At 45.6% G+C, this 115343-nt stretch carries 100 protein-coding genes, 1 tRNA gene and 2 pseudogenes (1 of these 103 running past the window's edge); 27 read left to right on the top strand and 76 right to left on the bottom strand.

Annotation, left to right across the window (positions count from 1 at the left end; translation table 11 throughout):
- The 3 genes from A3GA_RS0105320 to A3GA_RS0105310 all read right to left on the bottom strand — a co-directional run.
- Window positions 1-275, bottom strand: the start of a protein-coding gene (locus A3GA_RS0105320) for a serine/threonine protein kinase (protein ID WP_018026358.1). It extends 589 nt beyond the left edge of the window; the window shows 275 of its 864 coding nt (coding positions 1-275); the start codon lies at window positions 273-275; the stop codon falls past the left edge of the window.
- Window positions 276-383: 108 nt separating this feature from the next.
- Window positions 384-1103, bottom strand: a complete 720-nt coding sequence (locus tag A3GA_RS0105315) for a DNA alkylation repair protein (RefSeq protein ID WP_018026357.1) — start codon at window positions 1101-1103, stop codon at window positions 384-386.
- Window positions 1104-1113: 10 nt separating this feature from the next.
- Complete coding sequence (locus A3GA_RS0105310) at window positions 1114-1551, bottom strand: YqaA family protein (RefSeq protein WP_018026356.1); 438 nt, start codon at window positions 1549-1551, stop codon at window positions 1114-1116.
- 179 nt (window positions 1552-1730) lie between these two features.
- Here A3GA_RS0105310 and crcB point away from each other — a divergent pair, with 179 nt between their 5' ends.
- Window positions 1731-2111, top strand: a complete 381-nt coding sequence (gene crcB / locus A3GA_RS0105305) for a fluoride efflux transporter CrcB (RefSeq protein ID WP_018026355.1) — start codon at window positions 1731-1733, stop codon at window positions 2109-2111.
- A 23-nt stretch (window positions 2112-2134) separates the two neighbouring features.
- Here the strand turns inward: crcB and A3GA_RS0105300 are convergent, their stop codons facing one another.
- The 5 genes from A3GA_RS0105300 to A3GA_RS0105280 form a co-directional block, all read right to left on the bottom strand.
- Entirely contained in the window at window positions 2135-2401 is a 267-nt protein-coding gene (locus tag A3GA_RS0105300) for a heavy-metal-associated domain-containing protein (RefSeq protein ID WP_018026354.1), read from the bottom strand.
- Window positions 2394-2798: a hypothetical protein gene (locus A3GA_RS0105295; RefSeq protein ID WP_018026353.1), complete on the bottom strand. Its 405-nt coding sequence runs from the start codon at window positions 2796-2798 to the stop codon at window positions 2394-2396. The genes A3GA_RS0105300 and A3GA_RS0105295 overlap by 8 nt, the downstream gene beginning before the upstream one ends.
- Window positions 2773-3876 (bottom strand): transglutaminase-like domain-containing protein, encoded by a 1104-nt coding sequence (locus A3GA_RS0105290; protein WP_018026352.1) that lies wholly within the window; start codon window positions 3874-3876, stop codon window positions 2773-2775. The genes A3GA_RS0105295 and A3GA_RS0105290 overlap by 26 nt, the downstream gene beginning before the upstream one ends.
- 187 nt (window positions 3877-4063) lie before the next feature.
- Window positions 4064-5086, bottom strand: coding sequence for a methionine synthase (locus A3GA_RS0105285; protein ID WP_018026351.1), 1023 nt, complete (start codon window positions 5084-5086; stop codon window positions 4064-4066).
- Between the two features lie 40 nt (window positions 5087-5126).
- Window positions 5127-6104 (bottom strand): DUF1852 domain-containing protein, encoded by a 978-nt coding sequence (locus A3GA_RS0105280; protein WP_018026350.1) that lies wholly within the window; start codon window positions 6102-6104, stop codon window positions 5127-5129.
- Window positions 6105-6240: 136 nt separating this feature from the next.
- Between A3GA_RS0105280 and A3GA_RS0105275 the strand changes: the two genes are divergently transcribed.
- Complete coding sequence (locus tag A3GA_RS0105275; protein WP_018026349.1) at window positions 6241-7152, top strand: LysR family transcriptional regulator; 912 nt, start codon at window positions 6241-6243, stop codon at window positions 7150-7152.
- Between the two features lie 59 nt (window positions 7153-7211).
- On the opposite strand, the gene A3GA_RS0105270 is transcribed toward A3GA_RS0105275, so the two are convergent.
- The 4 genes from A3GA_RS0105270 to A3GA_RS0105255 all read right to left on the bottom strand — a co-directional run bounded on the left by A3GA_RS0105270 (window position 7212) and on the right by A3GA_RS0105255 (window position 12260).
- Window positions 7212-7976: an ABC transporter ATP-binding protein gene (locus A3GA_RS0105270; protein WP_018026348.1), complete on the bottom strand. Its 765-nt coding sequence runs from the start codon at window positions 7974-7976 to the stop codon at window positions 7212-7214.
- Window positions 7969-9858, bottom strand: a complete 1890-nt coding sequence (locus tag A3GA_RS0105265) for a branched-chain amino acid ABC transporter ATP-binding protein/permease (protein WP_018026347.1) — start codon at window positions 9856-9858, stop codon at window positions 7969-7971. Before A3GA_RS0105265 ends, A3GA_RS0105270 begins: the two co-directional genes overlap by 8 nt.
- A gap of 1 nt (window position 9859) precedes the next feature.
- The gene (locus A3GA_RS0105260) at window positions 9860-10906 is read right to left on the bottom strand and encodes a branched-chain amino acid ABC transporter permease (protein WP_018026346.1); all 1047 of its coding nucleotides are present in this window, start codon (window positions 10904-10906) and stop codon (window positions 9860-9862) included.
- Window positions 10907-11090: 184 nt separating this feature from the next.
- Window positions 11091-12260, bottom strand: a complete 1170-nt coding sequence (locus A3GA_RS0105255) for an ABC transporter substrate-binding protein (protein ID WP_018026345.1) — start codon at window positions 12258-12260, stop codon at window positions 11091-11093.
- A gap of 225 nt (window positions 12261-12485) precedes the next feature.
- Here A3GA_RS0105255 and A3GA_RS0105250 point away from each other — a divergent pair, with 225 nt between their 5' ends.
- The 3 genes from A3GA_RS0105250 to A3GA_RS0105240 all read left to right on the top strand — a co-directional run bounded on the left by A3GA_RS0105250 (window position 12486) and on the right by A3GA_RS0105240 (window position 14277).
- A complete protein-coding gene (locus A3GA_RS0105250; RefSeq protein ID WP_018026344.1) occupies window positions 12486-13031 on the top strand; it encodes a septation protein A in 546 nt (181 codons plus the stop codon).
- 88 nt (window positions 13032-13119) lie between these two features.
- On the top strand, window positions 13120-13410 hold the full coding sequence (locus A3GA_RS0105245; protein ID WP_018026343.1) for a BolA family protein: 291 nt from the start codon (window positions 13120-13122) through the stop codon (window positions 13408-13410).
- 48 nt (window positions 13411-13458) lie between these two features.
- Window positions 13459-14277 carry a peptidylprolyl isomerase gene (locus tag A3GA_RS0105240; protein WP_018026342.1) on the top strand — a complete coding sequence of 273 codons (819 nt, stop codon included), beginning with the start codon at window positions 13459-13461 and terminating at the stop codon, window positions 14275-14277.
- A gap of 147 nt (window positions 14278-14424) precedes the next feature.
- On the opposite strand, the gene ligA is transcribed toward A3GA_RS0105240, so the two are convergent.
- Together ligA and A3GA_RS0105230 are read right to left on the bottom strand one after the other, a co-directional pair.
- Window positions 14425-16494: an NAD-dependent DNA ligase LigA gene (gene ligA, locus A3GA_RS0105235; RefSeq protein ID WP_018026341.1), complete on the bottom strand. Its 2070-nt coding sequence runs from the start codon at window positions 16492-16494 to the stop codon at window positions 14425-14427.
- Between the two features lie 86 nt (window positions 16495-16580).
- Window positions 16581-17816 (bottom strand): cell division protein ZipA C-terminal FtsZ-binding domain-containing protein, encoded by a 1236-nt coding sequence (locus tag A3GA_RS0105230; protein ID WP_018026340.1) that lies wholly within the window; start codon window positions 17814-17816, stop codon window positions 16581-16583.
- Window positions 17817-18079: 263 nt separating this feature from the next.
- On the opposite strand from A3GA_RS0105230, the pseudogene A3GA_RS11965 reads away from it, so the two are divergent.
- A pseudogene (locus tag A3GA_RS11965) lies at window positions 18080-18238 on the top strand (transposase); the annotation flags it as partial.
- Window positions 18239-18293: 55 nt separating this feature from the next.
- Here A3GA_RS11965 and smc read toward each other — a convergent pair.
- A complete protein-coding gene (smc, locus tag A3GA_RS0105225) occupies window positions 18294-21839 on the bottom strand; it encodes a chromosome segregation protein SMC (RefSeq protein WP_018026339.1) in 3546 nt (1181 codons plus the stop codon).
- A 246-nt stretch (window positions 21840-22085) separates the two neighbouring features.
- On the opposite strand from smc, the gene lplT reads away from it, so the two are divergent.
- Complete coding sequence (lplT, locus tag A3GA_RS0105220; protein WP_026156814.1) at window positions 22086-23399, top strand: lysophospholipid transporter LplT; 1314 nt, start codon at window positions 22086-22088, stop codon at window positions 23397-23399.
- On the opposite strand, the gene A3GA_RS11810 is transcribed toward lplT, so the two are convergent.
- The gene (locus A3GA_RS11810; protein ID WP_018026337.1) at window positions 23396-24400 is read right to left on the bottom strand and encodes a uracil-DNA glycosylase family protein; all 1005 of its coding nucleotides are present in this window, start codon (window positions 24398-24400) and stop codon (window positions 23396-23398) included. The two genes, lplT and A3GA_RS11810, sit on opposite strands and share 4 nt — an antisense overlap.
- Window positions 24397-25914 (bottom strand): bifunctional tRNA (adenosine(37)-N6)-threonylcarbamoyltransferase complex dimerization subunit type 1 TsaB/ribosomal protein alanine acetyltransferase RimI, encoded by a 1518-nt coding sequence (locus A3GA_RS0105210; protein ID WP_018026336.1) that lies wholly within the window; start codon window positions 25912-25914, stop codon window positions 24397-24399. The genes A3GA_RS11810 and A3GA_RS0105210 overlap by 4 nt, the downstream gene beginning before the upstream one ends.
- 274 nt (window positions 25915-26188) lie before the next feature.
- On the opposite strand from A3GA_RS0105210, the gene ompR reads away from it, so the two are divergent.
- From ompR to A3GA_RS0105190, 4 genes are all read left to right on the top strand, one after another.
- On the top strand, window positions 26189-26935 hold the full coding sequence (ompR, locus tag A3GA_RS0105205; RefSeq protein WP_018026335.1) for an osmolarity response regulator transcription factor OmpR: 747 nt from the start codon (window positions 26189-26191) through the stop codon (window positions 26933-26935).
- Window positions 26916-28391 carry an ATP-binding protein gene (locus A3GA_RS0105200; RefSeq protein WP_102705629.1) on the top strand — a complete coding sequence of 492 codons (1476 nt, stop codon included), beginning with the start codon at window positions 26916-26918 and terminating at the stop codon, window positions 28389-28391. The genes ompR and A3GA_RS0105200 overlap by 20 nt, the downstream gene beginning before the upstream one ends.
- Window positions 28392-28486: 95 nt before the next feature.
- Complete coding sequence (locus tag A3GA_RS0105195; protein WP_018026333.1) at window positions 28487-29035, top strand: peroxiredoxin; 549 nt, start codon at window positions 28487-28489, stop codon at window positions 29033-29035.
- A 180-nt stretch (window positions 29036-29215) separates the two neighbouring features.
- Entirely contained in the window at window positions 29216-29734 is a 519-nt protein-coding gene (locus A3GA_RS0105190) for a carboxymuconolactone decarboxylase family protein (protein WP_018026332.1), read from the top strand.
- A gap of 108 nt (window positions 29735-29842) precedes the next feature.
- Here the strand turns inward: A3GA_RS0105190 and ispF are convergent, their stop codons facing one another.
- Both ispF and ispD read right to left on the bottom strand, forming a co-directional pair.
- Window positions 29843-30322, bottom strand: coding sequence for a 2-C-methyl-D-erythritol 2,4-cyclodiphosphate synthase (ispF, locus tag A3GA_RS0105185; protein ID WP_018026331.1), 480 nt, complete (start codon window positions 30320-30322; stop codon window positions 29843-29845).
- Between the two features lie 3 nt (window positions 30323-30325).
- Window positions 30326-31060, bottom strand: coding sequence for a 2-C-methyl-D-erythritol 4-phosphate cytidylyltransferase (gene ispD, locus A3GA_RS0105180; RefSeq protein WP_018026330.1), 735 nt, complete (start codon window positions 31058-31060; stop codon window positions 30326-30328).
- Window positions 31061-31252: 192 nt separating this feature from the next.
- Between ispD and mfd the strand changes: the two genes are divergently transcribed.
- The gene (gene mfd, locus A3GA_RS0105175; RefSeq protein ID WP_018026329.1) at window positions 31253-34750 is read left to right on the top strand and encodes a transcription-repair coupling factor; all 3498 of its coding nucleotides are present in this window, start codon (window positions 31253-31255) and stop codon (window positions 34748-34750) included.
- A 111-nt stretch (window positions 34751-34861) separates the two neighbouring features.
- Window positions 34862-35707 (top strand): phosphoserine phosphatase SerB, encoded by an 846-nt coding sequence (gene serB, locus A3GA_RS0105170; protein ID WP_018026328.1) that lies wholly within the window; start codon window positions 34862-34864, stop codon window positions 35705-35707.
- Between the two features lie 99 nt (window positions 35708-35806).
- Here serB and A3GA_RS0105165 read toward each other — a convergent pair whose 3' ends face one another.
- Window positions 35807-36064, bottom strand: coding sequence for an accessory factor UbiK family protein (locus tag A3GA_RS0105165; RefSeq protein WP_018026327.1), 258 nt, complete (start codon window positions 36062-36064; stop codon window positions 35807-35809).
- Window positions 36065-36169: 105 nt separating this feature from the next.
- Window positions 36170-37072, bottom strand: coding sequence for a prolipoprotein diacylglyceryl transferase (locus A3GA_RS11805; protein WP_018026326.1), 903 nt, complete (start codon window positions 37070-37072; stop codon window positions 36170-36172).
- A 464-nt stretch (window positions 37073-37536) separates the two neighbouring features.
- Between A3GA_RS11805 and A3GA_RS0105155 the strand changes: the two genes are divergently transcribed.
- Window positions 37537-38754: an NAD(P)H-dependent flavin oxidoreductase gene (locus A3GA_RS0105155; RefSeq protein ID WP_018026325.1), complete on the top strand. Its 1218-nt coding sequence runs from the start codon at window positions 37537-37539 to the stop codon at window positions 38752-38754.
- A 403-nt stretch (window positions 38755-39157) separates the two neighbouring features.
- Window positions 39158-42127: a YadA-like family protein gene (locus tag A3GA_RS0105150; RefSeq protein WP_018026324.1), complete on the top strand. Its 2970-nt coding sequence runs from the start codon at window positions 39158-39160 to the stop codon at window positions 42125-42127.
- Between the two features lie 117 nt (window positions 42128-42244).
- On the opposite strand, the gene ptsP is transcribed toward A3GA_RS0105150, so the two are convergent.
- The 6 genes from ptsP to thrS form a co-directional block, all read right to left on the bottom strand.
- Window positions 42245-43999: a phosphoenolpyruvate--protein phosphotransferase gene (gene ptsP / locus A3GA_RS0105145; protein ID WP_018026323.1), complete on the bottom strand. Its 1755-nt coding sequence runs from the start codon at window positions 43997-43999 to the stop codon at window positions 42245-42247.
- Between the two features lie 36 nt (window positions 44000-44035).
- Window positions 44036-44305 (bottom strand): HPr family phosphocarrier protein, encoded by a 270-nt coding sequence (locus A3GA_RS0105140; protein WP_018026322.1) that lies wholly within the window; start codon window positions 44303-44305, stop codon window positions 44036-44038.
- A 26-nt stretch (window positions 44306-44331) separates the two neighbouring features.
- Window positions 44332-44739: a PTS sugar transporter subunit IIA gene (locus A3GA_RS0105135; protein WP_018026321.1), complete on the bottom strand. Its 408-nt coding sequence runs from the start codon at window positions 44737-44739 to the stop codon at window positions 44332-44334.
- A gap of 10 nt (window positions 44740-44749) precedes the next feature.
- Complete coding sequence (gene gshB, locus A3GA_RS0105130; RefSeq protein ID WP_018026320.1) at window positions 44750-45709, bottom strand: glutathione synthase; 960 nt, start codon at window positions 45707-45709, stop codon at window positions 44750-44752.
- Between the two features lie 145 nt (window positions 45710-45854).
- On the bottom strand, window positions 45855-46406 hold the full coding sequence (infC, locus tag A3GA_RS0105125) for a translation initiation factor IF-3 (protein ID WP_244264046.1): 552 nt from the start codon (window positions 46404-46406) through the stop codon (window positions 45855-45857).
- A 13-nt stretch (window positions 46407-46419) separates the two neighbouring features.
- The gene (gene thrS / locus A3GA_RS0105120; RefSeq protein WP_018026318.1) at window positions 46420-48378 is read right to left on the bottom strand and encodes a threonine--tRNA ligase; all 1959 of its coding nucleotides are present in this window, start codon (window positions 48376-48378) and stop codon (window positions 46420-46422) included.
- Window positions 48379-48642: 264 nt separating this feature from the next.
- Here thrS and A3GA_RS0105115 point away from each other — a divergent pair, with 264 nt between their 5' ends.
- Window positions 48643-49344, top strand: a complete 702-nt coding sequence (locus A3GA_RS0105115; RefSeq protein ID WP_018026317.1) for a hypothetical protein — start codon at window positions 48643-48645, stop codon at window positions 49342-49344.
- 64 nt (window positions 49345-49408) lie between these two features.
- Here A3GA_RS0105115 and lon read toward each other — a convergent pair whose 3' ends face one another.
- The 5 genes from lon to A3GA_RS12265 all read right to left on the bottom strand — a co-directional run bounded on the left by lon (window position 49409) and on the right by A3GA_RS12265 (window position 55621).
- A complete protein-coding gene (gene lon / locus A3GA_RS0105110) occupies window positions 49409-51913 on the bottom strand; it encodes an endopeptidase La (protein WP_018026316.1) in 2505 nt (834 codons plus the stop codon).
- A 116-nt stretch (window positions 51914-52029) separates the two neighbouring features.
- On the bottom strand, window positions 52030-53331 hold the full coding sequence (clpX, locus tag A3GA_RS0105105; RefSeq protein WP_162138011.1) for an ATP-dependent Clp protease ATP-binding subunit ClpX: 1302 nt from the start codon (window positions 53329-53331) through the stop codon (window positions 52030-52032).
- Window positions 53332-53360: 29 nt separating this feature from the next.
- The gene (gene clpP / locus A3GA_RS0105100) at window positions 53361-54011 is read right to left on the bottom strand and encodes an ATP-dependent Clp endopeptidase proteolytic subunit ClpP (protein ID WP_018026314.1); all 651 of its coding nucleotides are present in this window, start codon (window positions 54009-54011) and stop codon (window positions 53361-53363) included.
- Window positions 54011-55315 (bottom strand): trigger factor, encoded by a 1305-nt coding sequence (tig, locus tag A3GA_RS0105095; protein ID WP_018026313.1) that lies wholly within the window; start codon window positions 55313-55315, stop codon window positions 54011-54013. Before tig ends, clpP begins: the two co-directional genes overlap by 1 nt.
- Window positions 55316-55465: 150 nt before the next feature.
- Window positions 55466-55621, bottom strand: a complete 156-nt coding sequence (locus A3GA_RS12265) for a hypothetical protein (RefSeq protein WP_018026312.1) — start codon at window positions 55619-55621, stop codon at window positions 55466-55468.
- Window positions 55622-55864: 243 nt separating this feature from the next.
- Between A3GA_RS12265 and A3GA_RS0105085 the strand changes: the two genes are divergently transcribed.
- Complete coding sequence (locus A3GA_RS0105085; protein WP_018026311.1) at window positions 55865-56314, top strand: hypothetical protein; 450 nt, start codon at window positions 55865-55867, stop codon at window positions 56312-56314.
- A gap of 80 nt (window positions 56315-56394) precedes the next feature.
- Here A3GA_RS0105085 and A3GA_RS0105080 read toward each other — a convergent pair whose 3' ends face one another.
- Complete coding sequence (locus A3GA_RS0105080; protein WP_018026310.1) at window positions 56395-60258, bottom strand: YhdP family phospholipid transporter; 3864 nt, start codon at window positions 60256-60258, stop codon at window positions 56395-56397.
- A gap of 110 nt (window positions 60259-60368) precedes the next feature.
- Here A3GA_RS0105080 and glnE point away from each other — a divergent pair, with 110 nt between their 5' ends.
- Entirely contained in the window at window positions 60369-63323 is a 2955-nt protein-coding gene (glnE, locus tag A3GA_RS0105075; protein WP_018026309.1) for a bifunctional [glutamate--ammonia ligase]-adenylyl-L-tyrosine phosphorylase/[glutamate--ammonia-ligase] adenylyltransferase, read from the top strand.
- Window positions 63323-64069 carry an epoxyqueuosine reductase QueH gene (locus tag A3GA_RS0105070; RefSeq protein WP_018026308.1) on the top strand — a complete coding sequence of 249 codons (747 nt, stop codon included), beginning with the start codon at window positions 63323-63325 and terminating at the stop codon, window positions 64067-64069. The genes glnE and A3GA_RS0105070 overlap by 1 nt, the downstream gene beginning before the upstream one ends.
- Here A3GA_RS0105070 and A3GA_RS0105065 read toward each other — a convergent pair.
- From A3GA_RS0105065 to clpB, 5 genes are all read right to left on the bottom strand, one after another.
- Entirely contained in the window at window positions 64066-64683 is a 618-nt protein-coding gene (locus A3GA_RS0105065; RefSeq protein ID WP_018026307.1) for an ExbD/TolR family protein, read from the bottom strand. The two genes, A3GA_RS0105070 and A3GA_RS0105065, sit on opposite strands and share 4 nt — an antisense overlap.
- A gap of 3 nt (window positions 64684-64686) precedes the next feature.
- Window positions 64687-65529 carry a MotA/TolQ/ExbB proton channel family protein gene (locus tag A3GA_RS0105060; protein WP_018026306.1) on the bottom strand — a complete coding sequence of 281 codons (843 nt, stop codon included), beginning with the start codon at window positions 65527-65529 and terminating at the stop codon, window positions 64687-64689.
- A 33-nt stretch (window positions 65530-65562) separates the two neighbouring features.
- Window positions 65563-66429 carry an energy transducer TonB gene (locus A3GA_RS0105055; RefSeq protein WP_178036360.1) on the bottom strand — a complete coding sequence of 289 codons (867 nt, stop codon included), beginning with the start codon at window positions 66427-66429 and terminating at the stop codon, window positions 65563-65565.
- 233 nt (window positions 66430-66662) lie between these two features.
- On the bottom strand, window positions 66663-66878 hold the full coding sequence (locus A3GA_RS0105050) for a cold-shock protein (RefSeq protein ID WP_018026304.1): 216 nt from the start codon (window positions 66876-66878) through the stop codon (window positions 66663-66665).
- A 202-nt stretch (window positions 66879-67080) separates the two neighbouring features.
- Complete coding sequence (clpB, locus tag A3GA_RS0105045; protein ID WP_018026303.1) at window positions 67081-69654, bottom strand: ATP-dependent chaperone ClpB; 2574 nt, start codon at window positions 69652-69654, stop codon at window positions 67081-67083.
- A 202-nt stretch (window positions 69655-69856) separates the two neighbouring features.
- Between clpB and A3GA_RS0105040 the strand changes: the two genes are divergently transcribed.
- Window positions 69857-70468 carry a PIN domain-containing protein gene (locus A3GA_RS0105040; RefSeq protein WP_026156808.1) on the top strand — a complete coding sequence of 204 codons (612 nt, stop codon included), beginning with the start codon at window positions 69857-69859 and terminating at the stop codon, window positions 70466-70468.
- A 3-nt stretch (window positions 70469-70471) separates the two neighbouring features.
- Here A3GA_RS0105040 and A3GA_RS0105035 read toward each other — a convergent pair whose 3' ends face one another.
- The 11 genes from A3GA_RS0105035 to tehB form a co-directional block, all read right to left on the bottom strand.
- A complete protein-coding gene (locus tag A3GA_RS0105035; RefSeq protein WP_018026301.1) occupies window positions 70472-71239 on the bottom strand; it encodes an ABC transporter ATP-binding protein in 768 nt (255 codons plus the stop codon).
- 8 nt (window positions 71240-71247) lie between these two features.
- On the bottom strand, window positions 71248-72909 hold the full coding sequence (locus A3GA_RS0105030) for an ABC transporter permease (protein ID WP_018026300.1): 1662 nt from the start codon (window positions 72907-72909) through the stop codon (window positions 71248-71250).
- Window positions 72910-72952: 43 nt separating this feature from the next.
- On the bottom strand, window positions 72953-73978 hold the full coding sequence (locus A3GA_RS0105025; protein WP_018026299.1) for an extracellular solute-binding protein: 1026 nt from the start codon (window positions 73976-73978) through the stop codon (window positions 72953-72955).
- 146 nt (window positions 73979-74124) lie between these two features.
- Window positions 74125-74412, bottom strand: a complete 288-nt coding sequence (locus tag A3GA_RS11370; RefSeq protein ID WP_018026298.1) for a septum formation initiator family protein — start codon at window positions 74410-74412, stop codon at window positions 74125-74127.
- Window positions 74413-74440: 28 nt separating this feature from the next.
- Window positions 74441-75730, bottom strand: a complete 1290-nt coding sequence (gene eno, locus A3GA_RS0105015; protein WP_018026297.1) for a phosphopyruvate hydratase — start codon at window positions 75728-75730, stop codon at window positions 74441-74443.
- Window positions 75731-75790: 60 nt separating this feature from the next.
- Window positions 75791-76648, bottom strand: a complete 858-nt coding sequence (kdsA, locus tag A3GA_RS0105010; protein ID WP_018026296.1) for a 3-deoxy-8-phosphooctulonate synthase — start codon at window positions 76646-76648, stop codon at window positions 75791-75793.
- Window positions 76645-78288: a CTP synthase gene (locus A3GA_RS0105005; RefSeq protein ID WP_018026295.1), complete on the bottom strand. Its 1644-nt coding sequence runs from the start codon at window positions 78286-78288 to the stop codon at window positions 76645-76647. The genes kdsA and A3GA_RS0105005 overlap by 4 nt, the downstream gene beginning before the upstream one ends.
- 162 nt (window positions 78289-78450) lie before the next feature.
- The gene (locus tag A3GA_RS0105000; RefSeq protein WP_018026294.1) at window positions 78451-78846 is read right to left on the bottom strand and encodes a cupin domain-containing protein; all 396 of its coding nucleotides are present in this window, start codon (window positions 78844-78846) and stop codon (window positions 78451-78453) included.
- 139 nt (window positions 78847-78985) lie between these two features.
- Window positions 78986-80344, bottom strand: a complete 1359-nt coding sequence (locus tag A3GA_RS0104995; RefSeq protein WP_018026293.1) for an esterase-like activity of phytase family protein — start codon at window positions 80342-80344, stop codon at window positions 78986-78988.
- A 96-nt stretch (window positions 80345-80440) separates the two neighbouring features.
- On the bottom strand, window positions 80441-80839 hold the full coding sequence (locus tag A3GA_RS0104990) for a hypothetical protein (protein WP_018026292.1): 399 nt from the start codon (window positions 80837-80839) through the stop codon (window positions 80441-80443).
- A 30-nt stretch (window positions 80840-80869) separates the two neighbouring features.
- The gene (gene tehB / locus A3GA_RS0104985) at window positions 80870-81493 is read right to left on the bottom strand and encodes a tellurite resistance methyltransferase TehB (protein ID WP_018026291.1); all 624 of its coding nucleotides are present in this window, start codon (window positions 81491-81493) and stop codon (window positions 80870-80872) included.
- Window positions 81494-81631: 138 nt separating this feature from the next.
- On the opposite strand from tehB, the gene A3GA_RS0104980 reads away from it, so the two are divergent.
- The 3 genes from A3GA_RS0104980 to A3GA_RS0104970 all read left to right on the top strand — a co-directional run bounded on the left by A3GA_RS0104980 (window position 81632) and on the right by A3GA_RS0104970 (window position 82616).
- Window positions 81632-82021, top strand: coding sequence for a DUF6693 family protein (locus A3GA_RS0104980; protein ID WP_018026290.1), 390 nt, complete (start codon window positions 81632-81634; stop codon window positions 82019-82021).
- Between the two features lie 77 nt (window positions 82022-82098).
- Window positions 82099-82323, top strand: a complete 225-nt coding sequence (locus A3GA_RS11960) for a type II toxin-antitoxin system RelE/ParE family toxin (protein WP_102705989.1) — start codon at window positions 82099-82101, stop codon at window positions 82321-82323.
- Window positions 82320-82616 (top strand): addiction module antidote protein, encoded by a 297-nt coding sequence (locus A3GA_RS0104970; protein WP_018026288.1) that lies wholly within the window; start codon window positions 82320-82322, stop codon window positions 82614-82616. Before A3GA_RS11960 ends, A3GA_RS0104970 begins: the two co-directional genes overlap by 4 nt.
- Window positions 82617-83048: 432 nt before the next feature.
- Here the strand turns inward: A3GA_RS0104970 and A3GA_RS0104965 are convergent.
- Window positions 83049-83124, bottom strand: a tRNA-Asn gene (locus tag A3GA_RS0104965).
- A gap of 303 nt (window positions 83125-83427) precedes the next feature.
- Entirely contained in the window at window positions 83428-84363 is a 936-nt protein-coding gene (locus A3GA_RS11360; protein ID WP_018026287.1) for a cation diffusion facilitator family transporter, read from the bottom strand.
- Between the two features lie 340 nt (window positions 84364-84703).
- On the opposite strand from A3GA_RS11360, the gene A3GA_RS0104955 reads away from it, so the two are divergent.
- Together A3GA_RS0104955 and A3GA_RS0104950 are read left to right on the top strand one after the other, a co-directional pair.
- The gene (locus A3GA_RS0104955; RefSeq protein WP_018026286.1) at window positions 84704-85540 is read left to right on the top strand and encodes a class I SAM-dependent methyltransferase; all 837 of its coding nucleotides are present in this window, start codon (window positions 84704-84706) and stop codon (window positions 85538-85540) included.
- Between the two features lie 15 nt (window positions 85541-85555).
- A complete protein-coding gene (locus A3GA_RS0104950; protein WP_018026285.1) occupies window positions 85556-86521 on the top strand; it encodes a 2-hydroxyacid dehydrogenase in 966 nt (321 codons plus the stop codon).
- On the opposite strand, the gene A3GA_RS0104945 is transcribed toward A3GA_RS0104950, so the two are convergent.
- The 18 genes from A3GA_RS0104945 to galE form a co-directional block, all read right to left on the bottom strand.
- Window positions 86522-87439: a DMT family transporter gene (locus A3GA_RS0104945; RefSeq protein WP_040614087.1), complete on the bottom strand. Its 918-nt coding sequence runs from the start codon at window positions 87437-87439 to the stop codon at window positions 86522-86524. It abuts the gene before it with no gap.
- 24 nt (window positions 87440-87463) lie between these two features.
- Window positions 87464-88807, bottom strand: coding sequence for a branched-chain amino acid transport system II carrier protein (gene brnQ, locus A3GA_RS0104940; protein WP_018026283.1), 1344 nt, complete (start codon window positions 88805-88807; stop codon window positions 87464-87466).
- A 90-nt stretch (window positions 88808-88897) separates the two neighbouring features.
- Entirely contained in the window at window positions 88898-89104 is a 207-nt protein-coding gene (locus A3GA_RS0104935) for a hypothetical protein (protein WP_018026282.1), read from the bottom strand.
- Window positions 89105-89201: 97 nt separating this feature from the next.
- Complete coding sequence (typA, locus tag A3GA_RS0104930; RefSeq protein ID WP_018026281.1) at window positions 89202-91025, bottom strand: translational GTPase TypA; 1824 nt, start codon at window positions 91023-91025, stop codon at window positions 89202-89204.
- A 9-nt stretch (window positions 91026-91034) separates the two neighbouring features.
- Entirely contained in the window at window positions 91035-91796 is a 762-nt protein-coding gene (gene truB, locus A3GA_RS0104925; RefSeq protein ID WP_018026280.1) for a tRNA pseudouridine(55) synthase TruB, read from the bottom strand.
- Window positions 91797-91799: 3 nt separating this feature from the next.
- A complete protein-coding gene (gene rbfA / locus A3GA_RS0104920; protein ID WP_018026279.1) occupies window positions 91800-92222 on the bottom strand; it encodes a 30S ribosome-binding factor RbfA in 423 nt (140 codons plus the stop codon).
- Window positions 92223-92234: 12 nt separating this feature from the next.
- Window positions 92235-94958, bottom strand: a complete 2724-nt coding sequence (infB, locus tag A3GA_RS0104915; protein ID WP_018026278.1) for a translation initiation factor IF-2 — start codon at window positions 94956-94958, stop codon at window positions 92235-92237.
- A gap of 71 nt (window positions 94959-95029) precedes the next feature.
- Window positions 95030-96532 (bottom strand): transcription termination factor NusA, encoded by a 1503-nt coding sequence (nusA, locus tag A3GA_RS0104910; protein WP_018026277.1) that lies wholly within the window; start codon window positions 96530-96532, stop codon window positions 95030-95032.
- Window positions 96529-97044, bottom strand: a complete 516-nt coding sequence (rimP, locus tag A3GA_RS0104905) for a ribosome maturation factor RimP (RefSeq protein ID WP_018026276.1) — start codon at window positions 97042-97044, stop codon at window positions 96529-96531. Before rimP ends, nusA begins: the two co-directional genes overlap by 4 nt.
- Window positions 97045-97325: 281 nt before the next feature.
- Entirely contained in the window at window positions 97326-99110 is a 1785-nt protein-coding gene (gene rluB, locus A3GA_RS0104900; protein ID WP_018026275.1) for a 23S rRNA pseudouridine(2605) synthase RluB, read from the bottom strand.
- An 18-nt stretch (window positions 99111-99128) separates the two neighbouring features.
- Window positions 99129-99842 carry an SMC-Scp complex subunit ScpB gene (gene scpB, locus A3GA_RS0104895; RefSeq protein ID WP_018026274.1) on the bottom strand — a complete coding sequence of 238 codons (714 nt, stop codon included), beginning with the start codon at window positions 99840-99842 and terminating at the stop codon, window positions 99129-99131.
- Between the two features lie 229 nt (window positions 99843-100071).
- Window positions 100072-100593 (bottom strand): hypothetical protein, encoded by a 522-nt coding sequence (locus A3GA_RS11355; protein WP_018026273.1) that lies wholly within the window; start codon window positions 100591-100593, stop codon window positions 100072-100074.
- The gene (locus A3GA_RS0104885; RefSeq protein ID WP_147285942.1) at window positions 100590-101768 is read right to left on the bottom strand and encodes an AAA family ATPase; all 1179 of its coding nucleotides are present in this window, start codon (window positions 101766-101768) and stop codon (window positions 100590-100592) included. Before A3GA_RS0104885 ends, A3GA_RS11355 begins: the two co-directional genes overlap by 4 nt.
- Before the next feature lie 190 nt (window positions 101769-101958).
- Window positions 101959-102459, bottom strand: coding sequence for a hypothetical protein (locus A3GA_RS0104875; protein WP_018026270.1), 501 nt, complete (start codon window positions 102457-102459; stop codon window positions 101959-101961).
- Between the two features lie 10 nt (window positions 102460-102469).
- Window positions 102470-103768 carry an AAA family ATPase gene (locus A3GA_RS0104870; protein WP_018026269.1) on the bottom strand — a complete coding sequence of 433 codons (1299 nt, stop codon included), beginning with the start codon at window positions 103766-103768 and terminating at the stop codon, window positions 102470-102472.
- 107 nt (window positions 103769-103875) lie between these two features.
- Entirely contained in the window at window positions 103876-104313 is a 438-nt protein-coding gene (locus A3GA_RS11350; protein WP_018026268.1) for a hypothetical protein, read from the bottom strand.
- Window positions 104310-105593, bottom strand: a complete 1284-nt coding sequence (locus A3GA_RS0104860) for an AAA family ATPase (RefSeq protein ID WP_105885439.1) — start codon at window positions 105591-105593, stop codon at window positions 104310-104312. Before A3GA_RS0104860 ends, A3GA_RS11350 begins: the two co-directional genes overlap by 4 nt.
- 379 nt (window positions 105594-105972) lie before the next feature.
- The gene (gene galE / locus A3GA_RS0104850; RefSeq protein ID WP_018026265.1) at window positions 105973-106986 is read right to left on the bottom strand and encodes a UDP-glucose 4-epimerase GalE; all 1014 of its coding nucleotides are present in this window, start codon (window positions 106984-106986) and stop codon (window positions 105973-105975) included.
- 123 nt (window positions 106987-107109) lie between these two features.
- Here galE and A3GA_RS0104845 point away from each other — a divergent pair, with 123 nt between their 5' ends.
- A complete protein-coding gene (locus A3GA_RS0104845) occupies window positions 107110-108390 on the top strand; it encodes a sugar transferase (RefSeq protein WP_018026264.1) in 1281 nt (426 codons plus the stop codon).
- Between the two features lie 55 nt (window positions 108391-108445).
- Window positions 108446-109258 carry a glycosyltransferase gene (locus A3GA_RS0104840; RefSeq protein ID WP_018026263.1) on the top strand — a complete coding sequence of 271 codons (813 nt, stop codon included), beginning with the start codon at window positions 108446-108448 and terminating at the stop codon, window positions 109256-109258.
- A gap of 24 nt (window positions 109259-109282) precedes the next feature.
- On the opposite strand, the gene A3GA_RS0104835 is transcribed toward A3GA_RS0104840, so the two are convergent.
- The 7 genes and pseudogenes from A3GA_RS0104835 to A3GA_RS11335 form a co-directional block, all read right to left on the bottom strand.
- Window positions 109283-110110, bottom strand: a complete 828-nt coding sequence (locus A3GA_RS0104835) for a beta-1,6-N-acetylglucosaminyltransferase (RefSeq protein ID WP_018026262.1) — start codon at window positions 110108-110110, stop codon at window positions 109283-109285.
- Between the two features lie 82 nt (window positions 110111-110192).
- Window positions 110193-110996: an IS3 family transposase gene (locus tag A3GA_RS0104830; RefSeq protein WP_018026261.1), complete on the bottom strand. Its 804-nt coding sequence runs from the start codon at window positions 110994-110996 to the stop codon at window positions 110193-110195.
- A 5-nt stretch (window positions 110997-111001) separates the two neighbouring features.
- The gene (locus A3GA_RS0104825) at window positions 111002-111325 is read right to left on the bottom strand and encodes a transposase (RefSeq protein WP_018026260.1); all 324 of its coding nucleotides are present in this window, start codon (window positions 111323-111325) and stop codon (window positions 111002-111004) included.
- A gap of 26 nt (window positions 111326-111351) precedes the next feature.
- Window positions 111352-112464 carry a hypothetical protein gene (locus A3GA_RS0104820; RefSeq protein ID WP_018026259.1) on the bottom strand — a complete coding sequence of 371 codons (1113 nt, stop codon included), beginning with the start codon at window positions 112462-112464 and terminating at the stop codon, window positions 111352-111354.
- Window positions 112454-113428: a glycosyltransferase family 52 gene (locus tag A3GA_RS0104815; protein WP_018026258.1), complete on the bottom strand. Its 975-nt coding sequence runs from the start codon at window positions 113426-113428 to the stop codon at window positions 112454-112456. The genes A3GA_RS0104820 and A3GA_RS0104815 overlap by 11 nt, the downstream gene beginning before the upstream one ends.
- Before the next feature lie 186 nt (window positions 113429-113614).
- Window positions 113615-114614: pseudogene (locus A3GA_RS12390) on the bottom strand (IS3 family transposase); the annotation flags it as partial.
- A gap of 30 nt (window positions 114615-114644) precedes the next feature.
- The coding region (locus A3GA_RS11335) for a DDE-type integrase/transposase/recombinase (protein WP_018026255.1) at window positions 114645-115343 on the bottom strand (699 nt) is incomplete at its 5' end.

Below are 115343 nucleotides of genomic sequence, written 5' to 3'. Positions count from 1 at the left end.
TTAACATAATCTAAAATAGCATAGGGATAATCGCTGCCATTCACTCGGACTTGCCCGACGCTATCCAGCTTGACCACATGCGGGCTATCCAAGCGTTCAAGCACCGAGAGTTCAGTATTTGCCTCCTTTAAAAAAAGCTTTAATACCTTGGCCTCAAAGGCCGGATTACGCACGCGGTAAGTTTGGGCATAGTCATTAATCGATATCAAGGATTTGACCTTATACTGCTGATCAATGAGCTCATCCTCTTTGAAAAAATAATTTGCTGATCTCATGACGTTTCCCCTTTGGCCATTAATTAAATCTAGTTTAACTTTAACAAATTCTCGCTACTGCCGCTTAGCCCTTGGCTATTATTAGTAGTTGCCATAGGCCACATCTAATCAGTTATGAGCAAGACCTCCAGCTGATTGTTTTCTAGGCGCTTGCTTTAAACTCAGTAAGTAGTCTTTTTGAGCGGTTGTAATGCGATAACTTTCTCGGGCTTTTTGTATGGTTTTATTATGCACCCAAGGGGCTAATCGTTGCTCCTCAATCAAGCCAATGGTCGATGCCCATTGCTTAGCTAAGGCTGTGGCAAAAAACCAGGCGATGGCCATATTGACATAGTATTCATCAGAGCACATAGCCATAGGAATGGCTAAATAGGCAGGCTTAAAATCCTCATCCAGAAAATGACGCATTAGCATAGTGATTGCAAAGCGTCTTTGATAGCCATGCGCTGCGACTGACCAGCGACGGATAGGTAGCAACAGCTCGGGCCGATGCTCCTTAAACACCTTGGGCGATAGCGTATCACAGACAGCCCAATTATCGATAAAGGGTAAAAAGCGTTCCACTGCCGCTAGACATTCCTCAAACGCCCGCATTTCCGATAGCAAAATGGCATGCAGCATATTTTCATCATAGTATGAATGCGGTAGCGCTCGTAGAAACGGCTCTGATGCTTCCTGACTCAGCGTCTTGGCTAAACGTCGTAATTGCGGCAGTCGCACCCCGATAATGCGTTCTGGCGCTAAGGTCGGCACGAGTTGGCGTTGAAACTCGGCATAACTGCTATCCCGCAGCTCAAATAAACGGTTTTGAATACTAACGATAGACATTGTGATACTCCTAAGCTTGGGCATAGACATAGGCTAAACTGATCAGAACGTAGCGCCCGCCCTTTGCCAAGCTGACGAGGATTAAAAAACGATAGAATCGCTCTCGCAGCACCCCGGCAACAAAGGTGATGGGATCACCAATAATCGGCAACCAGGAAAATAATAATATCCAAGACCCGTAGCGTTGATAATAGTCTTGCACTTGTACTAAACGCTGTTCTGACACCGGAAACCACGAACGCTCCTTAAAACGCTCAAGCTGCGTACCCAACCACCAGTTCAGTACCGAACCCAAGACATTACCCACCGTAGCAAACAGCACCAATAGCATGGCCGATTGTTGCGATAAGTGCAGCATGCCCAATAACACCGCTTCCGACTGTGCCGGCAAGAGCGTGGCGGCAATAAAGCCTGTCGCAAACACAATAAAATAATTTAACACGGGCAATTCAATTTTTTTAATCTGCGTTACAAGGTTGACTTCCTCCCCTCCCTAAAGGGATGGGATTCCTGCTTCCAGACGGCCAAGCCCGACCGCAAGAATGTTCCGACTGGCGATAAAGTCGGCTAAAATCCTTGACTAAGCTACGGTATTTTAAATGACACGAAGAATAGGCAGAAGAAGCGATGTATTTATCAATATTAGCCGTTGGTATCGGTGCCATGCTTGGGGCATGGCTGCGTTGGGGCCTCAGTTTACAATTAAACCACTACCTTGCCAATGTGGCTTTGGGCACCTTAGTCGTGAATTGGATCGGCGGCTTTATCATCGGCTTTGCCGTGTCTTTTTTTGCCAATAGCACGCTTAGCGTTAACTATAAACTCTTTCTGATTACCGGCTTTTGTGGTGCGCTCACCACCTTTTCTACCTTTTCAATGGAAATCGTCACCCTACTACAAAGCGGCAAAATCGCCTATGCCCTGCTTAGCATCGCCCTACACCTGATCGGCTCCTTGCTTTTTACACTCTTGGGAATTTGGGCATATCAAATCAGCCTTGGACAGTAAAGCCATCCCTGATGCGACTATCGTTACTCTTCGACAAAAACACCTTCATAACCGGTGGTAGCAATCGCCTCCAACAGGCTCTCGCGCGTCACCTCCTCATCAGCTTCGACCCTTGCCATCTTATCGCTAAGACTTGCTTTGACCGTATTAACCCCTTCTACCTTAAGCAGGGCTTTACGCACCATGGCAGTACACAGTGGACAATGCATACCCTCCACCTTGATCACATAACTTTGCTCGGCACCGTTAATACTAAGGGCCGCTAAAATGCTCAATAACACTTTACTCATATGAATACCATAACCCCAAAATTTCAGGGTAAAACAATAACAACATCAAGCCTAAAAACAGCAGCACGATAAAACACAGACTGCGCAGCGTCAGGCGATGCCTTAAGGCGCATTGCTTTCTGAAAAACCGAGCCCATACATACACCGCAAAGCTCAATAAGGCTAAGCCACTTAAGATAGGTCGCAATGCTTCTAGTGAAGTGAATACAGCGACTAAACCAAAAGAACTGCCAAATAGCAAAAACAATAGCGCAGGGAGACAACAAAAAGTCGCCCCCACAGCACTAATAAAAGCGCCTAATAACCAGAGCTTAGCTGGTTTATCAGGCACTTTTTGAGTTGGCTGAAGCGTCGCCGTATCAGTTGTTTGCTTAGAGCTCAACTGATTTGTACTCATAAGCAAACTCTTTGGGCGAGTAGTAGTCTTGCACATTATCATCCACTTCGGCATAGGGATAACCGAAGTTATTCAGCGGATGCTCAGCAGGCATCGGCTTTAAGGCAAAGTCACGGCCCCAGTTATAGGCAATCCAGCACATTTCCCAATTGCCGAATAGGTAGTCGCGCAACTGAACAATTTTACTATCATCATTGCTGAGCTTTTCAGCTAAACGCACCTTGGTTACATCGCCCGGATCGCATGGAATCCAACCGTAGCCCTTTAAGTAAAACTCGGCACGACAATGTTGAGCACCGGTAATATTAGCAACACCGTCCTTACCACTACCCATAGCTGGACTAAAACGACTCTCACCTACACGGATACCAAACACCTCACGACTAGCAATACCGACACTACGACATAAGGCCACAAAGACTGAACTAATATCAGTACACTTACCATATAACTTGCCCGATTCGAGTAAGGCCTTGGCATCACCCACACCACAACCGACGATACTCTCATCACGGGTCATGTTATTACATACCCAGGTATAAATTGCTTTGGCACGCTCTAAATCACCCTTAATCCCTTTGGTGATTTCTTCTGCCTTTTCCTTAACAATGCCATCAATTTGGATATGTCTGGTCGGCTCTAAGTACTCAGCCAATTCGGCCGGCAAAGCTATGCTATCGTCGTAATTCACCTTGGAAAAATCAGTGTTACGCTCTTGCGTGGTGATGGTAAACACACTACTAATGGATGCGGGATGCTCGCTAAACTGAGCAAACAGCGTTGGAATCTCAAAATCACTTTGTACCAACTCATCATAATTACCGCTATGTTGAATTAAGCTTTTTAACTGCTGATATTCGCTATTAAGCGGAAGTGGAACCCAAAGTTTAGAAACTTTACCCGCTTCCTGTAATTGATGATTTAATGTCACTTCAAAAGTACGCTCTTTTTCATTAACTCGAGCAACCGGCGCCGCATCCGATTTGGTAGTGGCAGCAAAAGCTAAATTAGGCAATAAGATCGCGCTGCTGGCAGCACCGACCTTAAAAAAATCGCGTCTTTTTATGTTTGAAATCATAATGATGTCCTCTATGGAATTAAGCAAACTTGCTATTAAAGGATCGAGCGCTGCAAGCAGAGCTCAGCACAACCATTCGTTAGCAACTCGAATCATTGGCAAGGGCTATGTTAACACTCCCACCAGGCATAAGAAAAGCCCGCACAGGGCGGGCTAATTAAATTAAAGCGTGTAGCTATGCAGCTGCTTACAGCTCATTACGAACAATGGCTGCACCAGCACTGAGCGCACGCAACTTGGCATTTGCCACCTCACGCGATAATGGCGCCATGCCACAGTTAGTGCATGGGTAAAGATTTTCTGCATCCACGAATTGCATGGCCTTTCTTAGGGTAGCAGCTACCTCTTCCGGTGTTTCAATGACATTAGTCGCCACATCAATCGCTCCTACCATCACTTTTTTGCCACGAATCAATTCCAACAAATCCATTGGCACATGCGAGTTATGACATTCTAAGGAAATAAGATCAATCGTCGATTGCTGCAATTTAGGGAAAAACTCCTCGTATTGACGCCATTCGGAACCAAGCGTTTTTTTCCAATCCGTATTGGCCTTAATGCCATAACCATAGCAAATATGCACTGCCGTCTCACATTTCAAGCCTTCAATGGCACGCTCTAGGGTTGCAATCCCCCAGTCGTTCACATCATCAAAGAAGACGTTAAAGGCTGGCTCATCAAATTGAATAATATCCACCCCGGCGGCTTCTAATTCCTTAGCCTCTTGATTCAGGATCTTGGCAAATTCCCAGGCCAATTTCTCGCGACTCTGATAATGCGCATCATATAAGGTATCGATCATGGTCATAGGACCCGGTAAAGCCCATTTAATCGGCTGCTGAGTGTGTTGACGTAAAAACTTTGCCGCTTCCACAAATACAGGTTTAGAACGGGCAACCTCACCAATCACCGTGGGCACACTGGCATCATAACGGTCACGGATACGGACGGTTTCACGCTTTTCAAAATCGACCCCATCAAGATGCTCAATAAATGTCGTCACAAAATGTTGGCGTGTTTGCTCACCGTCACTGATGATATCAATGCCGGCCACTTCCTGCTCTTTTAAGGTGAGGAGTAAGGCATCGCGCTTAGCCGCTGCTAATTCATCGCCCGCTAGCTTCCAGGGCGACCAGAGTTTTTCCGGCTCGGCCAACCAAGAAGGTTTGGGAAGACTACCGGCAGTTGAGGTGGGTAATAACTTTTTCATAATAAACAACCTAAATTCTACTAATTTTATTCAATGATCATTAAACAGCGTATTCAGCCGTCCACTGCGACAAGGTCTCTTGATATGGTTTGATAAAGTACTCTTCGGTAAACTTACCTTGTTGAATCGCTAATTGCGTACGTTCAACGCGATCATATACCACTTGGGTAAGGGAGTAATTATCATTGGTCAAGCTAGGTTGATAGATCTTCGTCGCCACCGCATTTGCGTTATAAATCTCGGGACGGTAAATTTTTTGGAAAGTTTCCATCGTACTGATAGTACTAATCAACTCTAGATTTGAATAATCACTCAACAAATCCCCTGAAAAATAAAAGGCAAATGGCGCCACGCTGCCCTTAGGCATAAAGTAACGTACGGTTAAACCCATTTTGGCAAAGTACTGATCGGTTAAGGAAAACTCATCTTGCAAGTACTCTACCCCAAGGATGGGGTGCACATTATCCGTGCGACGATAGGTCCTGGTATTAGCCACGCTCAAACAGATCACCGGCTGCTTTTTAAAATTGTCTTTATAAGCTTTGGAGTTTAAAAAAGCCTTAAATAAATTACCGTGTAACTCACCATAAGCGTCAGGCACACTAAAGCCCTCTTTATTTTTGTTATGTTCGGGTAAGAGCACACTAAAATCATAATCTCGCACATAAGAAGAGAAGTTATTACCCACAATGCCCGGTATGCGTTGATTCGTCTGATGATCAACCACGGTGGTTGCTAAGACCTCAATCAATGGGAACACCTTACCATCACCTTCAATATCCACTTCCGCTGAAATAATATCTAACTCAAGCGAATAACGATCGCCCTGCGGATTATCCCAATCTGCCAAACTATTAAAACGACGATTAATCATCTCAATGGCATTACGTAAATTCTGTTGACGGTGCTCGCCTCTGGCTAAATTAGCAAAGTTCGTGGTTAGTCGCGTCTCGCTGGAGGGTAAATAATTTTCATCAAAGCGGATACGATGAATGTGAAACTCAAATTCTTTACTCATTGCTATCAAATCCTAAATCAAATATGTTTGTATCACCAAAATGCTATGGCGATTTTTCATGAAGTTATTGTAGCCACGACATCACATGAAGTAAAATGGTATATTCTTATACATCCATGAATTTTACTCATAGCAAATGATCGAACGTATTCATCTAGCCATTGTGCAGCAAGTTGAGGCACAAGGTTCACTGACCGCCGCAGCGGAAGTGCTGCATGTGACTCAATCCGCCTTAAGTCACAGCATGAAAAAGCTGGAGCAATTACTAGGTACTGAAATTTGGCGCCGCGAGGGCCGTAACTTGCAATTAACCCAAGCAGGTCAGCATTTATTAGCGGTCGCAAATCGTGTATTACCCCAACTGGAACTAGCCGAAGAGAGGTTGCAGCAATTTGCCCACGGCAAGCGCGGCTCGCTACGCATTGGCATGGAATGTCACCCCTGCTACCAATGGCTCCTTAAAATCGTTTCACCCTACCTTAAGGCGTGGCCAAATGTTGATCTGGACGTAAAGCAGAAGTTTCAATTTGGTGGTATCGCCGGTCTCTTTAATTATGAAATTGATTTACTGGTCACCCCCGATCCGCTGTATCGACCCGGGCTACAGTTTGAGCCGGTGTTTGATTATGAGCAGGTATTGGTCGTGGCTAAAGATCACCCACTCGCCAAGCACGACTTTATTGAGCCTCAACAGTTAATCGCTGAAACCTTGATTAGCTATCCGGTGGACATTGAGCGCTTAGATATTTTTAAACAGTTTTTAATCCCTGCAGGCGTTGCTCCCAGACGCCATCGTACGATTGAAACCACCGATATTATGCTGCAAATGGTTGCTAGCGAGCGTGGGGTCACGGCCCTACCTAAATGGTTAGTAGAAGAATATGCAGAAAAGCTACCAATCAAAGCCATTCGTTTAGGGGAGCATGGCATTCCCAAACAGATCCATTTAGGTACGCGTGAGAGCGATACCGTCTTGGATTATATCAAGGCCTTTTTTGAGCTCGCTAGAAAACCCGCCACGGTGGCTTGGCAACAGCAGAATCAATGAGGGTGAGTGCTCAACAGGCAAATAAAACCCCGTCTATCAATGAATAAACGAGGCTAACTTTAATTTGCTGCTTTTTGGCTGCTACCTAAGCCTAAATAGCTTTCGATCACACCAGGGTGATGTAGCAACTCAGATGCCGGTCCACTGAGGCTTAAACGCCCCATTTCCAATACATAGGCGTAATCCGCAATTTGCAAGGCGGCACGCGCATTTTGCTCAACCAGCAAAATGGAGGTGCCCTGCTCTCTGAGATATTGAATCATCTGGAAAATTTCCCGCACAATCAGGGGTGCCAGGCCTAAGCTCGGTTCATCCAGCAACAATAAGCTAGGATTGGTCATTAAGGCACGCCCTAAGGCCAACATTTGTCGCTCACCGCCAGATAAGGTACCGGCGTATTGCTTACGCCGCTCTTTTAAGCGTGGGAAGAGCTCATAAATGTCCTTGAGCTTGTATTGACGCTCACCATCCTTGTCCGAGCGGAATCTAAAGGCACCTAAGATGAGATTATCCTCAACCGTCATGGAGCTAAATAGCTCGCGTGTTTCTGGTACCAAACTGAGGCCACGCCCGACCCGTCGCTCAACCTCTAGCACTGAGATATTTTCTCCCAAATAATTAACCACGCCGGTACTGCGCGCATTCGTTGGTAAATTACCCATCAGGGCATTCATCAAACTGGTTTTACCAGCACCATTGACCCCGATCACGGTAACAATTTGACTAGGGTGCATTTTTAGACTGACCTCTTCAACCGCCTGCACCTGCCCATAGTAAACGGAGATATTCTGCGCATCTAATAATAATTCTGAGGAATTACTCATCTGCCACGCCTCCTAAATAGGCTTCTAAGACGGCTGGATTCGTTTGCACCTGTGCCGGTGTCCCTTCGGCAATTTGAGTACCGAAATCCATCACCACTAGATGGTTAGTTAAACGCATTACAAAATCCATATCATGTTCAACTAATAAAATGCTCATCCCTTGATCACGCAAAGCACATAAGACCGTCGCTAATTCCTCTTTTTCCTTATAGCGTAAGCCCGCTGCTGGCTCGTCCAATAATAATAAACTTGGATCCAGACAGAGTGCGCGCGCAATTTCCACGATACGCTGCTGCCCTAGTGACAAGCCCCCCACGGGCAATAAGGCGTAGTCCTCTAGCCCGACACGACGTAATTGCTTCATCGCCTCATCCAATAGCTGATGCTCGGATTCACTTTCTAAGTGCAAGGCCCCACGAATCGCACCGCTACTGGCACGTAAGTGAGCACCGAGGGCAACGTTTTCTATCACACTGATATCGGGCAATAACTGCACATGTTGGAACGTTCTCGCCACCCCTAACTCGGCAATACGGTGCGCCGGCCAATTGGATATATCCTGACCTTTGAACAAGACCTGACCGGAAGTCAAGGTTAAGACCCCAGTGAGTAAATTAAACGTGGTGCTTTTACCAGCACCATTTGGACCAATTAAGCCCATAATTTCACCAGCTTTAATATCAAAACTGATGTTATTAACCGCAACTAGCCCGCCAAATTCCTTACGAATATCGCGCACCTGCAAGATCGCTTGCTCCATAGCAAGCGGCTGAGATTGCTTCTCTGGGCGTGGTGCTAAAGGGGTAACTGGCTTTTCTAAGCGTAAGCGCTCAACCCCATAGGCTAAACGTGTACTGCCACCCTCTGCCTGCGTCTCCGTCTGACGTGCATCCTTGATTCGTCTAAACCACTGCACTAACAAAGGAATTAGACCATTACGGGCGTATTGCAGGATGAGCACCATCATCACGCCAAAAAACACCATCTCGACATTGATATTACTACCAATGACTTTAGGCGCAATATTTTGAATTTGATCGCGCAGAATCAAGATCATGGCGGCACCAAAAATAGCGCCCCATAAACTACCAAATCCACCGATAATGGCCATAAACAAATATTCAATACCGTAGTTCAGACCAAAAGTGCTGGGACTCACCGCCCGCTGCTCGTGGGCATATAGCCAACCGGCCAAGCCAGCTAAGAGCGCAGCATAGACAAAAGCCAGCATCTTGTAATGATGGGTTTTAACACCAAAGGAACGAGCCATTAACTCACCGCGATTTAAGGCGCGGATGGCGCGACCAGTACGTGAGTTTAAAAGATTCTGACTGAGCCACAAAGCCACTAAGACACAGAACCAAATCAAATAAAAATTATTCCTTGCCGGTTGCAGTGAAATACCGAAAATATGAATTGGTGGCACGCCTGGCAAACCGTCATGACGCCCCAAAAAGCTCATATTACCAAATAAATAATAAAATACCAGGCACAGTGCAATCGTACTTAAAGGTAAAAAATGACCCGATAAACGCAGCGTCAATTGCCCTAACATCCATGCCACCACACCCGTGATTAGAAGGCCAACCGCCAATCCTAAAAAGGGTGAATAGCCCAGGCTCACCGTCATATACGCCGTGGCATAGGCACCCATACCGACAAAAGCGGCTTGACCAAAAGAAGTCATGCCAGCGGACCCAGTCAAAATCACTAAACCAAAGACCACCAAAGCCGAAATCCCGATACTGTTCATCTGATTAATCCAGAACTCCGGCACAAACGATAACTGTGGCAAGATCAGTAAAAACAGAATAAACAGCAACACCAAAGGATTAAACCTGCGTAGCTTAGTGTTTTTATGAGAAGGTTTTAATTGCTCCATCTTATTCCTCCTCATCATGCTTTTGAATGGTTAATGAACGAATTAACAACACGGGTAAAATCAGGGTGAACACAATCACTTCTTTATAGTCACTTGCCCAGAAGGTACTAAAGGCCTCAATCACGCCCACCGCAACGGCCGCCACCGCCGCAATTGGATAGCTCACTAAACCACCGATAATGGCACCAACAAAGCCTTTTAGACCAATCATAAAACCGGTTTCATAGGTAATCGTAATAAATGAGACCAATAAAATACCAGACACCACACCAATTAGCGCCGTAATCCAAAAGCTGATATAACCAGCTAAGCCAGTACTGATACCCATCAAACGCGCCCCTTTACGATTCACTGCCGTCGCGCGTAAGGCCTTACCATAGATGGTTTTTTCAAAGAAGATATACAAGGCAATAATAATAAACACGGTCATGGCAATCACAAACAGACTTTGATAGCTCCACGACAGACCAAAAAACTCGACTGTGCCGTCGAAAAACGGCTCAGAGACACGCCAACCCTCAGCGCCAAAAAAGACCAAGCCCAAGCCCACAAAAGCAAAGTGCAAGGCAATGGAAATAATTAGCAACAGTAATCCTGGTGCCTCTGATACCGGTTTAAACACTAAACGATAAACCATGGGGCCAAGCGGCACAATCAACAACAGTGTCAATAAGGCCTTTAACCAGATGGAGGGTTGCGTCGCTAAAATAGGTGGCACTAACAAAGCCAAGGCAAAGGGTAATAATAGATAAAGCAAGGCTGCTTTTAAAAGCTGCAGCGCTGAACAGGCACGCTTGATTAAAAAGCGATACAGCTCCATCAAGAAAATCAGTGTACCGAATACTGGCAAGAGCCAGATAGTGGCAGGCGTTTGACCATTCACCATAATGGCAAAAGTCAAGGCACCAAAAGAAACAAACTCACCTTGAGCAATAAAAATAATTCGTGTCACGGCAAACACGAGTACCAAGGCCACAGCCATCAGGGCGTAGATGACCCCGGTTACCAAACCATCCTGCATCAGGATTTTGGCGATTTCCCAATTCATAGTTGTACTTAGTCTAACAGTTGCTGCTTATCAAAGCGGTAAACTTAAATCAACTCCGCTTCGGAGCTCGATAATATCTATACTTGAAAAGTTTTTTTAAGACGTTGATGAGTAACAATTCAAGCAAACACTTGTGAATGTGCCGGACCACATGCAGTCCGGCCAATCACATTTAAGGTCTCATTTACTCTAAATCAGGATCATATACCCACTTACCATCCTGAACTTTGACCAAGACACGAGCACGCTCGTCAAGACCGGTATGATCCTCTTTAGAGGTGTTATACACGCCATGCACACCGATGACCTCTTGGTGATTTTCTAAGGCATCACGTAGGGCAGCACGAAACTCCTCAGTACCAGGCTTGGCACCAGTATTTATGGCTTGAGGAATGGCAGAATTAATCAAAATCGAGGCATCCCACATATGCGCACCAAAGCTATTCATGGAATTTTCACCAAATTTAGCATTATAGAGCTTGGCGTATTCTACACCACCGGCTTTAGAGGGGTGTGAGTCGTCTAACTGCTCAGCCACCACCACCGGTCCAACCGGTAATACCACGCCCTCACATGCCTTAGCACACACACGTAAAAAGTCGCCATTTGCCGAGCCATGGGTATGATAAGTTATTCCCTTATAGCCACGCTGAATTAATTCACGCTGTGGTAAAGCGCCTGGCGTACCTGCGGTACCAACTAAAATCGCATCTGGTTTTGCTGAGATCAGCTTCATCACCTGACCGGTGACGCTGGTATCATTACGCGCAAAGCTCTCTTTGGCCACAACCTTAATCTCGGAGCCCTCTAAAGCACGCTCCAATTCGGCTAACCAACCGGTGCCATAGGCGTCCGCAAAGCCAATGTAGCCGACTGTCTTAACACCGCGTTTTTCCATATTTTTACGAATTGCAGCGGCCATTAAAGCGTCATTTTGTGGGGTTTTAAAGGCCCAAATCTTGGCGCCCTCTTGCGGCTCAACCACCACGGCATTACCCGCTAAACTGATCACGGGCACCTTCATCTCAGCACCAACGTCTACCATCCCAAGTGAGCCAGGTGTAACAGTGCTACCCACCATCACATCGACATTTTGCTCACTAATCAACTTACGCATATTACGCACGGCTTGAGAAGTGTCGGTCGCATCATCTAATACGAAGTAGCGGAGCTCCACCTCACCCACCTTAGTCGGTAGAAGTTCAACTGTATTGCGCTCATGAATACCGAGAGAAGCTGCTGGGCCAGTAGCCGACACTGACACCCCGATATTGACCGTTTGCGCCATCACTGAGCCGGCAGCTAATAATGACGCCACCAGTAGAGCGGGTTTGCTGAGTTTAAAAGTCCCCATGTATACTCCGTTTAATGCTTGGTTTTTGTTAATAAAGTGTTAAGTTTAACAGAAAGCCTTTGCTCCATAATAAAAGCCCGAAGGCTATTTGCAAAGAAAGTAGCATTTAACACCTCGTTGCCAAGACTTATTGTAAAAATCAAGCTAAAACTCAGCCGTAGCTAGCGTTATGAGCAGCGCAGTCTGATACACTATGAGGCTTAACAAAAATTAGCCATCGCCCTTATGAATAAAATTATTTTTGATTTCCTGCCACTTATCCTCTTTTTTGTCGCCCTGAAACTCGGTGATATTTATATCGCAACCAAGGTAGCAATGGCAGCGACCGTATTGCAAATTATCTGGTTAAAAGTTAAACGGCAAAGGATCGAAGCCAGTCATTGGCTAAATTTAATTGTGATCGTGTTATTTGGCGGCTTAACCATTTATTTACAGGATGAGAATTTTATTAAGTGGAAGCCCACCGTGCTTTATTGGATCTTTGCTTTGATTATTGCGGGTGCGCTGCTCATCAGTAATAACAATCTAATTAAACGCTTGATGGGTACTCAAATCACCCTACCCGAACCCGTATGGACAAAATTAGCTTATAGCTGGTCGGCATTTTTTGCACTCATGGGTATACTTAATTTATTTGTGGCTTTTTCCGGTTATTTTACGATTGATCAATGGGCTACCTTTAAAGTATTTGGTTTGACCATATTATTAATTGTCTTTGTGATCGGGCAGTCCTTAGTACTGGCCAAGTATATGCGAGACGAGGAGCAGTAGCGCTAGCCTACTGCTTTAAGCTTAATTTATCATGTTAATGAACTTTTGACGCCTTGGGCTGTCCATTGATATACATTTGGAGTTTGAGATGAATGAGCAAATACATTCGAGTTTAGCTGAGGAGCGCGTCGAGATGATTCGTCAGCGCTTAGCCGTATTAGAGCCAATTGAGTTAGAGGTTAGTAATGACTCACATCTACATGCTCAGCATGCCGGTAACCGCGACGGTGCCAATCACTTTACGGTGACCATGCGCTCAGCCAAATTTGATGGCATCACTCGGGTTCAGCGCCAACGTCTAGTCTACGCTGAGCTACAGGATCTGATGCCTTTCCCCATTCATGCCTTGGCGCTAAAGCTAGTTGGCAGCAACGATTAATACATCTAATCAAGTTTATTTTTATTTTTAACCATCACTAGGAGTTCTATGAAACGCTTTATTTTAGCGGCAGCAGTCGCCTTAGCCTTTCCAGCCTATGCACAAAACGCCGCCACGGTAAATGGTCAACCCATTCCGCAAGCGGAAATCGACACCATGATCAAAGCCATGAGCGCTCGCGGCATGGAGGATACACCTGAAAACCGCAAACTGATCTTAGACCAATTAATTACGGGTGAGGTGTTATCGCAAGAGGCTGTCAAACAAGGCTTAGACAAGGACGAGCAAACGCGCCTATTGATTGAAAACTCACGCAAGGAGATTTTGATTAACTCCCTTATTGCCAAGTGGATGGAAGATCATAATCCCTCTGAGGCAGATATTAATAAAGCCTATGATGAGCTCGTTGCCGACAGCAAAAATACCAAAGAGTACAATATCCGCCACATTCTACTCAAAGAAGAAAAAGAGGCGCAGGAATTACTGAAAAAAATCAAGGATAAGAAAATTGATTTTGCCACCGCTGCCAAGGAAAATTCCATTGATCATGGTTCAGGCAAGGAAGGCGGTGATCTAGGTTGGGCTGAAGCACAAAACTTCGTACCTGAGTTTGCCGATGCCGTGGTTGCAGCCAAGCCTAAAGAAATTGTGGCGGAACCCGTTAAAAGTCAGTTCGGATGGCACATTATTGAGGTCTTAGACGAGCGTAGTGTAGAGCCTCCTACCAAGGATGAAGCAACCCCTGGCTTAAAGCAAATGATTCAACAACAGCAGCTACAAGCCTATGTTGAAGAGCTACGCAAAGCGGCCACCGTGGTTGAATCAAACGATGACGGTCAAAAAGAGGAAGCAGCTAAAAAGAAGTAGTGACTAGCTAATCCTTGCTCTGATTGTAGTAGTCAGGTAGTCAACATGCCTCCCCAGGTTACGATATACATTGGTGGAGGCATGTTGCATTTTAAACTTAAGCATTAGACTACCGAGCAACCATGGCTTTTAGCGCAACTGCCCGCACTAAAGCCCTAATAGCGCCTTTAAAGCATCCTCATCCAAGATCGTCACGCCCAGCTCTTCGGCACGGCGCAACTTACTACCAGCATCTGCTCCGGCTACCACGTAGTCAGTTTTTTTAGACACCGAAGAAGTCACTTTAGCGCCGGCTTGGCGTAGCAATTCCGCCGCTTCATCGCGGGTCCAATGACTTAAGGCACCCGTTAAGACAAAGGTTTTACCTAGCACCGCTTGATTCGGCGATGACGCTGAAGCAGCATCCGCAGTGCCTGTTGCGGCCACCCCTGAGCGCAGCTCATACACCGGATTCAAGCCCAATTCAGCTAATTCATGAATCACCTGTTGATTATGCTCCTCAGCAAAAAAATGCTGAATTGACTCGGCAATCGCCGGACCCACATCCTCAACCGCTTGCAATTCCTCACGGCTCGCCTGAGCTAAGGCCGTGATACTGCCAAAATGCGTGGCTAAGTCACGCGCCGTGGTCTCACCCACATGGCGTATGCCCAAGGCATAAATAAAATTAGCTAATTTGACCCCTTTACTCTTTTCAATGGCATCCATCAGGTTTTGTGCAGATTTAGGCCCCATGCGCTCTAAACTAGCGACTGATGCTGCTGTTAAACGATATAAGTCGGCTAATGACTTAACCATCTCTTTTTCAACTAATAGCTCGGCCAGTTTATCGCCTAAACCCTCAATATCAAGCGCTTTGCGACTGGCGGCGTGAATCAGACTTTGCACTCGCTGCGCTCGGCAAAATAACCCCCCAGTACAACGCCATACCGCTTCTCCTGGTAAACGCTCAATGCTAGAGTGACACACCGGGCATGCCTGAACCATGGTAAAGGGCTGCGCATCTTCAGGTCGTAAATCCAAAACCGGCGCCAATACTTCAGGAATCACATCCCCTGCTCTTCTGACAATCACCGTATCACCAATCCGAATATCCTTACGGCGAATCTCATCTTCATTATGCAAGGTGGCATTGGTGACAGTCACGCCCCCTACAAACACCGGTTTTAACCTGGCCACCGGTGTCAGGGCACCAGTACGTCCGACCTGAATATCAATGCCCTCCAACAGCGTCTGCATTTCTTCTGCAGGAAACTTATGCGCTAAGGCAAAGCGCGGCGCCCGTGATACAAAACCGAGCGCTTCCTGTAAGGCTAAACGATTCACCTTATACACTACCCCATCAATATCAAAGGGCAGCGCGGCACGCTTGGCTTCAATCCCTTGATAAAAATCGAGTAGCCCCGCTACCCCCTTGACCACAGCTCGCTCTGGTGAAATAGCAAAACCAAAATCACGAAATCGCTCCAACATCCCGGATTGCGTCTGGGCTAAGGCCACAGTACTTTCAAGCTGACCCCAGCCATAAGCATAAAAACGTAAATGACGGCTGCGCGTAACTTTAGAGTCTAATTGACGCAAGCTACCGGCAGCCGCATTACGCGGATTCACAAAAGGCTTAATGCCAAGTTTTTCCTGTGCCTCATTCAGCTTATGAAAATCAGCTTTATGCATTAAAACCTCACCACGCACCTCCAACACCTCGGGTATCTCATCACCAGTGAGCATTAAAGGAATACTGCGAATTGTGCGAATATTTTCGGTCACATCCTCACCTTGCATGCCATCGCCACGCGTGGTGCCTTGGATCAAGCGACCTTTTTCATAGCGTAAATTAATCGCTAAACCGTCAAACTTCAACTCCGCTAAATACTCAATTTCCTCACCTGCCATCAGCAAATGTTGCGCTCGTAGTCTATCGCTAGCCCGCCGATTAAAAGCAACTATATCACCGTCATTAAAACCATTATTTAAGGAGAGCATTGGCACCGCATGGGTGACCGTTTCAAACATCGTGAGAGGCGCTGCTCCCACCCGTTGAGACGGTGATTCAGGCTTAATCCACTCCGGGTGCTCAGCCTCAATGGCCAATACACGCTGCACTAAACTATCATATTGTGCATCGGAAATCGTTGGTGCATCCTTGACATGATACGCATAATCATGCGCCATAATCTCTTGATACAGCTGCTCTAATTCTTGTTGTAACTCTGACATAGCCATAAAATTTAATTAAAAAAGCCGCAGTCAAGGAATAACCGCGGCCATCATATTTAACAAATGCCCTAATGCGCTTTATCAGCCTAGGAGAAAACTCGACGCGCACGCTCAGAGCCGGCGCTCAGACCTACCTCATCAAGCTTTTGATAGATCTCATAAATTTGCTCATCCACTGCCGCCACTAAATCATCACGCTCAAGCGGTTGATTTTGATCATCGACAATACTTGCGCGCAATAAGCCAGCGAGGTCACGTGCCGCCCCCACCATTTTGCCAAAGGCATGGCGATCAGCTGGGCTATTAGGCACATCCAATAACAGCTCAAGACGCTCAACGCTAGCAGACTCTACCTGACTCAGTGCAAGACCATCAAACAACATATAAAAACACACCTGGCCCTGATTATTTAACCACGCCAAGGTTTGTCTATAGTCTACAAAACCTCGCTTACGAGCAATTTCCGCCACCGACTTAAGCGGCTGCGGTCCCTCAAGTAATAAGCTTAATCCCACCTGGGCATCTAAGGAAGCGCACATATCATCTAAGCCCAAGGCATGTTGTTCGAGATCCTTGAAGCTAGGAGCCTCTAAATCGGCATCAAACTGCTGAGCCATCTCATCAGCGATCATCATTGCTGCGGACCAATGCACATCCTGTAAAGGACCTAAACGGTTCGACATCAAGACCGCCAGTTGCAAGGCGACATAAGGCACATCTGGACGAATCACTGCGTGACACATACCGTCTTCTGTTTCTGCAAAATAGCGAATTGCCTTATCATCAGCAGTGGGAAAACGCAGCGCCTGCTCAATAATGGTTCGACCTAGTAGCGGACGCTCAAAACGTAAATCCACCACTGCTTCCGTCATTGGATCAGGCCCCGTCTCACTCATCTCGGCGATCGCCGAAGCTCGCGCTTGCTGTGAACTAGCAGAAGGTGCAGGGGCTGAAGCAGTATGCTCTACCGCTGAGCCTCTCTGCTCACCAGCCGCTGTCGGCATCTCAGCCAGCTGCGGCTCAACATCCGCTCCAGTTGCAGCAGTACCAAAGGATACGGTAGGACCCTCATCCTCAGCAGCCTGCATCGCACCTAGACTAGGACCATCTCGCTCGCTACTAAGTACGTGAGGGGTGGATTGAAACGGTGCTTTAGGATTAGCAAAACCCTCTTGACCATCCAATAAAGGGTCGGAGTCACTTTGATTAAAATGACGATTTAAACGCTTTTGTGCCTGCTGATCCTGCCACCAATTATAAAGTAACACCAGACCAATAATGACGAGGCCGATGACAATCAGCGTAATTTGCAAACTATTCATGCGTCAACCTTAAAAATCCTATCGAAATCCGTGCCTAAGTATATAAAATATATAAAAGAAAGAGCTAATCGTATATTTTGCCCTATTTTAGCCCGTTGATGTGTAAGCTATTGCATCAAAGCAATGTTTATTGACATCCTCCCCGGCCTGAAGGCCGGAGATTCCTACGGCGCTCAGGTGTGGCATTGAGCCGCACCTGAATCGCTTCGGTGGGTTCCTGCTGCTGGCGGCATGACTGCACCGCTCACTTCACAGGCGAACCGGGCGTGTCCAGCCGCCTACTGCGCAAGGAACGGCCCGACATCCAGAAACGCTACTGGAAGGGCGTACTGTGGTCGCCGTCCTACTTCGCTTCATCCTGTGGCGGTGCGCCGATTTCCATCGTGCGACAGTACATCGAGCAGCAGCAGACACCCCACTGAAACTCAAGGACGGCTACGCCGTCCGCGCTATCCTTCCCCGCCCTGAACGGCGGGGCTAGTCAGCACCCATCATTTGTACTGCCGTATCCAAGTCCACCGCCACAATCCGTGACACACCCTGCTCCTGCATCGTGACCCCGACCAGTTGCTTCGCCATTTGCATGGCGATTTTATTGTGAGAAATAAATAAGAACTGCGTCTGCTTACTCATTGAGCTCACCAAATTAGCATAACGTTCGGTATTGGCATCATCCAGCGGCGCATCCACCTCGTCTAAAAGGCAGAACGGTGCGGGGTTCAATTTAAATAAAGCAAAAACCAAGGCGGTTGCGGTTAGCGCCTTTTCCCCACCCGATAAGAGATGAATGGTGCTGTTACGCTTACCCGGTGGTTGAGCCATCACCTGCACCCCTGCATCCAGAATTTCCTCACCGGTCATCACGAGCTTAGCTTGCCCGCCGCCAAACAGCTGCGGAAATAGTTGTGCAAAATGATCATTAACCAAATTAAAGGTTTCCTGTAATAACTGACGCGTTTCGCGGTCAATATTACGTATTGCCTCCTCCAAGGTATCAATGGCTTCCTGCAAATCCGCTTGCTGCGCATCTAAAAAGGCCTTGCGTTGCTGAGCTTGCTCTAGCTCCTCCAAGGCGGCTAAATTAACCGAACCCAAGCGCTCTATGGCACGCGAAATACGCTGAGTTTCAGCCTGCAACCACTCGGCTTGTGCCTCTGCCGTAGCCATTTTTGCCAATTCTGGGCTGGCTTCAATAAATTGCTGCAAGCTTGTACGATTAAGCTCGTGTCGCTCCAATTGCTCGGTAAATTGCTCTGCGGCTAATCGCGCCGCCTGCTCATCTAATTGCAGCTGAGTAATCTCTTGGCGCCGCGGCTCAATCGAGAGTTCTAGTTGCAGACGCTTTTCATCCTGTTCGCGTAAACGCAATTCGATTGCCTCTAGCTCCATGCGCTTAGCAGCTAAAGTCTCCTCTTTTTCCTTACGTATTGCGAGTAGCTCCTGTAATGCGGCTTGGGTGCTTTGCTGATCAATATCGAATAACTCCCCTTCGAGCGACTCCAACTCAAGTTTCGATTGCTCACTTTGCTGCTTGGCTAAGGACTGATTACGTGTTAACTCCTCGGCACGGGATTTAAGACTACGTTGTTCAAACTCAATTTCACGTGTTGCGCGCTCGAGCTCCTGCGTGCGCTGACGAATTTCGCGCATTGCCGCAACACTCGCCTCGGCCTCTAAATTCAAGGTGGCATAAGCCTCACGCTTTTGCTCTAATAATTCCTGGTTGGATTCCAAATCCAAACTAAATCCCTCAATACGCGCAGCGTACTCCTCGTGCTGCAAGGCTAACTCGTCTAAATCCGTCGTTAGCCGCTTTTGTAACATATCGGCTTGCTCGATTTTTTGCACTAATTGACTATAGGCCAATTGATGCTCATGTAAAAAACGGCTCATTTCAGAGACACGTTGACGTGCCGGTCCCAAGGCTTGATTGCCATGCTGCCACTGACGCTCCGCTTGCTGTAAGCTCGTACTTAATTGCTCACTGATTAAGCGCTCCGCCTTAATCTCACGCTGTAAGTTATCGATTTCTTGTTGCCGCGCTAGCATGCCTGCTTGTGCATTATCCGCCGCATAGAATAACATTCCGTAGCTATCAACGACATGCCCTTGCTGCACCACCAAACGCGCTCCTGGGGCAAGCTGCTCACGTTTGGATAAAGCCTCTTGTAGCGTATCAACCACAAACACACCGTCCAACCAAAGCGCTAACAACCCCTTAAGATCAGGGTCTGGACAACGCACTAAACTTAATAAAGGCTTGAAGCTAGGGTGTTGCTCATTGAACGGCATGGCTGTAGGCTTTTGATAGAGCATCATACGAGTCGGTGGCTGATCCGCTGCCAATGAGACGGCCGCATCTAAGCTTGGTATTTCCAAGGCACTTAAACGCTCCCCCAACACAGACTCCAAAGCCATATCCCAGCCAGCCTCTATGTGGATCTTTTGCCATAAGGGAGAACTAGCCTGCAAGCCATGCTTTTTAAGCCAAGGCTCAAGCTCTTTATTTTGCATCACATCGGCTTGCAGACTTTGTAACGCCTCTAAACGGGCTTCTAACCTTGACACGACTTGCTGCGCTTGTTGCGCCTCCTGTGCCGCTTGACGTCGTTCCTCATCATAACCAGGCAAGCGCTCTTCAATTTCAATCAGCTGTGCCTGCGCCTCGGCTAATTGATGCTCTGAATTATCACGCTCCGCCTTGAGCGTATCCAATTTAAGGTGTTCGGGTGCAACCATGGCTGACTGTTCTTGCAGCAGGCGCTCACGACGACTACTTAACTGCGCTAGTTGACGCTCACTATCGCTTTTTTGCTGTTGGGCTAAGGCCTGCTTTTGCTCTAAACGAGATAAGTCTAGACGTAGTTCCTCTTTATTCCTATCAAATTGCGCGACCCGCTCCTCAATGGCCGGGAGCTCTTCTTGAATTTGCTCTAAGCGCGCCTGACTCTCCTCGTAGTGAATTGCGGTTTCTTCTAATTCACCAGCTACCTCTTCCAACTGCACGGCACAATGCTGAAACTGGGCATCCCACTCCTCAATTTGTTGCTGTAAGCGACGCTTATTGCTCTCTAAACGTTGGCGTGATTCAGTCGCGTGACGAATCTCCGCTTCTAGACTGGCCACTTGGGCATTATTCTCATAGAGGGCCGTTTGCGCCTTATGTAAGGCATCGCCCGCTTGATAATGTGCTTGGCGCCGGTACTCCAACTCCTTTTCTATTTGTCGGAATGAGGCTAAGGCCTCCTCTAACGCACTTTGAGCCGCTTCTCTTTGGAATTTTTTAGTGGTCTGCTCCTCAATCGCACTTTGCTCTTTTAAATACCAAAAGGCAAATTGCTTTTGCTCGCCCTCGGCTTGTAGGCTACGATAACGTGTAGCCACTTCGGCTTGCGCCTCTAAGCGCCTTAGCTGATTAGCTAGCTCACTAAGAATATCCTCCACTCGGGTCAGATTTTCGCGAGTATCGGCTAAACGATTTTCAGTTTCACGACGACGTTCTTTATAGCGAGAAACGCCTGCCGCCTCCTCTAAATAGGTACGCAGTTCCTCTGGTTTAGCCTCAATCAGTCGGTTAATCATGCCTTGACCAATAATGGCATAACCTCTGGCGCCTAAACCAGTCCCCAAAAACACATCATGAATGTCGCGCCGGCGCACTTGTTGGTTATTGATATAGTAGCTACTGGTACCGTCACGCGTCAGAATACGGCGTACAGAGATTTCGGCAAACACGCTCCATTGACCGACCGCCCGCCCCTCGCTATTATCAAATACTAACTCGACTGAGGCGCGACCTGCCGGCCGGCGTTCATCCGAGCCGTTAAAAATAACGTCCTGCATGGATTCACCGCGCAGCTCCGAGGCTCTCGTTTCACCCAGCACCCAACGCACGGCATCAATAATATTAGATTTACCGCAACCATTTGGTCCCACAATCCCGACCAACTGACTGGGTACGGGTATGGTGGTGGGATCGACAAAAGATTTAAATCCGGCTAATTTAATTTGAGTAAGGCGCACGCTTTAAAAATTCCGCTTTAAATTTGACTAAAATAATGGTTTCGGATAAATAGCAAGAATGCTTTTTAGCAAAGAAGCTATTTTATCGCAGCACAAGGTATATTCGCTGACTTTATCCTGACTTTTGGCATCAATATAAAATTTCATTTTATAGCTATGTTACAGTAATCATTTTAAGAATTGACGGTAAAGCAGATTGAGTTGCGCTTATTTATTGTATGAACAACAGTATCAGGTGGAGTTGAGTTGAAGAGAGGTTTTTACACGGTCATGCTAGCGCAGACCTTCTCATCTCTAGCTGATAATGCCTTGTTTATTGTCGCTATCGCGCTGATTATGGAACTACAGGGACCGGAGTGGCTGACGCCGGTCATGAAATGGTTCTTTGCCTTTGCTTATGTGATTTTAGCGGCCTTTGTCGGTGCCTTTGCCGATTCCATTCCTAAAGGCCGAGTGATGTTTATCACTAATTCCATCAAGCTCATCGGCTGTCTGATGATGTTTGCTTTCCCACTCCTTGGCTTTAGTAATCTCACCAATGCCTACGTCGTCTGTTTAGCCTATGGCATTGTTGGCATTGGTGCCGCCACCTATTCACCGGCAAAATACGGCATTGTCACTGAATTACTGCCACCTAAGGACTTGGTCAAGGGCAATAGCTGGATTGAAGGAACCACCGTTATCTCCATTATTGTGGGTGTGATGTTGGGTGGCTTTTTAACACGCGATAGCGTGGCCGACGCCTTGATGAGCATCAAATTAATTGATTTCTTTGCGGCCTCACCAGCGGAAGCAGGTATTGTTGTGGTTGGCTTTATCTATTTATTAGCCGCCCTCTGCAATCTCATGATTCCCGACACTCGCTTTAAGTATCCACGTCAGGAGCGTAATCCAATTCGCCTAATTGGTGTGTTTAGCGGTTATGTACGCATTCTCTGGAAGGATCCCGTCGGTCAAATTTCCTTAGCGGTGACCACGTTGTTCTGGGGTGCTGGCGCCACCTTACAGCTAGTCGTGCTTAAATGGGGCGAGGAGCATCTAGGCTATACGCTGGAGGGCTCTGCCATGTTGATGGGGGTCGCTGCCTTAGGTACCGTCATTGGTGCAGTCGCCGCCTCTAGAGTGAGACTAGAACAAACGCTAAGCGTATTACCCGTGGGAGTATTGATGGGTTTAAGCGTGCTCCTGATGAATTTTGTGCAACCTGGCTGGCAAGTAATTGCGCTACTTATCTGGGTCGGCGCCTTATCCGGTTATTTTGTGGTGCCTTTAAATGCCCTATTACAGCATCGCGGTCACGTGCTGTTATCTGCAGGCCATTCCATTGCAGTACAAAACTTCAATGAGCAATTAAATATTTTATTAATGGTAGGTGCCTATGCCGTCATGGTGCATCTGAACTACTCGATTTATACCATTATTTATATCTTTGGTGCCCTTGTGGTGGTGATGATGGGCTTAGTGATGTTGCTTGCCAAGCATAATCAAAAGGTCTATCCACAGGTCTTTTCCGAGATCGGCTCAACCGCCCATGGGCAACAGCAGCATATTATTAGTTAAGAGGCGCTTTGGCACTCGTCCTGAGCGCGAATAAGCCGACGGGCACGCTTTAAATCCTGCCAGCTTTGCGCCTTTTCTGAGCTATGAAGTAATAAATACTGCGGTGAAAAGGTTGCTACTACCGGGATACTGCCAAGCGCTGGGTGCTCAAACACGAGCTCCTGCCGTCTTAACGCCAGTAAACCACTATCCACCGCAAGTAATGCCGCCGCCGCATCACCAAACGCCACAATACATCGCGGGCGGATACGCTTAAGTTGCTCAATAAAAATCAACGACAATGCAGAGGCCGGATCCTTGCCAGTACGAGGCTCATGCGCCGCATCATACAGCAACAAAGGCAAGCGCTGAACCTCATGCCGCTGCAATGCCAATGCACTCAACATCGCCTCAAAAAGTCTATCCGCATCAACTGAGACAGCCTCTGCTTGATGATAACTTGAGGTAATAGGTAATTGCTCAATAAATAGCCAATCCGCCTTAGGCTCCAGCGCTTCGGTTGAAAAAATTGCCGCTCGGCTCGCTTCGCTAAGGGCACTACCATAGCACTCCGCCGCATAGGACACGAGCGCTTGCCAAGATAGCTCGTGCAAACTAAGCGCAGCGCTGGATACAGCAGCTTGTGCTTGCGCTGCTCTCTCTGATGCTGTCCTGGCTGAAGCTACGGCTGGGGTAGCCACTATTGGTGAGGCGCTTGCAGTCACGGTTGAGGTTGGTTTTGCCACCTCCGGTAGGCGATGTCGTGCTTGTTGCAACATTTTGCGTGCCGTTTCAGCAGCCGCTTGCGCCGATTCAGTGCTTGCCGCCTCCGCTGCTTGCGTCGCCACCTGTACTGTATCTACGCCTACATCCACTGCCGCTAGCGCCAGTGCGGATGACTTGGGCACAGACTGTGTTGGCACCCTTTGTAAATTAGGCGCTAAACTCCTGCCCCACAGATAATTAATGCCTAACTCTGTCAGTAGTTGCTGCTGTATCGGATTTAAACTATCAGCAATCATGGCGCAGCCTTATCCAATGGTTCAGTGCTCGCGATCAATTCAAGGGCGTCAAGTGTAGCATCCTCCGGACTAAGCTGCTTTTCCAGCACAATGGCATCCTCACTGCTACCACTAACTTCACGATAATAGCCCTTGCGCTTGCCAATCACCGCATAACGATGTCTTAAATAAAAACGCTGGGCTTGCAGATTTGAGTCACGCACCTCTAAAATTTGCTTATCCAGGCCATTCGCTAAGGCATTTTGCTCCAAGGTCTTTAATAAAAAACTACCTAAACCCACACCTTGCAGGGACGGTTCCACAGCAATTAAAAGCACATGCGCCACATCCGGTGCTAACATTTGAATGGCAAAGCCAACAATCCGTTGTGATGCATCCGCTTGCTCAGCACTCGTCTTCTTTTGCTCAATCACCCAGGCAGGATAAGCCGCACGAAGACTATCTTTAAAATTACCCCGGGTCCAAGGGTAGTCCTGTACCGTCTGCTCAATCAACAAGGCAGCGGCAATATCCTCCTCACGCATCGGTCGCAGCTGATAGTGCTCATGCGCTAGCTGAAATGCTCTGTGAGCTGCAGACGGCTTGACATCAAGCTCATCCGCAGGAGGTGATTGAGTAGCCTCCGGCAATGCGGCGGAGGGATTACCAATTAGGCCGGCGGCACGTTCTTTCTCAGTAAAGGCGACTTTATCGCGCAAATAAATAGGGGCTGCTAAATGTGCTTCAATCGCCTCTCCACGCTGCCATTTTTTAACTGCTAATTGAGCAATTACCCCAGCACTAGGCCACTCCGTCACTTGATCAGGTAGCACCGTAAAATCAAAGCTTTTCTGCTCAAAACTCCTTGCCAACTCCTCAGCATAGACCGCCAGTGCATTACCACAGAAAAACAAACGACGCTCATCATACATCCGCTGCCCATCCAACCACATCAACACATCATTAATAGCAATAAGACTAGGCTTTTGCACCAACTTGAGATCGAAGGTACCCTGCTCACGGTCAGCCACCGGCCTTAATTGATAGATCGCCATATACGCTTCACTCATGCGCGCGTCTAAAAGTGTAACAACATAATCAACATTCACACTTTTTTTATTGTCCGCCGTGTCTTGTTTAGTGCAAGCTATCTGCTTAGTCGCTAATAAATAATCTAGCGCCAACTGGGCGGTGGCACGCAAGGAATCAATCGGAATCAGTGGCAAATCCAAACCCAATGCCATCCCCTGCGCCAAGCCACACGCAATGCGCAGACCAGTAAAAGCACCGGGCCCCTGATTAAAAGCCACGGCCGCGAGCTCCGCTTTTGTAATCGCCGCCTCAGCCAATAAGCTATCAAGCAAGGGTAAGAGTTGCTCGGCATGATCCAATGAGCCCGAACGATTATAAGCCAGCCACTCACGGGCTACCTTATAAACGCTTAGACCCTCTGAGTTAAGCTGGGGATGCACTTCTACGATGGCCACACTGGATTCGGAGGCGGCGCTTTCGATGGCTAAGAGATACTTTTTCATGATGCTATTTTACTGAAAAATCACGGCTTCAGCGCAAGAACTCGCTTGCATCTTGCAACGCTTTGTTTCATCTAAGTTTTGCTTAACATTAGACACTAATCCAAGTCGTGATTTACAATTAGGCTTAACGTATTTTATTTTAACTATTTACTGTTTTATCAGCCGATTTTTAAATTGATGCCCTAGTTTTAAGCGTCGATCTGCTCGGTAAGGCAGTCACTAGCTGATTAAATTTTAATCGATTATTCCCTTGAATTTTTATAAAGATAAACAGATGAATACTCAAACTACTTCCCCTCGCAAAATCCTCGTTGTTGATGATGATGCCCGTCTACGCGATCTTTTACGTCGTTATTTAACCGAACAGGGTTTTAATGTATTTGTCGCCGAAGATGGCAAGGAAATGACAAAATACTGGCAGCGTGAGCGTTTTGATCTATTGATCTTAGACCTGATGCTACCCGGGGAAGACGGCCTATCCATCTGTCGTCGCTTACGCGGTGCTGGCGATCAGACGCCAATTATTATGTTAACTGCCAAATCTGAGGAAATTGACCGTATTCTCGGTTTAGAGATGGGTGCCGACGACTACCTACCTAAGCCTTTTAATCCGCGCGAGTTATTGGCGCGTCTAAATGCCGTTTTACGCCGTCGTGCTGCCGATGAGCATCCTGGTGCCCCAAGCCAGACTAACGAATCCATTGATTTCGGTCCTTATACGCTTAACCTATCAAATCGCACCTTATACAAAGGTGATGAAGTGATACCTATCACCACCGGTGAGTTCTCTGTGCTTAAGGTCTTTGCCCGTCACCCACGGGAGCCCTTATCGCGTGATAAGTTAATGGAGTTAGCGCGCGGTCGTGAGTATGAGGCGTTTGATCGCAGCTTAGATGTGCAAATCTCCAGATTACGTAAATTACTTGAGCCTAATCCGGCCAAGCCTGTTTATATCCAGACCGTTTGGGGCTTAGGCTACGTCTTTATCCCGGATGGTGGCGATGTCAGTACTGAGAAGTAATACCCTAAAGGATGCATCCACGGAGCCGCTTCAAACTGAAGCGGCTTCTCCGTCCAAAACGCCTAAAGCAAGCAAGCCCCACATCAGTAGACCGCAACTGCGCTTAGGTCTTTTTGGTCGTGCCTTTTTGATCATCACGGCCTTTATGATTTTAAGTCTCTCGGTGTGGGGCATGGTGATTGTTAATGCGCTCGAAGAGCACCGTGCTGACCAACTCGCGGAACGGGCGGCCAGCGCCTTAAATATTGCCCAAAAATCCATTCAATACGCCGCCAAAGAAAATCGTTCAGCCCTCACTATCCAGTTAGCCACACCGGGTGACACGCAAGTCTTCCCACGTGAACCAGGCGACCCCTATACCCCCTTTGGCGAGTCACGTTTTGAGAGTTTACTCAAAGGTCGCTTATCGCAACTAATTCATACGCCCGACTTAATTATTGCCTCTGAACTCAGTGGTGAACAGGGCCTTTGGATAGGCTTTAGGGTAGAGGATGAGCTTTACTGGCTACTGGTTAAGTATCGACAGGAGCTTTTGCCAAACTTACTCAATGAAGGGCTGAGCTGGTTATTCATCACCCTAGGTATTGCCCTATTCGGTGCTGCCTTATCTGTTCGTATGCTGACAAAGCCACTCAAGCAATTAGCTAATGCCAGTAAAAAGGTGGCTCGCGGTGAAAATATAACCGCCTTAGCAACCGATTCCGGTCCGACAGAAATTGTTGAACTCTTTAGTGCGTTTAATCAGATGGCGGTGGATTTACGAGCTGCTGAATCTGACCGCGAGGTGATGTTGGCAGGCATTTCACATGACCTACGCACGCCCCTAGCCCGCATGCGTCTTGAGTTAGAATTAAGTGGCCTAGATGATGAGGCACGCAGCGGCATTGATGGCGACATGGATCAGATTGAACATTGTATCGATCAACTACTTGAGTACGCACGCCCAACCGGTGAGTCACCCAAAGAGGCGATCAATATCTCGCAACCCATTCTTGAACTATGTGAGCGCGATCAAGTGTATACCGAATCCCGAGACGGCACTTTGACCTACGAAATCACACCAAATATCTATGCCAATATTAAAGAGATCAATCTTATTCGCGTGGTTGGCAACCTCATCGAAAACGCTCGCCGCTACGGTCGTTCTGACAATGGTGAGCTGAACATCAGCGTCAAGCTATATCCCAAGGGACAGAGTATATTGATTGATGTGGCGGACCAGGGAGTAGGTGTCAACCCCAAAGAAATTGCCCGTCTGATGCGCCCCTTCGCTCGCGGCAATACGGCACGTAGTAATGTGAATGGTGCCGGTTTAGGTCTTGCTATCTGTAAACGCCTCCTGCAATCCGCTGGTGGTACCATCAGTTTATTACAAAATGAACCCCATGGACTCTTATGTAGAATAGAGTTACCTAAACCTAGCCATAGAAATATACTATTAGACAAAAATAGTTAATAGTGTATAATTATAACTATCAGGTCAAGCAATAGTGTTTCTTGACTGCGATGACAGCAGTATTCTTAAACCTATTTATTAAGAGGATTTTATTTATGAAAACGATTGGTGAAAAATTAGAAGCATTTAAAGTTGTTGGTGTTAAGCCAGGTTTTAACAATCACGAGGAAAATGGCGTATCAGCTTTTGAAGAGATCACTGAGAGCTCATTCCCTGGCAAATGGAAAGTTATCTATTTCTACCCTAAGGATTTTACCTTTGTTTGCCCTACTGAAATCGTAGGTTTTAACAACATCGCTTCTGACTTTGAAGACCGTGATGCGGTATTGATGGGCGGTTCTGTGGATAACGAGTTTTGTAAATTAGCATGGCGCCGTGAGCACCCTGATTTAAACAAATTAGGTCACTATCAGTTCGCTGATACGGTTGGTTCTTTAATCGACCAATTAGGTATCCGTGACCCTGAAAATGGTGTTGCTTACCGTGCTACTTTCATCGTTGACCCTGACAACACCATCCAGCACGTTTCAGTTAACAACTTAAACGTTGGTCGTAACCCTGAAGAGGTTTTACGTATCCTAGACGGTTTACAAACTGACGAACTATGTGCGTGCAACCGTCAAGCCGGTGGCGACACGCTATAATCGCCTCGTCTTTGCACCATAGCGACTGAGTTTCTCAGTCGCTCTACTAAACCTAGCACCCCTTGATAGCGAGCCTAGGCTCCAAGATTTTGTGGGTGCTTTTTATTGCCCAAAAACTGAGGGTTTCAGGTACTTTTACTTAGAGCCTGAACTATCAAAGACAATTGATTGGAGATCAAAATGGAATTCTTAAATACGATTAAAAAAGCTATCCCTGATTTTGCTAAAGACATTCGTTTAAATATTGACGGTACCATTGCCCGCTCTTCCTTAAAACCAGAAGATGCCCTGGGTGTTGCTTTGGCTAGTGCCTATGCAGCAAAAAGCAAGTTCTTGGTTGAACAATTTAAACAAGGGCTTAGTGAAGAAGATGCCAATGCTGCCTTAACGGCTGCTGCCCTGATGGCGATGAATAATGTCTATTATCCTTACGGTGAAATGGCCGGCGATCAACAATTACAATCCTTGCCTGCCAAACTACGCATGAATGCCTATGCCACACACGGCGGTATTGATAAAGTACGCTTTGAGGTTTTTGCCTTGGCTGCCTCAATTATCGGTAAATGTCATTTCTGCGTCGCTTCACACTACAAAATTGCCAAAGAAGCCGGTTGGACCACGGAGCAAATGCAAGACATTGGTCGTATTGCTGCGGTGGTTAATGCAGCAGCAATGGCGATTGAAGTCAGTGCTGAATAAACCCTAGTCACAGCCATAACTCGTTCGTCGAGCATGCTCCGAGTATTTAATCTACTCGGAGCATTTTTTGTCTGCTATGCAAGAAGCGCGAGCCTTTCTGGTATAGGCTTAAGGTGCCATTAACAGCACCACGCAATTGGCTGCGATCCCCTCTTCTCTGCCAATATGACCTAGTTTTTCATTGGTCTTGCCTTTGATATTGACACAATCTTCTGCAATCTCGAGATCGGCAGCGATATTCGCCACCATGGCCGCTGCGTGTGGCTTGATCTTTGGTGCTTGTGCATGAATCGTCGCATCCACATTGACCACGCGCCAACCGGCTGCCTTAACCTGCGCATAGGCTGCACGTAATAACACCCGACTATCCGCATCCTTAAACTGCGGGTCAGTATCCGGAAACAAACGTCCAATATCGCCTAAACCAGCGGCCCCTAAAATAGCATCGGTAATCGCATGTAATAAGGCATCGGCATCCGAGTGACCCATTAAACCCTTAGTATGTTCAATAGTCACACCGCCCAAAATCAAGGGACGCCCCTCCACCAATGCATGTACATCAAAACCTTGTCCAATACGAATCTTCACTACTTACTCCAAATCCTGTGTTAAATACTGCGCCATCAAATGGAAATCCTGAGGCCACGTTATTTTAAAATTTTCGGCGTGACCACGAACCAATAACGGTTGCTGACCGACATACTCCATGGCACTCGCTTCATCCGTAATCTCCGCTGACTCCGTTAAAGCACGTTGCAAAGCCTCTTTTAATTCAATCGCCTTAAATAGTTGCGGTGTTTGGGCTAGCCAAAGACCGTCACGCGGCACCGTTTCCTGAATCCGAGCAATCGCATCAGCCGCCTTAGCCTCAGTCGCAAGCATACGCTTTACCGTGTCCGGTACTGGTAAGGCTAAAATACCACCACACTGTTGCGCTAAGCAGGTATCAATGAGTGCCGTCAAAGCCGCTGTGGCTAAGCCCGGACGTGCGGCATCATGTACCAACACCCAGTCCTCCTGGCTTAGTCCCCGGGTCTCTTCAATAGCCAATAGGGTCTGTAACACAGTTTGCGCCCGACTCTCACCCCCACTACGGTGAATACTCACCTGCGTACCGAGCTGTGCAGCTTCCGCCTCAATCAAAGGATCTGCTGGGGCCACACCAATATGCACGCCTTCAACCCGCGGATCGCTTAATAAAGCCTCCACGGAATGTTGTAGCAACGATTTACCGACAATCTTACGGTACTGCTTGGGCGTGCGATGTTGCTCATCGATAGCGCGCTCACCCACACCGCCAGCTGGAATTAATGCGATTAAGCTCATTTTTTACTCTTTTATGCGACCTCACAACTAAAACAGCTAACATCATACAACAAGCGACAGCATGATGAGCTCTGTACTAAAATATAAGCCTCGCTTTTTTAAAAGCATTGAACGCCCTCCTGCTATTTTTTTAGATAGAGAGCGTAATCCACTCACCCAAGAAATTTTCATCGCTTATAAACACACCACAGTATGTCTGCAACTTCGGATCGCCCCTCACAGCTAGAACAATCCATTGAATCCCTTTTAAAGCAATTAAAAGTAGGCCAACGCTATGTCGCACCTCGCCCTGCCGGTTCAGGCGACGCCTACTTCTTGAGCTTAATGGCTCAACAAAGCGAGCACACCATTGTCGTCTTCTGCGCCGATCCACTTCAGGCCAAACGCCTTGTCAATGAAGTCAAGGTATTTAATCCAAGTTTAAACTGTTTACACTTCCCCGATTGGGAAACCTTGCCTTATGATGCTTTTTCCCCGCATCAGGATCTGATTTCTGAGCGCCTGCTGGCACTCCATGCCTTAGGTCAACATGAGGTGGATATTTTGGTGGTGCCGGTCACCACCGCCCTAGCGTGTTTAGCGCCCGTATCATTTATTGCCGCCTATACTTTTTCTTTTAAAAAGGGGCAACGCCTAAAGGAACAAGCCTTAAAAGAGCAATTGATTTTAGCTAATTACGAGCATGTCGCCCAAGTCACTGCCGCCGGTGAATTTAGTATTCGTGGCAGCTTGATCGATCTATTCCCCATGGGCTCTGCCGTGCCCTACCGTCTCGATTTATTTGATGACGAAATCGATAGTATCCGTGCCTTTGATGTGGATACGCAGCGCAGTCTTTACCCAGTCAATGAAGTGAAACTGCTGCCAGGGCGTGAATTTCCAATGGATGAGAGTGCACGTAACCACTTCCGCGCTAAATTCCGCGAACGCTTTGAAGGCGATCCCTCAAAGGCTATCCCCTACCGCGATATCAGTAATGGCATTGCCTTTGCTGGGGTAGAGTATTATTTGCCACTCTTTTATGCTGAGCCTGCCAAGCTATTCGATTACTTGCCAGAGGGTACAATTTGTCTGACTGTGGGTGAGCTTGAAAGTACCATTCAGTCTTTTCATGAGGATACCCGTAGTCGTTATGAGTTTTTAAAATACGATAGTGAACGACCGATATTAGCGCCAGAGGATTTATACCTGAGTGTTGAGCAGTTCTTTGCTGGTTTGGCCAAGTTTGCTCGCATTCACTGGAACAACGAGGCAGAGCATCCTAGTATCAAACCAAGTCCGGACGTGGCAGTACAATCACGTGCTCAACAGCCCTTTTGTAAGCTAGAGCAATTATTACTGCAAACAGGCACTCGTACCATACTCTGCGCCGATAGCCCTGGACGTCGTGAAACCCTGCTCCAGCTTCTAAGCGAACAGGCGCTCGCACCCGATGCCAAGATTCAGTCACTAGAGCAAATTCGCGCCAACAAAAAGGACTTAGCTCCTTTTTCTTTAGTGGTTGCCCCGCTCTATCAGGGCTTTAGTTTGCCCGAAGAGCACATCGTATTACTGACTGAAGGCGATCTTTATCCCGAAACTGCCGTTTCACGCCTACAACGTCGTCGACAAGAAAGACAGAGCAACGTCGATTTTATGGTGCGTGATCTGGCTGAGTTAACCGCCGGCGACCCGGTCGTGCATGTTAATTATGGGGTTGGCCGTTATCTCGGCTTGGTCAATATGGAAGTGGGTGATGAGGGGCCGGTAGAAATGCTGAAATTAGAATACGCCGATCACAGTGAACTCTACGTACCCGTCTCCCAACTCCATGTCATCTCACGCTATGGTGGTGCCGATCCCGAAAATGCGCCCTTACATACCCTAGGCTCAGGGCAATGGGATCGGGCCAAGAAAAAAGCTGCTATTAAAGTGCGAGATACTGCCGCAGAACTACTTAATCTCTATGCGCACCGTGCCTCCCGTGAAGGGGTGGCCTTTAAATTACCGTTAAGCGACTACCAAGCCTTTGTCGATGGCTTTGGGTTTGAAGAAACCCCGGATCAGGCAGCAGCCATTGAGGCGGTCATTGTGGATTTGACGTCCGACCAACCAATGGATCGATTAGTCTGCGGTGATGTGGGTTTTGGTAAAACCGAGGTGGCCTTACGCGCCGCTTTTATTGCCGTGGCGAACGGCAAACAAGTCGCCTTGTTATGCCCTACCACCCTCTTAGCCGAACAGCATGCACAAACCTTTGCCAACCGCTTTGCTGATTGGCCGGTGACGGTGGCTGAACTATCACGCTTTCGTACGGGTAAGGAAACACAACAGGTATTAGAGAGTCTAGCCAAAGGCACCACGGATATAGTGGTCGGCACGCATAAAATTCTAGCCAAAGGGACGAAATTTAAAAACCTTGGTTTAGTGATTATTGATGAGGAGCACCGCTTCGGTGTACGTCAAAAAGAAGCCTTAAAGGCCTTACGGGCTGAAGTCGATATTCTGACCCTGACGGCGACACCGATTCCACGGACCCTTGGCATGTCACTCGAAGGTGTACGTGATTTTTCAGTAATTGCAACCGCCCCCGAAAAGCGCTTGGCAATTAAAACCTTTGTCCGGCGTGAAGACAATTCGACCATCCGTGAAGCTTGCTTGCGTGAATTAAAACGCGGCGGTCAGGTATACTTTCTACACAATGAAGTCTCCACCATTATGAACCGAGCCGCCCACCTTCAGGAACTCTTGCCCGAAGCACGTATCGGCGTAGCCCATGGTCAAATGTCCGAGCGTGAGCTCGAACAGGTGATGAAAGGCTTCTATCAGCAACGCTACAATATTTTGCTGTGCACCACCATTATTGAAACCGGTATTGATGTACCAAGTGCCAATACAATCATTATTCACCGTGCAGATAAGCTCGGTCTCGCCCAGTTGCACCAATTGCGAGGACGGGTTGGTCGCTCTCACCATCAAGCCTATGCCTACCTACTAACACCGGGCGAAGATGCCATAAGCAGTAACGCGCGTAAGCGATTAGAGGCGATTCAATCAATGGAGGAACTGGGGTCGGGATTCTACCTTGCCATGCATGACTTGGAAATTCGTGGTACGGGTGAAATTCTCGGAGAAGCGCAATCCGGCAATATTCAAGAAATCGGCTTCTCGCTATACACTGAGATGCTGAATAAAGCGATTAAAGCGCTGAAAGATGGCAAAGAACCAAACTATGAATCCCCCTTTGATCAGAGCTGTGAGGTCAGACTACACGCGTCAGCCCTACTACCTAGCGATTATTGTCCTGATGTGAATGCACGTCTATCCATTTATAAGCGCCTGGCACATGCCGCCTCACTGAAAGATTTGCGCAATCTGCAAGAGGAGCTGATCGATCGCTTCGGTAGCTTGCCAGACGAGGTCAAAAACCTACTATCTACCCATCGTCTACGGATACTAGCAGAGCCATTTAGCATTAGCGTGGTGGATATTGGTGATGAGCAAGCCATTATCACCTTTAATCAATCCTCTCAGGTCGATCCGCTCAGCCTGATTGATTTGGTGCAAAAAAATAAGCACATTCATTTTAAAGGACCGGAACGAATTCAGATTGAGCTTAAAGCAGCTTGGAAACTGGAGCAACGCATCCAAGAAATCACATCCATACTGGGTCGCTTGCAGCTAAGCCCGCAAAATGCGGTAGCAAACTAAATAAGAATTACTTACCAGATTAGGCTAGCCAGGCATAATTAATATTCCTTTACTGTGCCTGCGCTAGAATGAGCTATTACTAAACACATCTTATCTTCAAGGAAAGCGTCAATGAGATACTTGGTTTTACAGTCACCGATTTTAGACTCACAGTTGCGTGAACAAATCGCTGCCATTGCAGAAGCCGAGCAAGTGATTCAGGTGCGTAATCATGTTATTCGTTTAAACGGTTTCAATGAATCTCAATTAGCTGAGATTAAGCAATGGTGCACACAACACAAAGTAGATTGGGCCGTGCTGGATCAACTGCGTTCACTAAGCGATATTAAGATCCTCGCCATGGATATGGATTCTACCCTTATCAATATTGAGTGTATTGACGAAATTGCCGGTTGTGCTGGGCGCAAAAAGGAAGTCGCAGAAATCACCGAAGCCACCATGCGTGGTGAAATTAAAAACTTCAGCGAAAGCCTGCTCAAACGAGTGGCCCTACTCGAAGGCACCTCAGCCGATTGCCTGCAAACGATTTATAGCGATATTTTACGCTTAAACCCCGGCGCTGAAAGGCTGATTGAAACAGCACAAAAGCATGGTATTACCACCCTTTTAGTATCCGGTGGCTTTACCTTCTTTACCTCACGCCTGAAAGAGCGACTAAAGCTAGACTACGCCTATGCTAATCAATTGGAAGTACTGGATAATAAACTCAGTGGTCGCGTGTTAGGCGATATTCTGGATGGTGCAGCCAAGAAAAATTACCTCGCTGCGCTAATGGAGCAATTAGGTGCCAGTCCCGAGCAGTGTATTGCCATTGGTGACGGCTCCAATGACCTACCGATGATGTCTCAGGTGCATTATTCCGTGGCTTATATGGCTAAACCTAAGGTACAAGAAGCAGCGCGTTTTAGCATCAATCATAGTGGTTTAGATGCGGTGCTAAACTTCTTTGATAACTGATTGTCTTCAAGCTACTAACAAGTAAAGGGGCTGATATCAAATCCAGCCCCTTTGCTTTGTATGCCTCAACGCCGTGTCTAGCTAACGGCCAGTCACAACTTAATCCTCTGTTGGCGAAGTCTTGTTCTCGTGTTGATCCCTTTCAGCCAATAAGGCTTCTAAGGCAGTAATACGCTGACGGAGCTTTTCTACCATCGCAACCTGTACATCAAACTCCTCACGAGTCACTAGATCCAATCTGGAAAAACCTTGCGCCATAAAGGCTTTGACATTTTTCTCAATATCAGCGGCTGGGCTTTTAGCAATTAAATCCTGAATCCCCTTTTGGAACTCTTCAAAAAATGACTGAGCTTTCATCGTACATCCTTATTTAAAAACCTATCACGTCCATTTTAAATGAAAAAAAGTCCCGAGGCGACTTAACACAACTCGGGACCTAATCTTATCAAAAGAATGCGGACACTATTGCTGTGGTTTTATAGTACCTGCTTGGGAGTCCGTTTCAACTGGTGCTGTAGTAGATTCCTGGGTGCTGTTGCTAATAGCATCTTCCGCTTTTTTGACATTTTCCTGAACCGCATCGCGTACTTTAACGCCGGCTTCCTTAACCTCTTCTAAGGCTTTTTCAGCCTCTGATTGTTGCGCTGCTACTGGCTCAACGGGTTGAGTCTCAATTTTCTTTTCTTTATTTTCCTCTTGCTCTTTAATGACTTGACCCACTAAATCTGGATTATCACTAGGCTTAGGTGCAGACTCCTGTGTATTGTTCATATCCGTTGTGGCAGCAGGTGTCGTCACGCTAGGCTCAATCGGCCCCTTAGGGTCAACGCTTGCATCAACGCCGGTCTCGCCACTAAAGCTTTGACGTACATTTTCAACGGCCTCGTCAGCCTTGTCTTTGGCTTCGGCAGTGGCTTCCTTAATTTTTTCACCGGCTTCAGCTGTTTTTTCTTTGGCTTCGGCGGTTACTTCCTTAATTTTATCGCCCGCTTCAGCTGTTTTTTCACGGGCGCTTTCCATCATATCTTTAGCGCTTTCTTTCGCTGAATCTAAGGCCTCAGCTGTGGACTCTTTGGCCGATTCTAAAGCCTCTGCGGTCGCTTCCTTAGCAGATTCGATTTTTTCTTCAACTTTCTCAGCGGTATCAGACTTCGGTTGCGCTGCTTTATCTGCTTGGTTCATCTCTGTGTCCGGTTTAGTAGCATCGGCCGTAGAGTCTGTCGAGGTGGCAGGTGCGGTCGTGCTTGCAGGTGCTTCAGTGGCTGGTGGTGTCGCTGGTGCTGCTTTATCCTCAGCTTTATCACACGCAGTTAATGCAAAGGCAGATAAAATAGCGGCTAATAAGGTTAATTTCTTGGCTTTCATAACTATCCCCTCTCTAGGATAAATTGTTAGTACAACATTTGATGAACTAATTTTAATGAGGCATGGTATAAGTTCAAACGATTATTGCTATTGCTTATTAATAGCAATATTTATTTACTTTTAAAGTAATGAAAGCTACAATGCATTAACTCATACTAAGCGACGGATATTTTTCGTTGTTATTACACCATTCTTCGCTTATGCCCTAGTTGATAAGCCGATAAATTCCCAATATATATCGTCAACTTAGCGTTAAAATGCTAAGATACAATATAGCCTTAATATATCGCACTATTTTAGTCGGGTATTAGAGAGTAGATTCTTTCTCACGATACGACGCTAATTACTGTAGAACCGTAGCAAAAGCACTAAAATAGGCAGACTGAGATTAAAGCAATACAAACAATTGACAAACGCTTAGCAACTTATTTATACGTCGGTTCTCAATAAAGGTAAAAACTTTGATGCAACACCCTTATGATCCACTAATTATTCGCGGCAAAAAACTACTCCCTATCGTGCAAGGAGGTATGGGTGTGGGTATTTCTGCCAGCAGCCTTTCCAGTGCCGTAGCACGCCAAGGGGCGATTGGAACCATTGCGAGTATTGATTTACGCCATCTTCATCCGGACTTACTTGAAGAGTCTAATCGAGATGCACACAAGGACAAGCACACACGTTTAAATCTTATTGCGCTTGACCGAGAGGTAAAGAAAGCGCTTGAGCTCTCTGAAGGTAAAGGCATGATTGCGGTTAACGTCATGAAGGCGGTAACCGACTATGAGGTTTTAGTGAAACAAGCATGTGAATCCGGTGCAAATGCCATTGTGATGGGCGCTGGTATCCCTACCGACCTACCTGATCTGACGGTAGACCATCCGGATGTGTGCTTATTTCCTATTTTGTCCGAGTCCCGTGGTATTAATATTGTCTTAAAGCGCTGGATGAAGAAAAATCGCTTACCTGATGCCATTGTAATTGAGCACCCTAACCACGCTGGTGGTCACTTAGGTGCCACGCAATTAACCGACCTAGGTAACGATCGCTTTACGTTCAGCCGTGTTATTGAGGAGACTTTAGAAGTTTTCAAAAATCTTGGCTTAGAAAGTGAAAAAATCCCTTTAATTCTTGCGGGCGGCATGGCCAAGGTTAAGAAAATCCACACTGCCCTTAAAACATGGGGCGCTAATGCAGTGCAAATCGGCACGGCCTTTGCGGTCACGCACGAGGGTGATGCCCACGAAAACTTTAAAGAAACCTTGGTAGGCGCTAATCCTGAGGATGTGGTGGAGTTTATTTCAGTGGCCGGCTTACCTGCTCGTGCCGTGATGACCCCTTTCCTACAAAAGTATTTACAAAACGTTGAGCGTTTACAGGGTGCGGCCAAAGCGGATCAACGTCGTTGTCGTAATGATGTGAACTGCTTAAGTGTGTGTGGTCTACGTGACGGTATTTCCAAAATTGGTCAGTTCTGTATCGACGATCGCTTAATTGACGCATTTAACGGTGACTTACGTAAAGGGCTCTTCTTCCGCGGCAAGGATCCCCTACCCTTTGGTCATGAAAGACGCTCGGTCTACGATACCTTGCACTATTTACTAACTGGCAAGGACCCTCAAGGCATCATGGAAGATGTGCACTTAGGCCATAGCTTTAAGGAAGAGTCACTACTAACATCCTAATAGCATAGCCACTAGCGCCATTTAGGTGCTAAGCTCACAGCTCAAAGCCGGAATTTCTTTTAATGGAGATTCCGGTTTTTTATTGCAAAAAAATGCTATGCTTGGTTGCGATCAAATGAATTTTTTTTGATTTGTTGTTTTTATCATACATAATGATGGCTTTTGTAGGTATAAATGTAACAATAATGTAAAAGCTCCATCCAACCCTAGCATAATCCCTCACTTCATGACTAGACTAAATAAAAGGTTTTTTTGTTTGTCAAGTAATTTAAAATTTACTCCTACCTCTCAGCCTCAATTGGGGTTGCGTATTCGCTAGCGTGCATTGGCGCTTTTTTACTTTAGTGTTTAAGCAGTAAATGGCGAGATTTGCTGTGGATAAAATTCGTCTGGAGAATTTTTTATGAATAAGATCTATCGTTCAATTTATAACGAATCGCTTGGTGCTTGGGTTGCTGCACCTGAGTTTACTATCGCAAAGGCTAAGAAAAATAGCAGCAACGTAGGCTCTGGACTGAAAATGCAATTTAGTTTTGCCGTCACCACCTTAGCCGCAGGTATTGCCTTGGCATGGGGCGCTCAAGTAGTGGCGGCTCCTTTAAACATCATCTTAACGGGTGATGATGCTACTAAAGAATGCTCTTACTTGATTGATGGTGAGGTAGGCAAGAACTGTAAAACGAAGTTTGAATCCACTCCCCCTGGTAACAATAGCATCACCATCGGTAATGGCGCCGAAGCGTTAGCTAAAGGCAGCATTAGCATTGGTAAAAAGGCAACTGTTGCTACCGATGCTTTTGAAGCAATCGTTATCGGTGAAGAAGCCCAAGCCAAAGCAAGACGAACTGTGGCGATTGGCTACCAAGCCCAAACCCATACCGTAGGAGCAGTGGCGATTGGTTCTGAATCTCAAGCTAAGGGTCAGGATGCTGTCAGCCTTGGTAAGGATGCCGGCAAGGGTTCCGAGGGTGTACGCTTTACTAGCATTGGTGGTCTCAGCGGTCAAAATTCATTTGGCGATCATAATATTGTCATCGGCTCCAAGGCAGGCAATAACATCGGTACGCAGGATAATCCTTCGCCACAGAATATCTACATTGGCTTAAATGCTGGTAATAATTCCAAGGCGTCTGCCACAGGCTTTCCGGGTTACATCAAAGCAAAAGGCCATAATATTGGTATTGGTAATGATGCAGGTCTTGGTGTTACGGGTGATTTAAACGTAGGAATTGGACAGCTAGCGGGTAAACAAACAAAGGGTAGTGCCAATACTGCCATGGGGGCACTGTCTGGCTTGCAAGTAAAAGGCAGCCGAAATGTTGCTATTGGTGCTTTTGCCGGTGGTCAAGTATATGGGGATTTTAATATTGCCATAGGTGATAGTGCTGGCGCTGGCTTGCTTAGCTCTGATCAAAAGCGTATCAAACGTAGTACAAGCATTGGCCGCTCTGCAAAAGCTTTTGCTCATGATGCCATTGCCTTAGGTACAGATGCAAAAGCGGGTATTAAAGATGAAAGCGAAACCAAGAGAGGCGCCATTGCCATTGGTACAGGTGCAGAGGCCACAGCTCGTCAGTCTATAGCACTAGGCTCAGCCTGGAGAGATGATGATAAAATTCTAGAACAAAGACAAACCAAGGCAACGGGTTATAAATCCATCGCTTTTGGTTCTGGTAGTCAATCCCAAGGTTCACAATCCATCGCCATCGGTATTAATGCTGATGCTAAAGACAGCTACTCCCTAGCGATAGGTGATGATGTCAAAGCCGAGAAAGAGGAATCAATTGCGATTGGTCATGGAGCCAGATCAACAGGAGCTATACAGAATGTTGCAATAGGTTCACGTTCAGCGGTAGATGGCCGACTCTCGCTAGCAATAGGTCAAGGTGCAGAGGCCTTGACAACTGAAGGTCGGGCGACAGCGGTAGGTGCTGGTACCAGGGCTTCTAGCCAATTTGCTACAGCGTTCGGGACTTTCTCTGCTGCCACCGCTCATGGCTCTTCTTCCATCGGTCCTTTAAGCACAGCTTCAGCTAATTTCTCTACGGCCTTAGGCTATCGTTCAGAAGTAACAGCATCCGATATTGTGACTGGCGGAAAAACAAAGTTCTCAAACGTCGATGTTAATGAGGGAGCGATTGGCGTAGTTTCAGTTGGCAGAAGCGGTTCAATGTACAAGGGTGCACCCAACACTACTCCCCGTCGTATCATTAATGTACAAGGCGGTATCAATGATACGGATGCTGTTAACGTACTGCAATTACAGACGGTATATGATGAATTAAAAAATCTTTACAATAGTGGTGGTAATGGCGGCACTGGTAATGCCGGTGGCCAATTTGGTCTAAGCGATGAGAACAACAAGGAGTTCAAGCAAGATCTCGACACAACAGCCCAAATTGTTGGCGCCGGTGGTATCACCACCACAGTGATTGATACGGCTGATGGTAAAAAAGCCTTAGAAGTGGGCTTTTCTAACGATATACTTATTGGCGGTCCGGGTAAAGATGGTAAAGACGGCAAGGACGGCAGCATCGGGGTTAAAGGTGCGGACGGTAAGTCTGGTGTCGCTATTAACGGCAAGGACGGTTCCATCGGTTTAACTGGTCCAGCCGGTGCGGATGGTAAGAGTCCAGAAGCAGTTATCCGTGTCAAAGATGGCAAGCCAGGTATTAACGGCAAGGATGGTGAAACCATGACACGCATTGTGTACACCACCCCAGATGGTAAGGAGCAACAAGTAGCCACCTTAAGTGATGGCTTAAAATTCGCAGGCAACGATGGTCTTGTTGCTCGTGAACTAGGTCAAACCCTAAATATCGTAGGGGGTGCTGCTCGTGCTGATTCGACATATTCCACCATCAATGTGACCACGGTAGCCTCTGGCGATAAACTTGAGATTCAGATGGCGGACTCACCAAAATTTTCTGGTGAAGTACAGGCTGAGGGTGGTATCAGTATCACGGATCACCTGACAGTCAATCCTGGCACCACAGTGAATATGGGCGGTAACCGTATCACTAACGTAGGACCAGCCAAAGAGGATAGCGATGCCGCCACCCTGGGTCAGGTTAAGGAGTTGACGAGAAACCTTAGCAATGGCTACAACGCTTTACAACGCAATATCGAAAAAGTTCGTCGTGATTCAAACGCTGGTACAGCCGCAGCCATTGCCGTGGCTGGTCTGGGTCAACCGTACCAACCAGGCCAAAATATGGTCTCTTTAGGTAGCGGTGTTTGGCGCGGTGAAACGGGTTATGCACTTGGCGTATCCACCATTTCAGATAATGGTAAGTGGCTCTTAAAAGGTGCCGTCACCGGCTCTGGTCGTGGTGGTGTTGGCGGTAGTGCCAGTATCAACTACGCTTGGTAATCGCTACTTAAGCACGATCCATTCATTGGCTCAACATTAAAGCCCGGTGTCTCCATAAGACGCCGGGCCTCATTGATTAACTACACTACCGCCAAGACCGTATTACATAACAGAGCATTACACAATAAAGCCATGCGCATCCAGCTCAAGCCGTGGGTGTTGCTTCAAGCTGCGCGTAACTCGCTGACGCGTCTGCGCAATATGACTTTGGCGAATAATATGCTTCACCTCAGGGATTTGCTTAGGGCTCATGGAAAATTCCTTTAAGCCTAAACCAAGTAATAAGCGCGTATACAAACTATCGCCTGCCATTTCACCACAAATCGACACCGACTTATTCATACTCAGACCAGTATCAATGACGTGTGCAATCATCCGCACCACAGCCGGATGTAAGGGATCAAATAAATGCGCCACATCACTATCAATGCGATCAATTGCCAACATATATTGGATTAAATCATTGGTCCCAATAGAAACAAAGTCCACCTCAGCCAAGATTAAATCCACCACATAGGCCACTGCTGGTATTTCTATCATCACGCCTAGCTCATAGTCCTCGCTAAAGTCCTTACCCTCAACCCTTAAACGATGAGCAGCCTCTTGCAATGAATTTTTAACAGCGACTATTTCCTGATGATTAGCAATCATAGGAATTAAAATCTTAAGATGACCATGCCTTGCAGCACGCAGTAAGGCCTTGAGCTGACTCAAAAACATCTCCGGCTGCGCTAAGCAATAACGCACCGCGCGTAGCCCCAAGGCTGGATTCACCGCAGAGGAAAACTCACCTTGCATATTTTTATCGTAGCCTAAATCCAAGGTACGAATGGTCACTGGCTTAGTCTGCATTTGGATTAAAACAGAGGCATAGGCCTCATATTGCTCATCCTCTGAGGGCAGGCCCTCACGATTACCCATAAAAAGAAATTCGGTACGATATAAACCAATACCCTGACCACCCTGAGCCAATACCTCACCTGCTTCTTCCGGATTTTCAATATTACCGAGAATGGTGATGCTTTGCTCATCAAGACTCATGGCAGGCAATAAGCGATTTTCCCAAAGCTGTGAACGATCCTCTAGTAGACGCTCTTCTTTAGCCTGATAAAAACGTAAAACCTCGGCTGAGGGATTAACAACAATATCACCACTTTCACCATCAATCACAATTAAATCATGATCATGAATGAGATGACGCGCATTGGTCGCACCACAGACCGCTGGTACACCCATACTTCTCGCCACAATGGCCGTGTGTGAGGTAGGTCCCCCAATATCGGTAATAAAGCCAGCAAAGTGTGCAGCACGCAGTTTAACCATCTCAGCAGGGGTAATATCACGCGCCACTACAATCGTGGAAACCCCTTCGGAAATTTTGGACACCAGATCCATGGGCTTATTACCACCACCCTGCAACTCATTGATAACTAACTCAATGACTTGTCGAATATCTAAGGCCCGTTCACGTAAATAGGCGTCATCCATCGCCTCAAATTGATGCGCTAAATGCTGCCCCTGAGCACTCAACGCCCATTCGGCATTATAGGCATTGTCACGAATTAAGACTTTACACTCTTTCGCCAGCATCGGATCACTGACTAATAAACTATGCACATTCAATAAGGGAGCAAGCTCCTTTGGCGCGTCCTGAGGAAGTTCACGCTGTAACTGCTCCAGTTCATCATAAACCGCTTGAATGGCACGATCGAGACGCTCACATTCGGCATCTAACTGAGTGGCATTAAGATAGTAATGGGGAATTTCTAAATCGCTCTCATCCACGATAATGGCGCGACCAATCACAACCCCTTTGGAGACACCCTTTCCTTTAAGCAATAGCGTCGCTTTGCCTGTGGCCAAACTCTCCATTAAAACTCCTGCACGATGCTTTTAACTACCATAGGACTATTCACCTTCGCCGAATTTATCATCAAATAGCTGCTTAATCGCGCTCACAGCAGTCTCAGCATCCTCACCTTCGACCTCTAGCGTGATGGTCACGCCCTTACCCGCTGCTAACATCATCACTCCCATAATGCTTTTAGCATTCACTCGTAGCTCGCCACGACGAATAAAAACCTCACTATTAAAGCTCGATGCCAATTGCGTCAATTTAGCCGCGGCTCTGGCGTGTAATCCTAATTTATTACTAATAACAATATCAACTGTCTGCATAGTTACGATTCGCTTGTGAAAATCAATTAATCGGCTCTGGCCTCAACCAAACTACGAATACTCTTAATACCACCCTCAATCACCTTTTGCGTAAGTTCGGGCAACGCATGTGCCCGATAGGCAATCGCTGATAGGACCATGCCGGCATTTACCCCCCCGAGTAACTCAGTGGGTACTGCATGCTCATTTAACTTACTAGCAATCCGCACGGCGATATTAGCTGGTGTGGCACCGCATAAATCAGTCAAAATCAAGACCTTGCGCACATCCATATCATAAAGCGCATCAAAAATCAGCTCACTGACGGCATCTGGGCAGCAATTTGCCTGAATATCAAAAGGATAAATATCTGTGGTTTCAGGAAATACATGCAAAGCCACATCCATCAAGGCCGATGCCATGGGCTCATGGGCAACGATCGCAATACGAACCATAAGATACCTCTTAGGATGATAGGACTTGTTCCAATTGCTCGGCAAAATGATTGCCCACGTGGAAATCTGTCTGCTCCGTAATTTCAACAAAACACGTTGGACTAGTAACATTAATCTCCGTGATATGCTTACCGATCACATCTAGACCGATCAGGAATAAACCCCGACCATGCAGACGTTTAGCCACATCCTTGGCCATGGCCCTATCATGCTCACTTATCGGTTGCGCCACACCACGTCCACCGGCTGCTAAATTACCGCGATGCTCGCCAGCTTTGGGAATACGTGCCAACACATAGGGAATCGGCTCCCCGTTAATAATAAGAATACGCTTATCACCCTCGCTAATGGCAGGAATAAATTGCTGCGCCATAATGCTCTGCGCGCCATTAACAGTCAGCATTTCGATCATCGTACTAAAATTACCGTCATTTGGCTTGACTCGGAAAATACCGCTCCCGCCCATGCCATCCAAGGGCTTAATCACGATATCCTGATGCTCATCATAAAAAGCACGTAAACGATCCATCGAGCGACTCACTAGGGTCGCTGCGGTGTACTCTGGAAATTCAGCAATTGCTAACTTCTCGGGATGATTACGCAAAGCCGAACCGCTATTGAAAATACGTGCTCCCTGCGCTGCCGCCAAATCAAAAAGATGCGTACTATATAAATACTCTAAATCAAAAGGCGGATCCTTACGCATTAAGACAGCATCAAACTGAGCCAGCTCAGCTTCTACCCTTGAGCCGCTAAGACGCCACCAATGTGCTTGATGCAAATCTGCATCCGCAGGAATCTCTATGCCTTGGGCTGAGGTCAAGACCTTACCATTAAGTAGGTATAAATCACCTTGTAAACAATAGCTTAGCTGATGACCACGCGCCAATAACGCCCGCATCATGGCAACAGAACTGTCTTTATAAGCGCTTAATTTCTCAATCGGGTCAATAATAAATAAAATATGCACAATTCGTCCTCAAATCGCTTATAAAAGCGGATAGCAAAAAATAAGCCTTAGTCCCTAACAAAATACGTAGGGACTAGGGCTAATCGCATAAAATCGCTTGTGACAAGATAGCTTAATGTCGGCAGCATTAAAGCTAAACGCTAAACTACTTCTTAGCGCCACCTGGGCTTAGGATCATCACCATCTGACGCCCTTCTAATTTGGGCATCGATTCTGGTGTACCAAGATCAACCACCTCATCACGCACTCGGTGCAACATTTGTAAACCCAGCTCCTGATGCGCCATCTCGCGGCCACGGAAGCGAAGGCTTACTTTGACCTTATCACCATCTGTTAAGAAACGTTTGACATTACGTAATTTAACCTGAAAGTCGCCCTCATCCGTTGCCGGACGGAACTTAACCTCTTTGAGTTGAATTACTTTCTGCTTGGCGCGGGCTTCTTGTTGACGCTTTTGTTCTTGATAACGGAACTTACCATAGTCCATCAGACGACAAACGGGGGGCTTAGCATTTGGTGAAATTTCCACTAAATCTAAACCGACCTCTTCGGCCTGGCGCAATGCCTCTTGAATCTTAACAATGCCTAACTGCTCACCTTCAACGTCAATTAAACGAACCTCAGGGGCACGAATATCCGTATTGGTGCGGTGTTGTTTATCAGTTGCGATATTAATATCTCCTAATACGTTATTAATTAAACTAGCTGCTTTAAACGGTCACATCACGCTTTAAAGCAATATCATCAGCTAATCGCTGAATAAAATCTTCGACCGGCATCACACCTAAATTGTGGTTACCGCGGGCACGTACAGAGACGGTACCCTCGTCTCGTTCTTTTTCCCCTACCACTAAAATATAAGGGATTTTTTGCATGGCATTTTCACGCACTTTTTTGTTGATTTTCTCGTTACGAATATCCGCCGAGGCACGGAAACCCATGTCCTTGAGACGTGCTACCACTGCCATGGCATAGTCATCGTACTGACCTGAAATGGTACAGACCCGAACATGCTCAGGGGCCAACCACGGTGGCATGGCACCGGCATAATGCTCAATCAACATCCCAATAAAGCGCTCTAAAGAACCTAGGATAGCACGGTGTAGCATCACCGGGGTCTGGCGCGTATCATCGGCAGCCACAAACTCCGCACCCAAACGCTTAGGCATGGAGAAGTCTACCTGAATTGTACCGCACTGCCAGTGACGACCGATAGCATCTCTCAGTGTATACTCAATCTTAGGACCGTAGAAAGCGCCCTCACCCGGTGAAATTTCAAACTCACAACCGGATTTCTTTAAACTCTCCATCAAGGCCGCTTCGGACTTATCCCATACCTCATCGCTACCAATACGCTTTTCAGGTCGTGTTGCTACCTTAAATAATACCTCGGTAAAGCCAAAATCACGGTAAACCTGCTGCAGCAATTCGGTAAACTTAGCACATTCCTCCTGCAACTGCTCCTCAGTACAGAAAATATGCCCGTCATCCTGGGTAAAGCCGCGCACCCGCATCAAACCGTGCAGTGAGCCAGAGGGCTCATTACGGTGACATTGACCGAACTCACCATAGCGAATCGGTAACTCACGATAGGAGTGTAAGCCTGAATTAAAAATCTGCACATGGCCCGGACAGTTCATCGGCTTTAATCCGTAGACACGGTTCTCCGACTCGGTGGTGAACATATTATCCTGATAGTTGTCCCAGTGACCAGTCTTTTTCCACAGTGAGACATCAAGAATCTGCGGTGCCTTCACCTCTTGGTAGCCATTATCCACGTAAACACGACGCATGTACTGCTCGACCTGCTGCCAGATTTGCCAACCCTTGGCGTGCCAGAAAATCAGTCCTGGCGCCTCGTCTTGGAAGTGGAATAAGTCCAACTCACGGCCTAATTTACGATGATCGCGCTTTTCGGCCTCTTCAAGCATTTGCAAGTAATTATCCTGATCCTGCTTCGTCGCCCAGGCGGTACCATAAATGCGCTGTAACATCTCGTTATTCGAGTCACCACGCCAGTAAGCGCCAGCCACCTTCATCAACTTAAAGACTTTGAGCTTACCAGTTGAAGGTACGTGCGGACCACGACATAAGTCGATAAACTCACCCTCACGGTATAAAGAAATCGGCTCATCGCTAGGAATCGAAGCAATAATCTCAGCCTTATAGTCCTCACCGATGCTCTTAAAAAAACTTACCGCCTCTTGGCGATCCCAAAGCTCACGCGTCACCACCTCATCCTTGGTAGCGAGCTCGTGCATTTTCTTTTCAATCTTTGCTAGATCCTCAGGCGTAAAAGGACGCTCATAAGCAAAATCATAATAGAAGCCATTATCAATGACGGGACCAATGGTCACCTGTGCTTCAGGATAGAGCTCTTGTACTGCATAGGCCATCAAATGCGCAGTCGAGTGACGGATAATGTCCAAACCCTCTGCATCCTTGGCCGTAATAATCGATAAGGCCACATCCTCGTCGATCACATAACTGGTATCAACTAAACGGCCTTCGCTCTCCGTCTTGCTCGTCTGCTGCTCAGCGCTAGGGGTAATTTTACCGGCCAAGGCGGCCTTGGCTAGACCAGAGCCGATAGAGGCAGCGACCTCATGCACAGTAACGGGTTGCTCAAACTGTTTGATAGAACCGTCGGGTAAGCTTATATGAATCATTATGAACCTTAAAACACAAAAACGCGAACACAAAGGATCCGCGCCGCAAAGAAAAAGGATCTTCGCACAAATTAGCACTCGCTATTTTAACACTTAAACTAGAGAATTTTAAACCTAAAGGCTGTTAATACGCTATTTTCCTTAGTCCAGCACTGTGCTGCGGGAACGCGTGATTTAGCGATTGAATGCGACGAGTATGCTAAAATCCAACTATAATTCAATCGATTAGCCGGCTCTGCATGCCGGCGATTTTTTACTTAATGCATGATGAAAAAATCGCTATCCACCCTTGTCTTACTCGGCATCTCAGCCTTAATTATTCTTTTTATTTTAAGCTCTTTTTATAGGGTTCTGAATCGCGCCCCTAAATACAATCAAGAGCCTGCAATCGAAACCACCGTTGAGCAAGCAAACGCTCCTAGTGCAGCAGCGGATGACACTAGCCCAGCTGAAGCCGATGAAGCCGCAGCAGAAAACCCGATGAACAGCCTCGTCACTGCGCCTGCAAGTGCAGAGCAAGCTGAGGAAGCAGCAGAGCAAGAAACGAGCGATGATGAGGCCGAGCTCATGGGCACACCAGGTCAGTTAATTCATGACAACCCACATTTGCAAAATGCCGTGCCCCCAGTACCACAAGCACCACCTAGCCCACAAGGCTCGCCAGTAGTGACCGCACCCAATGAGCAATCCTACTCGGATACTGGTGATAGCGGCCAGCAAGGTAGCTTCCCACAACCGATTATCGTTGAGCCAACATTCCCTGACCGGGATAGCGGCGGCTCAACTAGCTTTCCGGCACCTGTCAGCCCTAATAACCAAGCAGCGATTTCCGATTTAACCCGCCCTGCCCCGGCACCTAGCGTGGCACCAACGGGCAATCGCTCCTTTCCAGCGCCGATTATTAACAACAATACCAGCGGTAGCTCGAATATCCGCAGCTCTAGCAGCTTCCCTGCCCCACAATAACTCTGCAAAAATTAAAGGTCGAGGAAAATGATTCGCTCGACCTTTTAACCCTATCAGTGAGGCATTAATGCTTTAACTTCGTCTCCGCATCATCTGTCGCACCACTGACCTTAGCACTCGCTGCGGCCTCAGCGGCCAACTGCTCAATCTCCTCATCACTTAAAGGGGTCGGCATATACTCAAGGGCCTCCTCAAGCACCTGATCAATCCACTTAACTGGAATGATCTCTAAACCACTTTTCACATTGTCAGGGATCTCCTGCAGATCCTTAACATTTTCCTGAGGAATCAGCACCTTCTTAATGCCGCCACGCAAGGCTGCCAAGAGCTTTTCCTTAAGACCACCAATGGCTAGTACCTCACCGCGCAAGGTGACCTCACCAGTCATTGCCACATCAGCACGCACCGGGATACCGGAGAGCGCAGAAACCAAGGCGGTAGTAATGGCAATACCAGCGGAAGGACCGTCTTTTGGTGTGGCTCCCTCTGGCACATGGATATGAATATCCTTTTTAGAGAAAATGCCATCCGCAAAACCTAAGCGTTGCGCACGCGCTCTGACCACGGTACGGGCGGCCTGCATGGACTCCTTCATGACATTACCTAAAGAACCGGTATGCTGAATTTGACCCTTGCCATTAACCACAGCAACCTCAATGGTCAGTAAATCACCGCCCACCTCAGTCCAAGCCAAACCAGTGACCTGACCTACTTGATTCTCAGCTTCGGCCAAACCAAAGCTAAAGCGTCTTACGCCTAAGAAATCAGATAAGTTATCCGCTGTCACCACAATAGCCTGAGGTCTAGCTGCTTTTTTAGCAGCTGCCTTCGTCGCTTTTTTGGCGGCTGTCGCGGTGCTCTTAGCTTTAGCCTCAGCACTCACAATTTGCTTAACCACCTTGCGGCAAATCTTACCAATCTCGCGCTCCAATGAACGTACACCCGCTTCACGCGTGTAGTATCGCACCACATCACGGATAGCCGATTCCTCAATACGGAGTTCGCCATCATTAAGACCGTTATTCGTCATCAGCTTAGGAATCAAGTGATTGCTTGCGATGGCCACTTTTTCATCTTCGGTATAACCTGAAAGACGGATCACCTCCATCCGGTCTAATAAGGCCGGTGGGATATTCAGCGTATTACTCGTGGCTACGAACATCACATCGGACAAATCGTAATCCACTTCGGCATAGTGATCTTGAAAGGTGTGGTTTTGCTCGGGATCCAATACCTCTAATAAGGCTGAGGACGGGTCACCACGGAAGTCCATCCCCATCTTATCAATCTCATCCAATAAAAATAAGGGATTACGTACACCCACCTTGCTCATATTTTGCAGAATTTTACCCGGCATCGCACCAATATAGGTACGACGGTGTCCACGGATTTCCGCCTCATCACGCACACCACCGAGTGCCATCCGCACATACTTACGGTTAGTCGCCTTGGCGATGGATTGGCCTAAGGAGGTTTTACCTACACCCGGAGGACCAACCAAACACAAAATCGGCGCCTTAATTTTATCCACCCGTTGTTGTACTGCGAGATACTCTAAAATACGCTCTTTGACACGCTCTAAACCAGCATGATCCGCATCGAGCACTGCCTGCGCATCAGCTAAGGAGGTATTAATTTTGCTGCGCTTTTTCCAAGGTAAGCCAACTAAGGTCTCGATGTAATTACGAACCACACCCGCCTCAGCCGACATCGGTGACATCAGACGCAATTTCTTTAATTCACCCTCAGCCTTTTTGCGGGCTTCAGCCGGCATCCGCGCTGCTTCAATCTTGCGCTCCAACTCTTCAATATCAGCACCGTCTTCGCCCTCGCCCAATTCCTTTTGAATGGCTTTGACCTGCTCATTTAAATAGTAGTCACGCTGACTCTTTTCCATCTGCTTTTTAACGCGACTGCGGATTCGGCGCTCAACCTGGAGAATTTCAATTTCACTCTCGATATGGTTCAGCAATAACTCTAAACGCGCATTAACATCTAAGGTCTCTAAAGCCTCTTGCTTTTGCTCTTGCTTCATTGCTAAGTGTGAAGCAATTAAATCGGCTAAGCGATGTACATCCGTTGTGGAAGCCACTGAGGACACGAGCTCTGGCGCTAACTTTTTATTAAACTTGGCATATTGCTCAAATTGCTCTGTGATGGTGCGACGCATGGCCTCAAGATCAGGGCGCTCCTCTTCGTCGGGTAGCACCGGTAGGGCATCAGCCGCAAAAAAACTCTGACTATCGTCAATCGATTGCAAATGCGCACGTTGAATCCCCTCAACCAAGACTTTTACCGTACCGTCAGGTAATTTCAATAGCTGCAATACATTAGCAATCACGCCCATCTGATAAATATCATCGGGGCCTGGCTCATCCTGATTAGCAGACTTTTGAGCCACCAAGACTATACGCTTATCCGTATGTGCCACCGACTCCTCTAAGGCTGCAATTGAACGCGAGCGACCAACAAATAGTGGGATCACCATGTGTGGAAAAATCACCACATCGCGCAATGGCAACAAAGGCAAGGTAATTGGTGACTCGGGTAATAAATTAGTATTTGACATATATTCCTGTCCCATCAAAAGACTATTATTCAGACATAATGGGGCTTAAACATGAAAGTTCAAGCCCCAAACTGCGTTTGTCAAACAAATTTTAAAAAACTTGTAATATGCTATCGCTACGATACATCAGAGATTGAGCTAGCTACATCGTCAGCGGCGACTAGATTACGGTGCCCCTTAACCAATATTGGCTTAGCTGAACCTGCCACGGCCTCCTCAGTCAAGATGACTTTGGCAATTTCTTGATAAGACGGTAAGTCAAACATCACATCCAACAGGCTATTTTCAACAATAGAGCGTAGACCACGAGCGCCTGTCTTGCGCTCAATCGCACGCTTAGCAATGGCAGTCAACGCTTCATCCGTCACTTCAAGCTCAACACCCTCCATTGCGAAAAGATGCTGATACTGCTTGATAATGGCGTTTTTAGGACGCGTTAAAATCTGTACTAAGGCGTCTTCATCCAATTCCTGTAAGGCAGCAATCACTGGCAAACGACCCACCAACTCAGGAATCAAGCCAAACTTGATGATATCGCTAGGCTCAACTAACTGGAATAACTCACCGGTCGCACGCTCTTCCTTAGCGTGAACAGCCGCCCCAAAACCAATACCAGACTCCTCGGTACGATTCTGAATCACCCGATCAAGACCATCAAAGGCACCACCAACGATAAATAGGATATTAGTCGTATCCACTTGAATAAAGTCCTGATTAGGATGTTTTCGTCCACCCTGCGGTGGTACCGAAGCAACCGTACCCTCAATCAGTTTAAGTAAGGCTTGTTGTACCCCCTCACCTGACACATCACGCGTGATGGAAGGATTTTCAGACTTACGTGTAATCTTATCGATCTCATCAATGTAAACAATCGCCCGCTCTGCTTTTTCTACATCATAATCGCAATTTTGTAAAAGCTTGGTGATGATATTTTCCACATCCTCACCCACATAGCCTGCCTCGGTCAAGGTGGTCGCATCAGCCATCACAAAAGGCACATCCAACAAGCGTGAAATGGTTTGAGCTAATAAGGTCTTACCTGATCCGGTAGGTCCAATCAAGAGAATATTACTCTTAGCCAATTCGACCTCATCCTCGGTGCGATTCTGCTGATGACGAATCCGCTTATAATGGTTATAAACTGCGACTGCCAAATTACGCTTAGGCTTGTCCTGACCAATCACGTACTGATCAAGATGGGCCTTAATCTCTTGCGGCGTTGGTAACTCCTTTGCCATATCATCATGGACCGTCTGACGTACCGAATCAGCGATTAAATCGCTACTCATTGAGATACACTCGTCACAAATATAAGAGTTATTAATGCCTTTGATAAGGTGCCTAACCTCATCTGCACCTTTACCGCAAAAAGAACACTTCACATGCTTATCCGAAGATGAGCCACTTCTAGTCATAATCTATCTACTTAAAAAATCGTGCCAAAAAACTACTCGCGCTTAAGCAACACTTTATCCACAATACCAAATTGCTTGGCCTGCTCGGGATCCATGTAGTGATCGCGCTCGGTATGCTCACGAATCACTTCAATCGACTGACCGCTATGCTTAGCCAATAAAGCGTTCAAACGATCGCGTAGACTTAAGATCTCACGCGCCTGAATATCAATATCAGTGGCCTGACCCTGCGCACCACCTAAGGGCTGGTGAATCATAATCCGTGAATTCGGTAGGCTGTAACGCTTACCGGCGGCGCCTGCATTTAGCAAAAAAGCACCCATACTAGCCGCTAAACCAGTACACATCGTGGATACATCAGGCTTGATAAACTGCATCGTATCGTAAATGGCTAAGCCGGCATACACCCCACCACCCGGTGAGTTGATGTAGAGTGAAATATCCTTGTTAGGATTTTCAGACTCAAGAAATAATAACTGCGCCACCACTAGGTTGGCTGTTTGATCATTGACTGGGCCGACCATAAAGACGACACGCTCTTTAAGTAATCGTGAATAGATATCATAAGAGCGCTCACCGCGACCCGACTGCTCCACCACCATGGGGATATAGCCGAGTCCGTGCGGACGCACGGACTCATCACCATGAATGGAAGCATAAAAATCAGTAAACTGACGATTCATTAAGCTTGTCCCATTAACTCTTTAAAAGGCACCTCTTCCTCGGTGACTTTAGCTTTAGATAAAATGAAATCGATCATATTATCCTCAAGCACTAAGGCCTCTAAACCAGCACGCTGCTTTTGGTCGCTCAGGTAGTAGGCAACAACCTCTTCAGGTTTTTCATAGTTTTGAGCAAACTCTTCAATGCGTGCACGCACCTGTTCAGCGGTTGCTTGTAGTTTTTCCTGCTCCACAATTTCAGCGACTAATAGACCTAAACGCACACGACGCTCAGCTTCAGGCTTAAAGGTTTCAGTAGGAATCTGAGAGAAATCAAAGTCCTTCATACCTTGAGCAGCGAACTCCTCACGTAAGTTGTTAATACGCTCATTAATTTCATTATTCACCAAGGCTGTTGGCACTTCAAAATCAGTGGCATTAACTAAAGCGTCTAGTACATTAGACTTGGTGCGCTGTAATAAGCGGTTATCGCCCTCACGCTTGATATTGGCAAGAATTTCTTCGCGTAGCTTAGCCACATCGCCGTCTTCTTGACCTAAAGACTTAGCAAAGTCGGCATCTACCTCAGGCAACTCAGGCACAGCCACTTCCTTAACCTTAAGCGTAAACTCAGCAGTCTTACCAGCGACTTCCTGACCCTGATAATCCTCGGGGAAGTTTAATTCAAAAGTCTTTTCCTCACCCGCTTTAAGACCCTTGGCCGCTTCTTCAAACTCTGGCAACATCATGCCACGACCTAAGACAAAATTAAAGTCCTCAGCCTTGCCACCTTGGAACTCTTCGCCATCAATTTTACCGACGAAATCCACTAATAAGCGATCGCCATCCTGCGCAGCACGACCCTCTTCCGGCTTGTACTCAGCACGTTGCTCACGCAAAATAGCTAAGGTGTCTTCAAGCTGCTGCTCGCCGATATCACTGGTGTACTTAGTCACTTCAAGTGTGCCTAAATCAGGGATCTCAACCGTTGGGAACACCTCGAACTTAGCGGTAAAAGCTAACTTACCGTCTTCTTTTTCAGCTTCGCTATCAACAATCTCAGGGAAACCGGCAACACGTAGATCGGTCTCTTTAATCACGCGATCAAACTCTTCACCAACGCGTCTATTAATCACATCATAACGGATACTTGGACCGTGCGAGCGCTCAACCACCGCTAAAGGCGCTTTGCCAGGACGGAATCCATCGACTTTGACCTTACGGGCTACTTTTTGTAATTCCTGTTTTACTTCAGCCTCAATAGCATCAAGTGATAACACGAGATCAACTTGACGAGCTAGGCCTTCAAGAGTTTGAACTTCCATTGTATTTCAACCTTTAATTTTATGGTTTGATAAGATAATTATAAAATTTTAACCCTATATTCTACCTTGTAAACGCATGAAAGGGCTACAAATCTCACACTAACTGTCTAAAACTTCCGCTATCGGCTAAGCAATCGCAGCTACGCATCACTAGAAGCGCAGACCGCCCCCAATGCCAACACCGATACCACTATTGCTGCTACCACCAATGCCTACGCCGCCACCGATACCCACGCCTGTGCCTGAGCTGCTGCAGGCACTAAGCAGTAAAAGACTGGCTAGCAATACATACTTAATAAACTTCATTTTATTCTCCAGATAAAATAAACGTTCGAACTCGCTCAAACACGATAAGTATTGATTTTTACCATGGCGATGAATGCAACATTGTAATTTTCTGTGTAAAATGCAGGTAGGCTGAGTGCAGGATTGATAGCCTGGGCTGGATCACTGCGCCACCCATTGCTTATTATATATTGTAGTGCTTATCTACTTATCAATAGACATATCATTACTGACCACACATTTTATAAAGATATAGGAGTTTTTATGAGTGAAAATCAAGTAGACCCTACACCAGCTGCTGAGGCATCGACTGAAGCGCAGGATTTGCTGCAAGCTGCGCCTAAAAAGACTTTATTCAGTAGCGGCACCTTTGTGATTGCGCTGATTGTTTTTTCTTTATTTATTACCTTAATTACTTGGTCAGTGAGCTTTTTATCCATGTTCTTCGGAGCAATTGGTGCCCTGATTATGGCGGCTAAGAACTGCCTCTGCCAGGATAGTGAGCTGCGATTTGCCGAGATGGATGGCGCTTGCTGCCGCCTTAGTGATGAAAACTTTGCCTATCTAGCCTTACGTGCCGTGATTGGTATGTTGACGGGTACCGCCTTGTATTTAATTGCTTTTCAAAATGTGGCCGCCCCTTGGGCTGCGATTGCTGCCTTAAGTATGTTTGGCGGTTTAATCTTTGATCGTCTGCTATTCGGTCGCAAATAAATTGCTGTTTCACAGCACGCTAGCCGATTATCAAGACTCGAATTTTGGGTCAATGATAATCGGCTTTATTATGCCCATCACTAATTGATAATAATTGGCGTCTCTTGTTGCTTGACATGATCCGGCACCAATTCAATCGGCTTTGAGGGTAACTCAATTTGCTTCAGTTCAGAGCCTTTATCCTCTTTAGTATCACTTTGTGGCCTTGCCGGTATGGTCGGTGTCGAATCAGACTCTAGCATCTGAGTCTTGGTCTCACTCGCTTTAGACTGCTCAATCGGCACCCCATCAATATGAATCTCATCCAGTGTACCGCCCACCTTAAAGCGCTGAGTTAAACCCTGTTCTAAGGGACTTCGTAAAAGCCATTGTGATAAAAATGCCGCCACACCAACAGCCGGATTAACTAGGACCCCAGTTAACACGGCAGCACCACTAATATCCAGATGCGGTACTGCCACCACATCCAAATCAATGACTTTACTCGCTAAATTACCCTGTCCTTGCGCCACAATGGCGAGGAGCGGACTATCCAGTCTAAAGTCGGGCAACCATAAGACACCGTTTTTTAGCCCTAGATGAAAGCGTAAATAGCTGTAATTAATGGCATTTTTCCCCTCGGAACTAAATATCTTATGCAACTCGGGTAGCTTACTTAAGGCCTGCAATGATAGTAAGGACAAAATTCGCGTTGCACCATTGCTAACATGATTAATATGGCCATCACGCAATACGCCTAGCACATTTAATTCCATCTGCTCAGTCTCAAAATTCAGGACATCGCGAACGGTTGCGCTCCCTTGAATATCCCCATGACCCGTGAGTAACTCCTCACCAGGCGCAAAAGCCTTAAATACAGCACCGGTATTTAAGGCATTGATATTAAAGTTAATATCCGCATTGAGTCTGTCTTTGACTTGACGCAAATAGGCTGCCCCAAAAAGATGCGCCTCCTGATCTTGAATAGCTAATTTATCTAGACGCCAATTGCGTGTATCCTCTGCCTCACCTTGAGCCTCAATATTCCTAAAATGATATTGATAAAAAGCTAGGTCCTTGATGTTTAAATGTAAACTATTAAGCCTCCAAGGACTATCAGCTGAGCTTTTAATGGGGCTATTGCTACTCGCCGTCTCATCCACTAGCGAGGGGGCTTGCTCATTTAAGCGCCAATGCAAGTGCTGAATATCCGCCCTCACATCATAAGCACCCTTAGCCGTGCTACTTTCTTGAAGCTGTAGCTGTCCCGTGATGGTGGGACCTGACAAGGATAAGGGTAAATGTTTAACACTTTTTAGCTGACTGCTCACACGCACCTCAGGCAGTGTCAATCCGCCCACGAGCAGCTCCTTTGCCCGCACATCAAAGCCACTAAGGGTAGACTCACTGTCACCACTATCAGCAAAACCAAAGCGTTTAATCCAATCGCTAAGCGCATCTACATCAACTGTGTCAACACTACCATGCAAATACAAGCCGCGCTCCGGCAATACCGGCACTTCACTAAAGCCAAGGGCACCCCGGCTAAATGCTAAGCCCTGACGATTATCACTAAAAAACTCACTGCTCAGCTGCAATGCTTTTTTATCATAATCCGCACTGATACGATCAATAAACTGATTGGCAGCCTGAGCTGGACGACGTTGCCACTGCACCACTAAGGGCGCTGCACGGCTTGCCGCTTTTACATACACCTTAGGATAATCAATGGCCAGCCCGATTAAATCGCTAGTCAGCTTCGCATCAAAAGCCTCCTTATCTAAGAATTGCAATCTAAATTCATAGGGCGTCAAACCCTTAAGCTGACGTAGGCCTGGCAATGAATAGTAATCATAAATCCCTTCACCACTCAATTGCCCACGCATCGTAAACGCATGACCAACACGACCGATATCACCACTCAATTGCACCGGACCACCCAACAGTTGCGCTTTGACATTATCGACGCTCAAATAGCGTTCGTTAAAGGATAAGCGTCCGTTCATTGCCGTCGCCTTTGGAAAAGCTGGTGTGAATCTAAAGCTAGCGTCCTGTGCGATTAGCGTACCCTCAATCGTGGCACTGTCCATCGCCTTGAGTGGAATGCCTAGCTGCAAAGAGGCGCGCAGCTCACCCGTGGCCTCACTTTCATCTAAGGCATGATTCAATAAGGCACTGAGTGGCGTTTCCTTCATCAGCCCCAAAAATTGCTCAGCCGAACTCTCTGCAACCGCTGTGATTTGCAAGTTTGTGTCTGCTTCAAGGGAGTCAATCGTCGCGTGCAAATTATCATAGACAATGCTTTTCTCAGCTGCTGAATTATTCATCCAGCCACGATTCGCATCAATCACCATGCGATCATTTAAAAACTGAAAGGTACCCTGCTCCATATGCAGCACCGGCCATTTATCCCCTGTAGCTTGATGGTCAAAGTCCAGTGACATATCCTTAAAATGCGCAATAATGCGATTGACACCAGACTGTGGATAGCGTCCATAGGGATAGTGGTCGGCTAAACCATCAATTTCAAAATTGCCATGTTCCAAGGTACCATTAAGAAAAGCCCCATCTAACCAATCCAAGGCATCCGCCCCAATCACGATAGGGAGTAAACGTGGCAAATAAGCTGCCTGCAGCTGCTGAATTTCACCTGATAGCTGTAGATGCCCACTGGCGTGATCTGGCACTGCATGCCAACTGCCTTCTGCTTTTAGCTGCACATTTGGATCGTCCACCCGTAGTGCCTGCACGGACAAGACGGGTAAGGCTGCATCATCCAATTCATAGGCGCCATTGATACTGACTTGCGCTAATTCAAACTCATGGCGAAAATAATTCCTCGCATGCACCCGAGCATCTTCCAACCGGGCCTGAAAATGCAGAGGTGCATGTTGATGCCCCTGTCCACTCACAGCGGCTAAGGCATCCGCCACCTCACCACCTAAACTCAGGTCAAGCCCTTTAAACTGGGCTTGGGGCATGGCAAAATCGCTTAATTGCACGGCGCTCTCAAAACGCTCCCAAAATCCCTGATGCAATTGCGCCTTGAGATCAAATTGGCGCACCACTAGCTGCTCAATTTGATACTGTGCCATTGCCATTGGTAATAATTGATCAGGCACGATGTCACGTGCATGTATACTTAAATGGCCTGATACCGCACGGTTTTTATGCGCGTCAAAGTCATGATAATCAATCAGACTATCAATAATAATATCATGCTCAGATACCCTATCCGCATGTAGCACAAGCTCGCTTTTGATGCGCTGATTCTCTATTGTTAGCTGCGCTTTTTTCAATAACAGCTCAAAATCAAAGGCCGCATTTTCAGTGGAAGCATCACGCACGCTGAGCCTTAAATTCTCAATCGAGAGCTTTTTTAGCCATTTAAACAGTTTATCCCGCTCTAATAAATCAATTTGCTCACTAAAATCCTGGGTGAGAAAATTACTCAGTGCCGCAATAAAGGTCGCACTATCAGGCGCCTCCGTCTCATGCGCCCGCTCGGGCAACTTACTAAAGCTAACATCACTCATTGGCAAACGATGCTGCCCTACCCACACATCACCTTCGCCATCAATAAATACCGGTAGCTGAGAATTACTCAGGCTAACACTAAGCAATTCACCTTGCCAGAATCTAAGTCCCAGCGCCAGACTCAGTCGCAGCTCCTCTGCCGAAGCGGGAGGCAATGCCTGGGTAGTATGCGCTTTAACGGGATTACGAAAATGGATATCACTCAGTATTAATTGCGGCTGTATCCCATCCCAACTCAAAGAGATGCCGCCAAACTCAATCGGCATGCCACTATGCTTTTGCACCATCGCTTGAATCGGCTCCCGCCATTGATCTAGACGTGGCGTAACATAGCCTACTAGGACGATGCTGATAAGCAGAAAAAGCCCAATCAGGATGCCAAGTAGATAGGTAGTAAAACGTAATACGCTGGAAAAAGCCCGCTTCAAAACTAACTCTTAAGTTCCAAGATAATTTAATGAGAACGCCAATCATACTGCAGATTGCCGTAAAGCTTAATATTATATGCTAGTGAGATTTGATTTAAAGAAGCATTGCTATGAGCCTAGAGCAAAATAATCCATATGATTTCATCAATAAAGCCACTAGCTGGTCACAATACCTAGCCAATCGTTTAAACGCCGAAAAGGGTTTCGGCGAACGTTTAGCCCAGGATATTCAAACCCCACTCTGCGCTGAAACTGTTGATAATTACTTAATAGCAGCGTTTTATGAACTGCAAACATTGACTGAAAATGAGTTTCAGCAGTTAAAGCATAGCGATCTTCGTGAGCTAAAGGAGCATGCAAAAATTGCGGAACTGCTGTCCATCGATAATTGTAAACTCGTTTTACGCCAGGTGCGCAAGCGCGTTTTTTGCACCCTTGCGGTACGTGATATTTGCCAACTAGCACCGCTTGAAGAGGTGCTAAGTACAATAAGTTACTTTGCCGATGTCGCTGTGCAAATTGCTTATCGTGCCGCCATGCTGCAATTGATTACGCGTCACGGCATACCCTTTGATCCCAAGCGTAATGAAGCCGTGGAGATGCTAATTATCGGCATGGGCAAACTGGGTGGTAAGGAATTAAATGTCTCCTCGGATATTGATTTAATCATGCTCTACCCGCTTGAAGGTCAGACGCTAGCAAGCGCCAAGGAACGCGCTATTAGTCATCATGAATTCTTTAGCAAAGTTACCCAACGCATTGCCAACATCCTCTCGGATCACACGGCTGAGGGCTATGTCTTTCGCTGTGACTTACGCCTACGACCTGATGGCGACGGTAGTGCCTTGGCCTGGAGTTTAGAGGCACTTAGTAGTTACTTAGTGAAACAAGGTCGTGAGTGGGAGCGCTATGCCTGGCTAAAGGCGCGTGCTATCCCGCTCAAGGCCTTTAAGAATAGCCGCGAGCAGCATTATATTCAGCAGTTTTTAAGCATCCAATCACCCTTTGTGTTCAGAAAATACTTTGATTTTGATACCTTGGCGGCATTACGTAGCTTGCGCGAACAGATTCGTGAGGATTGGCATCAACGCAACAATGGCCGAGCCCTGCTTAGAAACCAAGACAATATCAAATTAGGTGAAGGCGGCATTCGTGAGATTGAGTTTATTGTGCAATTAGCACAATTAGTACGCGGTGGGCAAATGCCCTCGCTGAGACAAGCAAGCTTTTTTAAGGCATTGGAAGCCGAGCTACAAGCGGGCATTATTGACGAGGATGAAAAGCAGCTGTTGGACGAGGCCTATCACTTTTTTAGACGCATTGAACATTTATTGCAATACAAAGCCGATCAGCAAACCCACCTCCTCCCGCAAGATGTTCAGGAGCTCAGTCAGTTAGCAGCGCTATTTGATTTAAACTTAAATGAGTTTAACAGCAAGCTACAACACTACCGTGCGGAGGTGAGCCGCATTTTCAAAGCCGCCTTTAGGCTCGTGGGGGTGGATAAGGACACGCCAAGCGCCGATGCTAACGAAGCAAGCCAAGCCCCAACAACGGACCATCCTAGTGCCCCTAAGCCCTCTGCAAGCCAAGCTGAGCTCACGGCAACCGAGCAACAAGCCTTCGCTCGTACCTTTGAGGATATTGCCTTTATCACGGCCATTGAGCCCATGCTCACTAGCTTACAGCAAAGCTACCGCATCAAAAATCTCAACCAACCAGCTAAACATCGCTTAGACTCATTAATTCCCAAAATGATTCAAGCGGTGCACCAAGCCAAACAACCGGTAAATACCTTTTCTCGCCTGATGGATTTAATCGAAAATGTGGTGCAGCGCAGCTCCTATATGGCCTTACTCGATGAGTACCCCGAAGTACTCGGGAGAATTATCCGCATGCTCGATACCAGTCCTTGGATTGCCGACTATATCACCCGCCACCCGATTGTGCTGGATAAGCTAATTGACTGGCAAGAGCTGTTACAACCGATTGATATTGATAGCATCATGCAGCAACTGCGATTAGATTTAGATGCTAGCGTGTTGGAGGACGGTAGTCCGGATATGGAGCTGCAGATGAATCTGATGCGTGATCTGAAAAAACAGGTCACCTTCCAACTACTGGCGCAAGATCTTGAAGGCATTATTACAGTAGAGCATTTGGCGGATATCCTATCATTATTGGCCGATAATTTATTGGCCGAAAGCATGCGCCGGGTCTGGCCTCTGGTATGCCAACGTTATGACAACAGCTGCATGCCGGCGCAACCAAAATTTGCCATTATTTCCTATGGCCGCTTGGGCGGCAAGGAGTTAGGCTATGTGTCCGATCTTGATTTAGTGTTTTTATTCGATGATGCCTCGGTGCAAGGGATAGAAATATACACGCGCTTTGCACGGCGCTTAACCAATTGGCTCAGTACCATGACTTCCTCCGGCCGTCTCTATGATATTGATACGCGCCTCAGACCGGATGGTAATGCTGGCTTGTTAGCGGTGTCGATTGATGGTTTTGAAAACTATCAACTGCACTCGGCTTGGTTATGGGAGCATCAGGCGCTTACCCGCGCTCGTTTTACTGCCGGTGATGCGAGTATCGGGCAACGATTTGAAGAGATTAGGCAATCCATCTTGCTACGCCAGCGCGACTTAGCTACACTTAAGCAAGGTATTGTCGATATGCGGCAACGTATCCATGAGGGCTACCCTAACCACAGTGCTTTTTTTGATCTGAAGCACGACCAAGGCGGTATGGTGGATATTGAGTTTATCACGCAATATATTGTGCTTGCCTATAGTCACCGCTACCCCGACTTAACTAAAAACTTGGGTAATATTGCCTTACTCAAAATGGCTGGTAATTACGGTCTATTACCTGAGCCTTTGGCCCATCAGGTCGCGGATATTTATCGTGTTTATCGTGCCAAGCAGCATAGCCTGCGCTTACAAGGCGATGAGCGTGCCCGTACCGACCCACAAGCTATGCAAAATGAACGTCAAGCCGTTCGTGAGCTTTGGGAGCATGTCTTCTCAGAAGCTCAAATCTTACATCGGAGTGAATTCTAATGACTAACAGCAACCGCCCGCGTTTGGACGATAAGATTATCGCTAAACCGGAATTACCCGCCACCCCACGCGTCACGGAGATTGAACGTCCCAAATTAGCCTTACCCAAGGGGCGTCACAAGGTTCTGCTACATTCCTGCTGCGCTCCTTGTTCGGGCGAGGTGATGGAGGCCATGTTAGCCTCGGGTATTGATTACAGCATTTATTTTTATAATCCTAATATTCATCCTAAGCGTGAGTATGAGATTCGCAAGGAGGAAAATATCCGTTTTGCCCAAGCGCATGGCATTGATTTTATAGATGCCGATTACGATACGGATAATTGGTTCGAGCGTGTTAAGGGGATGGAGTGGGAGCCAGAGCGCGGCATTCGCTGCACGGAGTGTTTTGATATGCGCTTTGAGCGTACTGCTCTCTATGCCGCTGAAAATGGCTTTGATACGATCACTAGTTCACTCGGCATTTCGCGCTGGAAAAATATGCAACAGATTAATGACTGCGGTCAACGTGCTGCTGCCCGTTATCCCGAGCTCGTTTATTGGACCTATAACTGGCGTAAAGGGGGTGGCTCAGCGCGTATGATTGAAATCAGTAAACGGGAAGAATTTTATCAGCAGGAATATTGTGGCTGTATTTACTCGCTACGAGATACTAACCACCATCGACGCCAAAACGGTCGAGAAAAAATTGAGATCGGCGTTAAGTTTTACAGCCACGACGATCTCAAACAGGAAGAAAACCGCTAATTAGCGGGCACAGCATCTGCTGTGGCCGCATTCGATTGAGCTGCGCCTGATGCTGGCGCAGCGGTTGAGGGGGCCGTGCGATGTTCACTTGTTGGTGTTGCATTTGTGCCTGAGCTAGCCGCTTCAGCACTAGAAGCTGTGTGCGTAGACGCTTTGGTGGCCTCAATTGCCCGTTGATCGGCCTTACTCACATCGGGTGTGGTGATAAAGCCCAAGCGCTTAACGCCGGTGTTTCTGGCAGTAGCCATCACTTGAGCAATGTGCTCATAAAACACCTCACCATCAGCGCGAATGCGCAGATTGATGGTTTTTTCCTCTTGCTCCTTGACCAATTGCGTCATTTTTTCGCTTAACTGATCCATATCAAGCGGCTCATTATTCCAATACATTTCACCGCTCGCCTTAATCGCTAAATCAATGCTTTCTGGATCCTGTTCTGCAGGTTGGCTACTAACACGTGGCACATCAATTTTAATAGCATGTGTTAATAAAGGCGCCGTAATCATAAAGATGATTAACAGCACCAACATCACATCAATCAAGGGAATCATATTGATTTCCGAGACAGTACCCATTTGTTGGCGATTCGAACTAAAGCCTCCGAATGATGACATGAGCTATTCCTTTATAGATTGAGGCTGAGTCTGTACCGGTGTGGCCACAGCTTTTGACACAGTTAAGCTATCCGTCGTTTGAATGGTGGCGCCCGTAGAAACAAAGGCAAACAGATCGTGTGCAAAGCTATCAATTTTGGACAGCATGACACGGTTTCTACGCACAAAAGCATTCAAAGCCAACACCGCTGGAATGGCCACCGCCAAACCTAAACCGGTCATAATCAAAGCCTCACCCACCGGCCCAGCTACCTCGTTAATATTGACCCCATCCGACATCCCGATATTAATTAAGGCATGATAAACACCCCAAACCGTACCGAATAAACCGATAAAGGGCGAGGTCGCACCAATCGAAGCCATCACGGTCAAACCATTTTCCATACGAGCCGTTTCCTCATCAATCACACGGCGCATATTGCGAATCGTAAAATCTGCACTGCTACCGATATCCGATAAGCGTGAGCCGCCGTATTGCTGGTGATAATGACTGGCCTTAATCGCATGGTGAGCTAAACGTCCAAAGGGATTGTTATAGCCGTTTTGCTCAAGATCAGCGGCTACTTCATCGAGTGATTTGGCGTTCCAAAAGCGCTTTAAAAAACGCTTACTACGAATACTCTGAATTCGATTGGAGATACCCTTTACAAAAATCAAATACCACGTCAGCAAAGACATCAAACACAAAATCACAAAAAGCGTCTTGCCGACAACATCACTTTGCTCTACAAAATGCAGCATATTCTGTTGAGTGGTTAGCTGTTCAGCTGCCTTAGCCGTAGCTTCCGTACTTGCCTGCGCTGCCGGCTCCGCAATTTGATTTAAAATGGTTTTGACTAGGTTCATAATTTGCACTTCAAAATTAAATAAAAAGAAAAACTATCTCACTTGAATATTAATGGTGAAATCACCCCGTGCCTTACGCGCCACACCATTGACCACATGTGGCTTAAAGGCTAGTTGTTGACGCAATTGACGCAATAGATCACGATTTAAACGAGGATTACCGCCCGATAAAATATTGACATCCATCAGCCGCCCTTTCTCATCCACCGTCACCCGCACTCGAATTGCTACCGTTTGCCCACGGGCAAAGCCATGACTACTGTCCACCCGCAAGTTTGGACGACGCGCAAAATTCAAAGCCGAGACATTAACTGCTTGACCACTCACGGGGGCGGCCGGTTCCGCATTAGGCTGACCGGTGGGTGTGCCGAATGGTTTCGTCGTCTTCGTTAACGACTTAAATTGTTGTGGTGCTTGAGGCTTGGGCTGTGGTTTAGGCCGCTCCACTGCTTTAGGTTTAGGCTTGGGTTTTGGTTTTGGTTTCGGTTTCGGCTTGGGCTCAACAATGGGTTCCGGCTCAGGTTCGGGCTCAGGCTCTGGTTCCGGCTCAGGCTCAGGCTCTGGTTCTGGTTCCGGTTCCGGTTCCGGTTCCGGTTCCGGCTCCGGTTCCGGTTCCGGTTCCGGCTCCGGTTCTGGTTCAGGCTCCGGTTCTGGTTCAGGTTCAGGCTCCGGTTCTGGTTCAGGTTCTTCCAACTGCTCACCTAAAGGCATTGGCGCCTCTGGCTCAAAGAACGCGACCTCTACAATCTCCTCCTGGCCTTTGGGCTCGGGGACATTGAAGGCATAACTATAACTAATCAAGGAATAAACACCACCAAATAAAGCGCCCACGCAAACAGCACTTAATAGGCGGATTTTCCAAGTTGATTCAGGGTAAATATAATTCGATTCTGGATGCACTTTTTTCTAAAGATACTCTTTAAACAAGCAAAGCTCAGGGCTGCTTATCATCATTCCAAACAAATGAAATGATAACAATTATCATTTATAGTGTCTAGTGCAATCATCGTCTATCCTGTTATTAGATCCAAAATAAAACACCCAGCTCAGATTAAATCCAAGCTGGGTGTGAAATAAGCAGCCCTAATAAAGGCTATCGACTAGGCTATCGTACTAGGCAATCAGCGAAGCGACTACTTAGCGACTGGGGTCACCTCTTTGGCCTGAGGGCCTTTAGGGCCATCAGCCACGACAAAACTAACTTCCTGATTTTCCTCTAAGGTACGGTAACCCTCGGTATCAATATCCGTGTGATGTACAAATAAATCCTGACCACCTGAAGCCGGTTTAATAAAGCCAAAACCCTTTTGATTGTTAAACCACTTAACAACGCCGTTTTCTTTAGACATGTATAACTCTCGTAAAACTAAAAAACAAAATGAATTCTAACTTACTAAAATGACGTTAATATGACTAGACGGCAAAAGTAATTCAGAAGTCCATAATAGTGTACCTTAACTCCCTATCTTGTGAATACAAAAAAACCCTTAATAATTTACTATTAAGGGTTTTCCTGATTACGTATTTGTCTTAAATCAAATACATATAGCTTTAAGCCTTATTAAACACAAGCTCACCGTCTTTGGCATCAACCACAATCACATCTTTTTCAGCAAATTTACCTTCAAGAATCAACTTAGACAGTGGATTCTCAACCTTTTGCTGTATTGCACGTTTTAGCGGTCTAGCACCAAACACCGGATCAAAACCAGCCTCCGCCAATACCGCTAAAGCAGCATCCGTGATCTGCAGATCCATTTCCATGGCTTGAACTCGTTCAACCAAACGATCAATCTGAATCTTAGCAATGGCTTGGATATTTTTCTGATCCAGTGAGTGGAACACCACCACCTCATCAATACGGTTTAGGAACTCTGGACGGAAAGACTGCTTAACCTCTTCCCATACCACCGCTTTAACCGCATCATAAGGCTCATCCTGCATGCGTTGAATATGCTCCGAACCAAGGTTGGAGGTCATGATGATAACGGTATTTCTAAAGCTCACCGTACGACCCTGACCGTCGGTCAAGCGACCATCATCCAACACTTGCAAGAGGACGTTAAAGACGTCTGGATGTGCTTTTTCAACCTCATCCAACAGCACCACGCTATAAGGCTTACGACGTACTGCTTCAGTTAAATAACCACCCTCTTCATAGCCCACATAGCCCGGAGGCGCACCGATTAAACGAGCCACGGAGTGTTTTTCCATAAACTCACTCATATCGATACGAATCATATGATCGTCCGAGTCAAATAAGAAATTGGCCAAGCTCTTCGTAAGCTCGGTTTTACCCACACCGGTAGGCCCTAGGAATAAGAAAGAACCATAAGGGCGATTCGGATCGGATAAACCAGAACGAGAGCGACGAATCGCATCGGCAATCAGATTAACTGCTTCATTCTGACCAACCACACGTTGCTCTAATTTCTCTTCCATGCTGAGTAACTTGGCACGCTCACCCTGCATCATTTTAGAGACTGGAATACCAGTAGCACGTGATACCACCTCAGCAATTTCTTCGGAACCAACCTCAGTCCGCAGTAAGCGCGGTTTTTCCTCTGATGCCACTGCTTCAGCCTCTTTCAGGCGATGTTCAAGTTTAGGTAGTAAGCTGTATTGAATTTCAGCTAATTTCTCGAACTCACCATTACGCTGGCATTCGGCCATTTCTGCACGCGCTTTTTCAATTTCCTCTTTAATCGACTGCGCACCTTGTACCGCCGCTTTCTCAGCTTTCCATACTTCTTCGTAGTCGTTATACTCACGCTGCAGTTGCTCTAACTCATCTTCGATATGCTTTAGACGGCGTTTGGAGGCATCATCCTCTTCCTTGCGCACTGCTTCACGCTCGATCTTCAATTGAATGATGCGACGATCAAGCTTATCCATCACCTCTGGTTTAGAGTCGATTTCCATACGGATGCGCGCCGCTGCCTCATCAATTAAGTCAATGGCTTTGTCCGGCAGGAAACGGTCGGAAATATAACGATGTGAAAGCTCAGCCGCCGCCACAATCGCTGGGTCAGTAATTAAGACCCCGTGATGCACTTCATAACGCTCTTTTAGACCGCGCAGAATCGCAATGGTCGACTCCACATCGGGCTCACCCACCAAGACCTTTTGGAAACGACGCTCCAAGGCCGCATCCTTTTCAATATACTGACGATACTCATCTAGCGTAGTTGCGCCCACACAATGTAACTCACCACGTGCTAATGCAGGTTTTAGCATATTGCCCGCATCCATCGCACCCTCTGCCTTACCGGCACCCACCATGGTGTGCAATTCATCAATAAAGACGATATTTTGACCATCGTCTTGGGCTAGCTCCTTAAGCACCGCTTTGAGGCGCTCCTCAAACTCACCACGGAACTTAGCACCCGCTAATAAAGCCGCCAAATCCAAGGATAAGACACGCTTGCCACGCAAACTTTCTGGTACCTCATTATTCACAATACGCTGCGCCAAACCCTCGACAATGGCCGTTTTACCCACACCCGGCTCACCAATTAAGACTGGGTTATTTTTGCTGCGACGCTGGAGGATCTGGATAACGCGACGAATTTCATCATCACGCCCAATCACCGGATCGAGTTTACCTAGACGGGCACGTTCAGTTAAGTCTAAGGTATACTTTTTCAATGCCTCACGATTGGACTCGCCCTCGGCATCTGTGACATTTTCACCGCCACGCACATCATCAATGGCTTTGGCTAAAGCTGCCTTATTCATACCGGCGGCTTGTAACGCACGACCCGCAGGTCCTTTATCATCAGCAAGGGCTAGTAAAAACAGCTCGCTTGCCACAAACTCATCGCCACGGTCTAAGGCCTCCTTATCCGTGCGATTAAGTAAATTATTTAAGTCTCTACTGATTTGTAGATTCGTATCGCCGCTTACCTGTGGTAGCTGGCTAATTTCTGCATCCAAGGCAGTGCGCAGACGATTCACTTGTACCCCAGCACGGGCCAATAAACTACTGGCTCCACTGTCAGGGTCAGAAATAAGAGCCATCAACACATGCACTGGCTCGATATACGCATTGTCGTGGTGTACAGCAAGACTTTGAGCATCACCCAAAGCCTGTTGAAACTTAGTAGTTAATTTATCAAATCTCATAATGAATACACCTTCAAAAATAATTATCGGGAGCTAGGACCTATTTGTCTTAGTTACTACAAACTGTCGACTCCCTTGCTATGCTTAGTAGATAAGGTGAGCTTGTGTTTTTTCAAGGGCTTATCATGAGATTTTCAAAAGAATTTGCTAAACTGCAGATTCTAATTTTAGTCTTTACCACGGTACGATAATCACAGATTGTATGTATACCCCTTTACCAACGCCCCATTATGTTGTACTTGATACCTGCGTACTTATTTCCAATACCGTTAGAAAGCTGTTGATGCGTCTAGCCCAACATCAATGCATTGCACCAATCTGGGGTGAGTATATCGGCGAGGAGTGGCGGCGCAATATCCCAAAGATCTGGGATGTGAGTGAGGATTTTGCCGAGCGTGAGTGGAATTTTATGCAGCAGCAATTCCCTGAGGCCAATATGGGCGTAGTGCACGCCTATGAAAAGCACTTGCGCTACAGTGACAAAAAGGATCATCACGTCATTGCCTGCGGTCTATGTATGCAACAAAAAGCGCCGCAGCATATGATTTCCATTATTACTTGGAACCTAAGGGACTTTGCCCGACGGGAGATTCGCGAACTTGGCCTCTTTTTATACAGTCCCGATCAACTGCTGAGCATGCTCTGGCCCGAGCATAAGGCACTGATGATGGATTTATTCGAGCTCTTTGCGATTGATGCGATGGAGGTCGCCAAGCCAGTACTGAGTGTGCCAGAATTTCTTAAGCGTGAACGCTTATTTGCGCTCAAAAAGCTCTATGAGCTTGAACTTGAGCAACAGGCACGCCTCAATTAGCAACTAGCCCGCTGGGCAATAGTCCGGATAGCGCGCCCCTGGATGCAGTAAGGCTGCGCCTAGCGCCTGTATATCCTCTAGCGTCGCCTGCTTGTGCTGATTTTCAACCCAACGGCTCAATTGTCCGCAATGCATCCACGCAATGCGATCCCCCATGGCTAAAGCCTCGGACTGATGGTGCGTAACTAAAATGGCGGAGAGATTATTTTGCTTAAGAATATCGCGCACCTCCATGGCTAAACGCTCACGGGTGTCCACATCCAGATTAGAAAAGGCTTCATCTAAGAGCAATAATCTTGGTTTTGGCGCAATCGCCCGGGCCAAGGCCACTCGCTGCTGCTGCCCACCAGATAACTCATGCGGATAGCGCTTGATAAACTGGCTTAAACCAACCAACTCAAGCATTTCTTCCACGCGCGCCTTGGCGGCTTTTTTATCCCATTTATGTAGACCAAAACGAATATTACTTTCCACCGTAAGGTGCGGAAACAGCGCATAATCCTGAAACATCATGCCGATATGACGTTCTTCCGGCGCCAATAACCGCCCAGGTAGCGATAACACGCGCTCATCTAATAAAATACGACCCGCAGTAATTGGCTCAAAACCGGCAATGGCTCGTAAGACCGTGGTTTTACCACAACCGGAAGGTCCAAGCAGACAGACTATCTCACCTTGCTCCAAGCGCATACTAAAGTCATGCACTACACGATTGCTGGTATTTGCATTCGCATAAACAACATCAACGCTTTCTAAGCTTAATAAACTCATACTTAATCTTAATACTTAATCTTCTCTTGACTGCGGGCTAGGAAAATCACCGGAATCAATCCCACTGCCACAATTAATAAGGCAGCAATCACACCCTCTTCGTAGGTACCACGCGCCGCTTCGGCATACAGCCAAGTGGCTAAGGTTTCAAAATTCATGGGGCGCAGCAATAAGGTAATCGATAATTCCTTCATGGTATCGACAAAAACCAATACCGCACCCGTACCAATGGCCGGCTTTAATAGCGGCAAATGCACCAGCAAAAAGGTCTCTCTATAACTACGACCCAAATTACGCGCAGCGGTATCCAGTTGGGGTGGAATACGCTCATACCCAGCTTCTAAGGCACCGATGGTCATTGCCAAAAAACGTACCATATAAGCAATCACCAAACCGCTAATCCCACCCATAATATATAGCTGTGGCGGCAAACTAAAGAGCTTAGTCAACACACTTGCAAGTGCTGAATCGGCCCAAGCATACGGGCTTAATAAGCCGATAGCCAAGACCGTCCCAGGAATGGCATAGCCTAAACTGCCGATACGCGCAAAATGCTTTTTAAACTTAAAGCGAGGGTCCCGCATCACCCACACAATTAATAGGCCGACTAGCACCGTGATCACGGTCGCCACCAAGGATACGTAAACCGTATTCCATGCGCTCTTCCATAAATTCGCAGAAATCACTTGCCCCTGGGCTAAGCGCTTATAAGCTTCCCAAGACAAATACCATACCGGCGCAACAAAGCCTATGAGAATCGGCAACCAGCAATACAGCATCGCAGCCATCGCTTGCCATCCCTTAAGCTGACGTGGTTTAACAGTCGTCATACGCTGCGCATTACTATAGCGTTGACGCCGCCGCGCTTGTCGCTCAATATAAATTAACAACACCACCACCGACAGCATAATACAGGCAATTTGCGCTGCCCCACCCAAATTAGAACGAGCAACCCAGGTATTAAAAATCGATGTCGTCAGGGTTTGAATGCCTAAAAATTCTGACGCGCCAATGTCATTCAAGGTTTCTAATAAAGCCAGTACCACGCCGATCACAATCGCCGGTCGCGCCAATGGCAAAATCAAACGAAAAAAAGCTTGTCGCTGGTTACAACCTAACACCCGGGCAGCCTCGATTAAATTAACCGGCTGATTGATAAACATCGCCCGCGTCGTAAAATACACATAGGGATAGAGTGACATACTCATCACTAAAATCCCACCCCACATTGAACGCGCATCCGGAAGTCGGAATTGACGCGGTGAACTATAACCTAATAAGTCACGTATAAAGCCTTGAATTGGCCCTAAAGGATGCAATAAATCCACATAGGCAAAGGCCATAATATAGGCTGGTAAACTGAGCGGCAACAATAAGGCCCAAACGAGGATATTCCTTGTGGGAAAATGAAAGGCAGTGACCAACCATGAGGTAGTCGTGCCCACAATAGAGACCACCAAGGCTACCCCGCCCAATAAAATCAGGGTATTCTTAGTGGCTGCCGGCAACACATAACGCCAGAGATTAGCCCAGTGATCCACACCAGAGCTTATCGCATGCACAGCTAAGGCGGCAATGGGCAAAAAAACAATAAGCACAAAAAGAAGCGCAAGGATGGAACCCATACTCCAACCTTGCACCCTTTGTAGCTTGGCTTGATGACTAAACATGTGAACTTGTAAAACTCTCCAAGCTAGCTATTTTACATGAATATTACTGATCAAAACCAACTTTGTCAGCCAATTCACTTGCTTCTTGACGATGTTTAGCAATTTCTAGAATATGAATTTCATCGATTTTCAATGGACCGAAGCTTGCAACCACGGGATCCAACTCAACACCCGCACGCACTGGGTATTCATAATTACTCTTGGCGTACATTGATTGACCCTTTTCAGAAATCAGGAAATTCAATAATTTAATCGCATTATCATGGTTAGGCGCATTCTTAGCAATCGCTGCCCCCGTGATGTTGGCATGGGTGCCGTTAGATTTAGAGTTTTTGAAAGTAGGACGAATCACATTGATGGCTTCACCCCATTTATGCTGATCCGAACCCGCCTCCGCATTTTTCATACGACCGACGTAATAGGCATTACCAATTGCTAAATCACAAATGCCGGCTAAAATATCACGCGCTCCCTCACGATCACCACCAGCAGCCTTGCGAGCTAAGTTATTTTTAACGCCTTTGAGCCACTCCTCAGCAGCCTCAACGCCGTCGTGAGCGATTTTAGCAGCGATTAAGCTGGTGTTATAGGGGTGTTGACCAGAGCGCGAGCAAACCTTACCCTTGTACTTAGGATCAGCCAAATCCTCATAGTTCATTTCTTTAAGATCTAAATCTTTAGCCACATAAACCACGCGATCACGTAGGGACAAAGCGTACCAATGCTTATTTGGATCCTTAAAGGCAGCAGGCACGTGCTCTTCTAAATCTGCCGAATCAATTGCCTGGGTTAAACCCGCATCCACCACGTCTAATAAACGACCGATATCCACTGTCATCAACACATCTGCTGGTGAATTGGCCCCCTCGGACTTAACGCGCTCGGTTAAACCGTCTTTAACAAACACCGTATTTGCTTTAATCCCAGTTTCTTTAGTGAATTCGTCGAGTAATGGCTGGATCAAGCCCGGCTCGCGCGTGGTGTAAATATTGACCTCATCAGCAGCTAAGGCATTAAAAGAAGCAACACCTAAAACGGCTGTGGCAAAAACAGAAGAAAACTTAAACATACACTCTCCATGTAAATGATAACTATTAGCAATTAGTTTTATGAATTATAAGGGAGCTAGTTAAATTTTCAAGCCTTTTAACTATAAATTTCCAAAAAAAATGACTGCCTCAGCAGTCACTAATATCATGGATTTAAACAAGGACATCACTCATCTGAATCTTTATCAGGCAAGAGCTGTACTAAATTCTCATTGTCTAGAATCATATTTAATTGCACCCGTGCTCTTTCTTCTAGCGCCTCGGTACCACCTCGCAGATCATCAATTTCCGCTTGCATCGCATTGTTGCGCGCTTCAAGGGCCTTATTATGCTGTAGCTGCGCCTCCAACTGCTGCTCTAATACATTGACCTGGGCATAGCCAAAGCCGCCCCAACGCAGGGGAATCTGTATTGCTAAACAAGCCAGCACAATGACTAAAAGCAGCAGTCTCATCGCTTAAATCGTATATTAATCAGCGCAATTACTTACGAATATTATAAAAAGCCTCTATCCCAGGATAAACAGCGACTTCGGCTAATTCCTCTTCAATTCGTAAGAGTTGATTGTACTTCGCCATACGATCCGAACGGCATAAAGAACCGGTCTTAATTTGCATGGCATTGCTACCTACCGCTAGGTCAGCGATGGTGGCATCTTCGGTCTCGCCCGAACGGTGCGAGATGACGGCGGTATAACCCGCACGTTTAGCCATTTCAATGGCTTCAAAGGTTTCAGTTAAAGTACCAATCTGATTGATTTTAATCAGAATAGAATTCGCCACACCTTGTTGGATGCCCTTTTTAAGGATTTTGGTATTGGTAACAAATAAATCGTCACCCACTAACTGAACCTTATCGCCCAGCTTTTCAGTAAGGATTTTCCAACCCTCCCAGTCATCCTCAGCCATACCATCTTCAATGGTGATGATTGGATATTTATCACACCAAGAAGCAAGTAAATTTGCGAATTCCTCAGAGCTAAGCGCAATATCACCCTCACCTGCTAAGTGATATTTACCGTCACGATAGAACTCAGAACTAGCGCAGTCTAAACCAATGGCGATTTGTGAACCTGCTTCATAACCCGCCTTATCAATGGCTTGAAGAATTAACTGAATCGCCGCTTCGTGATTTTCAACGTTAGGCGCAAAGCCGCCCTCATCACCTGTAGCAGTCGACATGCCCTGATCATGAATCAAGCTTTTTAATGCATGAAATACCTCGGTCCCCATGCGGAGGGCTTCACGAAAACTCTCGGCACCCACCGGCAGAATCATGAACTCCTGCATATCGAGGTTATTATTGGCATGTGCGCCACCATTAATCACATTCATCATGGGTACTGGTAGACTAAATAAGCCAGAGCCACCAAAGTAGCGATACAAGGATAAGCCCGCCTCTTCAGCCGCCGCTTTAGCCACAGCAATACTAACGGCTAAAATCGCATTGGCACCTAAACGTGACTTAGTTTCAGTGCCGTCTAAATCAATTAAGGTACGATCAATAAAGCTTTGCTCCTGCGCATCTAAGCCTAGCAATACCTCAGAGATTTCAGTATTGATATACTCAACGGCTTTTAACACACCCTTGCCCAAGTAGCGACTTTTATCGCCATCGCGCAACTCATGCGCTTCCAGGGCACCGGTTGAAGCACCGGAGGGAACAGCAGCACGACCCATGGCACCGGATTCTAGTAATACATCACATTCAACGGTAGGATTGCCGCGAGAATCTAAAATTTCGCGACCGATAATATCGACAATTGCACTCATGAGATATCTTCCTGTTTAAATAAAAAAATCATTGCTAGCTAAGCAATTAGCTAAATCGTATTAAAGGCCAAAATCATCTTCCAGTAATGGCTGTGACTTCACTGTCTTATCTAACATCTTGAGGGTTTGCAGTAAGTCCCGCATTTTGCCAAGTGGTACGGCATTAGGGCCATCGGATAAGGCATGCACTGGGTCTGGATGGGTCTCCATAAATAAGCCGCTAATGCCTACGGCCACTGCTGCTCTAGCTAAGACCGGCACAAATTCACGCTGACCGCCAGAAGAAGTGCCCTGCCCACCCGGCAATTGTACCGAGTGCGTCGCATCAAAAACAACAGGACAATCGGTTTGGCGCATTAAGGCAAGCGAACGCATATCAGAAACCAAGTTATTGTAGCCAAAACTAGCTCCTCGCTCGCAAACTAAGATATTCTTACCATCACCGCCAGCATCAAGCGCAGCCTCACGTGCTTTATTGACCACTTGCAGCATATCTAATGGCGCTAAAAACTGCCCTTTTTTGATATTAACCGGCTTTAAGGTAGCCGCGCAGGCACGAATAAAATCCGTTTGACGACATAAAAAAGCTGGGGTCTGTAGCACATCCACCGCTTCCGCCACCGCAGCCACCTGAGATTGATCGTGCACATCGGTTAACACCGGTACCCCCAGGCTCTCACGCACTTGCGCTAAAATATCCAGGCCCTCGGCCATACCTAAGCCACGGAATGAAGCGCTGGAGCTTCGATTTGCCTTATCAAATGAGCTTTTAAAAATAAATGGGATTTGCAAGTCATCGGTGATTGCCTTTAATTCGGCAGCGATATCCATGATCATGGCTCGCGATTCAATCACGCAAGGACCAGCAATTAAGAAGAAGGGTTTATCTAAACCCACTTCATATCCTACTAAATTCATTTTTCACCCTTGGCCGCTAATGCAGCTTTGATATAACTCGTAAACAAAGGATGACCGGTACGTGGCTTCGAGGTAAACTCAGGATGGAACTGCACGCCTAAGAACCACGGATGGTCGGCTATCTCGATGATTTCAGGTAAGTTATCCTCAGGCGTACGCGCACTGATGATCAAACCGGCCTTTTCAAGCGGCTCGGCGTAGACATTATTTACCTCATAGCGGTGGCGATGGCGCTCATTCACCGTGTCACCGTAAATCTCGGCAGCTAAGGTGCCTGGCTTAACCGGACAAGATTGCAAGCCCTTACGCATGGTACCACCTAAATCACTCTTGGCATCACGTCTTTCGACATGACCCTCACGGTCCTGCCACTCGGTAATCAAAGCCACCACAGGATGGGCAGTCGAAGGATCAAGCTCGGTACTATTGGCGCCACTAAAGCCCGCCACATGACGTGCGAATTCAATGGTTGCTAACTGCATACCCAAACAAATACCAAGATAAGGCACGCCATTTTCGCGAGCGTATTGAATCGCTTTGATCTTACCCTCGGTGCCGCGCTTACCGAAGCCACCGGGCACAAGAATCGCATCTAGCTGCTCAAGTAACTCAGTCTTACCCTCTTCAATATCCGTGGCATCAATGTACTCAATAACTACCTGAGTATCCGTCTGTACCCCAGCATGCATCAAGGCCTCGTTAAGCGACTTATACGATTCGGTTAACTCAACGTACTTACCCACCATCCCGATGGTCACGCGATGCTTAGGATGCTCCATGGCATAAACAAGATTATCCCAGCTACTGAGATCAGCGGGTGGTGCATCAATGCCCAGTGCATCTAATAAAATCTCATCCAACTTTTGCTGATGCAACATGGAAGGGATTTTATAAATACTGGTCTCATCCCAAACAGAAATCACTGCATCAAAAGGAACATTGGAAAATAAAGAAATCTTACCCCGCTCATCATCTGGAATTCGACGATCAGCACGACAGAGTAACGCATTTGGATATAAACCGATTTCGCGCATCTTTTGGACCGAATGCTGGGTCGGTTTCGTCTTAAGCTCACCCGCCGATGGGATAAATGGTACCAAGGTCAAATGCACAAAGGCCGCCCCCTGGCGTCCCAACCGCAAACTCATCTGACGAGCAGCCTCTAAAAACGGCAGGGACTCAATATCACCCACGGTCCCGCCAATCTCTACAATGGCAATATCTGCTTCACCATCAAAGGCGCGCTTGGCACCGCGGACAATAAAATCTTGAATTTCATTGGTAATGTGAGGGATCACCTGAACCGTCTTGCCCAAGTACTCGCCACGACGCTCCTTACGCAGCACCGACTCATAAATTTGGCCGGTGGTGAAGTTATTCTGCTTATGCATCTTGGCAGAGACAAAACGCTCATAGTGCCCCAAGTCAAGGTCGGTTTCTGCACCGTCTTCAGTCACAAAAACCTCACCATGCTGCAGCGGACTCATGGTCCCGGGGTCAACATTAATATAGGGATCTAATTTGAGCATCGTGACCTTAAGGCCACGTGATTCGAGAATGGCACCAAGCGATGCAGCGGCGATCCCCTTGCCCAAAGAAGATACCACACCGCCGGTTACGAATATGTATTTTGTAGACATGTCGATAATGCGCCCTCTAAGGGCCTAGCCGGAAATTTAGATTATAGCCGAGGGCGCCAAAGGATTTCATGATTAAGCGCTTCTCAGCTAAATTTAATCCTGCATAAAAAATCCCCGAATTGTCTAATAACAACTCGGGGATGAGTCTGAAAAGCCAAACTACTACTCGGTGGTCTTGCCGTCGAAATGCTCTTCTTTTTCGTTGGCTTTGACATCAACCACCACACCATCACGATGCTCTGGCGGGCCATAAATCGTATATAGTCTTAAGGGCTCATCGCCAGTATTAATCACATTGTGCTTGGCACCGGCGGGTACAATGGCACCAAAATCAGCCTTGATCTCGTACTCATTATCATCAATAACAAGCTTACCCTTACCCTCTTCGAAGCGGAAAAACTGATCATGCGTTTCATGCACCTCAGCCCCGATCTCCTCGCCCGGTTGTAAGGTCATTAATACGAGCTGCAAATGTTTGCCTGTGTAGAGCACCTTACGATATAAGTCATTTTCCTCGGTTAATTTCTCAATATCGTCACAAAAGCCTTTTTTAGACATAAGACATTCTCCTGTTTAGGTGAAATAATTTAGAAGAAGCATAAGCGATCTTATGCATCATACCTAAATCATAATCGCTGCGTGCAAAAGAACCTGTGTTGAATTGTAAATTATCGGAAAATCAACTGCATCGAAGTGCTTATTTAGCCTCTAGAAACTCCTTTACATCCAACAAAATCAACTCATTATCGTCGGCTACATTAGGCTCACGACTGCTTGATTTAGGATAATTATTATCATTGCCGACAACGATATAGCGATCACCAACCACATCGACATTTTCAATGGTAAAGAAAGGAAACTGAAACTTGCCATCAATCAAATCAAACTGAGATTTGCTGTCCGGATCCTGGATATCCATCAGATCAATATAAGCTACCTTACGGATCATCTGCTCTTCCGGTCTAAGCTCAATCTTATAAACACGCTTGAAGTTCGCCACATTATCAAAACAACGTGTTTTATCATCGCCCTCTTTACATACTTTATTCGCAGTCCCTTCTGTATCATCGCGCTCGATAATCAAGCCGTAACGCTCATCGATCATATTAAAGTCACCTATTGAGTGCTTGGCATCTTCTAATGGATAAAACCATGACTTAGCGCTGTATTTCTCATCAGCTAAATTAAACTCTAACATGCGTAAGACTGGTTTACCTTCTACCTCCTCAAAGGCTTTTTTCTCGCTATCCCACAGCACCCCTTCTAATAGCGGATATAAGCTTTTACCATCAGCAGATAAGGCCATCCCCTCAAACCCTTTGGAACGACGCACTTGAAACTCCGGTAACTTGGCATCGGGACTGCCTGGTAAGGTCATACCAGGATAGTCTGGTGATTTCACTACCTTGCCATCCACCTCAGTTTCGAACACCTTAAGGACATTACCTTGACGGTCTAATTTTAATAAAAATGGACCAAACTCCTCGCCCACCCAGAAATTATCCCCCACCACCTGCAAGCTTTCAGGATCAAAATCAGCACCCGTTAAATAACGCGCTTCCGTGTCTTCGTGCGTAATACGGAATGGGATATTTTTTTGTGGATCCTTAATAAAGACCGTCTCCAAATGCTCCCATTGATCCTTGTCAAAATCAATTTTATATAAATTAAAATATAAGGCACTATCGCTCGAGTTTAATTTATTACCCAGGCCATTATCCGTTAGCAACCAAAAGGTACCATCACCATTATTAACAATACCGGAATGTCCTTGAATGGCTTGACCTTTAAATGGAAAGCTCACACCAGTGGGACGACCATTAGATTTACCCTCAATCGCACCCAAGTCCTCAACACGATGCTTTTCATGGAACTTACCATTCACCTGCAAATCCTTGGGCGCATCCTCTGGCACGTCAATTTTAGTATCACCGGCTAATATCAAATGACCGGCTAGTTTTGCTGGGTATTGCTCAGCAGCCTGTAGCGCTGTCATACCAGCAGTTAAAGCAAAAAAAGTGCTTGCAACATAAGCGCTAATCGTTTTTAACTTCATCATGTCCTCTACGTGTGAGTTAAGTGGATATCGATGAAGCAGTATAAAAAGCTTTGATGACAAGCTTAGGTCGCTGTGATGACAGTTTAATGTCAATTATTTTTCAGGAATAAGACGACGGAAAAAGGGCTTATCCTCCGGATCAGCCTGCGGTGTTGCCACGATTAAATCCTTACAGACTCCCTCCGTGGTACCGCTAATAAAGCGCTGCATCTCTCGATACGTTTCAATTTGAGCGGCATCACTTAATTCCGACTCATCTGCCACCCCACCCAAGGCAATGACATTATCCTGACCAAATTCCTTGAGCATCTCATCATAAGCACAACCACAGAAATTAGCATTGCGCTTACCCGCATAAAAGGTACAAGCATTAATAAAGTTAAAACGAATCACCGTCAATTGATGCTGTGGATCGTCCTTAGCATCACCGCAAGCACTTAAGCTTAGCGACGCTAATATAGGAATTAAAAATTTACTGTATGGTGTCATCATTAACATCCGCTAAACCGAGATAGCGCTATTTTATAATGGCTTTTTGGCAATTAGGGTGGCAAATTGCTGCTTTATAAAACTACCGTCAGGATTGCGTCGATGTAACTCGCCTACGTCCTCGTTATACTTCAGAAGCTCCCAGCCTTGGTAGTAATCACGCAACTCTCCCGCTTTGAAACTGAAACTGAAATCTGACTTCGCCGGATAAGCTTCGGTATCCATCGCGCAGACGATAATATTCAAGCCGCCCACGTTGGTGGCTGCTTGCATCTGCTCGATCAGCTGCGGAATGGTTGCCGCTTTTAAGAACATCATCACCACGGTACAAAGCAACACATCATACTGTCCATCAATACTCGGATCCTGATTAAGATCCTTGATAAAAGTGCGAATACTTTGAATGCCCTCTTGTTCGATAATCGTATCAAGGATTTGAATCGCCTGCGGATTCACATCAAAAGCATCCACCCGATAACCATGCTGGGCCAAATATAGACTATTACGCCCACGCCCCGAGCCGATATCCAGTGCCCTATCTCCAACAAAATAAGGCGTCGCCGCCAGTAACTCCGAATGCGTCAAACTGAGACCGTATGTGTCTTTGAAATAATTAGCGGGTAAATTGCGAAAAGATAAAGCATTGTTTTGAGTCATCGCGCTTAAGCTCCTTAACTAGATCATGGGCATATACAAAAACAGTATATTTAGATTATTGTATATGTCATAATATTTAAATATTGAACTATTAATATAATAGGATCTTTTGATAATACACCTTTTGAGAGGATACTTATGGATAACGACTTTATTGAAACGCTAAGCTATAACAAAACCGCATTACCGCTCGGCTACTATCGCCTTAAATGTGAGCTTGGCACCCTAGATGTATTAGGCCACGCTTTAATCTGGATTTTACTGACGATCATGACCTTTGGATTGGCGCTAATTGTATTCCCCTACTATATGCAGCGCTATATTATCAATAAAACCTATGTATATGATCCCAATGACAATCGAGTAGGTCGTGTTGTTTGTGATATTGGCTTAGATAGCATGCTTGGCTATATTATTTTGTGGACGATACTATCCATTATTAGCTTTGGTATTTTATATTTTGTTTTTCTATACAAAATATATGCACATTGCTATTCTAAGAGCAAGATCGTGCCTGAGCCTGTTTAAGCTGGGATAGGCTGTCCGCTGTCTTTAAGCGATGCGTTTCGTTGAGCTTGGGGAAAGATTTCTGAACCACATGCAAAATCAAGTTACATAATATCTTACAACCTCACTTTGGGGACACTAAGTACCTCAGTGATGGTGTTTCTGAGATGTGTATTCACTTTGGACCAGGTTATCGGGTGTATTACGCTCGTGAAGATTACGCTGTTTACTTGCTACTGTGTGGTGGTGATAAGTCCTCTCAGAAACGTGACATAAAAACCGCCATCGATATGTGGAAACAAATTCAAAAGGAACGCTCATGACAACGATAGAAATTAGCCCCTACGACGCAGCAGAATATTTAAAAAGTGAGGACGCGATCATCGAATATCTTTCAGCCGCATTAGATGAAAATGATCCGGCACTCTTCTTAGCTGCGCTTTCTGATGTCGCAAGAGCACGTGGTATGACCAAGGTTGCTAAGGAGGCTGGTATTGGTCGTGAGAGCCTATATAAAGCCCTTGCCCCCAACGCTAAACCTCGCTATGACACCGTGCTAAAGCTCATGACCTCAATGGGAATTCGCCTTTCCATTAAACCTACAACTGCCCCATAAAGAGAGCTTGGTGATCACATTCGCCCGTGAATTGGTCAAAAATTGAGCAATGCACAATAAAAAGCTGCGCAGGAATTATGCAACTGAGTTTAAATCATCTTAAATCACAAAGGGAGTGTTGCATTTTTTAGACACAGCACTCCCGACAATTTTATTATTTAACATAAAAATCGCTTGTGAACAATAAAAACAACGACTTAGTAGCATCTATTATTTTCTCTTAATTCCCCAGTTCGCCCTTGCTTATCAACTCTGTGTAGCTCATAAACTCGAATCTAAAATTGAACCAACTGACAACACCACACTTCTCCTAATCGGAATCGACAGCTTTAGAATTTTTGGCAGCAATACCACATTAACAGTAGACACAAAAAAACCGCTTAAAGCTATCAACGCTTTAGCGGCTAATCAAATAATTTACTTAGGATTTAGTGGCTCCCCCAACTGGACTTGAACCAGTGACCTGCGGATTAACAGTCCGTCGCTCTACCGACTGAGCTATGGGGGAACTGAACTAAGTAAAATAGTATTATGCAACTATTAAACAGATATTGCAAGTCTTTTTTAAAGAATTTTTAATTTTTATTGTTTAAATGTGCGTTTTAACAACATTCATAAAAACAGCGATAAAAACTCAAACACTTTTTAAGCAGCAAGTGATTGCTTTAAACGTAAAACCAAATCACTCACAAGGCTTAGCAGACTTGAATAAGTGCATAACTGTAGCACATATTGCAAACTTAGGGAAGTCATATGGCTAGTTCACAAAAAAACCACTTCCCAGCTTCGCTCTTGAGAAGACGCAAAGGTCTTAATACGTGCCCGTTTCTTTAGCCATTGCAGGTGCTGCAGGCGCAGGAAAATGTATTGGGTCAAAGTGTGTCAACACACTCATTACCAAAGGCACCTCGTTTTTAATTCGTGCCTCAATCCTATCAGAAATATCATGCCCCTCGGCAATGGTCATTGTCCCTGGCAAATCAAGATGCAGCTCGACAAGGATAAAATCCCCTGCTTTACGCGTTTTAAGATCATGAAAATCAACCACACCGGGCGTTTCACGAATCGCATTGCTAATCTTATCCAAGGTCTCCTTATCCACGGAACGGTCGGCCAAGTCCATTAAGGCACTCCAGCCCATTCTCAGTCCCATAATAGCAATCATTGAGCCGACAATTAGCGACGCCACCAAATCCGCATGCATAATACCGAAAAAATGCGCCGCTAGACCAATGGCTACAACCAATGATGAAATGGAATCCGAACGGGCGTGTAGCGCATTAGCCATCAGCATGGCTGATTCAACCCGCTTTGCTTCGTGTGCCATATAACGGTATAAAAGCTCCTTAGCTACAATAGCCACCAAAGCAATAAAAAAAGCAAGACCCGCATTAATTTCGAGCACCACCCCACTTTGCATGCGCTCCACACTGGTCATAATAATCTGCGCCCCAACCACAAATAGCAGTACCGCAATGATCAGCACGGCAATGGTTTCAAAGCGAAAATGTCCGAATGGGTGCTTAGCATTTGGCTTTTGCTTAGCAAAGCGGTTTGCAACTAATACCACGACATCCGACACAAGATCGGATAAGCTATGCAAAGCATCTGCAATCAAAGAATATGAAGAGGTGATTAAACCGAAGATTATTTGCAGTATCGTCAGCAGTATATTTACTAAGACACTGACAAAGGTGGATTTATTCGCCACCCTACTTCTTTCACTGGCACTTACTTTAGCCACCATAAACCTAGCTTCCTTAAAAAATCTATCTCTCAGCCCGATTGATTCATCGCACCGCGTCAATTTTGAACATTGTAGCTGATTTTATTTCAGCACCATCTAAGCTATTTAATAATCAATCTCAGTCCCAATCACGAATTTAGCCTTAGCTTAATTAAGGTGGAAAATGACTTTCAAAGCAACTTTAGCTCAAGCGGTTTTGCTATAATCAAAAAAAATACATGACTAAGCAGCAATCACCCAAATGATTTCTCCGCTAGCTTTCTCTTTAAATAACAACATCAATCGAGCAAAGTACAGTCATCCGCAGTGCACATAGAGCCACATGGCATAAGGAGGCGCAATGACAAAGGTACTTTTTAATTTAAAAAATAGGGTCGCAGACACCATCATGCTCACCTTATACGCTCGTGCCCTTGAGTCACAGCAGGCTCACCCTATTCTTTATGATGAATTTGCCCTCAAATTAGTAGCGCAGATTGATTATGATTTTTCAATTTTTGACAATATCAGCACCACAGCGGTAGGTGTCGCAATACGCAGCAAGCATTTTGATACGATCAGCCATGAGTTTATTGAAAGCCATGCACAACCAATCGTGGTGATTATCGGTTGTGGTCTGGATATACGTAAACAACGGCTAGGCCCCATCGCTGATAAAGCAGTATTTATTCAATTAGACTTGCCGGAGGTGATTGACTTTAGACGCCAGCTATTACCACCTGGACCTAATGAGCAGCTTATCCGTGCCAGTTTATTGGAAACAGCATGGATGGACGAGTTACTGGCACACTATCCACAGGGTGATTTTCTTTTTATCGTTGAGGGTGTGCTGATGTATCTTAGCCAGGAGGAGAATCAGCAATTCTTTTATGCGCTCGCAGAGCGTTTTATCGGGGCGCAGCTGCACTTTGATATATTCAACCAATGGATGAGTCAACACACAGCTTGGCATCAGGGTGTCAATCGCACCCAAACTAGCTTTAATTTCGGCCTCAATAACAGTAAACTGATTGAAAGATGGCACCCACGACTACACCAAGAAGCCTCGTGGCTTTTAAATGATTTCCCCGAGTGGTATCGCATGGGACTTCCCTTTGTGAGCTTATATCTGCTATCTTATCCTATTCGCACCGCTTGTAAATTTCTTAAATTCACCATCAAGCAGCCAGAGAATTAAGCAGGAGTTTTTCACGTGAAGCCGATTTTATTAAGTTTATTAAATATCGCAGCCGAGGATAAAGCAAGGCTCAATGCGCACTATGAGATTATCGAGATTAAAAATTTAGATGAGGCTTCTACGCTAAGCCCTGAGACCTTAGCACGGGTCACGGCACTGTACGGCTCGGCCACTAAGCCATTGAGCCTCGAATTTCTTGAGGCGCTGCCTAATTTACAGGTCATTAGTAGCTTCGGTGTCGGTTACGATCCCTATGATGAAGACTATATCCGCCGTCGCCAAATCCGCCTCGGCTACACGCCCGATGTCTTAAATGACTGTGTGGCTGATTTAGCCATGGCCCTGATGCTAGATGTGGCTCGTCAAGTTAGCGTCTCCGATCGCTATGTGCGCGCAGGTCGCTGGCTGAGTGACGGTCCCTATCCGCTAGGCGTCAGCGTGACGGGCAAGCGCCTAGGTATTTTAGGCATGGGTCGCATTGGTTTAGAAATCGCAGCGCGCGCCAAGGGTTTCCGCATGCAGATTTATTATCATAATCGCAACCCTCGCCAAGATCTGGCCGAGGACTATCACTATATCGCCTCGCCCATTGAACTCGCTAAAGCTGTCGATTATTTAATCGTCGCCACCCCAGCCACTGCTGAGACTGAGAAAATTGTCAATCAGCAAGTATTAGAAGCGCTCGGACCACAATCCTATTTAATTAATATTGCGCGCGGTGCGGTAGTTGATGAAGCCGCCTTAGTCAAGGCATTACAAAACAAAACCATCGCTGGCGCTGGGCTGGATGTTTTTGTTAATGAGCCGCAGGTACCAGAGGCCCTCTTTGCCTTAGACAATGTAGTGATCACTCCGCATGTAGCCAGTGCGACGGTAGAGACGCGCAACGCCATGCGTGAACTATCAATTCAGAACTTTCTACACTTTGCCGAGTTCGGTGAGGTCAAAGTAGCCGTGCCTTGGGCGCAGTATGGTGAGTAATTAGCGTAAGCCTCTACCGCCACGCTTAGCCTTGCGTTTCAAACCATTCAAACGCAATTCACTCACAATCACGCCAAGCACGATCAAGCCGGCACCGATAATGGACAAAAACGGTAGACGTTCACCATAGAGTCTACCGAAAACCCCACCCCATACCGGCTCAGCAGCATAAATCAAGGTTGCCCGAGTGGCTGAAACATGCTTTTGCGCCCAATTCATGGTCGTTTGTATCACTGCACTAGCAAAGCCCATCAATAATACAATCGCCATCAAGCCCCACGAAAAATCAGGCACCTGCTCACCCACCCCGGCGGACACAGTAAAAGCAATGATTGAGGTAACCAACAACTGCAGCACCGTGACACGAATTAAATTAATTTTACCGGCATAGCAACTAATTAAAATAATTTCAGCGGCGATAGCGAGCGCACCTAAAATCGTGAATAACTCCCCTCGCCCAAGTAGCGTACCTTCCAAACCATCAGGGCCAGCAAGACAAGCTAAACCCATAAACGCAAGCATAATGCCCAAGGCATTCAGCCGAGTCGGGCGTCGCTTTAAAAACAACCATTGCAACAAAGGCACCAATGGCACATAGAGTGCTGTTAAAAAAGCGGATTTACTACTGGGGATCGTCTGCAATCCCAATGTCTGTAGACTATATCCTAGAAATATACAAACACCGATCGCGATACCAGCCTTTAGCTCCTCAAAACTCAAGCCCCTTAACACCTTTGGCGAACAAAGTGCGACTGCAGCCGCTGCGCAGGCAAAGCGCAAACCCACAAAGAAAAAGGGCTCGCTCATACTCAGTGCGATCTGCACAATCAAAAATGTGCCGCCCCAGAAAACCGTAATGAGCATTAAGGCCAATTCGGCTTTACCGAATGGCCTATACTCTGTCGAAGACTGCTTCACCAACACACCGAATTAAAAAAGCATTTAGCTCACGGTTTTTTTAAGACCCGCAGCAGATAAAATCAAGCCTACAAGCATACCCAGCAAAGCCGGTACAATCCAGCCTAAACCAATCGCATGCCAAGGTAAATAACTCGCTAACCACGCCTTGGCCTCTGGGCTAAGCGTAAATGCCGCATCCCACGCATCTAACAGACTAACCGCAAGCGTTGCCAGCATGGTACAAATATAGACAATACGACGCCCTTTAAAGAGCGAATTGGCAAAGGTCAAAAGAATTAGTACAACCGTCAAGGGATATAAGAGCATCAATACCGGAATAGAGAAATTGATGATCCCTTCGAGCCCCTTATTCGCTAAGCCACAAGAAATTAATGTGAAAATAATCACAAACAACTTATAACTGAGCTGTGGCATCAACCGACTAAAATACTCAGCACACGCAGCAATCAAGCCCACCGCCGTACTTAAGCAAGCCAACAGAATGATCACCAATAACAGCAAATTACCCATGCTGCCCCAATAGTAATGAGCCGTTTCAGAGAGCACGGCGGCGCCGTTAGACAGCCAGCCAGTCACCTCCACACTGCCTGCACCCAAATACGTCACTAAACCATAAACCACGGCTAAACAAAGCGCTGCCAACAAACCGGCACCCATCGTTAGGCGCATCAATTGCTCATTCGCTTTTACCCCTTCGGCTTGTAACACACCAATCACAACAATCGCAAACACTAAGGAAGCCAAGGCATCCATGGTTTGATAACCGGCTAAGAAACCCTCAACTACCGGGTGCATCGCATAGGCACCTTGGGGGGCTGTCAGTTCACCCATTGGGTCAAGCAACGATTTAAAGGCTAAAATCGCAATACTCACTAATAGCACGGGAGTTAATATCTTACCAATACGGTCTAATAACTTACTGGGGGACATCGCCAGCCAGAAAGCCACTGCAAAAAAAACGATACTAAACAGCAATAAACCCCAAGTACTAGATGTCTCCGAACCTAGATATGGGCTCACACCAACCTCATAGGCCACCGTAGCCGTCCGCGGCATGGCAAATAAGGGACCGATAGAGAGATAAAGGGTGACAGCAAAAAAGACACCAAAAAGCGGACTCACACGCGAAGCTAAATGCTGCACATCACGAGCGCCTGAGTAAGACATGGCCAAAATACCGAGCAAAGGCAAACCGGCACCGGTGAGGACAAAACCCATGACCGCTTCTAAATAATTGGCTCCAGCCTGCTGCCCCATATGCGCAGGGAAAATAAGATTACCGGCACCAAAAAATAATGCAAACAGCATTAAGCCGGTGCTAACAAATAAGGCTAAGGGTGATTTTTTTGACGCTTGAACGGACATAAAAATGATATAAATTTAAAACAAAATAAACAATAAAATCCTAGCACAAAACAAACAAAGTGCCCTTGCTACTAAAGCCAAGGATACAACTTAGTACCACCGATAAAGCGCAAACAGCAAGCTCACAAAAATCGTCAAGGCAATAATGATTTTCATCATCAGATCGCCATTGATCCCTAGCCATTTAAAAAAAGCACCAATGGTACTTTGCCAGTAAATATCAACGCTACGACTGAAAAATCGCAAAACCCAAAAGGCGATAAGAAATAAAAATAAAAAACGAATAACAACTGCCATCGCAAGCCACTACAATAAAAAAGACGACCATCATGATTTTACTACGAGGTCGTCTTTTAGTTCAGCAACACAAGTCTGTTGACTTGCTTACACGCATTTATGCATTTTCCTCACGAGCGGCACGCTTACGCTCATGCTCTAATAAATAACGCTTACGCAAACGAATACTCTTTGGTGTGACTTCAACCAATTCATCATCGTTAATAAACTCGACTGCATACTCAAGCGTCAATTGCACTGGAGGCGTTAAGCGAATCGCTTCATCATTACCCGAGGCGCGCACGTTAGTGAGTGCTTTAGTACGGATGGGGTTCACCACCAAGTCATTATCACGATTGTGAATACCCACAATCATGCCCTCATACAAAGGCTCACCCGGTGATACGAACATACGACCGCGATCTTGCAAATACCAGAGCGCATAGGCTACCGCTTCACCATGATTCTGACTAATCAGTACGCCATTACGACGACCACCAATCATCCCCTCTTTGGCCGGTGCATAACTATCAAAGATATGACTAATCAAACCCGTCCCATGCGTTAAGGACATGAACTCCGTTGAGAAACCGATGAGGCCACGTGCGGGGATACGGTATTCGAGACGGGTACGACCACGGCCATCTGACTCCATATTTAATAACTCACCGCGACGACGACCGATCTCCTCCATGATGCCGCCCTGATGATCGTCATCCAAGTCAATGGTTAACAGCTCCATCGGCTCACAGCGCACCCCGTCAATCTCGCGATATACCACACGCGGACGAGAAACCGCCAATTCATAACCCTCGCGGCGCATATTTTCTAATAAAATGGTTAAATGTAATTCACCACGACCGGCCACTTCAAACACCGTTTCATCATCCGTATCACGCACACGCAAGGCCACATTCGTCTTAGTTTCACGCTCTAAGCGCTCGCGAATTTGACGACTGGTGACAAACTTACCTTCACGACCCGCCAGTGGTGAGGTATTCACCATAAAGTTCATGGTTAAGGTAGGCTCATCAATTTTTAGCATGGGTAAGGCTTCGGGATGATCAACATCACAGATGGTGCAACCGATACCAATATCCTCAATCCCGTTAATCAAGACAATATCACCAGCCTGAGCCTCTTTAACCAACTCACGCTGTAAGCCCTTAAACTTAAGCACTTGGTTAATGCTGGCATTAAACTGTTTGCCCTCTGGACCAAATTTTACCGTGACTCGCTGCCCTGGTTTGATAGTACCGCGATTAACCCGACCAATGCCGATAACGCCCACATAGCTGTTATAGTCTAAGGAAGTAATCTGTAACTGTAAGGGCTCATCGGCCTTTTCATCACGCACCGGCACATACTTAAGAATCGTTTCAAAAAGTGGTGCTAGGGTTCCCTCACGTACATCTGGCTCCAAACCAGCATAACCGGATAAGCCTGAAGCGTACACAATCGGGAAGTCCAACTGTTCATCAGTCGCACCTAGCTTATCAAATAGATCAAAGGTCACATCAATCACATGATCCGGACGCGCACCTGGGCGGTCGATTTTATTAATAACCACAATCGGCTTTAAACCTAAGGCTAAGGCTTTTTGCGTCACAAAACGCGTTTGTGGCATCGGTCCTTCAACCGCATCCACCAGTAACAAGACCCCATCTACCATTGACAGCACACGCTCAACTTCACCACCGAAGTCAGCGTGTCCCGGGGTGTCAATAATATTAATATGGGTACCCTCATACTCGACCGCACAGTTTTTGGATAAGATCGTAATACCACGCTCTTTTTCAATATCACCGGAGTCCATCACACGGTCATCAACCGCCTCATGGGCTTCAAAAGTACCGGATTGGCGTAACAACTGATCAACCATTGTTGTTTTACCATGGTCAACGTGAGCAATAATTGCAATATTACGAAGCGCTCGGCTCATAAAGATTTCCTATTTTAAAAGTTTCTCGGGCACCCAACGAGCGGGTACTTTTTCTAAGGGAATTAAATGTTGTTGTAAGGTGGCGGGATCAGTTTCCACCTCAGCGTGTAGTTGGTCGAGGGTGACGGCATTGTCCAAATGAAAATCGCCAACGCTTAAACGACGTAAGGCCTTTAAATACGCAAAGCAGCCAAGTGCTCGACCAATATCCTGCGCCAAGGTGCGGATATACGTCCCCTTGGAGCAAGCAACATCAAGCACCAGCTGATCACCTACCAATTCAATTAAATCAATGCTATAAATCGTCACTTGGCGTGGCTCACGCTCAAGCTCAATGCCCTGTCTGGCATATTCATAAAGCGGCTTACCATCCCGCTTTAAGGCTGAGTGCATCGGTGGGATCTGTTGAATCTCGCCAATAAACTGCTGCAGCACCGCTAATACTCGGTCTTTAGTTAAATCAATGCCAGCAAGTTCAGCTTGGGCTACTATCTCACCAGTTAAATCACCAGAATCGGTTTCCGCTCCCAGACTTAAGGTGGCACGATAGCTTTTATCTGCTGCCAACATGTTGGTCGATATTTTAGTTGCTCGACCAAAACAGCAGACTAATAAGCCGGTGGCAAAGGGATCTAAGGTACCCGTATGACCGGCTTTGTTGGCATTAAACAGCCGTCTCGCACGTTGCAATGCCTGATTACTGGATAAATCAACGGCTTTATCCAACAACAAGACCCCCGTGATATCCTCACCGCGACGTCTTCTTGCCATGAACTACCCCTTGATTTCAGTATTGTCAAAGGCGTCTAATTCACCATCATCAGCCGATGACTCAACGCCCATCGCCTTATCAATTAAGCGACTCATTTCGATGCCACGCAATAAATGATCATCATGAAAAAAACGCAAGGTCGGCACCGTATGAATATGCAGCATTTTAAATAATAAAGAGTGTAAATAACCCGCCTTCTCATTTAATGCTTGCTCTGACACCTCCGGCGCTTGACCAATCACCGTAAAGTATACTTTGGCATGCGCATAATCAGCGCTTAATTCTACGTGACTTAAGGTAACCAGACCCACAGCGCTCACACTCAGTTCGCGCTGGATCAAACCGGCCAAGTCCTTTTGAATTTGCTCGGCCAAGCGCGTATTGCGACTGCCGGCTTGCTTGGCCTTAGACTTATGTCTACTCATAAAAATCTCTAATTAAAGACTACGTGCAATCTCTTTGATTTCGAAGACCTCAAACTGGTCGCCAATCTCAATATCATTATTGCCACGTAAGGTGATACCACAATCAAAGCCGGAGCGAACCTCACGCGCATCGTCCTTGAAGCGCTTCAAGGAATCCAAGGCACCTGTCCAAATCACCACGTTATTACGTAATTGACGGATGGAGGAATCACGTCGCACCACACCCTCAGTCACCATACAACCAGCAACCTTACCAATACGAGAAATGGTGTACACCTCACGTACCTCGACCATACCGATCACATCCTCACGCTTCTCTGGCGCAAGCATGCCGGACATCGCCGCTTTGACCTCATCAATCGCATCATAAATAACATTATAGAAGTGCATATCAATGCCGTTTGTCTCAGCCACACGGCGAGCCTGTACATCAGCACGTACGTTAAAGCCGATAATGACTGCATTCGATGCGGTTGCCAAGTTCACATCACTTTCGGAAACACCACCCACACCGGAATAAACCACATCTACCCGCACCTCATCGGTTGACAGCTTTTGCAATGACTGTACTAAGGCCTCTAAGGAACCCTGTACATCCGTCTTCACAATTAAGGCTAAGGTCTGTAAGCCCTCTTGGATATTATCAAACATGGACTCCAGCTTCGCTGCTTGCTGACGGGCTAATTTCACATCACGATACTTACCTTGACGGAATAAGGCAATTTCACGTGCTTTACGCTCATCAGGAATCACCTGTACTTCATCCCCTGCCTTAGGCACATCGGATAAACCTTGAATCTCGACCGGATAGGAAGGACCAGCTGCTTCGACCGCCTGGTTATTTTCATCCACCATAGCGCGGACACGACCATAGCTCGCACCCGCTAACACCACATCAGTACGACGTAAGGTACCGTTTTGGACCAAAATTGTCGCCACCGGACCGCGGCCTCTATCTAATTGTGCCTCAATCACAATACCGCTAGCAGGAATATCTTCTTGCGCTTTTAACTCCAAGATTTCGGCTTGTAGTAAGACGTTTTCTAATAAATCATCAATGCCTTGACCGGTTTTAGCAGACACCGGCACAAAGGGCACATCACCGCCGTACTCCTCAGGAATCACGCCCTCAGCAACTAACTCCTGCTTCACACGCTCAGGATTGGCCTCCGGTTTATCAATCTTGTTGATAGCAACAACCATCGGCACATTAGCCGCTTTAGCATGACTGATCGCCTCACGAGTTTGCGGCATCACACCGTCATCTGAGGCAACCACCAGAATCACCACGTCAGTTACTTCGGCACCACGTGCACGCATTGCGGTAAAGGCCTCATGCCCCGGGGTATCGAGGAACGTCATCCAGCCACCCTCGGTCTTAACGCGATAAGCACCGATATGTTGTGTAATACCGCCGGCCTCGCCAACCGCTGTTTTAGAGCGACGAATATAATCAAGCAAACTGGTTTTACCATGATCCACGTGACCCATCACGGTCACCACAGGAGCGCGCGGCACCAATGGCACATCACTAAAGTCAAAACCCTCTTCTAAAAAGGTCTCGGGGTCATCTAATTTGGCCACCACGGCCTTATGACCCAATTCCTCCACCACAATCATGGCGGTTTCCTGATCTAAGACCTGATTGATGGTAACCATTTGGCCTAACATCATCATGCGCTTAATTACTTCGGATGCCTTAACTGACATTTTGTGCGCTAAGTCGGCAACGGTAATGGTTTCCGGTACATGAATTTCACGTGAGATAAACTCTGGCTCAGGACGTGGTTGCTGCTGTTGACGTTGACGGCCCCCGCGATTACGGTTACGTCCACGACCACCGGCGGCGCGCCAACCGTCCTCCTGCTCATCAGCAGCGACACCGCCTCCACGGCGCTCTTCGGCAACGGCTGAACGACGACCACGGGCACCGTCGGTAAAGCCACTGTCGGCCCGATCGCCACGACGTGATGGTGTGGAGGACTTACTTTCTTTTTTAGGTGCTTTTTTAGTTTGTACCTTTTCTTCGGGCGCAGCTTCTGCACGCATCGCCTTGCGCGGTCGATTTAACATGGCACTAATGGCTTGCGCCTCTTCCTCGGCTTTGCGGCGCGCTGCTTCGCGTGCTTCTTCAGCCGCTTGCTCGGCTGCCGCTTGACGAGCCTGCTCATCTGCAGCCTTGTTAGCGGCTGCAGCCGATTTTTGAGCCTGCGCCTCTGTAGCTTGCGCTTGTTGCTGAGCCGCACGTTCCTCCGCCTTAGCCTTAGCCTCTGCGGCCGCTTTGCGCTCGGCCTCAGCCCTTGCTTTGGCCTCTTGCTGTGCTTTCTCCTCAGCTAATTTAGCCTCTGCGGCAGCCTTGGCTGCTTGAGCCGCCCGAGCCGCTTCCTCTTCAGCCGCCTTCTTCATGGCAGCTAAATCCTCGGCCTTGCGTTGCTCAATCGCGGATTTTTGCGCATCTAAAGAAATACTACGTCGCTTACGCACCTCAACCTGCACACGGCTACCATCGGCCTGACGGATTTCCGAGGTCTTACGACGAGTAAGTGTAATTTTCTTTGCTGCTGAACCAGTGCCGTGACTTGATTGCAGTTTATCCAACAATTTTTTCTTGGCCGCTGGCGTCACAATATCATCCACAGAATTAAGCTCCACCCCGGCAGAACGTAATTGCTCTAATAACGTGTCAGCAGGCATATTTAAATCTCGGGCGAATTGTGAAACAGTAATTTTAGTCATTCGGCTCTCTTTATCAACAACAAACTATTTTATATAAATTAATCAATCCGATGCATCAGGCACGGCACTACTTACTTAGAGGTACTATCCTCAGCCCCATCTTCAAACCAATGGGCTCGTGCTTTACTAATCAACTCAGCCGCAACCTCCGGCTCTAAACCGGTGTATTCAACTAACTCATCGGTCGCCAAATCCGCCAAATCATCGCGACTACGAATGCCACGATCAAACAACTCGGCAATAAGCGTCGGAGTCAATTCCTCGAACTCACGCAGATCCGGCGCTTCTTCTAGCTTTTCCTCAGTTTCAATGGCTTGTACTAGGAGTGAATTACGCGCACGACTACGTAACTCATTAACCAAATCCTCATCAAAACCATCAATGGACAATAGCTCTTCGACTGGTACATAAGCCACCTCTTCAAGACTACTAAAGCCCTCGTCAATCAAGATTTCAGCGATTTCGGCATCAACATCTAATTGCTCAACAAAAAGCTGAGAAAGACGCTGATTCTCCTGCTCCTGACGTTGCTGACTCTGTTCTGGGGTAAGAATATTAATCTGCCAACCGGTCAACTCCGAGGCAAGACGCACGTTTTGACCACGTGTACCAATCGCCTTTGGTAGGTTCTCTTCATCAACCACCACATCCATGGAATGTCTATCCACATCAACTAAAATCGACTCAACAATGGCTGGCGCCAAAGCGCTAATCACAAACTGCGCCGGCTCGTCATCCCATAAAACGATATCAATCATTTCTTCGCCGATTTCCTTACGCACTTCCATCACACGTGAACCACGCATACCGACGCAAGTACCAATCGGGTCAATCCGCTTATCGTAAGCTACCACCGCAATTTTAGAACGCAAACCAGGCTCACGCGAGACTGCTTTAATCTCTAGTAAACCCTGTTCAATCTCAGGCACTTCATTTTCAAATAGCGCACGTACAAACTCAGGTGCAGTACGAGAAACAATAATTGGCTGACTACGTGACTCACGATCCACGCTAGTAATATAAGCGCGTACACGGTCGCCATTGCGTAAATTTTCGCGAGGCAACATCTCAGAGCGTGGTAGACGCGCCTCCACACGACCACTTTCTAAAATCACATCGCCACGGTCAAGGCGCTTCACTGTACCGGAGAAGATTTCCTCACCGCGCTGTAAGAACTCCTCTAAAATCTGCTCACGTTCGGCATCACGGATACGCTGCATAATCGCCTGACGAGCAACTTGCGCACCGATACGACCGACTTCGGCAGCGCCTAAAGGCTCAACAATATACTCACCCACCTGAATGCCTGGCTGTATCTCTTGTGCATCCGAGTAGATCTCCTGACGATCTGGCTCCTGCAAACCGGCCTCATCAGGCACCACTAACCAACGGCGAAAGCCTGAGAACTCACCGGTACTACGATCGATTTTAACCACCACATCAGCACCCTCTTCGTCCAGCTGTCTACGCATCGCTGACGCTAAAGCAGCCTCAACCGACTCATAAACCACATTGACATCAAGGGACTTTTCACGCGCTAGTGAATCCACAAGGATTAAAATTTCTCGACTCATTTCTTTTTACCTTTTCTGAAATCTAGTACAGGATCCAACTTAGCTTTTTCTACATCGCTATAACAAAAAAGCAAAGTCTGAGTATTTTTTTTGTCTTCAATTATCAAACTAAAAACAGGATTTGATTCAGCATCTGCTTTGGCCGCTAAATCCTCTGGCAGCTCTGCTGGACCAGCCTCTAACACACCAGTAAACACCTTGCGATTATCAATGGCGTGGCGCAGACGACACTCGACCCGCTGCCCAATAAATCGCTTAAAATCTGCTATCGTACGTAAAGGACGATCAACCCCTGGAGAACCCACCTCCAGACGCTTATAGTCGATATCCTCCACCTCGAAGATCCGCGACAAAAGACGTGAGACCTGCTCACAGTCATCAATCGTAACACCGCCCTGCTTGTCAATAGTAACGCGTAACAGGCCTAACGGCGCACGCTCCACCTCAACAAGCTCAAGCTCTAAGGCAAGCCCCTGAATGGCTTGCTCAGTTAGGGTAAATAAATCACTCATACATCAGAAATAAAAAATGGGCTTAAAGCCCATCATAAACAATCAGCCACTGCTATCGCCCATGTCGAGATAGAACTCAAGACACCAGCGAGGGCCATAGGCTCTGCCATATGATATCGGTGATATCGGCTAAATCAATCACAGTCACAGCAAAATGATCGACTTTAAAGGCTACTCGCTATAACGCTAATATAGTGGTTAGCAAGTAATTATAACAAAACAATCAATTACTTGCTAGATTATTGTGGCAAAGGCCATAATTCACTATAGAATGAGGGCGGCTAATTACGTTTATCGTAATCCAGGCTTGAGCGACGCTTTTTATGCTCAATTTTCACATCCCGCGAGGCACGACGCTGATAGGCATAATCCAGTGCTGCATCGCTTAAGATCGGCTCATGCCCACCGGCTGCCAGACGGGCATTACGCCGCGCACCAGCGCGCACCGCCTTTTGTGGCGCCGTCACAGTACGCGCACGATGACGAGCAGAGGCGGCATCAGAGCCAGTAACCGTCAAGGCACGACGCTGATAAGCACCGGTCACTGCGGTGGCGCGACTGCGGCTTGGTGGCTGAGCACCCTCAAATCCCGGCGGCATCGCATTAGCGTTAGAGATTGGCTGGCGTGGTTGCTGACGAGCTTGACGCATAGATTGCCGGCGAGCATTTCTACCCTTGGGCGCCCCTTCGGCTTCTGGCAGGACCATACCCATCTCAGCCATCAAAGCCAAGACCACATCTACCTCTAGTTCCTGCCAACGACCACGACTCAAATTGCGAGGTAAGCTAATATCACCAAAACGAGTACGCAACAAACGTGAGACGGTCAGGCCAAAGCTCTCGAACATCCGCCGCACCTCTCGATTACGTCCTTCAAATAAGGTGACACGATACCAACGATTACTGCCCTCTCCACCAATAAAGTCGACCGTGTTAAATTTGGCCGGACCGTCTTCTAAGCTAATACCTTTAAGCATTTGCTCGCGTTGACTCTCTTCGAGTTCACCTAAAATGCGCACCGCATATTCACGCTCATAGCCGTAACGTGGATGCATCATGCGATTAGCAAAATCACCGGAGGTAGTAAATATCAACAAGCCTTCGGTATTTAAATCCAAACGACCAACCGATAACCATTTGCCACTTTTTAAATTTGGTAAGCGAGAAAATACCGTTGGGCGACCTTCCGGATCATCGTGCGTCACAATTTCACCGGCTGGCTTGTAATATAAAATCACCCGTGGTGGGCGCCCTGCGCGCGGACGTCGCACCACACGACCATTGACCTTAACCACATCCTCTTGACCCACACGCTGACCCACATGCGCAGGCTCTCCATTGACGCTAACACGACCAGCAATAATTAGTTGCTCCATGTCGCGACGGGAACCTACACCCGCATCAGCCAACACCTTATGCAATTTAGGTCGAATTTGATCGTTGTTTAAAAACTTGGCAACACGCTGCTCGCTGTCGGCCGCTAGATTGTAACGACCTAAATCAAGCTCCTCTTCTTGTAATAAGGCCGTATCTAATGTCTCTTCGATAAACTCAAGCGCCTCTGGTGAGCTTGAGCGACGCGCTTGACGACGCATTGTGTGAGGCTTGGTTGGCTTACCATCTTGCGCTTGGCGTAGCGCCTGCGTACGACCACGACGCGCACCAGACGCTGCGGATTTAGTGTGGCGCCGTGCCCCTTGCTGCGACGCAACTCGCTTGCCACTAGCAGATGCGCTTGCTTGCAATCCCTCGCTAGGCGTACTCATCGATTGCGTGGCAGTATGCTCCGCTGCTTGCAGCTCTTTTGATGGCGAAACACGACGAGTACGTCGACCTGCCAGTTCGACTTGACGCTCACGACGAGCACTAGAAGCACCGCCAGGGCGGGATTTTTTAGTGGAAGCGACTGCCTCAGCACCTACTGCGGCACCCTGAGTTGCTTGTGGGTTGGCTTTAGCTTCAACACTGGCATCAGCACGGCGACGACGAAAAGGCGTTCTCAACTTACGTCCACGACGCTGTTCAACAGGCTTAGTAGCCGAGGTTTGAGTTGTTTCAATATCCATTATTATAAATAAACCTACCTATTGATCACTTTCGGATCGATTTTCTAATTGTTCATTGACAGGCGCTATCTCATTGGCACTGTCTGCCGTCATCGCCACCTCATCGTCCGAGGATGAACTAGATAGTTGTGGCGCTTCCCCCGCTTCGTCAAGGGCCAGGGCTATTTCCTGCTGCAAGGAAGCGTATGACTCATCATCTGCGACTAAGGCGTCATGAAAGGACTCTAACGGTGGCAAATCAGCACGTGATTGCAAACCCAAATCGCTCCAAAACTGCTCAGTAATGCCGAGCAATGAAGGGCGCCCTGGACCATCTCGATAGCCTACGACCTCGATCCACCCTCGATCCTCTAAGGTTTTAATGATCTGCGAGGATACGGTAACACCACGAATACTTTCAATATCACCCCGGGTCACGGGATAACACCAAGCGATAATTGCTAATGTCTCCATCACAGCTCGAGAATATCGCGGCGGTCGCTCCGGATTAATTAATTCGAAGTACTTTTGCATGGCCGGTCGGCTCTGAAAACGCCACCCCTCAGCCACCTCAACCAATGCCAAGCCCCTATCCACCCAAGCCAATTGCAGTTGCTCAATGGCTTGCAACACCATCGCCCGATCAACTTCCTCGTGTTCGGCAAATAACTTGGTAATTTGATTAATACTCATCGGCTCATCGGCGCATAACAAAACCGCCTCTACGACTCGCCCAAGCTCTGGTAGATCCATGAATTTAAATAACGGGGGACAAAACTCAGCCTAAGGTATCGCTCATGTGCTTAGAATCGTTATTGTTAAAATGCCTAAGCCATCGGATGTGGGCTATTTTAACAGGGCTTGGCGATTGAAATCAACGAGAAATGGTGTTTTGCAAGTTAAAAACAACGGAAGCGGGGTTTAGCTGCGTTGTGTGGGCGAGTTTAAAACTTAAGACTGTACGATTAAATCTACTCTCGCTTTAAAAACCAATAATAATTTTTTGCAATGATAATCTAGTTTTGAGGATGGGCATTAGTCCTCTTGACCACATTTGATTAACATTAAAGCCAAGTTCCTGTAGTCGTACTAAGCGCTTTTTATCTTTTATAAACTTATTCTTGAAACTCTCATCGCCCTGGGCCCTAAAGGCTTTATGTAATGCTAGTAATTTTAATCCTGGGCAAGCATGGATAAGCTCTTCTTCGAGATTACGAGTTTGCTGCAATAAATGCACTTTGCTCGAAGAGTCAGCGATTCTTTTCACAGCATTTACAAACTCATCAACTCTGCTGGTGACATCGGTATCAAAAACTATATATGAGATGACACGCCCACTTTTTGGCATCAACCTTAAGGTGCTCTCTACTTTTCCATCCCAACAATTAAATATATGAATCTTTCCAGAAGGTATGATTTTCTCTGCCTGTAATGCCATCAATAAAGCTTTCTCGGTTTGTCCCTCAACAAAATAAATGACACATTCAGCACGCCCTCCCCTCATAAAAGCAACTCCATTTTGGACATATCCGGAAGCGTATTAAATACATTATTCTTGACGTAATTCAGGAGACTGCGGTCATTTTTATTAATAATCTGTTCTGGCTGAACAATGGATGTACCCTCTTCATCTTTAGACATAAAGACATAAGAATGAACAGGTAAATTCATATCTAACACATCATAGTTATGCGTTGTATAAAAAAGCTGCGCATGCCTTGGCAAATGAGCAATTAACAAGCTTAATGTTAGTTGTTCTAATTCAGTGTGTACATAAGCCATCGCCTCATCCAAATAATAGACGATGGGACCATTATCATGAAACGCTTCACAATAGTTTCTATCATCAATAATCCGATTTAGAAAAATAGCAACTTTCAGCGCCTCATAGGTACCTTTAGAAAGTCGCTCAGGCTTTGTTACAGCGCCTTCCATATCCAATACGACAGAGTCATGATTTTTAAATATTAAACTGAAAGCTTGGGTTTTATCTGATTCGTCCTTGTTCTCAGTTACTTTGATAATGGTTGGATCAAATGTAGTCACTATATCTTCTAAAATTTTTCTATTTAAAGATTCAGAGGACATAGGAATTTTCCGAGTATCGGAAGTCACAGAGGAAAATGAATAAAACCATCCACATGAGCCCTGCTGAGCTTCTTTAATTCGCTCACGAAAGGCATACAATGCATCTAATTCTTTATCTTTTGATGTTTCAACTCTAAAAATATTAGACGCTTCATTTTTATTTAATCGCAGTCTTGCAGAATTGACCGTATCAGTCGCCCTAAGCGGAATTTCGGCATACTCAATTACAGGCACACTCTGATCTTGATTAATAGTAAGCTTTAGCCGGTGCAAGCAAACTCTTTTATTCTGAGGCATAACAAACTCAACCTCAATAACACCAGCTTCAGACTTGTCGAATAGATAGTCACGAAGCTTATTTGATGAGGTATTGTCTTTGAGTATAAATAATTGTATCTCCAGCATTAATCGGCCCAGTGCTGTCTTACCACTGGCATTAACCCCCGAGATTATACAAACTCTTCTGAAATGAAAGTTCTTATAACCTTCAAGCGATTCATCGGGAATCGTGCTTTTCAACAATTTCCTTTGAATTGCAAAATCCAAAAATACATCGCGGAAAGAGAAAAAGTTCTTAACTCTTAAACTCAAAAAAATCATTTTACTTCCAGAATTAGGAATTTAATTAAATTAAATATACCCTATTTTTTTAAAAATAACTAGCTCCTTAAGTGAGGTGAGGCCTTGACTGTTAACGGCAGTTATGTGTGCCCCCGCAAGGATATACTTGAAGCGGCATAATGTGAGCAGTAGGTGCTGGGTCATCACACGACCTCCTAAGCTAACAAACAAGTTGTGAAAAGTTTTGCTTATAAAAGTCTATATCGTGAACAAAAATTTCATCGTAAAAACCACCTAACTCCTCATTGATGGCATCAAAACTATAACGCTCTTGTGAAGCCTGGATGTTACGATGATATGCTCTGGTTGAGGTATCCTTTTTATACACTACACAGAAGTAAAATTTATTATCTCGAGGGGAAAATTTTGATAATAATGTTTTAAAGAATTGAGTGCCATCACGAAATTTTCTTACTATTTGAGGCTTATTAACTCGAGACCATTCTTGATTTTTAAACTCAACAAAATACAAATGTTTGGCCCCTAAACAGATTGCGTCTGGTGATGCCGGTAAAGCGTCTACATTGCCAAACTTTGCTTTAACATAAGCATCAAAGTCAAAAACATTGTCGACACTCTCATCCTCACAGAGAAACTCATTATTAGTGAGGTCGAAACTCGTCTCCTTAAGTGTCGAACGGTAGTTCTCAAACTCACTCATCAAAAAGAAATCAAGACGATATTAATTCCCCATCTTTTAACACCTGCTTATCAAGCTCCCGCAACTGCTCAAAAGGCTCTGATAATAAAGCAAAAATCTCTGGCAGTTGACTCTTATTCTCAACCTCATTGTTTTTAGCAAGATAAAAAGACGTTTCATCTTTCAGGCCTTTAACTTCAGAATAACGCTCCAAAGCCTCAATCAGATAAGGGCTATGCGAAGAAACGATAACAAAAACACCACTATTCGCTAATTCCACCAAAATCTTAGCTAATTTCAGTTGCCAATTTGGATGAAGATGATTTTCAGGCTCATCAAAGATAATAAGCGTATTTATATCTATGAAATCATTAGCAACTAATATCTGCAGCATACCAAAAACTTTTATACCACTGGCGGTATTTTTAATTGAAATGCGTTCACCTTCTTTTTGATAAACAAAGTCGCCATCAGTGCTAGAGTACGATACCTCTCCATCTATGACAGAAGCAATTAACTCAAGAAGATCTAAATCTTGAAACTCTGCAGGTGGCTCTATCAGCTTATCGAACAAATCTTTAGTATGTAAAGTAGTATAAGGCACCCCAAGTCGACGCGCCCCTCTCTTATCAAGTTGCGTCTGACTACGAATAAGTAAACTATAAAAATTTAATAATAACGGCGTTTCTATGAAGGTTGCATCTCGTATCAGAATAGGTTTAGCATCCTCATAAACACTTACTTTGTTGCCCTTATCTACAATCAATTCTAATAGTTTGAGGCTATCATCCCAAAGCTGAATACTACCCTCATCTGCACCTCTAAAAAGCACTTGTGAATCAAACTCAGAAACAAAGGTTTTAGTGAACTCTCTTTCAAGAACTCGCTTTTGATCTTCAGGCTCTTCAACAATGCTTATTAATTTTTGTTTAAATTCATCTATAAAAGATAGATCAGACATACTCAAAACGTTATGCTGCATAAGTATTTGCCACGTATCATCAAACAACTGCATTGATGTTTCAGCATTAACATCTTCTCTCAATAACAGATCCATCTGCTTGAAAACAATAGATCTTGCACTTTTATCGATTTCATCATTTAAATGCGAACGCAATGTAAAATAGAAATCTTCGAAAAACTCTTGAACCTCGTGTTGTTTGGAGGCGTTTAACTCTTCTTTGTGCTTATTGAGTGCTTTGACTATACAAAAAACTATCTTACCAATAGTGCTTTTACCATTGTCATTTTCACCAGCGATAACACATAACCGATTAAGTGTGACCTCAGCTTTTTTGAGCATGCCAATGTTTTTAAGCTTTAACTTCATAATCTCGTTCCGATTGCCTTCAACTACTAATGTCGTGCTAAACGATAGCTATATTGCTCTTTGCACCTTGGTGTTAAGCTGCATAGCGCCAAACGTAAAGCTTATTATTATTTGCGCTTTATCGTACCGTTCGTTAAATACTCATAATGAGCTGGGGAGTTCTTGATATGCAACTTAACACCGCTTCTTGCCATTTTCGACACTGCCTGCTGCCGTTTAGTTGATGAGGCCGGAGGCACCTTACTTGAAACGATAAAAGCATACTTATTAGGAAAATTCTGTTGAAAAAGCTGAATACTGCTTAAAAGCTGCTTTAATCCGTCTTCAATTTGTCTTCCCTTTAGCTCGACAAATAACTCCGTTAAATCATGATCATACAAGTAGTAATCACAACACTTCGGACCCTGTCCGGCAGGAATCACTTCACCATCAAGTTGCACCTGAGCAAAAGCACTAGCATTATACAGTTTAAACGTTTTCCCTTGTTCACTTAAACTAACGATGCTATCGCAGGGTTTTGCATATTGAGCCAAATTAATAGTCAATCTTCTACCTCTAAATCAGTCTCATCAAAATACCGTAAATCGATCAACTTTGAAAAATCATCATTAATACTCTCAGACACCGAATCCAAATAATCTGCGTTAATTAGTCGAGTTTCTTCATCCATGATTGAGTGAGCAATGCCATTTTCAATACTGTAAACACCCAACTTATCAGAGAGTAACCAGTATTCTTCCGGTATAATCTGTCGAATACGCTCGCTTTTATTAGGTTGGTCTCTAGATAAATCAGCGGCCATGACTAAATTATTAATGACCGACAAAATATAAGGACTATGAGTAGCAAAAGCTAATTTTGTCTCTTTTAATTCAGAGGCCTCTGAATTAAAACAACTTTTAATTAATCTTTGAATAAGTCGTTTTTGTGCAGCCGGAAATAAGGATAACTCGGGTTCTTCAATAAAAATTGATAAATGTCTTTTACCAAATCGAATCTTAGGTAGATTGTCTTTGTTACTAAAAGCATTATCCTCTTGAGCTAATAGCTTACTCATAAAGAACTCCTTAAAAGCTCCGTCGAACACCGTTTTAAAATCAAATCGTTGCGTCAAATGATCAACAATAATTTCTGAAAATAACGCTGTTTTGGTACCGCTTGATGCGTTTTCTAACTTCAATTCAAAACCTTCGCTACTTTCTTTATCGTTGTTATTTTTAACAAAAAATTGGGCCGCCACACCTGTTTTTCTAAATAAACTTAAGTCAGTACTTTCTATTAAGAACTCTTTAGCGTCTAGCTTATCAAAAGCTTCTAAAAAATTCTCATAGGTATCGCCTAAGTAGTAAGGTAGCTTAAAGCCGCGAGGAATTTTATTCGAATAAATATCCGGAAGAACACCTCGATTTTCACTAATAAACGCAATTTTCTCGGCGCATAAACCATCTTGGGAAGATAACTTCGCATCGGTCGGGAGCTTAGCTTTACTCTGATAAAGTGTATGACCTACAGTAAACTCAATTTCTGTCTGTGCAGTAACAAACTCCTCAAGACCAGACATTTTTAATAAAGTAGAAGAAACCAAACGACTATAGTCACTCTTAGTGGCTAATTTGGACTTAACAAAAAAACTTCTCAAGTTATTTTGTTTATGCACCCACCGAAGCAATGACATTAATTTTAAAATCGCACTTTTACCGGAACCCGACTCCCCAATAAAAATGGTTAAAGGCTTAATTTCAATATCTAAGCTTTTAATAGGACCAAAATTCTTTACTACTAAGCGGTCATGCGTCAAGTTAGGTTGCTTAGAACTATTTGTCATTTTATAAACTCAATAATACGGGGGAAATAAACTAGAAATGACTAGGATAAAAACCCGTTTTGATAATAGCTACCCCTAGCAAAACAAAGATTAAAAAAACATAAACAATCACGTTATTTGTAATCTCTGAGCTTTAATCTTTCTGAACATAATACCACCCATTGGCACAATTTTAACGGCAAGTAGACAATAATGGCCGTCTATAATTGTAGGGTATGCCCCCCATTTCTAGGAACTGCTTTTAGTAAAATGCTATGGATTTAGCCACTTTAAGTTGCGGGGTGGTTACCTCAGTAGGTATTCGTAGTCCCGCAATGCTCAAGCTCTTGATTAATCCTTACGGCGTTGCCAGTACTGGCAAATAGCTAATCCCGCCACCCTACTTAAACCCTTCCGGATTCCCTTTCTGCCAGTTCCAACTATGACGCATCATATCTTCCAATCCATAGTCTGCCTTCCAACCCAAGTCCTTCTGCGCCTTGTCAGGATTAGACCAACACTCAGCAATATCACCAGCCCGTCTTTCGACCAACTGGAAAGGCACTTTCTCACCAGTAGCCTCTTCAAATGCTTTAATGATCTGCAACACAGAGTAGCCCTGTCCAGTACCAAGATTCCAAACATGACAACCCGATGACTGCTTCAAGTAGTCCAAAGCAGCTAGATGGCCCTTGGCCAAATCAACGACATGAATATAATCACGCACACCGGTACCATCAACGGTTGGATAGTCTGAACCAAAAACAGATAACTTTTCTAGTTTACCGATAGCGACTTGCGTCACGTAAGGCAAGAGATTATTTGGAATACCGCTTGGATTTTCACCGATTAAACCACTTTCATGTGCACCAATGGGATTAAAGTAGCGCAATAAGGCTACTGAAAAATCAGTTTCTGCCACGACCAGATCCTGTAATATTCGCTCTACCATTAATTTAGACATACCATAAGGATTGGTTGGTACACCCACCGGACAGTTCTCTGAAATCGGAATTTCTTCTGGATCACCATAAACCGTAGCGGATGAACTAAATACTAAACGCTTAACGCCTGCATCACGCATTGCTTCAAAAAGCACCACACTACCGCTGACATTGTTATCATAGTACTCAAGAGGCTTTTCAACACTTTCACCGACAGCTTTTAAACCTGCAAAGTGCACAACCGCATCGATCTGATGTTGTTTAAAAACACCATCCAGCAGCCGCCGATCACGTATGTCGCCCTCAATCATTAATGGTTTTTTTCCTGTGATCTCTTCGATGCGCTTCAAGACTAACGGTGAGCTATTACTAAAATTATCAATGATAACAACCTCATAGCCTGTTTGAAGCAACTCAACAACAGTATGTGAACCAATAAATCCGGCACCACCGGTGACAAGAACTTGCATGCTTATTTCCCTTGAATCATGGTTATTACAAATAATGATTTATAATCATACGACAAGCAAGCCGTGGTTGATAAATTTTAAAGATAAAACACACATTTGTAATATGATAGGGCTCCACTTACTATGGATATAAAACCACATAAACGACATTCAAAATGGTATGAGCGGTTTTTTTTTAGCACTACTACTCAGATTATTATCACAACGTTTATTTGTGCGATCCTGCCGGCCTGGATTTTGTGGGGAGAGCGCTTTTTTAATCATCCTGCAGCAACCGAAATCAACTCATTTTATGGTGTTATTGCCAGTAACATTTGTAGTCTAATCACGCTAAGAGTGCTTTTAAAGTTCCCTGGTAATAAGTCCAGTAGCTTTATTATCTCGACTGTTCTAGCTTGGTACACAGTATTAATTGTGGTCTTCTTGCTTTTTAGGCTTGAGTACTCACTCTACTTTCTTACATTTAGTTTAACTTTAACTCTTTTTTATGGTTTCTTAGGTTTTTTCTTCGGCAGGCGCTGGGCTACGCCTAAAATTGCTTTAATACCTTATGGACGTGCTGCTGATCTTGCATCTATACCAGGTGCTAGTTGGTACTTATTGAGAAACCCTGAAATTGAGGGTGAGCGGCGCTATAATATGATCGTTGCCGATTTGCACTCAAAAAAGCTAACCGCTGAATGGCAAAAATTTCTTGCATATTGTGTTTTGTCTGGTATGCCAGTATACAACTCGCACCAAATTGAAGAATCTCTAACAGGTCGCGTCAAAATTCGTCATATGCACGAGAATCAACTAGGATCACTGCTGCCCTCCCCTGTATACTCTGTCATCAAACGAATCACAGATATTGTTGCAGTGCTTATGGTTATGCCCATCGTTTTACCGATTATGCTCATTACAGCGATTGCTGTTGTTTTAGAAAGTAAGGGTGGCGCTCTTTTTATACAAAACCGCGTCGGTAAAGGCGGTAAAGAGTTTAAAATCTACAAATTTAGAAGTATGACCAAAGACTCGGAAAAAGATGGAGCTCAATTTGCCTCAGCTAATGATATGAGGGTTACCCGGATTGGAAAATTTATACGTAAAACACGTATTGATGAGCTACCTCAATTCTTTAATGTGCTCAAAGGTGATATGAGTCTGATAGGGCCGCGACCTGAACAAAAGGTTTTTGTCGATGCTTTTGAAGAGCAAATCCCCTTTTACAACTATCGTCATATCGTCAGACCTGGTATATCAGGGTGGGCACAGGTAACGCAAGGCTATGCTGCAGATGTAGATGACACACAAATTAAAGTCGAACATGATTTCTACTACATCAAGCACTTCTCACTGTGGTTAGATGTTTTAATTGTCTTTAAGACAATTAAGACTATGCTGACTGGATTTGGAGCGAGATAACATTACTGCTAAATGTTCTTTTCCTTATAAAAAGTTTTTATAGATAAATTAGATTATGAATTTTACAGTTTTAATGTCTTTATATATTAAAGAAAATGCATCCTATTTAAATGATTGCTTAAAAAGTTTAGAAAATCAAACGATGCCTGCCAATGAAATTGTTATCGTATTAGATGGGCCGATATCAATTGAATTGGAAAACGTTTTATTTAAATGGGAACAACAACTGCCTATAAAAAAAATCCCCCTAGAAAAAAATATTGGTCTAGGACGAGCATTGAATATAGGATTAAAACACTGTTCAAATGAATGGGTTTTCCGCATGGATACCGATGATATTTGTCTCCCGTCACGTTTTGAAGTTCAAGTTGAATATATACAAAAACATCCTGAAACTGTACTACTTGGTGGACAAATTAAAGAGTTTTCAACAACCCCAACTGAAGACATGTTCACACGCAAAGTACCTATAGGCTTTAAAAACATTTACAATTATGCAATTAAAAAAAATCCATTTAATCACATGACTGTAGCTTATAAAAAATCAAATATTTTGCAATTAGGCGGCTATCAGCATCATTTATTTATGGAAGACTACAACTTATGGTTAAGGGTTTTAGCCAATCACAAAAAAGTTGAAAACTTACCAAACACTCTAGTTTTGGTTCGCGCGGGTGATGCTATGTTATCTAGAAGAAGAGGAAAAATATATATTAAAAGTGAGTGGGAAATGTTTAAATTAAAAAAGTCTCTTGGATATCATGGCTGGACAAAGGGAATTTTGCTCTTCGTAGCTCGTGCCCTCCCACGGATTTTATCACCACAACTTCTCACTAAAATTTATAGATTACAGCGCAAAATTGAATAAAACTCATATTTTTAAAGCTATGTTTTAGCTAATTTCCGAGGATTCTCTCAAATCATTATCATAAAATACCTCCATGGTAGCTTGATCAACTTTTCTAGCAAACCAGTACCCAACTTGAGATGATGTTTTTAATTCTGAAAGACTCAAAAAAACAGGACTAGAGCCTCTTTGATACGATGGATTAAATACGATAAATCTTTTATTTCCTTCAGTAGAAACCTTACTTGAAAGTTTGTTTTTTTCGACTAAATATTGAAAAAAATGTTCGTCTGGGCATAATTTTTTCTTAAAAAAACTTATGTCTTCAACTGATATAGATTCATAAAGAGTTAATAATTCAGCTCTTCTAATAGAGAACCATTGACTACCAAACTTGAATAGTCTATGACTAGGTAAAAACTTATCAAATAACTTAATTACTTGAGTATAAATTTTACCCAAAGGATGTCTTGTATATTTATTATCGGCATGAGGTACATCAAAACGCATTCTATAATTATGTCTTTTTGACTCCCTATACTCCATATAAATAGAGTCATCACTCCATGACAAATTTTCATTCAAAATGACATCATCTCCGCTTATCAAATGGAAAAACTCATTTTCGCTATCATGTTTTAAAGCAAAGCTAATTAAATTTAATGTAGCCTGAACCATACTGAAACCAGCCCACTTAACATCAACCCTTTTATCTATAAAAAAAACATTAGGACAACCTTTTACTGAAAGCTTCTCTAATGGTTTTTTCAGATCTAAATGTATATAAAAGTTATCATTTGGGTGGTTTCGAGCATATTCTAATAGCTTGTCTATTGGTTTATGAGTAAGTACTAAAAAACATTTTTTTTTCATAAATAATCCAGAAAGATAAAGCTTGAAGAAATTTAACTTCAATATATAGTTTTATGTAATGACCCAGCATAATTTTCACACTTTAAGCTGCTAATTGTTGATAAATCATACTCGGTGTTTTCATTTTAAGCGCCTGATGAGGGCGCTCTTCGTTGTAGTACTTAAACCATAAGTCTAAGCACCGCTTAGCCTCATCAACCGACCGCCAGTTATGTTGTTCAACACACTCCGTTTTAACAGTGCGAATGAACCTTTCAACCAGACCGTTTTGCTGTGATGTGTGCGGTCGAATAAACTCCTGCTCAAACCCATAGCGTTTAGCCGCTTTGGTATAGAGTTTGGGCGTAAAGACCAGTCCATTATCGCTTCTGAGGACAATGCGCTCTCGTGGTGCCATCAGGCTACCCGAGCGATATATGAGAGCCTCCTCTAATGCCGCCTCAGCGGCTTTAGCATCACCCTTAGGGCTAAGTGACCAACCCAAGAGTTCGCGCGTATGGCAGTCCATGACAAGCGTTAGAGTACACCAACCGTTGCGTGATCCACACCATACTCGGCACGTATCCGTCGACCAACGCACATCAGGTGCTGACGTCACCGAGGTCTTGTTCTGTACCCGTGGTGTCGCACCGCTCGCCCGTTGCCGAAGCTGCCAACCCTTAAGCTGAAAGATACGCTGAATGGTGTTCTTGTTCTCACCCAACGCCCAAGCAACCGTTCGGTAACCGGCGTGGGGAAACGCATTAATGAACCGTTTAACACGCGCAGCAAGGTGTTCGTTCACCTTGGATGCCGACTTAACTGCTCGGTAGTAAAAACTACGACGAGACACGCCTGACCACTTACACGCTTGACTGATGGTCACCTGATCCCCTTCTTGCGCCATCTCGTCTAGAAGTCCTTGCAACTGCCGGGGGTTGATTCGAGATGACGCTGTAGCTTTTTTATAAACTTAATCTCCAACATCGCCTCACCATACGCCTCTCTGAGCTCACGTAATTGCGCTTCGTATTGCTCGGCAACATCCTTAGGCTTGGCACGTAAGGAGTTCTCCATGCCGGCCTTTGCATCCTCTAGCCATTGCTCAATATCTCGTTGCAAAAGGTCATATCGTCTTGAGGCCTCTGCAACGGTAATCTGCCCAGCAAAGATCTGCATGAGCAATTCAGATTTGTGCTTGGCGGTCCAACATTTGATAGCAGGTTCTAAAGTCATGTTGTACTCCATGTGTTAGAGCAACTTTAACATGTACAGTTATTCTCTGGGTCACTATATTTAACTACAGCAGTTTTATTATTCTTATATCTAACTAACAGTAGTAATTGAAATAAAACTACGTCAAAATATGTAAAAAGACCCATCTGATCTAAAAAATATCTCCCATAAACTATTAAAGATAAAACAATTAAAGTTAAGTTTCGACTTGATAGTATATAAATCAAAATCAGGATAGCCATCAAAGTATGAAGTATGCCATACCTACTATGTCCTGTAATAAATGAATTATGAGGATTTCTTTCAAACTCAACTATTAGCTGACAACACTCGTCAAAATTTCTGCCTAAAATGATAGATTTAAAATCGATACGATCCAAATACTCTATCAGAAACAACGTTCTATCAGAGCTAAATCCTCGTGAAAAATTAGATGACGTTTGTATTTTTTCGAGTAATTCCCAAAAAAAACTACTAGTAAAAAAATATACTAAAGAAAAAACAAAAAGAAAAATCAACAATTTTGAGTTACGTTGATAAATTGCATATAAAAGCAACGCTGAGGATAACAAAATCCCGCTTCTTCCATATAAAAAATAACAGCAAACAAAAGTAATTATATAAACTAATAACGGTTGTTTTTCGTTGCTTTTTTCATGTGAAATACCTACGTTAATCGCTAAAAAAATTAATATCCCACTTAAATAATTCCTGCTAGAACCTTCAAAGACCACATTGTATGCCTCATCATCTTCAAAGCCTATTGAAAAAAACAAATAAGTTAGATATAAAACATATAAAAAATAAATTAGTTTCGATAACGCTCTAGTGTCCTTGATTTTAAAAACCAATAAATATGCTATTAATAATGAAATCACTCCGTATTGCAGATTATACAAAGCAATATAAAAAGTAACTCCTTGACTAAATACGCTAGCAACAAAGAATAGTGTAAATATTGAAAATAAAATCAAAAGTTTATTTAGAGAAACTTTAGAATAATTTAAAATCAATCCAAATAAAAAATAACCAATAGCAAAATAACCAGCAAAAAAATAATAATCCCTTACCTTTATATAAAAAAACACTAAGATAAAAATAAATAATATGCTTATTTGACTTAAACGTTCAATTTTCATTATTTTTCTCTAAGTCTATTGTCACACACCCTGACTTTGTAGAAAGAAGTTCAACAACATCAGTCAACGTCTTACTAAGTAAATTAGAATACACCGGATAAATAGTAATACCCGGAATATTTAACAAATTAAATTGGGCGCTACTCGCAAAGCCATACAGGTTAATTTGTTTATATTTTTCTCTTAAAGAGTAAATTTGTTCTTCAGCAATTAAAAGCGAGTCTTCAATACTTTCAATATTGATTTTTCTTTGGTCCCTAGGATGAGGAATATAAATCCATTCCACATTACTATTCTCTATAAAATTTCTAACTTTTTCCCATAGTAAATCTGCATTACTCTTCTTATTTACAACATCTTCATACATGGTACCAAGAAAAATGTTTATTTCTCCATGAGTTGCTCGATTGTTTTTTTTAAAATCCAACAACTGAAGAGTCTCTGTTCTATCGACAACATTTTGAAACTCAGGATAAATTGTGTAATGTTTTTTTAGTTTTGACTTAACTTTTTCTAGTGTAAACCTGTTGCCTAATATATAGTTGACCACTTTTAAAATAAAACCTCTGAATATCCCTCTCTCAACACCCGTAAAAAAAGTACTATTAATAAAAATATTAGCAGTTCCATCATCAAATGTAACTAACTCCTGACAATCCACAAAAGATAATACATAATGAACAAGTGTATCGTCGATACTTCCTATATACACATTAAATTTTTTATTCTTTAATATTTTTCTTAAATGAGTAACCGTGGCTAAAGAGCGATTAGTTTTAATATAGTCTCCAAGATACATTCCATTAGACAACTTAGAAAAATAATAATAATTTTTATTATTATCAGTTAATGCTATATAAATGAGAATGCAGTCAGACTTATCCAACCCTTCATGACTTATGATTTTTTCTGCAATAAGACTTTGCAAAGGCGTTGTACAGACAAAAAGGCTTTTAATTTTCATACTTTTTCACTAGTTTAATTAATCAAAAAATTAAAAATTCATATAAACAACTGCAAAATCTAAATTAATATTTGAAATCATTATTGTTTTATCGTAATTGAATAATAATTATTATTAAAAACATAATGCATTTAACATATATTGTAGTCCCCCCATTTTTAGTAGCAATTTTAGGTAGAAACAGTATTAAAAAAATCGTTCTAACTTTTGTTGTGGGGTAATGCCACCAATGCCCATATGCGGGCGTTCATTATTGTAAGTCCAGAGCCAATGCGTGGCTTCCTGCTGCACCTCTTTCAAATCGTCGTAGAGATGTTGCCCCAGCCAATCATAACGAACGGTTCGATTATACCTCTCCACATACGCATTTTGTTGTGGCTTACTGGGCTGGATATGTAAAAGCGTTATTTGCTTCTCCTTCGCCCAACACACCATGTGATTGCTAATGAGTTCAGGTCCGTTATCCATGCGTATGCAAGCAGGCTGTCCTCGCCACTCCATTACCTGCTCCAGAGCGCGTGTAACGCGCTCTCAGAGGGTAGAGAGTAGTCCACCTCGATAGTTAAACCTTCACGGTTAAAATCATCCACCATGGTCAGCAAACGAATGGTGCGCCCGTTAGAGAGTGTATCGTGCATAAAGTCAATCGACCAGACTTGGTTAATGCCTATAGCCGTTCCTAAAGTGTCCGGACGCTCTCGTTTTATGCGACGGCGCGGCTTGATGCGCAGGTTGAGTTGCAACTCCCGATAGATGCGATAGACTCGCTTGTGATTCCATTTGAAACCCTTAACGTTGCGAAGATAGAGAAAGCAAAGACCAAAGCCCCACGTCTTCTGCTCAGCAGCTAGTTTTAACAGCCAATCGGCGATGAGCTCATTCTCCTCACGCCCTTTGGCTTGGTAATAGTAGCAACTTTGACTGATGCCGAAGGCTTGACAAGCTAAGCGGATGCTGACACCACGATACTGGACAGCCTTTTGCGCCATCTCTTTACGCCGAGATGGCGCTACCACTTTTTTTCCATCGCCTCCTTGATGATTTCTGCCTTCAGGCGTTCTTCCGCATACATCTTCTTGAGGCGTTTATTCTCCGCTTCAAGCTCCTTAAGACGAGCAATCATGGAGGTGTCCATGCCACCATATTTGGCACGCCATTTATAGAAGGTGGCACTGCTCATGCCGTGCGGTGTTTGTCAAGCAAGTTGTCCGATTTCTTATGCTGCTAATACTACATTTCTCGCTAAATCGTTACTCTCCTTCGATGGGTTTAACCAGACCTCTTTGACCGGTTTCCAATTGCGAACAGAACGGTTTTTCCAACGTTCTGGTCTAGCTTCTTTGGCTGTCTCATAAACGGCACGGCGATGCGCTAAAACAGCATTATCCTGCCCGCTATGACGCTGTTCTGGTGTTACAAACTGAATACCACTATGGCAATGTTGCGTGTTGTACCAGATGACGAATTGATGCACCCATTGACGAGCCTGTTCTAGGCTAGTAAAAGGCTTATTAGGATAGGCCGGTGTGTATTTGAGTGCTCTAAACAGAGACTCCGAATAAGGGTTATCATCACTAACTGATGGGCGGCTAAAGGAAGGCATAATGCCTAACCTCTGCAAGGTCGCTAGCATAGTAGCTCCTTTCATCGGACTACCATTATCTGAGTGTAAGATGAGCTGGTCTTTTCGGATTCCATGTTTCAGACACGCCTTGTTAATCAGAGTCGCTGCGTGTTGAGCCGATTCTTCTAGGTGAATCTCCCAACCAGTAATCAGACGACTGTAGATATCCATCGTCATATACAAGCGATAGAACTGCCCACGAACGGCACTCGGTAGATAGGTGATGTCCCATGACCATACCTGATTAGGTGCTGTGGCTACCCACGACATAGGCTTAGGCACCTGTCGTGG

It is taken from the genome of Oligella urethralis DSM 7531, from assembly GCF_000372065.1.
Classification (GTDB): Bacteria; Pseudomonadota; Gammaproteobacteria; order Burkholderiales; family Burkholderiaceae_B; genus Oligella; species Oligella urethralis.
This window is presented reverse-complemented; position numbering and strand designations above follow the sequence as displayed.

What these genes read in the sequence shown, in the direction of transcription:
- A3GA_RS0105245 (WP_018026343.1), top strand. Translation starts at nt 13,120, where the DNA reads ATGAATGAGCAAATACATTCGAGTTTAGCTGAGGAGCGCGTCGAGATG.
- A3GA_RS0105240 (WP_018026342.1), top strand. Translation starts at nt 13,459, where the DNA reads ATGAAACGCTTTATTTTAGCGGCAGCAGTCGCCTTAGCCTTTCCAGCC.
- rimP (WP_018026276.1), bottom strand. Translation starts at nt 97,044, where the DNA reads ATGAGTGATTTATTTACCCTAACTGAGCAAGCCATTCAGGGGCTTGCC.
- scpB (WP_018026274.1), bottom strand. Translation starts at nt 99,842, where the DNA reads ATGGATCTACCAGAGCTTGGGCGAGTCGTAGAGGCGGTTTTGTTATGC.
- A3GA_RS11370 (WP_018026298.1), bottom strand. Translation starts at nt 74,412, where the DNA reads ATGAGACTGCTGCTTTTAGTCATTGTGCTGGCTTGTTTAGCAATACAG.
- A3GA_RS0105260 (WP_018026346.1), bottom strand. Translation starts at nt 10,906, where the DNA reads ATGAATTGGGAAATCGCCAAAATCCTGATGCAGGATGGTTTGGTAACC.
- A3GA_RS0104845 (WP_018026264.1), top strand. Translation starts at nt 107,110, where the DNA reads ATGGATATAAAACCACATAAACGACATTCAAAATGGTATGAGCGGTTT.
- A3GA_RS0105030 (WP_018026300.1), bottom strand. Translation starts at nt 72,909, where the DNA reads ATGTTTAGTCATCAAGCCAAGCTACAAAGGGTGCAAGGTTGGAGTATG.
- ptsP (WP_018026323.1), bottom strand. Translation starts at nt 43,999, where the DNA reads ATGGAGAGTTTGGCCACAGGCAAAGCGACGCTATTGCTTAAAGGAAAG.
- A3GA_RS0104995 (WP_018026293.1), bottom strand. Translation starts at nt 80,344, where the DNA reads ATGAAGTTAAAAACGATTAGCGCTTATGTTGCAAGCACTTTTTTTGCT.
- brnQ (WP_018026283.1), bottom strand. Translation starts at nt 88,807, where the DNA reads ATGTCCGTTCAAGCGTCAAAAAAATCACCCTTAGCCTTATTTGTTAGC.
- A3GA_RS0104860 (WP_105885439.1), bottom strand. Translation starts at nt 105,593, where the DNA reads ATGACAAATAGTTCTAAGCAACCTAACTTGACGCATGACCGCTTAGTA.
- A3GA_RS0105280 (WP_018026350.1), bottom strand. Translation starts at nt 6,104, where the DNA reads ATGAGTAAAGAATTTGAGTTTCACATTCATCGTATCCGCTTTGATGAA.
- A3GA_RS0105270 (WP_018026348.1), bottom strand. Translation starts at nt 7,976, where the DNA reads ATGAGTAATTCCTCAGAATTATTATTAGATGCGCAGAATATCTCCGTT.
- A3GA_RS0104825 (WP_018026260.1), bottom strand. Translation starts at nt 111,325, where the DNA reads ATGACTTTAGAACCTGCTATCAAATGTTGGACCGCCAAGCACAAATCT.
- A3GA_RS0105070 (WP_018026308.1), top strand. Translation starts at nt 63,323, where the DNA reads ATGACTAACAGCAACCGCCCGCGTTTGGACGATAAGATTATCGCTAAA.
- A3GA_RS0105190 (WP_018026332.1), top strand. Translation starts at nt 29,216, where the DNA reads ATGGAATTCTTAAATACGATTAAAAAAGCTATCCCTGATTTTGCTAAA.
- A3GA_RS0105135 (WP_018026321.1), bottom strand. Translation starts at nt 44,739, where the DNA reads ATGGTTCGTATTGCGATCGTTGCCCATGAGCCCATGGCATCGGCCTTG.
- A3GA_RS0105035 (WP_018026301.1), bottom strand. Translation starts at nt 71,239, where the DNA reads ATGAGTTTATTAAGCTTAGAAAGCGTTGATGTTGTTTATGCGAATGCA.
- A3GA_RS0105195 (WP_018026333.1), top strand. Translation starts at nt 28,487, where the DNA reads ATGAAAACGATTGGTGAAAAATTAGAAGCATTTAAAGTTGTTGGTGTT.
- A3GA_RS0105000 (WP_018026294.1), bottom strand. Translation starts at nt 78,846, where the DNA reads ATGTCTAAAAAAGGCTTTTGTGACGATATTGAGAAATTAACCGAGGAA.
- A3GA_RS0105025 (WP_018026299.1), bottom strand. Translation starts at nt 73,978, where the DNA reads ATGTTTAAGTTTTCTTCTGTTTTTGCCACAGCCGTTTTAGGTGTTGCT.
- A3GA_RS0105050 (WP_018026304.1), bottom strand. Translation starts at nt 66,878, where the DNA reads ATGTCTAAAGAAAACGGCGTTGTTAAGTGGTTTAACAATCAAAAGGGT.
- A3GA_RS0105230 (WP_018026340.1), bottom strand. Translation starts at nt 17,816, where the DNA reads ATGAATAGTTTGCAAATTACGCTGATTGTCATCGGCCTCGTCATTATT.
- tig (WP_018026313.1), bottom strand. Translation starts at nt 55,315, where the DNA reads ATGGAAGTTCAAACTCTTGAAGGCCTAGCTCGTCAAGTTGATCTCGTG.
- A3GA_RS0104835 (WP_018026262.1), bottom strand. Translation starts at nt 110,110, where the DNA reads ATGAAAAAAAAATGTTTTTTAGTACTTACTCATAAACCAATAGACAAG.
- infB (WP_018026278.1), bottom strand. Translation starts at nt 94,958, where the DNA reads ATGACTAAAATTACTGTTTCACAATTCGCCCGAGATTTAAATATGCCT.
- typA (WP_018026281.1), bottom strand. Translation starts at nt 91,025, where the DNA reads ATGAGCCGAGCGCTTCGTAATATTGCAATTATTGCTCACGTTGACCAT.
- clpP (WP_018026314.1), bottom strand. Translation starts at nt 54,011, where the DNA reads ATGAATCGTCAGTTTACTGATTTTTATGCTTCCATTCATGGTGATGAG.
- nusA (WP_018026277.1), bottom strand. Translation starts at nt 96,532, where the DNA reads ATGAGTCGAGAAATTTTAATCCTTGTGGATTCACTAGCGCGTGAAAAG.
- A3GA_RS0105005 (WP_018026295.1), bottom strand. Translation starts at nt 78,288, where the DNA reads ATGTCTACAAAATACATATTCGTAACCGGCGGTGTGGTATCTTCTTTG.
- A3GA_RS0105060 (WP_018026306.1), bottom strand. Translation starts at nt 65,529, where the DNA reads ATGAACCTAGTCAAAACCATTTTAAATCAAATTGCGGAGCCGGCAGCG.
- A3GA_RS0104815 (WP_018026258.1), bottom strand. Translation starts at nt 113,428, where the DNA reads ATGAAAATTAAAAGCCTTTTTGTCTGTACAACGCCTTTGCAAAGTCTT.
- A3GA_RS12265 (WP_018026312.1), bottom strand. Translation starts at nt 55,621, where the DNA reads ATGAAGTTTATTAAGTATGTATTGCTAGCCAGTCTTTTACTGCTTAGT.
- A3GA_RS0105155 (WP_018026325.1), top strand. Translation starts at nt 37,537, where the DNA reads ATGCAACACCCTTATGATCCACTAATTATTCGCGGCAAAAAACTACTC.
- A3GA_RS0104830 (WP_018026261.1), bottom strand. Translation starts at nt 110,996, where the DNA reads ATGGCGCAAGAAGGGGATCAGGTGACCATCAGTCAAGCGTGTAAGTGG.
- A3GA_RS0104955 (WP_018026286.1), top strand. Translation starts at nt 84,704, where the DNA reads ATGACAAAGGTACTTTTTAATTTAAAAAATAGGGTCGCAGACACCATC.
- A3GA_RS0105295 (WP_018026353.1), bottom strand. Translation starts at nt 2,798, where the DNA reads ATGAGTACAAATCAGTTGAGCTCTAAGCAAACAACTGATACGGCGACG.
- A3GA_RS11805 (WP_018026326.1), bottom strand. Translation starts at nt 37,072, where the DNA reads ATGAAAGCCAAGAAATTAACCTTATTAGCCGCTATTTTATCTGCCTTT.
- A3GA_RS0105290 (WP_018026352.1), bottom strand. Translation starts at nt 3,876, where the DNA reads ATGATTTCAAACATAAAAAGACGCGATTTTTTTAAGGTCGGTGCTGCC.
- A3GA_RS11810 (WP_018026337.1), bottom strand. Translation starts at nt 24,400, where the DNA reads ATGATTGCTGATAGTTTAAATCCGATACAGCAGCAACTACTGACAGAG.
- A3GA_RS11355 (WP_018026273.1), bottom strand. Translation starts at nt 100,593, where the DNA reads ATGAGGGGAGGGCGTGCTGAATGTGTCATTTATTTTGTTGAGGGACAA.
- kdsA (WP_018026296.1), bottom strand. Translation starts at nt 76,648, where the DNA reads ATGAATTTAGTAGGATATGAAGTGGGTTTAGATAAACCCTTCTTCTTA.
- ispD (WP_018026330.1), bottom strand. Translation starts at nt 31,060, where the DNA reads ATGAGCTTAATCGCATTAATTCCAGCTGGCGGTGTGGGTGAGCGCGCT.
- tehB (WP_018026291.1), bottom strand. Translation starts at nt 81,493, where the DNA reads ATGACTCAAAACAATGCTTTATCTTTTCGCAATTTACCCGCTAATTAT.
- crcB (WP_018026355.1), top strand. Translation starts at nt 1,731, where the DNA reads ATGTATTTATCAATATTAGCCGTTGGTATCGGTGCCATGCTTGGGGCA.
- truB (WP_018026280.1), bottom strand. Translation starts at nt 91,796, where the DNA reads ATGGCAAGAAGACGTCGCGGTGAGGATATCACGGGGGTCTTGTTGTTG.
- A3GA_RS0105115 (WP_018026317.1), top strand. Translation starts at nt 48,643, where the DNA reads ATGATGAAAAAATCGCTATCCACCCTTGTCTTACTCGGCATCTCAGCC.
- A3GA_RS0104870 (WP_018026269.1), bottom strand. Translation starts at nt 103,768, where the DNA reads ATGAAGTTAAAGCTTAAAAACATTGGCATGCTCAAAAAAGCTGAGGTC.
- A3GA_RS0105265 (WP_018026347.1), bottom strand. Translation starts at nt 9,858, where the DNA reads ATGGAGCAATTAAAACCTTCTCATAAAAACACTAAGCTACGCAGGTTT.
- A3GA_RS0105285 (WP_018026351.1), bottom strand. Translation starts at nt 5,086, where the DNA reads ATGAAAAAGTTATTACCCACCTCAACTGCCGGTAGTCTTCCCAAACCT.
- mfd (WP_018026329.1), top strand. Translation starts at nt 31,253, where the DNA reads ATGTCTGCAACTTCGGATCGCCCCTCACAGCTAGAACAATCCATTGAA.
- A3GA_RS0105210 (WP_018026336.1), bottom strand. Translation starts at nt 25,914, where the DNA reads ATGAAAAAGTATCTCTTAGCCATCGAAAGCGCCGCCTCCGAATCCAGT.
- clpB (WP_018026303.1), bottom strand. Translation starts at nt 69,654, where the DNA reads ATGAGATTTGATAAATTAACTACTAAGTTTCAACAGGCTTTGGGTGAT.
- A3GA_RS0105040 (WP_026156808.1), top strand. Translation starts at nt 69,857, where the DNA reads ATGTATACCCCTTTACCAACGCCCCATTATGTTGTACTTGATACCTGC.
- A3GA_RS0105140 (WP_018026322.1), bottom strand. Translation starts at nt 44,305, where the DNA reads ATGCAGACAGTTGATATTGTTATTAGTAATAAATTAGGATTACACGCC.
- A3GA_RS0105315 (WP_018026357.1), bottom strand. Translation starts at nt 1,103, where the DNA reads ATGTCTATCGTTAGTATTCAAAACCGTTTATTTGAGCTGCGGGATAGC.
- A3GA_RS0104970 (WP_018026288.1), top strand. Translation starts at nt 82,320, where the DNA reads ATGACAACGATAGAAATTAGCCCCTACGACGCAGCAGAATATTTAAAA.
- galE (WP_018026265.1), bottom strand. Translation starts at nt 106,986, where the DNA reads ATGCAAGTTCTTGTCACCGGTGGTGCCGGATTTATTGGTTCACATACT.
- rluB (WP_018026275.1), bottom strand. Translation starts at nt 99,110, where the DNA reads ATGGATATTGAAACAACTCAAACCTCGGCTACTAAGCCTGTTGAACAG.
- glnE (WP_018026309.1), top strand. Translation starts at nt 60,369, where the DNA reads ATGAGCCTAGAGCAAAATAATCCATATGATTTCATCAATAAAGCCACT.
- ompR (WP_018026335.1), top strand. Translation starts at nt 26,189, where the DNA reads ATGAATACTCAAACTACTTCCCCTCGCAAAATCCTCGTTGTTGATGAT.
- lon (WP_018026316.1), bottom strand. Translation starts at nt 51,913, where the DNA reads ATGTCAAATACTAATTTATTACCCGAGTCACCAATTACCTTGCCTTTG.
- A3GA_RS0105300 (WP_018026354.1), bottom strand. Translation starts at nt 2,401, where the DNA reads ATGAGTAAAGTGTTATTGAGCATTTTAGCGGCCCTTAGTATTAACGGT.
- A3GA_RS0104875 (WP_018026270.1), bottom strand. Translation starts at nt 102,459, where the DNA reads ATGAGTGAGTTTGAGAACTACCGTTCGACACTTAAGGAGACGAGTTTC.
- A3GA_RS0105250 (WP_018026344.1), top strand. Translation starts at nt 12,486, where the DNA reads ATGAATAAAATTATTTTTGATTTCCTGCCACTTATCCTCTTTTTTGTC.
- A3GA_RS0105065 (WP_018026307.1), bottom strand. Translation starts at nt 64,683, where the DNA reads ATGTCATCATTCGGAGGCTTTAGTTCGAATCGCCAACAAATGGGTACT.
- A3GA_RS0104935 (WP_018026282.1), bottom strand. Translation starts at nt 89,104, where the DNA reads ATGGCAGTTGTTATTCGTTTTTTATTTTTATTTCTTATCGCCTTTTGG.
- A3GA_RS0104980 (WP_018026290.1), top strand. Translation starts at nt 81,632, where the DNA reads ATGGATAACGACTTTATTGAAACGCTAAGCTATAACAAAACCGCATTA.
- rbfA (WP_018026279.1), bottom strand. Translation starts at nt 92,222, where the DNA reads ATGAGTAGACATAAGTCTAAGGCCAAGCAAGCCGGCAGTCGCAATACG.
- A3GA_RS0104990 (WP_018026292.1), bottom strand. Translation starts at nt 80,839, where the DNA reads ATGATGACACCATACAGTAAATTTTTAATTCCTATATTAGCGTCGCTA.
- A3GA_RS0104840 (WP_018026263.1), top strand. Translation starts at nt 108,446, where the DNA reads ATGAATTTTACAGTTTTAATGTCTTTATATATTAAAGAAAATGCATCC.
- A3GA_RS0105200 (WP_102705629.1), top strand. Translation starts at nt 26,916, where the DNA reads ATGTCAGTACTGAGAAGTAATACCCTAAAGGATGCATCCACGGAGCCG.
- A3GA_RS0105150 (WP_018026324.1), top strand. Translation starts at nt 39,158, where the DNA reads ATGAATAAGATCTATCGTTCAATTTATAACGAATCGCTTGGTGCTTGG.
- serB (WP_018026328.1), top strand. Translation starts at nt 34,862, where the DNA reads ATGAGATACTTGGTTTTACAGTCACCGATTTTAGACTCACAGTTGCGT.
- thrS (WP_018026318.1), bottom strand. Translation starts at nt 48,378, where the DNA reads ATGATTCATATAAGCTTACCCGACGGTTCTATCAAACAGTTTGAGCAA.
- A3GA_RS11360 (WP_018026287.1), bottom strand. Translation starts at nt 84,363, where the DNA reads ATGGTGGCTAAAGTAAGTGCCAGTGAAAGAAGTAGGGTGGCGAATAAA.
- A3GA_RS0104820 (WP_018026259.1), bottom strand. Translation starts at nt 112,464, where the DNA reads ATGAAAATTGAACGTTTAAGTCAAATAAGCATATTATTTATTTTTATC.
- A3GA_RS0105275 (WP_018026349.1), top strand. Translation starts at nt 6,241, where the DNA reads ATGATCGAACGTATTCATCTAGCCATTGTGCAGCAAGTTGAGGCACAA.
- A3GA_RS0105255 (WP_018026345.1), bottom strand. Translation starts at nt 12,260, where the DNA reads ATGGGGACTTTTAAACTCAGCAAACCCGCTCTACTGGTGGCGTCATTA.
- eno (WP_018026297.1), bottom strand. Translation starts at nt 75,730, where the DNA reads ATGAGTGCAATTGTCGATATTATCGGTCGCGAAATTTTAGATTCTCGC.
- A3GA_RS0105165 (WP_018026327.1), bottom strand. Translation starts at nt 36,064, where the DNA reads ATGAAAGCTCAGTCATTTTTTGAAGAGTTCCAAAAGGGGATTCAGGAT.
- ligA (WP_018026341.1), bottom strand. Translation starts at nt 16,494, where the DNA reads ATGTCAGAGTTACAACAAGAATTAGAGCAGCTGTATCAAGAGATTATG.
- A3GA_RS0105085 (WP_018026311.1), top strand. Translation starts at nt 55,865, where the DNA reads ATGAGTGAAAATCAAGTAGACCCTACACCAGCTGCTGAGGCATCGACT.